88 protein-coding genes, 3 tRNA genes and 1 pseudogene (1 of these 92 cut by a window edge) are annotated in these 113,421 nt (G+C 59.4%); 33 read left to right on the top strand and 59 right to left on the bottom strand.

Features of this window, described 5'->3' with window-relative positions:
- Positions 1–654 precede the first annotated feature (654 nt).
- The gene (locus tag AC07YV_RS06880) at positions 655–5,550 is read left to right on the top strand and encodes an NAD-glutamate dehydrogenase (protein WP_102698823.1); all 4,896 of its coding nucleotides are present in this window, start codon (positions 655–657) and stop codon (positions 5,548–5,550) included.
- An 84-nt stretch (positions 5,551–5,634) separates the two neighbouring features.
- Here AC07YV_RS06880 and AC07YV_RS06875 read toward each other — a convergent pair whose 3' ends face one another.
- The 5 genes from AC07YV_RS06875 to pdxR form a co-directional block, all read right to left on the bottom strand.
- The gene (locus tag AC07YV_RS06875; RefSeq protein ID WP_102698824.1) at positions 5,635–6,219 is read right to left on the bottom strand and encodes a hypothetical protein; all 585 of its coding nucleotides are present in this window, start codon (positions 6,217–6,219) and stop codon (positions 5,635–5,637) included.
- Between the two features lie 167 nt (positions 6,220–6,386).
- Positions 6,387–7,097: an ATPase gene (locus tag AC07YV_RS06870; protein ID WP_102698825.1), complete on the bottom strand. Its 711-nt coding sequence runs from the start codon at positions 7,095–7,097 to the stop codon at positions 6,387–6,389.
- A 228-nt stretch (positions 7,098–7,325) separates the two neighbouring features.
- Positions 7,326–7,736: a cupin domain-containing protein gene (locus AC07YV_RS06865; RefSeq protein WP_102698826.1), complete on the bottom strand. Its 411-nt coding sequence runs from the start codon at positions 7,734–7,736 to the stop codon at positions 7,326–7,328.
- Between the two features lie 180 nt (positions 7,737–7,916).
- Positions 7,917–8,210: an antibiotic biosynthesis monooxygenase family protein gene (locus tag AC07YV_RS06860; protein ID WP_102698827.1), complete on the bottom strand. Its 294-nt coding sequence runs from the start codon at positions 8,208–8,210 to the stop codon at positions 7,917–7,919.
- A gap of 123 nt (positions 8,211–8,333) precedes the next feature.
- The gene (gene pdxR / locus AC07YV_RS06855) at positions 8,334–9,767 is read right to left on the bottom strand and encodes a MocR-like pyridoxine biosynthesis transcription factor PdxR (protein WP_102698828.1); all 1,434 of its coding nucleotides are present in this window, start codon (positions 9,765–9,767) and stop codon (positions 8,334–8,336) included.
- Between the two features lie 205 nt (positions 9,768–9,972).
- Here pdxR and AC07YV_RS06850 point away from each other — a divergent pair, with 205 nt between their 5' ends.
- Both AC07YV_RS06850 and AC07YV_RS06845 read left to right on the top strand, forming a co-directional pair.
- A complete protein-coding gene (locus tag AC07YV_RS06850) occupies positions 9,973–10,413 on the top strand; it encodes a carboxymuconolactone decarboxylase family protein (RefSeq protein ID WP_102698924.1) in 441 nt (146 codons plus the stop codon).
- A gap of 73 nt (positions 10,414–10,486) precedes the next feature.
- Entirely contained in the window at positions 10,487–11,467 is a 981-nt protein-coding gene (locus AC07YV_RS06845) for a LysR family transcriptional regulator (RefSeq protein ID WP_102698829.1), read from the top strand.
- A gap of 115 nt (positions 11,468–11,582) precedes the next feature.
- On the opposite strand, the pseudogene AC07YV_RS06840 reads toward AC07YV_RS06845, so the two are convergent.
- Positions 11,583–11,966 (bottom strand): annotated as a pseudogene (locus AC07YV_RS06840) (aldo/keto reductase); the annotation flags it as partial.
- Positions 11,967–12,086: 120 nt separating this feature from the next.
- Entirely contained in the window at positions 12,087–12,626 is a 540-nt protein-coding gene (locus AC07YV_RS06835; protein WP_102698830.1) for a dihydrofolate reductase family protein, read from the bottom strand.
- 875 nt (positions 12,627–13,501) lie between these two features.
- Between AC07YV_RS06835 and AC07YV_RS06830 the strand changes: the two genes are divergently transcribed.
- Positions 13,502–14,023 carry a GNAT family N-acetyltransferase gene (locus AC07YV_RS06830; RefSeq protein WP_102698831.1) on the top strand — a complete coding sequence of 174 codons (522 nt, stop codon included), beginning with the start codon at positions 13,502–13,504 and terminating at the stop codon, positions 14,021–14,023.
- Positions 14,024–14,212: 189 nt separating this feature from the next.
- Positions 14,213–14,707 carry a hypothetical protein gene (locus AC07YV_RS06825; RefSeq protein WP_102698832.1) on the top strand — a complete coding sequence of 165 codons (495 nt, stop codon included), beginning with the start codon at positions 14,213–14,215 and terminating at the stop codon, positions 14,705–14,707.
- Between the two features lie 111 nt (positions 14,708–14,818).
- On the opposite strand, the gene AC07YV_RS06820 is transcribed toward AC07YV_RS06825, so the two are convergent.
- Both AC07YV_RS06820 and ccoN read right to left on the bottom strand, forming a co-directional pair.
- Positions 14,819–15,040 (bottom strand): CcoQ/FixQ family Cbb3-type cytochrome c oxidase assembly chaperone, encoded by a 222-nt coding sequence (locus AC07YV_RS06820; protein WP_102698833.1) that lies wholly within the window; start codon positions 15,038–15,040, stop codon positions 14,819–14,821.
- Complete coding sequence (ccoN, locus tag AC07YV_RS06815; RefSeq protein ID WP_102698834.1) at positions 15,040–16,467, bottom strand: cytochrome-c oxidase, cbb3-type subunit I; 1,428 nt, start codon at positions 16,465–16,467, stop codon at positions 15,040–15,042. The genes AC07YV_RS06820 and ccoN overlap by 1 nt, the downstream gene beginning before the upstream one ends.
- Positions 16,468–16,784: 317 nt before the next feature.
- Here ccoN and AC07YV_RS06810 point away from each other — a divergent pair, with 317 nt between their 5' ends.
- A complete protein-coding gene (locus AC07YV_RS06810; protein ID WP_102698835.1) occupies positions 16,785–18,458 on the top strand; it encodes a nitrite/sulfite reductase in 1,674 nt (557 codons plus the stop codon).
- Positions 18,455–18,934: a DUF934 domain-containing protein gene (locus AC07YV_RS06805; RefSeq protein WP_102698836.1), complete on the top strand. Its 480-nt coding sequence runs from the start codon at positions 18,455–18,457 to the stop codon at positions 18,932–18,934. Before AC07YV_RS06810 ends, AC07YV_RS06805 begins: the two co-directional genes overlap by 4 nt.
- A 108-nt stretch (positions 18,935–19,042) precedes the next feature.
- On the opposite strand, the gene AC07YV_RS06800 is transcribed toward AC07YV_RS06805, so the two are convergent.
- The 5 genes from AC07YV_RS06800 to AC07YV_RS06780 form a co-directional block, all read right to left on the bottom strand.
- Positions 19,043–21,403, bottom strand: a complete 2,361-nt coding sequence (locus AC07YV_RS06800) for a tetratricopeptide repeat protein (RefSeq protein ID WP_102698837.1) — start codon at positions 21,401–21,403, stop codon at positions 19,043–19,045.
- A gap of 210 nt (positions 21,404–21,613) precedes the next feature.
- A complete protein-coding gene (locus AC07YV_RS06795) occupies positions 21,614–24,127 on the bottom strand; it encodes a fused MFS/spermidine synthase (protein WP_102698838.1) in 2,514 nt (837 codons plus the stop codon).
- Between the two features lie 136 nt (positions 24,128–24,263).
- Positions 24,264–25,991 (bottom strand): ABC transporter ATP-binding protein/permease, encoded by a 1,728-nt coding sequence (locus AC07YV_RS06790; RefSeq protein WP_102698839.1) that lies wholly within the window; start codon positions 25,989–25,991, stop codon positions 24,264–24,266.
- Positions 25,992–26,088: 97 nt separating this feature from the next.
- On the bottom strand, positions 26,089–26,649 hold the full coding sequence (locus AC07YV_RS06785; protein WP_007973041.1) for a response regulator transcription factor: 561 nt from the start codon (positions 26,647–26,649) through the stop codon (positions 26,089–26,091).
- Positions 26,642–27,904, bottom strand: a complete 1,263-nt coding sequence (locus tag AC07YV_RS06780) for an ATP-binding protein (protein WP_102698840.1) — start codon at positions 27,902–27,904, stop codon at positions 26,642–26,644. Before AC07YV_RS06780 ends, AC07YV_RS06785 begins: the two co-directional genes overlap by 8 nt.
- A 402-nt stretch (positions 27,905–28,306) precedes the next feature.
- Between AC07YV_RS06780 and AC07YV_RS06775 the strand changes: the two genes are divergently transcribed.
- From AC07YV_RS06775 to AC07YV_RS06730, 10 genes are all read left to right on the top strand, one after another.
- Positions 28,307–29,023: an SIMPL domain-containing protein gene (locus tag AC07YV_RS06775; RefSeq protein ID WP_102698842.1), complete on the top strand. Its 717-nt coding sequence runs from the start codon at positions 28,307–28,309 to the stop codon at positions 29,021–29,023.
- 447 nt (positions 29,024–29,470) lie between these two features.
- Positions 29,471–31,096 carry an ABC transporter substrate-binding protein gene (locus AC07YV_RS06770; RefSeq protein ID WP_102698843.1) on the top strand — a complete coding sequence of 542 codons (1,626 nt, stop codon included), beginning with the start codon at positions 29,471–29,473 and terminating at the stop codon, positions 31,094–31,096.
- 303 nt (positions 31,097–31,399) lie between these two features.
- The gene (locus AC07YV_RS06765) at positions 31,400–33,001 is read left to right on the top strand and encodes an ABC transporter substrate-binding protein (RefSeq protein WP_102698844.1); all 1,602 of its coding nucleotides are present in this window, start codon (positions 31,400–31,402) and stop codon (positions 32,999–33,001) included.
- A 175-nt stretch (positions 33,002–33,176) separates the two neighbouring features.
- Positions 33,177–34,610, top strand: a complete 1,434-nt coding sequence (locus tag AC07YV_RS06760; RefSeq protein WP_102698845.1) for an OprD family porin — start codon at positions 33,177–33,179, stop codon at positions 34,608–34,610.
- A gap of 78 nt (positions 34,611–34,688) precedes the next feature.
- Positions 34,689–36,284 (top strand): ABC transporter substrate-binding protein, encoded by a 1,596-nt coding sequence (locus tag AC07YV_RS06755; RefSeq protein WP_102698846.1) that lies wholly within the window; start codon positions 34,689–34,691, stop codon positions 36,282–36,284.
- Positions 36,285–36,357: 73 nt separating this feature from the next.
- Positions 36,358–37,368 (top strand): ABC transporter permease subunit, encoded by a 1,011-nt coding sequence (locus tag AC07YV_RS06750; protein ID WP_015093471.1) that lies wholly within the window; start codon positions 36,358–36,360, stop codon positions 37,366–37,368.
- A gap of 10 nt (positions 37,369–37,378) precedes the next feature.
- The gene (locus AC07YV_RS06745; protein ID WP_102698847.1) at positions 37,379–38,290 is read left to right on the top strand and encodes an ABC transporter permease subunit; all 912 of its coding nucleotides are present in this window, start codon (positions 37,379–37,381) and stop codon (positions 38,288–38,290) included.
- Positions 38,291–38,300: 10 nt separating this feature from the next.
- Positions 38,301–39,269 carry an ABC transporter ATP-binding protein gene (locus tag AC07YV_RS06740; RefSeq protein WP_007973051.1) on the top strand — a complete coding sequence of 323 codons (969 nt, stop codon included), beginning with the start codon at positions 38,301–38,303 and terminating at the stop codon, positions 39,267–39,269.
- Positions 39,269–40,249, top strand: coding sequence for a peptide ABC transporter ATP-binding protein (locus AC07YV_RS06735; protein WP_015093469.1), 981 nt, complete (start codon positions 39,269–39,271; stop codon positions 40,247–40,249). The genes AC07YV_RS06740 and AC07YV_RS06735 overlap by 1 nt, the downstream gene beginning before the upstream one ends.
- A 231-nt stretch (positions 40,250–40,480) precedes the next feature.
- A complete protein-coding gene (locus AC07YV_RS06730) occupies positions 40,481–41,668 on the top strand; it encodes a hypothetical protein (protein WP_102698848.1) in 1,188 nt (395 codons plus the stop codon).
- Between the two features lie 186 nt (positions 41,669–41,854).
- Here AC07YV_RS06730 and AC07YV_RS06725 read toward each other — a convergent pair whose 3' ends face one another.
- The 3 genes from AC07YV_RS06725 to AC07YV_RS06715 all read right to left on the bottom strand — a co-directional run bounded on the left by AC07YV_RS06725 (position 41,855) and on the right by AC07YV_RS06715 (position 45,433).
- Positions 41,855–42,112 (bottom strand): hypothetical protein, encoded by a 258-nt coding sequence (locus tag AC07YV_RS06725; RefSeq protein ID WP_102698849.1) that lies wholly within the window; start codon positions 42,110–42,112, stop codon positions 41,855–41,857.
- 146 nt (positions 42,113–42,258) lie between these two features.
- Positions 42,259–43,494: an MFS transporter gene (locus AC07YV_RS06720; protein ID WP_102698850.1), complete on the bottom strand. Its 1,236-nt coding sequence runs from the start codon at positions 43,492–43,494 to the stop codon at positions 42,259–42,261.
- Positions 43,495–43,849: 355 nt separating this feature from the next.
- Positions 43,850–45,433 carry a peptide chain release factor 3 gene (locus AC07YV_RS06715; RefSeq protein WP_007973058.1) on the bottom strand — a complete coding sequence of 528 codons (1,584 nt, stop codon included), beginning with the start codon at positions 45,431–45,433 and terminating at the stop codon, positions 43,850–43,852.
- Positions 45,434–45,879: 446 nt separating this feature from the next.
- Between AC07YV_RS06715 and AC07YV_RS06710 the strand changes: the two genes are divergently transcribed.
- The 5 genes from AC07YV_RS06710 (at position 45,880) to AC07YV_RS06690 (ending at position 51,122) form a co-directional block, all read left to right on the top strand.
- Positions 45,880–46,569, top strand: a complete 690-nt coding sequence (locus tag AC07YV_RS06710) for an ABC transporter permease (RefSeq protein ID WP_173900795.1) — start codon at positions 45,880–45,882, stop codon at positions 46,567–46,569.
- A 20-nt stretch (positions 46,570–46,589) separates the two neighbouring features.
- Positions 46,590–47,483, top strand: a complete 894-nt coding sequence (locus AC07YV_RS06705) for a glycine betaine ABC transporter substrate-binding protein (protein ID WP_102698852.1) — start codon at positions 46,590–46,592, stop codon at positions 47,481–47,483.
- Between the two features lie 12 nt (positions 47,484–47,495).
- A complete protein-coding gene (locus tag AC07YV_RS06700) occupies positions 47,496–48,149 on the top strand; it encodes an ABC transporter permease (protein WP_102698853.1) in 654 nt (217 codons plus the stop codon).
- The gene (locus AC07YV_RS06695; RefSeq protein ID WP_102698854.1) at positions 48,146–49,303 is read left to right on the top strand and encodes an osmoprotectant ABC transporter ATP-binding protein OsmV; all 1,158 of its coding nucleotides are present in this window, start codon (positions 48,146–48,148) and stop codon (positions 49,301–49,303) included. The genes AC07YV_RS06700 and AC07YV_RS06695 overlap by 4 nt, the downstream gene beginning before the upstream one ends.
- Before the next feature lie 655 nt (positions 49,304–49,958).
- Positions 49,959–51,122 carry a type III PLP-dependent enzyme gene (locus AC07YV_RS06690; RefSeq protein WP_102698856.1) on the top strand — a complete coding sequence of 388 codons (1,164 nt, stop codon included), beginning with the start codon at positions 49,959–49,961 and terminating at the stop codon, positions 51,120–51,122.
- A 157-nt stretch (positions 51,123–51,279) separates the two neighbouring features.
- Here the strand turns inward: AC07YV_RS06690 and AC07YV_RS06685 are convergent, their stop codons facing one another.
- Together AC07YV_RS06685 and AC07YV_RS06680 are read right to left on the bottom strand one after the other, a co-directional pair.
- Complete coding sequence (locus tag AC07YV_RS06685) at positions 51,280–52,041, bottom strand: tetratricopeptide repeat protein (protein ID WP_494990272.1); 762 nt, start codon at positions 52,039–52,041, stop codon at positions 51,280–51,282.
- The gene (locus AC07YV_RS06680; RefSeq protein WP_007973074.1) at positions 52,042–52,722 is read right to left on the bottom strand and encodes a Fe2+-dependent dioxygenase; all 681 of its coding nucleotides are present in this window, start codon (positions 52,720–52,722) and stop codon (positions 52,042–52,044) included.
- A gap of 207 nt (positions 52,723–52,929) precedes the next feature.
- Between AC07YV_RS06680 and AC07YV_RS06675 the strand changes: the two genes are divergently transcribed.
- Both AC07YV_RS06675 and AC07YV_RS06670 read left to right on the top strand, forming a co-directional pair.
- Positions 52,930–55,254, top strand: coding sequence for a TonB-dependent receptor (locus tag AC07YV_RS06675; protein ID WP_102698858.1), 2,325 nt, complete (start codon positions 52,930–52,932; stop codon positions 55,252–55,254).
- A gap of 254 nt (positions 55,255–55,508) precedes the next feature.
- A complete protein-coding gene (locus tag AC07YV_RS06670; RefSeq protein WP_102698859.1) occupies positions 55,509–58,037 on the top strand; it encodes a PepSY domain-containing protein in 2,529 nt (842 codons plus the stop codon).
- A gap of 38 nt (positions 58,038–58,075) precedes the next feature.
- On the opposite strand, the gene AC07YV_RS06665 is transcribed toward AC07YV_RS06670, so the two are convergent.
- The 6 genes from AC07YV_RS06665 to ptsP form a co-directional block, all read right to left on the bottom strand.
- Complete coding sequence (locus tag AC07YV_RS06665; protein ID WP_146025340.1) at positions 58,076–58,975, bottom strand: hypothetical protein; 900 nt, start codon at positions 58,973–58,975, stop codon at positions 58,076–58,078.
- A gap of 105 nt (positions 58,976–59,080) precedes the next feature.
- The gene (locus tag AC07YV_RS06660) at positions 59,081–61,327 is read right to left on the bottom strand and encodes an alpha-xenorhabdolysin family binary toxin subunit A (RefSeq protein WP_102698861.1); all 2,247 of its coding nucleotides are present in this window, start codon (positions 61,325–61,327) and stop codon (positions 59,081–59,083) included.
- 281 nt (positions 61,328–61,608) lie between these two features.
- On the bottom strand, positions 61,609–63,198 hold the full coding sequence (locus tag AC07YV_RS06655; RefSeq protein ID WP_102698862.1) for an alkaline phosphatase D family protein: 1,590 nt from the start codon (positions 63,196–63,198) through the stop codon (positions 61,609–61,611).
- Between the two features lie 175 nt (positions 63,199–63,373).
- Positions 63,374–65,113 (bottom strand): PTS fructose-like transporter subunit IIB, encoded by a 1,740-nt coding sequence (locus AC07YV_RS06650; RefSeq protein ID WP_102698863.1) that lies wholly within the window; start codon positions 65,111–65,113, stop codon positions 63,374–63,376.
- Positions 65,114–65,124: 11 nt separating this feature from the next.
- On the bottom strand, positions 65,125–66,066 hold the full coding sequence (gene pfkB / locus AC07YV_RS06645; RefSeq protein WP_102698864.1) for a 1-phosphofructokinase: 942 nt from the start codon (positions 66,064–66,066) through the stop codon (positions 65,125–65,127).
- Positions 66,066–68,927: a phosphoenolpyruvate--protein phosphotransferase gene (ptsP, locus tag AC07YV_RS06640; RefSeq protein ID WP_102698865.1), complete on the bottom strand. Its 2,862-nt coding sequence runs from the start codon at positions 68,925–68,927 to the stop codon at positions 66,066–66,068. Before ptsP ends, pfkB begins: the two co-directional genes overlap by 1 nt.
- Before the next feature lie 290 nt (positions 68,928–69,217).
- On the opposite strand from ptsP, the gene cra reads away from it, so the two are divergent.
- Positions 69,218–70,213 carry a catabolite repressor/activator gene (cra, locus tag AC07YV_RS06635; protein WP_102698866.1) on the top strand — a complete coding sequence of 332 codons (996 nt, stop codon included), beginning with the start codon at positions 69,218–69,220 and terminating at the stop codon, positions 70,211–70,213.
- A gap of 3 nt (positions 70,214–70,216) precedes the next feature.
- Complete coding sequence (locus AC07YV_RS06630) at positions 70,217–70,996, top strand: TatD family hydrolase (RefSeq protein WP_102698867.1); 780 nt, start codon at positions 70,217–70,219, stop codon at positions 70,994–70,996.
- A gap of 125 nt (positions 70,997–71,121) precedes the next feature.
- Here AC07YV_RS06630 and AC07YV_RS06625 read toward each other — a convergent pair whose 3' ends face one another.
- From AC07YV_RS06625 to AC07YV_RS06610, 4 genes are all read right to left on the bottom strand, one after another.
- A complete protein-coding gene (locus tag AC07YV_RS06625) occupies positions 71,122–71,826 on the bottom strand; it encodes a methyl-accepting chemotaxis protein (protein WP_371317833.1) in 705 nt (234 codons plus the stop codon).
- Between the two features lie 1,637 nt (positions 71,827–73,463).
- Positions 73,464–74,300, bottom strand: coding sequence for a regulatory signaling modulator protein AmpE (ampE, locus tag AC07YV_RS06620; protein WP_102698869.1), 837 nt, complete (start codon positions 74,298–74,300; stop codon positions 73,464–73,466).
- The gene (gene ampD, locus AC07YV_RS06615) at positions 74,297–74,857 is read right to left on the bottom strand and encodes a 1,6-anhydro-N-acetylmuramyl-L-alanine amidase AmpD (RefSeq protein ID WP_102698870.1); all 561 of its coding nucleotides are present in this window, start codon (positions 74,855–74,857) and stop codon (positions 74,297–74,299) included. The genes ampE and ampD overlap by 4 nt, the downstream gene beginning before the upstream one ends.
- A 62-nt stretch (positions 74,858–74,919) precedes the next feature.
- Positions 74,920–77,106 (bottom strand): DUF1631 domain-containing protein, encoded by a 2,187-nt coding sequence (locus tag AC07YV_RS06610; RefSeq protein ID WP_102698871.1) that lies wholly within the window; start codon positions 77,104–77,106, stop codon positions 74,920–74,922.
- A 262-nt stretch (positions 77,107–77,368) separates the two neighbouring features.
- Here AC07YV_RS06610 and nadC point away from each other — a divergent pair, with 262 nt between their 5' ends.
- Positions 77,369–78,217, top strand: a complete 849-nt coding sequence (gene nadC / locus AC07YV_RS06605; RefSeq protein ID WP_102698872.1) for a carboxylating nicotinate-nucleotide diphosphorylase — start codon at positions 77,369–77,371, stop codon at positions 78,215–78,217.
- 107 nt (positions 78,218–78,324) lie between these two features.
- Here nadC and AC07YV_RS06600 read toward each other — a convergent pair whose 3' ends face one another.
- On the bottom strand, positions 78,325–78,630 hold the full coding sequence (locus AC07YV_RS06600) for a DUF6388 family protein (protein WP_102698873.1): 306 nt from the start codon (positions 78,628–78,630) through the stop codon (positions 78,325–78,327).
- 302 nt (positions 78,631–78,932) lie between these two features.
- Between AC07YV_RS06600 and AC07YV_RS06595 the strand changes: the two genes are divergently transcribed.
- Complete coding sequence (locus tag AC07YV_RS06595; RefSeq protein WP_178085957.1) at positions 78,933–79,259, top strand: hypothetical protein; 327 nt, start codon at positions 78,933–78,935, stop codon at positions 79,257–79,259.
- 12 nt (positions 79,260–79,271) lie between these two features.
- Here the strand turns inward: AC07YV_RS06595 and AC07YV_RS06590 are convergent.
- The 16 genes from AC07YV_RS06590 to rlmE all read right to left on the bottom strand — a co-directional run bounded on the left by AC07YV_RS06590 (position 79,272) and on the right by rlmE (position 94,833).
- Positions 79,272–79,347, bottom strand: a tRNA-Thr gene (locus AC07YV_RS06590).
- A 139-nt stretch (positions 79,348–79,486) separates the two neighbouring features.
- Positions 79,487–81,592 (bottom strand): polyribonucleotide nucleotidyltransferase, encoded by a 2,106-nt coding sequence (gene pnp / locus AC07YV_RS06585; protein WP_056854971.1) that lies wholly within the window; start codon positions 81,590–81,592, stop codon positions 79,487–79,489.
- A 206-nt stretch (positions 81,593–81,798) separates the two neighbouring features.
- Complete coding sequence (gene rpsO / locus AC07YV_RS06580; RefSeq protein WP_015093441.1) at positions 81,799–82,068, bottom strand: 30S ribosomal protein S15; 270 nt, start codon at positions 82,066–82,068, stop codon at positions 81,799–81,801.
- Between the two features lie 143 nt (positions 82,069–82,211).
- Positions 82,212–83,129 (bottom strand): tRNA pseudouridine(55) synthase TruB, encoded by a 918-nt coding sequence (truB, locus tag AC07YV_RS06575; protein ID WP_007973105.1) that lies wholly within the window; start codon positions 83,127–83,129, stop codon positions 82,212–82,214.
- Between the two features lie 3 nt (positions 83,130–83,132).
- Positions 83,133–83,534 (bottom strand): 30S ribosome-binding factor RbfA, encoded by a 402-nt coding sequence (rbfA, locus tag AC07YV_RS06570; protein WP_007973108.1) that lies wholly within the window; start codon positions 83,532–83,534, stop codon positions 83,133–83,135.
- 159 nt (positions 83,535–83,693) lie between these two features.
- On the bottom strand, positions 83,694–86,219 hold the full coding sequence (gene infB, locus AC07YV_RS06565; RefSeq protein WP_007973110.1) for a translation initiation factor IF-2: 2,526 nt from the start codon (positions 86,217–86,219) through the stop codon (positions 83,694–83,696).
- Between the two features lie 27 nt (positions 86,220–86,246).
- Positions 86,247–87,728, bottom strand: a complete 1,482-nt coding sequence (gene nusA / locus AC07YV_RS06560; protein WP_007973112.1) for a transcription termination factor NusA — start codon at positions 87,726–87,728, stop codon at positions 86,247–86,249.
- A gap of 59 nt (positions 87,729–87,787) precedes the next feature.
- Positions 87,788–88,246: a ribosome maturation factor RimP gene (gene rimP / locus AC07YV_RS06555; protein ID WP_007973115.1), complete on the bottom strand. Its 459-nt coding sequence runs from the start codon at positions 88,244–88,246 to the stop codon at positions 87,788–87,790.
- Positions 88,247–88,384: 138 nt separating this feature from the next.
- Positions 88,385–88,461: transfer RNA gene (locus tag AC07YV_RS06550), tRNA-Met, on the bottom strand.
- Positions 88,462–88,558: 97 nt separating this feature from the next.
- Positions 88,559–88,644: transfer RNA gene (locus AC07YV_RS06545), tRNA-Leu, on the bottom strand.
- A 22-nt stretch (positions 88,645–88,666) separates the two neighbouring features.
- Positions 88,667–89,050, bottom strand: coding sequence for a preprotein translocase subunit SecG (gene secG / locus AC07YV_RS06540; RefSeq protein WP_017336473.1), 384 nt, complete (start codon positions 89,048–89,050; stop codon positions 88,667–88,669).
- Positions 89,051–89,054: 4 nt separating this feature from the next.
- Entirely contained in the window at positions 89,055–89,810 is a 756-nt protein-coding gene (gene tpiA, locus AC07YV_RS06535) for a triose-phosphate isomerase (RefSeq protein WP_102698874.1), read from the bottom strand.
- Between the two features lie 66 nt (positions 89,811–89,876).
- Positions 89,877–91,214: a phosphoglucosamine mutase gene (glmM, locus tag AC07YV_RS06530; protein WP_102698875.1), complete on the bottom strand. Its 1,338-nt coding sequence runs from the start codon at positions 91,212–91,214 to the stop codon at positions 89,877–89,879.
- Positions 91,215–91,230: 16 nt separating this feature from the next.
- Positions 91,231–92,082: a dihydropteroate synthase gene (folP, locus tag AC07YV_RS06525; RefSeq protein ID WP_102698876.1), complete on the bottom strand. Its 852-nt coding sequence runs from the start codon at positions 92,080–92,082 to the stop codon at positions 91,231–91,233.
- A gap of 8 nt (positions 92,083–92,090) precedes the next feature.
- Positions 92,091–94,001, bottom strand: coding sequence for an ATP-dependent zinc metalloprotease FtsH (ftsH, locus tag AC07YV_RS06520; protein WP_015093436.1), 1,911 nt, complete (start codon positions 93,999–94,001; stop codon positions 92,091–92,093).
- Positions 94,002–94,200: 199 nt separating this feature from the next.
- Entirely contained in the window at positions 94,201–94,833 is a 633-nt protein-coding gene (rlmE, locus tag AC07YV_RS06515) for a 23S rRNA (uridine(2552)-2'-O)-methyltransferase RlmE (RefSeq protein ID WP_007988685.1), read from the bottom strand.
- Between the two features lie 105 nt (positions 94,834–94,938).
- Between rlmE and AC07YV_RS06510 the strand changes: the two genes are divergently transcribed.
- The gene (locus tag AC07YV_RS06510; RefSeq protein ID WP_007942889.1) at positions 94,939–95,247 is read left to right on the top strand and encodes a YhbY family RNA-binding protein; all 309 of its coding nucleotides are present in this window, start codon (positions 94,939–94,941) and stop codon (positions 95,245–95,247) included.
- Positions 95,248–95,256: 9 nt separating this feature from the next.
- Here the strand turns inward: AC07YV_RS06510 and AC07YV_RS06505 are convergent, their stop codons facing one another.
- The 8 genes from AC07YV_RS06505 to grpE form a co-directional block, all read right to left on the bottom strand.
- Positions 95,257–95,661, bottom strand: a complete 405-nt coding sequence (locus tag AC07YV_RS06505) for an MFS transporter (protein ID WP_102698877.1) — start codon at positions 95,659–95,661, stop codon at positions 95,257–95,259.
- Positions 95,662–95,689: 28 nt separating this feature from the next.
- A complete protein-coding gene (gene greA, locus AC07YV_RS06500) occupies positions 95,690–96,166 on the bottom strand; it encodes a transcription elongation factor GreA (protein WP_032829443.1) in 477 nt (158 codons plus the stop codon).
- A gap of 2 nt (positions 96,167–96,168) precedes the next feature.
- The gene (gene carB / locus AC07YV_RS06495; RefSeq protein WP_102698878.1) at positions 96,169–99,390 is read right to left on the bottom strand and encodes a carbamoyl-phosphate synthase large subunit; all 3,222 of its coding nucleotides are present in this window, start codon (positions 99,388–99,390) and stop codon (positions 96,169–96,171) included.
- A 117-nt stretch (positions 99,391–99,507) separates the two neighbouring features.
- Positions 99,508–100,644: a glutamine-hydrolyzing carbamoyl-phosphate synthase small subunit gene (gene carA, locus AC07YV_RS06490; protein ID WP_095965946.1), complete on the bottom strand. Its 1,137-nt coding sequence runs from the start codon at positions 100,642–100,644 to the stop codon at positions 99,508–99,510.
- Between the two features lie 259 nt (positions 100,645–100,903).
- The gene (gene dapB, locus AC07YV_RS06485) at positions 100,904–101,707 is read right to left on the bottom strand and encodes a 4-hydroxy-tetrahydrodipicolinate reductase (RefSeq protein WP_007973131.1); all 804 of its coding nucleotides are present in this window, start codon (positions 101,705–101,707) and stop codon (positions 100,904–100,906) included.
- A 10-nt stretch (positions 101,708–101,717) separates the two neighbouring features.
- Positions 101,718–102,842, bottom strand: a complete 1,125-nt coding sequence (gene dnaJ / locus AC07YV_RS06480; protein WP_007973132.1) for a molecular chaperone DnaJ — start codon at positions 102,840–102,842, stop codon at positions 101,718–101,720.
- A 296-nt stretch (positions 102,843–103,138) separates the two neighbouring features.
- Positions 103,139–105,055, bottom strand: a complete 1,917-nt coding sequence (gene dnaK / locus AC07YV_RS06475; protein ID WP_102698879.1) for a molecular chaperone DnaK — start codon at positions 105,053–105,055, stop codon at positions 103,139–103,141.
- Positions 105,056–105,157: 102 nt separating this feature from the next.
- A complete protein-coding gene (gene grpE, locus AC07YV_RS06470) occupies positions 105,158–105,724 on the bottom strand; it encodes a nucleotide exchange factor GrpE (RefSeq protein WP_007973134.1) in 567 nt (188 codons plus the stop codon).
- 240 nt (positions 105,725–105,964) lie between these two features.
- On the opposite strand from grpE, the gene recN reads away from it, so the two are divergent.
- Complete coding sequence (recN, locus tag AC07YV_RS06465) at positions 105,965–107,638, top strand: DNA repair protein RecN (RefSeq protein WP_102698880.1); 1,674 nt, start codon at positions 105,965–105,967, stop codon at positions 107,636–107,638.
- 188 nt (positions 107,639–107,826) lie between these two features.
- Here the strand turns inward: recN and fur are convergent, their stop codons facing one another.
- The gene (fur, locus tag AC07YV_RS06460) at positions 107,827–108,231 is read right to left on the bottom strand and encodes a ferric iron uptake transcriptional regulator (RefSeq protein WP_003197684.1); all 405 of its coding nucleotides are present in this window, start codon (positions 108,229–108,231) and stop codon (positions 107,827–107,829) included.
- A 97-nt stretch (positions 108,232–108,328) separates the two neighbouring features.
- Between fur and AC07YV_RS06455 the strand changes: the two genes are divergently transcribed.
- Positions 108,329–108,856 (top strand): outer membrane protein assembly factor BamE, encoded by a 528-nt coding sequence (locus AC07YV_RS06455; RefSeq protein ID WP_057716485.1) that lies wholly within the window; start codon positions 108,329–108,331, stop codon positions 108,854–108,856.
- A gap of 61 nt (positions 108,857–108,917) precedes the next feature.
- On the opposite strand, the gene AC07YV_RS06450 is transcribed toward AC07YV_RS06455, so the two are convergent.
- The 3 genes from AC07YV_RS06450 to AC07YV_RS06440 are packed head-to-tail and all read right to left on the bottom strand — an operon-like array spanning position 108,918 to position 111,070.
- Entirely contained in the window at positions 108,918–109,232 is a 315-nt protein-coding gene (locus AC07YV_RS06450) for an RnfH family protein (protein WP_102698881.1), read from the bottom strand.
- Entirely contained in the window at positions 109,225–109,659 is a 435-nt protein-coding gene (locus AC07YV_RS06445) for a type II toxin-antitoxin system RatA family toxin (RefSeq protein WP_046038689.1), read from the bottom strand. Before AC07YV_RS06445 ends, AC07YV_RS06450 begins: the two co-directional genes overlap by 8 nt.
- 7 nt (positions 109,660–109,666) lie before the next feature.
- Positions 109,667–111,070, bottom strand: a complete 1,404-nt coding sequence (locus tag AC07YV_RS06440; protein ID WP_102698882.1) for a sodium-dependent transporter — start codon at positions 111,068–111,070, stop codon at positions 109,667–109,669.
- Positions 111,071–111,188: 118 nt separating this feature from the next.
- On the opposite strand from AC07YV_RS06440, the gene smpB reads away from it, so the two are divergent.
- Positions 111,189–111,671: an SsrA-binding protein SmpB gene (smpB, locus tag AC07YV_RS06435; RefSeq protein ID WP_007933497.1), complete on the top strand. Its 483-nt coding sequence runs from the start codon at positions 111,189–111,191 to the stop codon at positions 111,669–111,671.
- 116 nt (positions 111,672–111,787) lie between these two features.
- Here smpB and AC07YV_RS06430 read toward each other — a convergent pair whose 3' ends face one another.
- Positions 111,788–112,555 carry a GntR family transcriptional regulator gene (locus AC07YV_RS06430; protein WP_102698883.1) on the bottom strand — a complete coding sequence of 256 codons (768 nt, stop codon included), beginning with the start codon at positions 112,553–112,555 and terminating at the stop codon, positions 111,788–111,790.
- A 260-nt stretch (positions 112,556–112,815) separates the two neighbouring features.
- Here AC07YV_RS06430 and AC07YV_RS06425 point away from each other — a divergent pair, with 260 nt between their 5' ends.
- A protein-coding gene (locus AC07YV_RS06425; protein WP_102698884.1) for a lactate permease LctP family transporter crosses the window boundary here: on the top strand, positions 112,816–113,421 show its beginning. 1,089 nt of this gene lie beyond the right edge of the window; only the first 606 of its 1,695 coding nucleotides appear in the window; it begins with the start codon at positions 112,816–112,818; the stop codon falls past the right edge of the window.

Here is a 113,421-nt window from a genome sequence, read left to right as displayed (position 1 = left end):
ACGATGCATCGCCGATGGTAGTGTGGGGTTTCCCCATGTGAGAGTAGGTCATCGTCAAGATTAAATTCCGAAACCCCAATTGCGAAAGCAGTTGGGGTTTTGTCTTTTCAGAGGTACTGAAAAGCCCGTTGTCGAGCCTCTCCACAACGGGCTTTCTCACGGTAGGCGAACGGCAAACACGCCTACCGAACTCCCCCAAAAAAAGCCTCTGCTCACCCGAGCGTCCAAGGCCGCGCGCCGAACACTCAGTGTGTTACCGGTCATTTCTGGTACGCATGTACCGTAAAACCGGACAGAAAACCGCCTTTTTTCGACACGGCTGCTAGTGTTGTTCGATGCGCATGCCTTGAGCAGCGTGCCGATGACCGAATATGTCGCAGCACCGCAAGCACGGGCCTTGCCGCACTGGTTAAGCTGCGCAACCAATGGATACCTGTAAAGACATTGGAGCAATCCGTGGCCAGTCGTTTTTGCAGATGCCCATTCACGGAAGGTGAATGTGACCTGAGCGTCTCGTCCAGCTTCACCCACCTGTCACCCTGTTTCCTCTGCCCGAGAATCAGGAACCGGGTGACGGCTAGCTTTGAAACGTAGCCCCGAAAGGGGTTTTGCGCGACGCTTCCATCAATAACAAGCCCAAGCGGAGTACCACAGATGGCGTTCTTCACCGCAGCCAGCAAAGCCGACTTCCAGCACCAACTGCAAGCGGCACTGGCGCAGCACATCAGTGAACAGGCACTGCCACAAGTGGCGCTGTTCGCTGAACAATTCTTCGGCATCATTTCCCTTGACGAGCTGACCCAGCGTCGGTTGTCCGACCTTGCTGGCTGCACCCTTTCTGCATGGCGCCTGCTTGAGCGCTTCGATCACGCGCAACCGCAAGTGCGCGTCTTCAACCCCGATTACGAACGCCACGGCTGGCAGTCGACCCACACGGCGGTCGAAGTGCTGCACCACGACCTGCCATTCCTGGTGGACTCGGTGCGTACCGAGCTGAACCGCCGCGGCTACAGCATCCATACCTTGCAAACCACCGTGCTGAGCGTGCGTCGTGGCAGCAAGGGCGAGCTGCTGGAAATCCTGCCTAAAGGCACCCAGGGCGACGACATTCAGCAAGAGTCGCTGATGTACCTGGAAATCGACCGCTGCGCCAACACCGCCGAGCTCAATGTGCTGAGCAAAGAGCTGGAGCAGGTGCTCGGTGAAGTCCGCGTGGCCGTCGGTGATTTCGAGCCGATGAAGGCCAAGGTCCAAGAGATCCTGACCAAGCTGGACAACAGCCAGTTCGCCGTCGATGGCGACGAGAAGAACGAAATCAAGAGCTTCCTGGAATGGCTGGTGGGCAACCACTTCACCTTCCTCGGCTACGAAGAGTTCGTGGTCAGCGACGAAGCCGATGGCGGCCATATCGTCTACGACAAGGACTCCTTCCTCGGCCTGACCAAGCTGCTGCGTGCCGGCCTGACCTACGATGACCTGCGCATCGAAGACTACGCCGTGAACTACCTGCGCGAACCGACCCTGCTGTCGTTCGCCAAGGCCGCGCACCCAAGCCGTGTACACCGCCCGGCTTACCCGGACTACGTGTCGATCCGCGAAATCGACGCCAACGGCAAGGTCATCAAGGAATGCCGTTTCATGGGCCTGTACACCTCGTCGGTGTATGGCGAGAGCGTGCGGGTGATCCCGTACATCCGCCGCAAGGTCGAGGAAATCGAACACCGCTCCGGCTTCCAGGCCAAGGCTCACCTGGGCAAGGAACTGGCGCAGGTGCTCGAAGTGCTGCCGCGCGACGATCTGTTCCAGACCCCGGTGGACGAGCTGTTCAGCACCGTGATGTCGATCGTGCAGATCCAGGAACGCAACAAGATTCGCGTGTTCCTGCGCAAAGACCCGTACGGCCGCTTCTGCTACTGCCTGGCCTACGTGCCGCGCGACATCTACTCCACCGAAGTGCGCCAGAAGATCCAGCAAGTGCTGATGGATCGCCTGAAAGCCACCGACTGCGAGTTCTGGACCTTCTTCTCCGAGTCCGTACTGGCCCGCGTGCAGCTGATCCTGCGCGTCGACCCGAAAAACCGCCTCGACATCGACCCGCTGCTGCTGGAAAAAGAAGTGGTGCAGGCCTGCCGCAGCTGGCAGGACGACTACGCCGCACTGACCGTCGAGAGCTTCGGTGAAGCCCAGGGCACCAACGTGCTGGCCGATTTCCCGAAAGGCTTCCCGGCCGGTTACCGCGAGCGTTTCGCCGCGCATTCCGCGGTGGTCGACATGCAGCATCTGTTGAGCCTGAGCGACAAAAACCCGCTGGTGATGAGCTTCTATCAGCCGCTGGGCCAGGTCGCCGGTCAGCGCCAGTTGCATTGCAAGCTGTACCACGCCGATACGCCGCTGGCACTGTCCGACGTCCTGCCGATCCTGGAAAACCTCGGCCTGCGCGTGCTGGGCGAGTTCCCGTATCACCTGCGTCACAGCAATGGCCGCGAATTCTGGATTCATGACTTCGCGTTCACTGCCGCCGAAGGCCTGGAACTCGACATCCAGCAGCTCAACGACACGCTGCAGGACGCGTTCGTCCACATCGTGCGTGGCGATGCCGAGAACGACGCATTCAACCGTCTGGTACTGACCGCCGGCCTGCCATGGCGTGACGTGGCGCTGCTGCGCGCCTACGCGCGTTACCTGAAGCAGATCCGCCTGGGCTTCGACCTGGGTTACATCGCCAGCACCCTGAACAACCACACCGACATCGCCCGCGAGCTGACCCGGTTGTTCAAGACCCGTTTCTACCTGGCGCGCAAGCTGACCAGCGATGACCTGGACGATAAGCAACAGCGTCTGGAACACGCGATTCTCAGTGCTCTGGACGACGTCCAGGTGCTGAACGAAGACCGCATCCTGCGTCGCTACCTGGACCTGATCAAGGCCACCCTGCGCACCAACTTCTACCAGACCGATGCCAACGGCCATAACAAGTCGTACTTCAGCTTCAAGTTCAACCCGCACTTGATTCCCGAGCTGCCCAAGCCGGTACCGAAGTTCGAAATCTTCGTGTACTCGCCGCGCGTCGAAGGCGTGCACCTGCGCTTCGGCAACGTTGCCCGTGGCGGCCTGCGCTGGTCCGACCGTGAAGAAGACTTCCGTACCGAAGTGCTGGGCCTGGTAAAAGCCCAGCAAGTGAAGAACTCGGTGATCGTGCCGGTGGGTGCGAAGGGCGGCTTCCTGCCGCGTCGCCTGCCACTGGGCGGCAGCCGTGACGAGATCGCGGCCGAGGGCATCGCCTGCTACCGCATCTTCATTTCGGGTCTGTTGGACATCACCGACAACCTGAAGGACGGCGCACTGGTACCACCGGCCAACGTCGTGCGTCATGACGACGATGACCCGTACCTGGTCGTGGCGGCGGACAAAGGCACCGCGACCTTCTCCGACATCGCCAACGGCATTGCCATCGACTACGGCTTCTGGCTGGGTGACGCGTTTGCGTCCGGCGGCTCGGCCGGTTACGACCACAAGAAGATGGGCATCACCGCCAAGGGCGCGTGGGTCGGCGTACAGCGCCACTTCCGCGAGCGCGGCATCAATGTCCAGGAAGACAGCATCACCGTGGTCGGTGTCGGCGACATGGCCGGTGACGTGTTCGGCAACGGCTTGCTGATGTCCGACAAGCTGAAGCTGGTCGCGGCGTTCAACCACCTGCACATCTTCATCGATCCGAACCCTGAACCGGCGTCGAGCTTCGCCGAGCGTCAGCGCCTGTTCGACCTGCCGCGTTCGGCCTGGTCGGACTACGACACCAGCATCATGTCCGAAGGCGGCGGTATCTTCTCGCGCAGCGCGAAGAGCATCGCGATTTCCGAGCAGATGAAAGAGCGCTTCGACATCGAGGCCGACAAGCTGACCCCGACCGAACTGCTGAACGCCTTGCTCAAGGCGCCGGTGGATCTGCTGTGGAACGGCGGTATCGGTACCTACGTCAAGGCCAGCAGCGAAAGCCACGCCGATGTCGGCGACAAGGCCAACGATGCACTGCGCGTGAACGGCAACGAACTGCGCTGCAAAGTCGTGGGCGAGGGCGGTAACCTGGGCATGACCCAACTGGGTCGTGTGGAGTTTGGCCTCAATGGCGGCGGTTCCAACACCGACTTCATCGACAACGCCGGTGGCGTGGACTGCTCCGACCACGAAGTGAACATCAAGATCCTGCTGAACGAAGTGGTTCAGGCCGGCGACATGACCGACAAGCAACGTAACCAGTTGCTGGCGAGCATGACCGACGAAGTCGGTGGCCTGGTGCTGGGCAACAACTACAAGCAGACCCAGGCCCTGTCCCTGGCAGCCCGTCGCGCCTTGCCGCGGATTGCCGAATACAAGCGCCTGATGAACGACCTGGAAGGCCGCGGCAAGCTGGATCGTGCCATCGAGTTCCTGCCGTCGGAAGAGGCGATCAACGAGCGTGTCGCGCAAGGCCATGGCCTGACCCGTGCCGAGCTGTCGGTGCTGATCTCCTACAGCAAGATCGACCTCAAGGAGCAGCTGCTGGGCTCCCTGGTGCCGGACGACGACTACCTGACCCGCGACATGGAAACCGCTTTCCCGCCAACCCTGGTGAGCAAGTTCTCCGTGGCCATGCGCCGTCACCGCCTGAAGCGAGAAATCGTCAGCACCCAGATCGCCAACGACCTGGTCAACCACATGGGCATCACCTTCGTTCAACGACTCAAAGAGTCGACCGGCATGAGCCCGGCGAACGTGGCCGGCGCCTACGTGATCGTGCGTGACATTTTCCATCTCCCGCACTGGTTCCGTCAGATCGAAAACCTGGATTACCAGGTTTCGGCCGACGTTCAACTGGAGCTGATGGACGAGCTGATGCGCCTGGGCCGTCGCGCTACGCGCTGGTTCCTGCGTGCCCGTCGCAACGAGCAGAATGCTGCCCGTGACGTCGCGCACTTTGGTCCGCATTTGAAAGAGTTGGGCCTGAAGCTCGACGAGTTGCTCAGTGGCGAGATCCGTGAAACCTGGCAGCGTCGTTATCAGGCCTTCGTCGAAGCCGGTGTGCCAGAGCTGCTGGCGCGTATGGTGGCTGGCACCTCGCACCTGTATACCCTGCTGCCGATCATCGAGGCTTCCGACGTGACCGGCCAGGATCCGGCTGAGGTGGCCAAGGCGTACTTCGCCGTGGGCAGCGCGCTGGACATCACCTGGTACATGCAACAGATCAGCGCTCTGCCGGTTGAAAACAACTGGCAAGCCCTGGCCCGTGAAGCGTTCCGCGATGACGTCGACTGGCAGCAACGCGCGATCACCATCTCGGTCCTGCAACAGGGCGACGGCACCCAGGACGTGGAAACACGGCTTTCCCTGTGGATGGCGCAGCACGAAGGCATGATCGAACGCTGGCGCGCGATGCTGGTGGAAATCCGTGCCGCCAGCGGCACAGACTACGCCATGTACGCGGTGGCCAACCGCGAATTGCTGGACCTGGCGTTGAGCGGTCAAACGGTAGTGCCTGCCGCTGTCGCCGCCGAGCTGGAACCGGCGGCCTGATCAGGCGTTGAATGAAAAAGCCCCGCATCGAAAGATGCGGGGCTTTTTTTGTTTTAATGGGTCAAATCACCAGACAGTGTTTTTTCAAGTGTAAGGCGTAGTGCTTTGAGGGGTGGCCACATTTCTTTCAAGAATTTGCAGTTTGAACAAAACCTGATGACCTATTTGGTCGTGGAAGCAATAACGGTTCACTTGCCCACCCCATAGGGTTTTTTTGATGACGCCTGCATTGCGTGCCTGTAAGTAAACTGTTTGGTTATCGCTGTTGAAATCATCAAGCGTGACAATCTTGAAATTGTCATTCAGCAAGTTAAAAGAAGTCGTAGCACCTTCCGCCGCCGGAAGCGCTCCGAGGAAACCTTGGCTGCTCTTGCTGAAGTACTTGTTGTAGTAGGGGGCGCTTAAAATTTGCAGGTTGTAATAGTCGTCGTAGCACCTGAAATGAACCACTATCCCTATGCTGTTTTTGTTTTTTGAGGTGACGGCCAAATTTACCATTCTCTGTAAGTCATCGATGTAGACTTCAGCGGTCGTAATCAAGTGTTTGTGCGGGCCATCTTCGTCGTCTTGCTGAAAATGCCAATCGCTTAATACCTTTTCGAAAAAAGTCATGCTGATCCCTTCACAGGTCAGGCGCGCCATGAAGGATCTTTCCTCGTCTTTGCTCATATATAATTCCATTATTTCAAGTTTGAAAGTGACTGTTCCGTGTCGGACTTAAAATAACGTCAATTGATTGAGTTGACTTTGGTTAATCGTTGCGCAGTGCTACACAGGCCCGCTCCCGTTTCCTGATCTATTGTGGGAGCGAGCTTGCCCGTGCCTTCGTCTGGCTATCAGTAGCGTTTTTGCTCTGGCGTGTTGTCAATCATCGAGAGGTTGCTAGTCGGTTTGCTCAGCAAATTATTGAGCGACTGGTCAAACTTTTGCAGTGCCCTGACTTGCACATTCTGTTGTTCATTAATGTCGGCAACGATCTCTTCGCTGCGTTTGTAGTCAGCCCACACGGGACTGAGTGCTTTGGCGTCATGCCCTTGTGCAGTACCGAGATAGTTAAAGTTCTTGTCGTAAAAGTCCGCACTGACATCTGACTGGATGTCCGAACTGCGCGATGTAATCAGTTGGCTGCGGGTGTCGACCACCGCCATCACGTCCGGCTTCGCCGCCCTGAGGCTCTGCATGTCCGGATACACGGTCACCGAACCGAATTGCCGCTGCAGGGAGGCCTTGACCCAGTCCACGGCCATGTCAGGCCTGGAAGTGGCTACATAGGCGTCATGAATCGGCTGCACCAGCAGGCTCTGGCCGAAACCGGTGCCGGCGTTGGCCTGGTAGTCCCGCAGATAGGCACGGTTCGCCTGGGTATTCTGGCTGTAGACGATGCCCAACGAGACATGGCTGCCGTTGTTGATCAGGGTGGCACCACTGCGGCCTACCGGTTCGGTGAAAATGCCATTGAGTGAAGAGACCGCCGTGGGCGCAGTAGGGATCGAGCAACCGGTTAAAACAATCGTTAAGGTCAATGTACTGGCAAGTGCAAGTTTCATGGTGTTTCTCCAGTGAAACAACTCAGTCGAAAGTTGAAGTTGCCGGTGCTGTGCCGGCGGTGAATAAAGACTAAACCCTGGATGTTTTATTTAAATAGCCAATGTCCGCACTTATCCGGTGGCCAATAGTTTTGTTTGGCTTAACAGTTTGCGGTTAATTGCCTCGGGAAATAAAAAAGCCCGAATTCTCCATTCGAGCCTTTTTATTTATGGCTGTACGTTCAGCCATCAGTTTTCCAGTGGGATCAACACTTTCTCGTCCGGGGCCAATACCATGAACACCAACAGCTTCGCCGGCTCCGTTGTACTGGCGTTTTTCGAGACCAGGTGTTCCGAACCTGCGGGTTCGTACCAGTACTCACCGGCCTTGTAGGTGACGGCTTTTTCGCCTTTCACCTGAGAAGTGATCGCCCCCGAAAGCACATAGGCCATGGCCGTGCCGTCGTGCTTGTGGGCAATGGACGATTGGCCTGGCTGGTAGTCGACCTCGATCATCAAAGCCTTTTTGCCCGGGGCATTTTTCAGCATCTGGTCCTGCAAAACAGTGACCTTTTCCGAAGGGTCATGGGCAAAGGCCGATGCGGACACAGTCAGGGCCAGGGCGGCGAGGGAGGCTGCACAGCAACGCAACATGTTCATGGTTCTTTACCTGCGGTGGTTAGTTGTTGCAAACCACAGTAGTGCGCAAGCGGTAGCGGTTAAACAGCCAATATTCCGGAAGGCGAGGGGACCAATAGACCTAGGTTAAAAGCAAAGATCGCAGCCTGCGGCAGTTCCCGTGTAGGAGCTGCCGCAGGCTGCGATCTCTTGATCTTGTTTTCAGACGATAGGAAAGCTGTTGAAGTCCACGGCATTGGCCAGTTGGCTATCGATCAGGCCGATGAAACCCTGGACTTCGGGGCAGTTGAAATGCGATTTCATGGCCGCTTCCGATTGCCAGCGGGCACTGACGGTCCAGCGATTGGTGTCCTCTGGGCAGCGGTCGACCATATAGGATTCGCAGCCCGGTAGTTCACGCAGGGTTTCGACAATCTTTTGCAGTTGCTTACCCAGTTCATCCGAGCGGCCGGCGACGGCACGTACCTGTACGGTATTGATCACTTCATGGGACATTGCTCACACTCCTGAATCAGGCCGGACGAATCCTGCTCATTGAGGGTTAACGCCTATGCAGGATAGGCCTGACCCTGCGGACCGCCAATAGCCAATCGCCGGATAAAGCCGCAGGCCAATCCGTCAGGCCACCTGCTGCAAAATGTCGCGCACACGGTCCAGGGCGATGTCGATGTCCAGGGTCTCGATGGCGCCAAAACCGAGGAAAAACCCGGCCTTGGGCGCTTGCTGATAGAAAAAGCTGTCGATCGCATAGAGCCCGACTTCGACTTTTTTCGCCAGTTCGATCACCAATGGAATATCCATGGGCACTTTGCACATCACCACCATGTGAAAACCGGCGGTGGAGGGCACCGCCTCCAGCCAGGGTGAGAGGTCGCAGGCCACGCGCGTCAGGATCCGCTCGCGGCGCCCGGCATAGATGGTATGGCAGCGGCGGATGTGCTTGAGCAGACAGCCTTCGGCGATGAACTTGGCCAGCGCCCACTGCGGCAGGGTCGACGTGTGCAGGTCAGTGAGCTGTTTGGCGCGCACCACGGCCTCCAGGATCGCTGGCGGCAGGATCCCATAGCCAAGCCGCAATTCCGGCAGCAGGGTTTTGGAAAAGGTCCCGACGTAAGCGACGATCCCCCGTTCGTCCATGCTTTGCAGGGAGTCGGTGGGGCGGCCTTCGTAGCGGAACTCGCTGTCGTAGTCGTCCTCGATGATGATCGCGCCCAGCTCATGGGCCTTGGCCAGCAGTGCTTCCCGGCGTGCCTGGCTCATCGCAATGCCCAACGGGAACTGGTGCGACGGGGTGACGTAGATCAGGCGTGTGCCGCGAGGAATCTGCTCCACCACAATGCCTTCGGCGTCAACTGGCACGCCGATCACCGTGGCGCCATGGGTGCCGAACAGCAGCCGGGCCGGCGGGTAGCCGGGGTCCTCCATGGCGACCAGGCTGCCCGGACTGATCAGCACCCGCGCAATCAGGTCCAGGGCCTGCTGTGCGCCGTTGCACACCACCACATCCTCGTCCTGGCAATTGACCCCGCGGGAGAACGCGATGTGCCGCGCAATGGCGTTGCGCAGGGCGGGCAAACCCTCAGGCAAGCTGTACAGGCCCTTGGAGCCGGCAATCTGGCGCAGCGCGTGGGAGGTGCAGCGGCGCCAGTCATCCTGGGGGAACTGGCCCTTGCTGGTGGCGCCACCAATGAAGTCGTAGCGCAGCGAGCCTTCCAGGGTCGGATGACGCAGGAATACCGGCAGGTTGCGCCAAGACTCGATCACCTCAAAGCCGCCAAGCTCTGTGTAGTTCTGTTTACGCTGCACCTTCGACGTGCGCGCATTGACGTAAGTGCCTTTGCCGACCACCCCGGTGAGGAAGTTTTCGTAGGTCAACTGGGCGTAGGTATCGGAAATGGTCTTGCGTGAAATGCCCAATTGTTCGGCCAGCAAACGGCTGGGCGGCAGTTGCGTCCCGGCGGCCAGGCGACCGGACTCGATGGCGCTGCGCAGTTGGTTATACAACTGGCCGGCCAGGTCCTTGCGGCCATTGATGACAACATGTAGTTCCATGCCGGCGAGACTCCGGGGCTGTTGAGGCGCGTGTGCGTCGCGCAAGATTACCCTTATCCGCTCGGTCGGCAGAAGTTGCGCAGTGGAAAAACCGTCAATTGGTCTGCAGGCCTTGGTCCATGGGGAAATCGCGAAATTGGATCTGTCATGCTCGCGCGCCAGCGATTACCGTGAAAATCAACTCAAGGCCGTACGAGAACGCTCCATGAAGCCCCGCCTGGATTACTACAGCGCGTCCCCCAAAGCGATGAAGGCCATGATCGCCATGGAGGCCCTGACCAGCAGCCTGAGCATCGAGCAGGGCCTGCTGCACCTGATCAAGATTCGCGCCTCGCAACTTAATGGCTGTGCCTTCTGCACCGACATGCACTCGGTGGATGCAAGGCGCCTCGGCGAAAGCGAGCGCCGCCTGTATTCCATCGTGGTCTGGCGCGACAGCAACTTTTTCAATCCGCGGGAAAGAGCCGCGCTGGCCTGGACCGAAGCCGTCACTTTGCTCTCGCAAAGCCACGTCCCGGACGATGTTTACGCGCAGGCCAGGGAGCAGTTCAGTGAAAGCGAAATGGTCGACCTGACCATCGCCGTCACCACCATCAACAGCTGGAATCGCCTGGCCGTGAGCTTCCGCCAGACACCCAGCGCCTGAGTCATTGTCACAGCAGGTTCATCATTGATCCGCAGGATGGAACTGTCAGTGTCATGTCGACAGGGAGTCCTCGATGTCAGTCATGGAAACCAGCGCCCACCGGGGTGCTGCCGAGTATCGTGTAGCCATTGATAAAAATCCGTCCTGGCGCCAGCTGGCCGCGGGTATCGACCCCGAACTGGCGCTGTGCTTCACCGTCAGTGCCCGTTGCGGTTGTTTCATGCAGGCCGCCCGCAGCCTGAACATCAAGGCTACCCGCCTGCGCAGGCAACTGGCGCTGCTGGAAACACAGCTGCGCTGCTCGCTGTTCAACCCGTCAGACAATGGTTTGAGCCTCAGTCGCGATGGCTTGCGCCTGCACGCACAATTGATCGCCCTGGCCCATGAGCGCGATTTGCCGGTGATCGAACAGCCATTGATTCGGCTGGCCGTGGCCGATTCGATCCTGCATGACATTCTCGGGCGTGACCTGGTGGCGCTGCTGCGGCGCAATGCCAGCGTGCGCCTGGACATCAAGACGCTCGACAGCGAATTGGCCCTGCAAGCGGTCAGCGCCGACGTGGTGGTGTGGCTGGGCGAAGCCGGATCGCCGTTGCCGGGTCCGAGCTTTGCCACCACCGAACCCCGGTCTCTGGCGCAACTGGAGTACCTGCCGCACATTGCCAAGCGTTACTCACGAGTGGCTTCCAGGCCGGAATGCCTGGAGGAACTGGCCGATTTCCTCCTGGTGCAATGGCATCAGGACTGCCAGGTCGAAAGCCTCCGGCCATGGAATGCACTGGTGGATCAGCGCCTGGCCGGAGCGGTGCAGGTGCAATCCTACGAACTGATGCTGGAGATGATCCGTTGCAGCGCCTGCGTCGGCCTGCTGCCGCACTACATGAGCCACTTCGACCGCGGCCTGGTGGCCTTGCCGGGCCTGTTCGAGCGGCCGATGCGGCGTCAGGTGTGGATGGCGGTCAATGCCCGTTCCGAGGACGACGCGCAGGTACGGATGATCGTCGAGTTGATCGAGAATACCTTCAACGAGCGTCGGGAGTGGTTCGAAAGCTGAGTGCGATCCATCTGTGGGAGCGGGCTTGCTCGCGAAGGCGTCATCACATTCAACATTGAAGGTGACTGGTCAACCGCTTTCGCGAGCAAGCCCGCTCCCACAAGTTTGATTTGTGTCAGGCCACCAGAAAACTTGGCAGGTCGAGGATCCGGCCTCCGCTGAACCGCGCGAACGAACCGGCAATGGATTCGTGCGGCACGCCTTTGGCCACCTCGCTGACACCGTCCAGCCGCGCCAGCTGATCAGTACTCAACTGCACATTCAGCGCGCCCAGCGTGGCGTCCAGCTGCTCACGAGTCCGGGAACCAAGGATCGGAATCAGCGCCGTGGTCGAGCGCCTGGCCTTTTCCCGCAACCAGGCAATGGCCACGTGGGTCGGGCTGGCGTCGAGTTCTGCGGGGACGTCGATCAAGGTGTCGAGCAGGGCGGTTTCGCGGGCGCTTTTTTCAGCATGAATCAGCACGCCGAGCTTGTTCGCGCGGTTTTCACCATCCCTGTTCCATGAACACTCGCCAGAGCGACAACGACCAGCAAACATAAACTCAATACCAAACGCCTCACTGGTTTCTCCCTTGGGGGCCGACGCTGCGAGTTTCGATACCTGATCGTCTTGCGGGTGTTAATCCGCTTTCACGTCCAGGACGCATTCCATGGCACCGCTCTGCAGCGTACGCTGTTTTCTGGGAACGACTTTAAGCGCGCGGTCAACGGGCAGTACGGGAACGCCGGTGCCGAGAAAGATCGGAATGGTGGTGATGAACAGCTGCTGCAATTCCCCGGCGTCGGCAAAACAGGCTGCCGTTTTGCCGCCACCGACCAGCCAGACATTCTTGCCCTTCGCCGCTTGCCTGGCCTTGGCCGCGATGACCCCGGCATCACCGTGTACGAAGGTGATATCCAGATTGGCGGGGACTGACCGATTCCGGTTGCTCATGACAAAGGCGGGTACATCCTGGTAGGGCCAGTCATCAGGAGCGTTCGACATGATCCAGTCATAGGTCTGCGACCCCATGACCACCGCTCCGACCGTCTGATAAAAATCATCATAGGTCGTTGCATCATCCCCCAGCGCAAAGTTCTCCAGCCAATCCAGTTTGTGTTGTTGAGTGGCAATATAACCATCCAGGGTGGCAGCTACGTAATAGACCAGCGTCGACATGTGTTTTCCTTGTAGTCATGCAGGTGGGAAATGACCCGTAAATAAAGAGCACCTCTCGAAAGTGGCGAGGGGCGATGGTGATCATTTATTTCGGGTAGGCGAAGATAATGCCGTTTCCACTTGGCAGGCGCTTTACCTGGTTGCGCCGTATACTATCTCCATTGGTAATGGGGTAAGCGTTTTTACTTCTCGTGCTGATACGGCGAAGCAGCGGAGCATTATGTCTCATGCAGCTTGTAAAGTGTCCTTGATTATAAGATGCAGTTGAATTTTTAACTTTGAATTTTAGGCGCAGTGCGGCAATTGCAGTTGGATTTATGATTGATCATTTAGATTGCAAATCAAATGATAAGAGAGTAACAAAATGCTGCGAGGGCCCAAAAAATTGGATAGAAAGCCAATTTTTATGAATGATCTGTAGAAATGTTCTGAGGAAGCCCAGCATCCAAAAAATAAGTTCTGGAAGTGCGGGGGCAGACAGATATTGTGCAGGAGAGTGGGTTTTTCAGCGTTTTTCTAGGTCGCACCAAACTATATAAGAGTGGCTCAAATGGGAGATTTATTTTTGAGTCAGGACCCTAGCTAGGGGGCAGATGTTGTTTGTCCAGTGGCTGCTTATTGTATTTTTATTTTAATTGTATGGGATGGGTTTCACTACTAAGGTCCGTAATGGATAACTATTGATATATGGATGCTCAATAATGCCTAGCGCTTGCTCGCGAAAGCGGTTGATCAGACACCTTCAACGTTGAATGTGATGGCGCCTTCGCTAGCAAGTCGGATCGCCGCACCCCCGCTCCCACATCGGTTCTCGCCACACGTGAAGAAAGCGTTATAGAGTGAACGGCCATGTCTGCTTCAAGGATGATTCACCCATGCCGACCACCGAACCCGTCATCACGTTCGAGCGCTTCAACGAGTCCCACATCGAAGGGATTACGGCGCTGTACAACGATCCCGCCATCGCCCGGCAGACCCTGCAAATGCCGTTTCAGTCCACCGAGCTCTGGCGCAGTCGCCTGGCGTCGGATAACGAGCGCCTGGTGAAGGTCGTGGCCCTGCATCAAGGCACGGTCATCGGCAACATTGGCCTGGAGCAGTTCTCGCGCATTCGTCGCAGCCATGCCGGCAGTTTCGGCATGGGCGTTGCGGTCGAGTGGCAAGGGAAGGGCGTGGGTTCGAAGCTGCTCGCGACGGCGCTGGATATCGCCGACAACTGGATGAACCTGCAGCGTGTCGAGCTTTCGGTGTATGCCGATAATGAAGCGGCCATTGCCCTGTATCGCAAGTTCGGCTTCGAAACCGAGGGCCTGTTTCGTGACTATGCCGTTCGCGACGGTGTCCTGGTGGACACCTTGAGCATGGCGCGCCTGCGTCGCACGCCCAGGGTCGGCTGAGTCACACGCTCAGGGCGCACGCCACCGCAGCTGGCCCATGCTGTGCTCCGTTTGTCAGGTGAAGTGCGCACCTGCAGTGCCCGCGTTTACGCAACGGTGCAAACTGTCGTCAGGTTTTAGTCGTACGCAGGGTGCGGGCATCTGCCATGCTCCAGGTCCGCAACACCGGTCTATTCAGGGAACACCGCTATGGACGATGTACAGCAACTGGGCGAAATGCTTCGCCACTACGCCGAAAGCGAAGCGCACAAAAAGCAAGTGTTCGAATCGCAATCGGCCGAGTGGGCGAAGCGCATTGGTGCGCTGTTCGATGAGATCCAGCAGTGGCTGGAACCGGTCAAGGCACCTGACCTGCTCGAAGTGAACCGCGAAGTGTATGTCGCGTCGGGGCCCAGTGTTCCGGTGGAAACCTCTCCCTTCAAGACTGAAAAGCTGAGCATCCTGATCGCGGGCAAACCGGTGGAATTCGTGCCGGAGGTGATGGGTGTCGGCGGGCAGATTTCCGTGGCGGTGATGGGCTTTACGGCAGCCCGTTATGGCAGCGTGTCACTGGTGTGCCTGCCGCCATCCACTGGCTGGCAGTGGCGCAAGACCAATGGCTTGAAAGACCCGGACACGTTTGAGTTCGATGCGGATTTTCTGGCGCAGCAGCTACAGGTTTTGATTCCCCGGGATCGTGGCTGAGGGTGTGGGAACGGGCTTGCTCGCGAAGGCGGATCTACATTCAACATCAATGTCGACTGACACGCCCCCTTCGCGAGCAAGTCGGATCGCCGCACCGCCGCTCCCACAGTATCAGAAATCGGTGTTTCCCCAGCCTGGCTTCGCCTCTTCGGGCGCCACTGCATTGATGGTCTTCCCGGTAGCCGCCTCTACCCGCCGAGCCACCTCAGGGTCGTCGCCAAACGGGATCAGGCTCGCATCGTCCAGGCTCTCGGTGGTCTGGTGACGCAGACAATACTCGATGGCGAACCACAAAAATGCCACCCCCGCCATGTTCAACATGACTTCAATCATCAGGCCAACTGCGCCTCGCGCTCGGCCATCGCCACGTCCGCTACCCGCACCGTGCGCCACAGGTTGTAGGCCATCAGCAGCATGCCGCTGAGGAAGAACACCCCGCCGGCAAAGCGCACGACGAATCCCGGATGGCTGGCCTGCAAGGCTTCGACGAAAGAGTAGGTCAGCGTGCCGTCATCGTTGATCGCGCGCCACATCAGGCCCTGGGTGATGCCGTTGACCCACATCGAGGCGATGTACAGCACGGTGCCGATGGTCGCCAGCCAGAAGTGCAGGTTGATCAGCGGCGTACTGTGCATCCGATCACGTCCGAATACCTTCGGCACCATGTGATAGGTTGCGCCGAAGGTGATCATCGCCACCCAGCCGAGCGCCCCGGCGTGCACGTGGCCGATGGTCCAGTCGGTGTAGTGGGAGAGGGCGTTGACCGTCTTGATGGCCATCATCGGCCCTTCGAAAGTCGACATGCCGTAGAACGCCAGGGATAGCACGAGAAAGCGCAGGATCGGGTCGGTGCGCAGCTTATGCCAGGCGCCCGACAGGGTCATCATGCCGTTGATCATGCCGCCCCAGCTCGGCGCCAGCAGGATCAGCGACATGGCCATGCCCAGCGACTGCGCCCAGTCCGGCAGCGCGGTGTAGTGCAAGTGGTGCGGGCCGGCCCAGATGTACAGGGTAATCAGCGCCCAGAAGTGCACGATCGACAGGCGATAGGAATACACCGGCCGGCCCACCTGTTTCGGCACGAAGTAGTACATCATCCCCAGGAAACCGGTGGTCAGGAAAAAGCCCACGGCGTTGTGTCCGTACCACCACTGGACCATGGCGTCGGTGGCCCCGGAGTACACCGGGTAGGACTTGAACCAATCGACTGGAATCGACAGGTGATTGACCACGTGCAGCATGGCGATGACCACGATGAACGCACCGAAGAACCAGTTGCCGACGTAGATGTGCCTGGTCTTGCGTTGCACCAGGGTAGTGAAGAACACCACGGCGTATGCAATCCAGACCACGGTCATCCACACCGCGCCGGTGAATTCGATCTCGGCATATTCCTTGGTGGTGGTGTAGCCCAGCGGCAGGCTGATCAGCATCACCACGATCACCGATTGCCAGCCCCAGAAGGTGAACGCGGCAAGTTTGTCGGAAAACAGCCGCACCTGGCAGGTGCGTTGGACCGCGTAGTAACTGGCGGCAAATTGCGCGCTGCCGGCAAAACCGAAAATCACCAGGCTGGTGTGCAACGGGCGCAAGCGGCCGAAGGTGGTCCACGGCAGATCCAGGTTCATCTGCGGCCACACCAGCTGCGAGGCGATCCACACGCCCATCGCCATCCCCACGACCCCCCAGAAGACAGTCGCCACGACGAATTGGCGCACGACCTTGTAGTTATAGGCCTGACTGATTGTAGTTGTGCTCATGCTCAATGCTTCCACGGTTGCAATGCCGTGCACTGTAGAAACCCCGATGGAAACAAAACAGGCTCAGGAATATTTCATTTAGGCGGATCAGATTTTAGTGCAGCCTGCGGCCATCTGCCGCGCTCTGATACGGTTTTTATGCACTCAGGTGAATCTGTAATGCGCTGAGCCGCAAGTCCATAGTCGACCTCACACAACAACCGCACCCACCGACCTGTAGGAGCTGCCGAAGGCTGCGATCTTTTGCTCTTGAAAAGATCGCAGCCTTCGGCAGCTCCTACACAGGGGAATGCGGTGAATCCTGATGAGGTAGCCACATGTATCAGTACGATGATTACGACCGGGCACTGGTGTTCGAACGGGTTGCGCAGTTTCGCGATCAGGTCGAGCGCTTCATGGCCGGCGAACTGAGCGAAGAAGAGTTCCTGCCGCTGCGCCTGCAGAACGGCCTGTACCTGCAAAAGCACGCCTACATGCTGCGGGTGGCGATTCCCTACGGCACGCTGAGCGCCCGGCAGATGCGTACGTTGGCGAGCATCGCCCGGGATTACGACCGCGGCTACGGCCATTTCACCACCCGGCAGAACATGCAGTTCAACTGGATCGAACTGGCCCAGGTGCCGGACATCCTCGAACGCCTGGCCGAGGTGGAAATGCATGCGATCCAGACCTCCGGCAACTGCGTGCGCAACATCACCACCGAAGCCTTTGCCGGGGTGGCGGCCGACGAAATGATCGACCCGCGACCGTTGGCGGAAATTTTGCGGCAGTGGTCGACCATCAACCCGGAGTTCCTGTTCCTGCCGCGCAAGTTCAAGATCGCCATCTGCTCGGCCGAGCAGGACCGCGCGGCGATCATGATGCATGACATCGGCCTTTATCTTTACCCGGGCTCCGACGGACACATGCTCCTGCGAGTCATGGTCGGCGGCGGCCTGGGGCGCACGCCGATCCTCGGCTTGCAGATCCGCGAAGGCTTGCCGTGGCAGCACCTGCTGTCTTACGTAGAGGCGGTGCTGCGGGTGTATAACCGCCATGGCCGGCGGGACAACAAGTACAAGGCGCGAATCAAGATTCTGGTCAAGGCCCTGGGAATCGAGGCCTTCGCCCGGGAGGTGGAAGAAGAGTGGCAGCACCTCAAGGACGGCCCGGCGCAACTGACCCTCGACGAGTTCGAGCGTGTGGCCAGTGCGTTCGTCGCACCGCCTTATCGTCATTTGTCCGACACCCATCTCGATTTCGGCACGCACCTGGCCGAAAACCCGGCGTTCGCTCGTTGGGTGCAGCGTAACGTGCAGCCGCACAAAGTATCGGGCTATGCCAGCGTGGTGTTGTCGACCAAGCCGGGCGCCACTGCGCCGCCGGGGGATGTCACGGCCGAACAGATGGAGGCGGTGGCCGAGTGGTCCGAACGCTTCGGCTTCGGTGAAATCCGCATTGCCCATGAGCAGAATATCGTCCTTCCGGACGTGTCCAAGGCCGATCTGTTCACCCTGTGGCGCCTGGCCTGCGGACACAATCTGGGCAGCGCCAACGCCGGATTGCTCACCGACATCATCGCCTGCCCCGGTGGCGACTTCTGTGCGCTGGCCAACGCCAAGTCGATCCCTATCGCCAAGGCCATTGCCGCACGCTTCGAAGACCTCGACTACCTGCACGACCTGGGCGACATCAGCCTCAATATTTCCGGCTGCATGAATGCCTGCGGTCATCACCACATCGGCAACATCGGCATTCTGGGCGTCGACAAGAACGGCGCCGAGTGGTACCAGATCACCCTGGGGGGCGCCCAGGGCAAGAACAGTGCGCTAGGCAAGGTCATTGGCCCGTCCTTCAGCGCCGTGCAAGTGCCCGGGGTGATCGAGCGCATCGTCGACACCTTCGTGCGCTATCGCGAGAGCGAGGAACTGTTCGTCGACGCCTTCCAGCGGATCGGGCTGGAGCCGTTCAAGGAGGCGGTCTACGGGAAAGTGCCGCAGGTGTCGGCATGAACAATCTGTTGCGGCTGGAAGAGGGCGTGGCGCGGATTGTCGCGGATGATCCGTGGACGCTTGTGCGCGACCCGCAAGCAGAGCTGCCCGTGGGGGCCGCGATTCTGCCGCTGAGCCGTTGGCTGGAAAGCCCGTCGCAAAACGGCGTGTGGCTGGGGCCGGACGATGAAGTGGAAAGCCTTCAGCCATGGTTTGCCCGACTGCCCCTGATCGCCCTGGATTTTCCGAGCTTTCGCGATGGCCGCGGGTACAGCCAGGCGTATCTGCTGCGCACGCGATTGGGCTGGGCCGGCGAGTTGCGCGCCATCGGCGATGTCTTGCGCGATCAACTGAGCCACATGCGCCAATGCGGTTTTGACAGCTTTGCCGTGCGTGAAGACAAATCCGCGGAAGATGCGTTGAAGGGATTGGCGGGGATGAGCGTGTTGTACGGGCGCTCGGTGATTGAGCCACGGCCCTTATTCAGGCGCCGCTGAATGAGCGAGCTTGCTCGCGATGGACGTCAACGAAAACGCGAATATTCTGGATAAACGCGTCGCCTGTATCACCATCGCGAGCAAGCTCGCTCCTACAGGCGTCTCCCGTCACTTCAACGCCGGGTCCCCCATGTTCATCTTCTTCCAGCCCTGCAACAGCACCTGGGCCTTGGGCTCCTGGCCGTTGGCCAGGTAGTACTGGATCAGCGAGAGGCGGGCATTGCGGTTGGCCGGTTGCTCTTTCAGCAGCCGTTCCAGTTCTGCGCAGGCTTCGTCGATCTTGCCGCTGTCATGCAGGGCCACTGCGAGCACGTAGCCGAATTGCCCACTCTGCGGTTCCAGTTTCGCCGCCTGGCGCAGGTACGGCATGGCTTGAGCGGCCTGGCCGGCACGAATCAGCGCCAGGCCCTGGGTGTATTGCAGCAGGCCCGAGTCAGGATGGTCCTTGAGGCTTTGCGCCAGCAGGGCATGACCTTCCTGGCTGCGACCGTTGGCCTCCAGCCATTGCACCAGGGTAACCAGCGCCGGGTAGAAGTCCGGATCGCGCTGCAGGGCCGTGCGCAGGAATCCTTCGACTTCTGCGTTGCGACCGCTGGCCTGATACAGCATCGCCAGGTTGAGATTCGCTTCGGCGCGTTCGAGCAGGTTTTTCTGCACCGCCTCGTATTCGGCGATGGCGGCATTCCAGCTGTCCTGGGCCGCGCCCAGGCCGTTGGCCGCGACACTGAGCAGATCACGGGCGGCGGCGATGCGCACGGCCCTCACAGGGTCACTCAACAAGGGTGTCAGCAGTGGCGCACGTTCCGCTGGCGGCAGGAATGCGCTGAGTGCGCGGATGGCGCTCTCTCGGACTTGCGGCGCCGGGTTGTTGAGGTCTCTGGTGGCCAGTTTCAACGCTTGTTCGCTCGGATACTGCGACAATTCGCCAAGCAGCGTCGCGCGCTGGATCGCCGGCAGGTTGCTGCGTTGCAGTTGCTCGATCAAGGCCTGTGCGGCACCGGGCTGACCGTTGCGAATCAGCCCCAGGCTTTCGTCGTAGCGAGGGGCTTGTACCGCGCTGGCGTTGGCGGTGTTCCACAGCTTGAACTGCTCGGTGACCTTGTCGCCGGCCTTGCCCTGGTGGCAGGTCAGGCAGGCATCGGGCGTACCGAGTTTCTTTGCCCGCTCAGGGTTGGGGATGCTGAAGCTGTGGTCATGCCGGAAGTCATTGCCCATGTAGAACTTGCCGGGCATGTGGCAATCCACGCACTGCGAACCTGGTTGGCCCAGGGTGTGGCGAGTGTGTTCGACGGAGTCGTAGTTTTTCGCTTGCAGGCCCTTGCCATCGACACCTTCCACGGTGGTTTTGCCGGCGGTGTTGTGGCATTGCAGGCAGACACCGTTGCCTGGCGCTTTCAATTGAGTGCTGTGCGGGTTGTGGCAGTTGCTGCAGCGCACGCCCTTGTCGAACATTTTGCTTTGGGCAAAGGAGCCGTGTTCGAACACTTCGTCCTTGATCTTGCCGTCCAGCGCGTACAGCTCGCGGGTCAGGACGCTCGGCAGGTAGTCGTCCATCAGCCGCTTGCCGACCGTGTAGCCGTCATCCAGAGGCGCGCGGCGCGAGTGGCAGCGGGCGCAGGTTTCGAGTTCGACGGTGGCGTTCTTGTCCTTGAGGTCGACGGCAAAGCCGGCATGGATCAGGTCGGTCTTCTTCGCCGTCCATTCCAGGTGATTGGACGCTGGGCCATGACAGGCCTGACAGCCGACACCCAGGCTGTTCCAGTGGCTGTCGAAGGTGTTTTTTGCCGCATCGAAATTGCGCTTGAAGCCCGTGGTATGGCATTCGACGCACATGAAGTTGGCGTTCTGGCTCGGCTTGCTCCAGTGCAGCGGGTTCTTGAAGTTCACCCCCTGGCCCGGGTAGAGGTGAAACCAGCGGTGCTTTTCGGTATCCCAGGCAATGCCAAGGGCCTGCAACCGGCCTTCGCCGACTTCGATCAGGTACTGCTGCAAAGGGGCGATGCCAAAGGCATAGGCCACCTTGAAATCGGCATTCCTGCCATCGATGCCCGGTGTGTTGACCCAGAATTCGTCGCCCTTACGCGAGAACACCGTGGTCTCCTTTTCGGCTTTGAAGGTGACATTGTTGAAGTCGCCGAGCATCGTGTCGGCGTTGGCTTGCTGCATCGCCAACTGGTGGTGGGAGCCTTGCCAGTCCTTGACCTGCTCGCCGTGGCAACCCTGGCATTGCTGCTCGTCGACCATTTTTGCTGGCGCGATGGCAATGGGTTGCGGTTTGGCCGGTTGAACAGCAGGGGGGCTGACGGTGACCGGCTTGGGTGGCGTCGGTGTGCTGCTCAGCAAAAACCAGCCAATACCCGCCACCGTCAGCAACAGGATGCCGATGGTGACGGGGAACAGATAACGGTTGATCAGGGTCGGTTGCGAATCAGGGTTTGGCTGTGCAGCTTTGTTTTTATATTTGGGCATTACGACTTCCATGGTCCAGGTGCGATTGCCGTCAGGCGCGCGTTGAAGCTTGATGCAGCTTTGCCGGATGGTCGGCGTCTGTCAAATAACGGATGCGGTGAAGCTGATGGCCCCTTCGCGAGCAAGCCCGCTCCCACAGAGGACTTGTGGCGCTCACAGATCCAGTGTGGGAGCGGGCTTGCCCGCGAAGGCGGCCTCCAAGGCGCTGCATCACTCCCCGACAAACCACCGGTAATACGGATTCCCGGAATCCCCGCGCATTACCTCGCGCATCTCCCTGGCCCAAGCGTCACGGTTTCCGTCGTAGGCATGCAGGCTCGCCCGGTAGAACTGCATCAGGCGTTGTTGCTGGGTGTTCATGCGCTCGATGAACCCGGCATCGGCGTTCAGCAGTGCGGGCGGCTGGTGCAAGTCGAGCAGGGCCGGCAGTACACGGCTGATTTCTTTCGACCGAACCCAGGGCGCGTATTCGATCCTGGGCTGATCGTCCGTCACCGGTTGTGCGTCGCCAGCGAAGCGTTCCAGCCCCGCACGGTCAGTCACCCAGGTGGCGAGCAAAGATGCGGCCGAACCGATACCGACATCCTGCAAGGTGCTGCGAACGCTGTCCTGCTGGAAGCGTGCGTTGATCTTCGCCGCATCCAGCTCAATCGGCTCCATCGAACCCACCAGCAGCATCTCGTGGAACTCGCTGGTCCACAGGGTCGCGTAGGGGAATACGTCGAGGAAGCTGCGTACCAGTGAGCGCGAGTCGTCGATGTTCTGCGTCGGCAGCGGCAGCCATTGGGCGACCAGGCCCTGTTTCTGCAAACGGCTGGCGGCCAGTTGATAGAAGTCCCGGGAATACAGGTTGACCACGCCGGCAGCGGAGGGCGGTGGCGGTTCAAGGGTGATCAGGTCGTAGCGCTGCGGATTGCGCAGCAGTTCCTGGCGACCGTCACGCAAGCGCACATCGACACCCGGATCGGCCGCGGCATTGAAATTGCCCTTGAACAAGGGGGCCGCCTTGACCACCGACGGCAGCAGTTCGGCGACCACGCGATGTTCCAGGGCGGGGTAGCGGGTCAGGGCGCCGGCGGTGATGCCGGTGCCGAACCCGATCACCAGCGCAGAACGCGGTTCACCGTTGTGGATCAGCAAGGGCAGCAGCGCCTGAATCCGCATGTAGCGCAGGGACGGCATGGCGTCGCCGGTATTGGACACGCCCTGGATATACAAGCGCTGGAACGCCCGTTCGCCCTTGCCCTGGGTGACCACGGCGACGGTCCCGCCACGGCCTTCTTCGTAGAACGCCAACGTGCCATTGCGCGCGCCCGGCAGCAGGCTGGCAAGCTTGTTGACCGGCGTGAACACGGCCAGTGCCAGGGACACCAGGCCAATGGCAATCACCGCCTGGCGCCGGCCTTTCTTCACGCCATGGCCCTTGCGCACGGCGAGGTACGCGATACCGGCGGCGATCAGCGCCAGCAGGCCCAGGGTCCGTACCAGACCCAGCATCGGGATCAGGACAAAGCCGCAGAGCATCACGCCGATGATCCCGCCAAGGGTATTGAACGCGACGACTTCGCCGACGTTGCGCCCCACCTGTGCGCCGCCGACGCTCAAGCGCAGGGCCAACGGGAACGCCGCACCCAGCAACAGGGTCGGTACAAACACAATGCTCAAGGCTGCCACCGCAAAGCGCGTGCTCATGCCCGCCAGTTCACTGCCGCCCCATGACAATACCCAGGATTCGGCCAGGGTCTGGGCGAGCACCAGCCAGCGTCCGAGCAACGCCACTTCCAGCAAGGCAATCGCCCCGGCTGCGGCAATCAGCAAACCGAACACTCCCCAGGGATCGCGCAGGCGATCGACCCGACGGGCCAGCAGCATGCTGCCCAGGAACAACCCGGTGAGGTAAGTCGCCAGCACCACGGCAAACGCGTAGGTACGGGTGCTCATGAACTGAACGATCGATTGCGACCACACCACTTCGTAGCCCAGCGCTACGCCACCGGCAATGGAGTACAGCCAAAGGGCCAGGCGGTCGGGGGCTTTTTGAGCGTGATGTTTTGCCGCCGCATCGACGGGGGCCACGCGCCGGCGCTGGAACCACAGGGCTCCGGCGGCGGCCAGCAGGTTCAGCATGGCGGCGGCCAGCGCGCTGCCGCGCACGCCGAGGGTGGCGATCAGCACGAACGCGGCGAGCAGGGTGCCGGCGATGGCCCCGGCGGTGTTTGCCGCATACAGTTGTCCGCCGGCCTTGCCCAGGTGTTGCGGGTCAGTGGCCAGGGAGCGAACCAGCACTGGCAGGGTGCCGCCCATCAACAGCGCGGGAATGCCCACCAGCGCGAACGGCAGCACCCAGGCCAGCAGACCCACGTGCGCTTCCAGCCACGCAAACGGGCTGGCCGCCAGGCTCATGGCGAAGGTCGCAGCGACACCCAGCAGCGCCACCAGCACTTCCAGCCCGGCGTAGAGCAGGACCGGTTGCGGCATCCGGTCCGCCCAGCGGCCGAACAGCAAGCCGCCCAAGGCCAACCCGGCAAAGAATGCGCTGATCCCGGTGGTGATGGCATAGACCTCGACGCCTACGACCAACGACAGCTGCTTGATCCACAGCACCTGATACACCAGCGCCGCGGCGCCGGAGACAAACAGCAGAAGGGCGGGGATCAACAGCGCCGGGGAGGCGACTTGCGGGGCAGGTATGGCCGACGACTTGCTGGCGACACGTGAGGTCATGGATCTGTTGCCTTGTGCGAATTTTTGAATCGATTACGTAGGAGCTGCCGCAGGCTGCGATCTTTTGATCTTGCTTCTTTAAAATCAAGATCAAAAGATCGCAGCCTGCGGCAGCTCCTACCAGGGGCGGAGGTGTTTACGCGGTCACGGCCTGGTCCACCAGATGGCCATTCTCGATACGAACATGCCGCGGATGGAAGCGCTTGAGGCTGCTGCGATGGCCGACGCTGACAATGCTCAGCCCCGGCAATTCATCGATCAGCGCCTGGTACAGCGTGGCCTCGTCTTCTTCGTCCATCGCCGAGGTCGCTTCGTCCATGTACAGCCATTGCGGTGCATAAAGCAGCGCACGGGCAAAGGCCAGGCGCTGCTGCTCACCCGGAGACAACATGCGCTGCCAGTGGTTGGCTTCGTCGAGACGGGCAATCAGATGCGGCAAACGACAGGTTTCCAGCACCTGCACGTAGCGCTCGTTCGGATAGGTATCACCGGGCTGTGGATAACTGAGGACATCACGCAGGGTGCCAATCGGCAGATACGGTTTTTGCGGCAGGAACAGGTAACGCGCCGATGGCAGGCGAATACTGCCGTGGCCGGCCGGCCACAGATGTCCCATTGCCCGCAGCAGGGTCGACTTGCCGCTGCCGGAACGACCGCTGAGCATCACACGCTCGCCCTCCTCCACGGTCATGTCGGCGTTGCTCAGCAGGTGACGACCGTCCGCCAGGTCGAGGCCGAGGTTGTGCACCTTCAGGACGGAACCCGAATTCTGCACGTCGATGGCTGGCGCACGCTCTTCGTTATCACGCATGGCCTGGTGGAAGCTCAGCAGACGATCACAGGTGGCGCGCCAGGAAGCGAGGCTCTGGTAGGCGCTGATGAACCAGCTGAAGCTTTCCTGCACATTGCCGAACGCCGAGCTGATCTGCATCAGTTCGCCCAGTTCGATCTTGCCGGAGAGGTAACGCGGCGAGGCAACGATGAACGGGAAGATGATGGCTGCCTGGCTGTAACCGGCGGTGAAAAACGTCAGGCGCTTGGACACCTTCATGATGTCCCAGAAGTTATGCCAGACCATCCCGAAGCGACTGCTCAACCGACGATTTTCGTTCGGTTCGCCGTTGTACAACGCGATGCTTTCGGCATTCTCGCGAATCCGCACCATGGAGAAACGCAGGTCGGCTTCGAAGCGTTGTTGTTGGTTGTTCAGACCGATCAGGCGACGACCGATCAAATGCGTCAGCCAACTGCCCACCACGGCGTAGACCAGCACGCACCAGAACATGTAGCCGGGAATGGTGATGCCGAACACTTCGATACTGCCCGACACGCCCCACAGAATGATCGAGAACGACACCAGGCTGACGATATTGCGCAGCAGCCCGATACCCAGTTCAAGGGTGTTGGAGGTGAAGTTGTTGAGGTCTTCGGAAATCCGCTGGTCCGGGTTATCGGTGTAACCGCCCTGCTCCAGCTGGTAGTAGTTTTTGTCCGCCAGCCAACGGCTGAAATGCTTTTCGGTGAGCCACGCCCGCCAGCGGATCGTCAGCATCTGCGTCAGGTAGAGCCGATACACCGCGCCGACGATCGCCACCGCCGCAATCGCACAGAAATACAGGATCAGTTGCCAGAACGCTGCCTCGTCCTTCTTTTGCAGAGCGTTGTAGAAGTCCTTGTACCAGGTGTTGAACCACACCGAGATCCCCACGCTGATCAGCGACAGCGCAATCACCGCGATCAGCAGTGTCCAGGCCTTGACCTTCTCTTCACTGCGCCAGTAAGGCGTGATCATCGCCCACACTTTGCGAAAAAACTGCCCGCGCACGGCGTCGTTGACCGCGGAATACTCAGCGTTCTGATTCATGGATAAGGCTCGATAAAGAAAAGTACACGCACGAACCGATCATAGATGATCGGTTCGGTTTGTCGCGAGATGCTGCCCGCATTCGTTCAGCGCTGGTTCAGCGGCGAACGGGGCGCTTCTGCAGTTTGCGCTGCAGGGTGCGGCGGTGCATGCCCAGGGCGCGGGCAGTGGCGGAGATGTTGCCTTCGTGCTCGGTCAGCACGCGCTGGATGTGCTCCCACTGCAGGCGGTCCACGGACATCGGGTTTTCCGGCACCAGGCTGTCGAGATCGGCGTGTTCGGACAGCAGCGCCGCCAGCACGTCGTCGGCGTCCGCCGGTTTGCACAGGTAGTTGCAGGCACCGCGCTTGATCGCCTCGACGGCGGTGGCAATGCTCGAATAACCGGTGAGGATCACCACGCGCATTTCCGGGTCCATTTCCAGCAACTTGGGCAGCAGCACCAGGCCCGAATCGCCGTCCATTTTCAGGTCAAGGGCGGCGTAATCCGGCAGATCGGCCTTGGCCAGTTCCAGGCCTTCTTCGGCGGAACCGGCAGTACTGACGCGAAAACCGCGGCGGGCCATGGCGCGAGCCATGACGCGGGTGAATGTGGCGTCGTCATCGACCAGCAACAAATGCGGCAGTTCTTCGCCTTCGACTTGGATCTCTTCACTCATGTTCGTCTCCTCGGGCGACACGGGGAAGGCGCAGCTCGGTGAGCGTGCCGCCTTCCTCATGACTGTAGAGTTTCACTGAGCCGCCAGCGCGTGTCACGCTGGCCTTGCTCAAAAACAGGCCCAGGCCGAAACCTTTGCCCTTGGTGGTAAAAAACGGTTTGCCGATTTGCTCGGCGATGGCCAGCGGCACACCGGCGCCATGGTCACGGATGCTGATGGTGAGGTTTTCCCAATCCCAGTCCAGCGTCACCTGCAGCCCTTCGGGGCAGGCGTCGGCGGCATTGTTCAGCAGATTCAGCAACGCCTGGGTCAAATCCGGCGGCGGCGCCATACGGGGTACCGGGCCCTGGCCGAGGCGCTGGAAGCGATAGCTGGCTTCCGGGCGCATCAGGTGCCAGCGATTGAGGGCTTCATCAAGCCAGTCGGTGACGTCCTGCATCTCCACCGCCAACCGGCGATTGGCCTCCGCGGCGCGCACCAGATGCTGCAAGGTCTCTTTACACAGCTTGACCTGATCCTGCAGCACGCTCAGGTCATCCTGCAACATCGGGTCAGGGTGGTCCTGACGCATTTCCTTGAGTAACACGCTCATGGTCGCAAGCGGCGTGCCCAGTTCATGGGCGGCTCCAGCGGCCTGGGTGGCAACGGCCAACAGTTGCTGATCGCGCAAGCCTTCTTCGCGACGAATGGCACGCAATTCTTCCTGACGACGCAGTTCTTCGGCCATGCGCGCGGCGAAGAACGTGATGACCGCTGCCGCGAGGGCAAAGCTCAACCACATCCCGTAGACCTGCAGGTTTTCCCGGGCGATGGGGAAGGTTTGCAGCGGATAGAACTGCGCCAGCAGCAGTGTGTACATCGTCAGCGCGATACCCGAGAGGATCACCGAATAACGCCATGGCAACGTCACGGCGGCAATGGTCAGCGGCACCAGGTAATAGGAGACGAAGGGGTTGGTCGAGCCACCGGAGAAATACAGCAATGCGCTGTGGATAAACAGGTCGCAAGCCAGTTGCACGGCGTATTCGAGCTCGGTCACCGGCCACGAGGTACGCAGGCGAATCGCTGTGAACACGCACAACAGCATCGAGCAAGCGAGGGTCGCAGCCAGTTGAAACCAAGGCAGAGGCAACAGTTCGAGCCAGTAGGCCAGGCCCACGGAACCGGCCTGGGCGGCCAGCACCAATGTGCGGATGAATGTCAGCCGCCAGAGGTTCTGGCGAGTGGCGGAAGTGATTTGAACGGGGGCGAGCATGAGCTCTCCTGATGAGCGCTCCAGGCGGATCGCAGGGAGTATAACCAAGCGCGGGGGCTGACAGGCAAAAGTGCGGCAAACGGCCACAGTCATTGGCGTGGAACTGCGTGCAATGAACTCTGTGGCGAGGGGGCTTGCCCCCGTTGGACTGCGAAGCAGTCCTAAAAACTGCCGCCGCATTTTATCGGTTGAAGCAAGTGAGGCAATCTGCGACTGCTTCGCAGCCGAACGGGGCGGTGCGGCGGTCCGACAAGCCCCCTCGCCACAGCAAGCTCGCTCCTGCAAAGGGCCGCGTGCATCTGTATAGAAGTTGTAACTGTGCGAACCAGAGCATAAAAGCTAGAGTCTGATGGTTTCACGCAGGCCCGGACCATACCCCTGCGCACCTTTCAAGGAGCCTTCATGCACACATTCCGCCGCCGCGCCGCCCTCCTCGCCCTGAGTCTCGGCACCGTCGCCAGCCTCCCGGCCCTGGCCGCCGACGAACTGCATTACAACCAGATTTCCCTGCGCGCCGAAGTCAGTCAGGAAGTGGCCCGCGACCTGATGATCGTGACGCTCTACACCGAAGAGCAGAACAGCGACCCGGCCAAACTTGCCGCCGACGTCAGCACCACCATGAACAAGGCGCTGGCCCAGGCCAAGCAGGTCAAGGACATCACCCTGCGCCAGGGCAGTCGCAACAGCTACCCGATCTACGACACCAAGGGCCAGAAAATCACCGGCTGGCGTGAGCGCGCCGAATTGCGCCTGGAAAGCTCGAACTTCGCCGCCCTGTCGAAGTTGACCGGCGAACTGCTCACCGACCTGAAAATGGGCGGCATGGACTTCGCCATCGCCACCCCGACCCGCAAGGCCAGCGAAGATGCCCTGCTCAAGGACGCCGTGGCTGCCTTCAAGGCCCGCGCCCAACTGGCCACCGATGCCCTCGGCGGCAAGGGCTACAAAATCGTCAACCTGAATCTCAACAGCAACGGTTATCCACAGCCTTATCTGCGCGGGCCGATGATGATGAAAGCGGCCGCCATGGACGCCGCCCCCGTGACGCCGGATGTCGAAGCCGGCACCAGCCAGGTCAGCATGACCGCCGATGGCTCGATCGAAGTGCTGATGCCTTGAATCGAAAGCCCGTAGACAAAAACGGCGGTCATTAAAATGATCGCCGTTTTTTTTGGCAGTTTTCAGGCATGAGCTATAACTGGATAGGTCCACCCGAGAAATGCCGTCGATTGGCCACTATCGGTGCAACAATAACCACTCTTATTCACGCCATGCCCACCCCACAATCCGGGGTATGAATAAGTAACACCCCCGCCCCACGCGGGAGCAACCCGAGTCAGGCGCGCACTGTAAAAGTGCGTCACTTGCACCGTAAAAACGCCGCGCAAACGGTCAAATGCGTCAGGAGTTATACAAATGCGACATTAAGGTACGTTCGTGCCACCGTTTAAGGCTTGTAGTCACTCTGGATCTTGCATTGGGTATGGCCCCTGCATAAGTATCCGCAGGCACGACTCACGAGGTCGTCCTCTAATTCCAAAAATGACAACAAATCATGAGGCCACCATGCTTAAACAAGCGGTCATTCCGTTTTTAGTCGGCGCCAGCCTGTTGGCTAGTGCACCGTTCGCTCAAGCTGCGACTAACCTGGTGTTCTGCTCCGAAGGGAGCCCGGCCGGTTTCGATCCAGGTCAATACACCACCGGAACCGACTTCGACGCCTCTGCAGAAACCATGTTCAACCGCCTCACCCAGTTCGAGCGCGGCGGCACCGCTGTCATTCCAGGTCTGGCGACCAGCTGGGACGTCTCCGATGACGGCCTGACCTACACCTTCCATCTGCGTGATGGTGTGAAGTTCCACACTACCCCGTACTTCAAGCCGACTCGTGAGTTCAACGCCGACGACGTGCTGTTCACCTTTAATCGCATGATTAACAAGGATGACCCGTTCCGCAAAGCGTACCCGACCGAATTCCCGTACTTCACCGACATGGGGATGGACACCAACATCACCAAGATCGATAAAGTCGACGACAAAACTGTCAAGTTCACCCTCAAGGACGTTGATGCCGCGTTCATCCAGAACATGGCCATGAGCTTCGCCTCGATCCAGTCCGCCGAGTACGCTGCCCAGCTGCTCAAGGAAGGCAAGGCCGCCGACATCAACCAGAAGCCGGTCGGCACTGGCCCGTTCGTGTTCAAGAGCTACCAGAAAGACTCCAACATCCGCTACACCGGGAACAAGGACTACTGGAAGCCTGACGACGTGAAGATCGACAACCTGATCTTCGCCATCACCACCGACCCGTCGGTACGTATCCAGAAGCTGAAGAAGAACGAGTGCCAGGTCACCCTGTTCCCTCGTCCGGCCGACCTGAAGGCGCTGAAGGAAGACAAGGACCTGAAACTGCCTGACCAGGCCGGTTTCAACCTGGGTTACATCGCCTACAACGTGATGCCCAAGGTCAAGGGTCAAACCGATGCCAACCCACTGGCCGAGCTGAAAGTTCGCCAGGCACTGGACATGGCGGTCAACAAGCAACAGATCATCGACTCCGTGTACCAGGGCGCCGGCCAACTGGCCGTCAACGCCATGCCACCGACCCAGTGGTCCTACGACACCACCATCAAGGATGCGCCGTACAACCCTGAGAAAGCCAAAGAGCTGCTCAAGGAAGCTGGCGTGAAAGATGGCACCGAAATCGTGCTCTGGGCGATGCCGGTACAGCGTCCATACAACCCGAACGCCAAGCTGATGGCAGAAATGCTGCAGTCCGACTGGTCCAAGATCGGCCTCAAGGTCAAGATCCAGAGCTACGAGTGGGGCGAGTACATCAAGCGCTCCAAAGGTGGTGAGAACCAGGCGATGCTGATTGGCTGGAGCGGTGACAATGGTGATCCGGACAACTGGCTGAACGTGCTGTTCGGCTGCGACTCGCTGGAAGGCAACAACTTCTCCAAGTGGTGCGACAAGAAGTTCGACGACATCGTCAAGCAGGCCAAGCGTACTTCCGACCAGGCCAAGCGCACCGAACTGTACAAGCAGGCGCAACACGTCCTCAAAGATGCAGTCCCAATGACACCTATCGCTCACTCGACGGTGTTCCAACCCATGCGCGCCAACGTGCAGGACTTCAAGATCAGCCCATTTGGCTTGAACTCCTTCTACGGCGTCAGCGTCAGCAAATAAGGTTTTGCAACGGCGACGTTTCTGACGTCGCCGTTGCTTTATCTACCGAGCAAGCAGGAATTTGCCTACATCCAAATCCGCAGCTGACTACAGCACCGGGTGAGGACGCGTTGCCATTTCCTACGAGTCTTTAGGACTCTACGCATTTACTGCCGGACCCGTGGCTCATACCGTCGGGATCCGACCAGTGCATGCGTGGGTCATCGGTTATTGCTGCGTGCATGGCTTGAAATCAGTGATGCCTCTACGTCCGCGGACGGGACGGCGGCTCATTGAAAACACTTTGAGAGAAAAGGGAGCGTTATGCGCCATACCTTGGTTTTATCCGCATTGCTGGGCACCGGCCTGCTGGCCGCCACTTCCATCAGCCAGGCCGCCAACAACAGCCTGGTCTTCTGCTCCGAAGGCAGCCCCGCCGGTTTCGACACGGCGCAGTACACCACCGCGACCGACAACGACGCCGCAGAGCCGCTGTACAACCGGCTGGCAGAGTTTGAAAAAGGCGCGACCAACGTCGTACCGGGCCTGGCCACGAGCTGGGACATCTCCGAGGACGGCCTAAAATATACCTTTCACCTGCGCGAAGGGGTGAAGTTTCATACTACCAAATACTTCACGCCGACCCGCGACTTCAACGCCGACGACGTGCTGTTCACCTTCAATCGCATGCTCGATCCGCAACAACCATTCCGTAAGGCTTATCCGACAGAATTTCCGTACTTCAACGGCATGAGCCTGAACAAGAACATCGCCAAGGTCGAAAAGACCGGGCCACTGACCGTGGTCTTTACGCTCAACAGCGTGGACGCCGCGTTCATCCAGAACATCGCCATGAGCTTCGCCGCCATCCTTTCGGCCGAATACGCCGACAAGCTATTGGCCGAAGGCAAGCCGAGCGACATCAACCAGAAGCCGGTCGGCACCGGGCCGTTCGTGTTCAAGAGCTATCAGAAAGACTCGAACATCCGCTACACCGGCAACAAGCATTACTGGGCTCCTGACCGGGTCAAGCTCGACAACCTGATTTTCGCCATCAACACCGACGCCTCGGTGCGCGTGCAGAAACTCAAGGCCGGCGAGTGCCAGATCACCCTGCATCCGCGCCCTGCCGATGTGCCCGCACTGAAGAACGACACGGCCCTGCAGTTGATCGAGAAGCCTGGCTTCAACCTCGGCTACATCGCCTACAACGTGCGCCACAAACCGTTCGACCAGCTAGAAGTGCGCCAGGCGCTGGACATGGCGGTGAACAAGCAAGGCATTCTCAATGCCGTTTACCAAGGCGCGGGGCAACTGGCGGTCAACGCCATGCCGCCGACCCAATGGTCCTACGACGACACGATCAAGGACGCCGCCTACAACCCGGAAAAAGCCAGGGAATTGCTCAAGGCTGCCGGCGTCAAGGAAGGCACTGAAATCACCCTCTGGGCCATGCCGGTCCAGCGTCCGTACAACCCCAACGCCAAGTTGATGGCCGAAATGCTCCAGGCTGATTGGGCGAAGATCGGCCTCAAGGTCAAGATCGTCAGCTATGAGTGGGGCGAGTACATCAAGCGCACCAAAAATGGCGAGCACGACGTCAGCCTGATCGGCTGGACTGGTGACAATGGGGATCCGGACAACTGGCTGGGCACGCTCTACAGCTGCGACGCCATTGGTGGCAACAACTACTCGATGTGGTGCGATCCGGCGTACGACAAGCTGATCAAGCAGGCCAAGGTTGTCACCGACCGCGACCAGCGCATCCAGCTCTACAAACAGGCGCAGCAGTACCTCAAGCAGCAGGTGCCGATCACGCCAGTCGCCCACTCAACGGTCAACCAGCCGCTGAGCGCCAAAATCGAAGGGTTCAAGGTGAGCCCGTTCGGCCGCAATGTGTTCTCGGGTGTCAGCATAGAAAAATAACCGATTAGCCAGAAATGCCGGGGGGCGGATTTTCCGCCCTCACGCAGACGCTTTGGCGTTTTTTGCCAATTTGGCCGACAGCAAACGTTTGCGATGCTGTGAATGAGTTCTAAACCAATAGCCGGATCACAAAAAAAAGACCGGCATAAAAAAAAGAAAGTAAGGAGCTTTACCCATGAAACTGAGCAGCACCGCGTTATTGGCCTTGGCCATCAGCAGCGTAACCGCCACGGCTTACGCAGAAACCCAAAGCCAGGCTTTCACCCCGGTTACCGTGAACGAGAAGAGCGCCCAAAGCGAAGCCACCGGCTTTGTCGAAGGCCAGTCGATCACCGGCACCACGCGTAACTGGTACGCCAACGAGCAACTGAAACGTGGTGCAAAATTCAAATACAACGATCACGGCACGCTGGCCGAGACCGATCGTCGTATCAACTGGGTCCAGGGCACCATCGTCAAGTACAACTCGGGCTTCACCGAAGGGACTGTCGGTTTCAGCACCGAAGTGGCGGCCTACAACGCCATCGCACTGGACCAGGATCGTAAAGACCTGGCATCCGGCAACGGTGGCGCACCGGGTTCTCGTCCAAACGCGGGCAACAACCGTACCCTGACCAAAGAGGGCGGCGACGCTCAAGGCCAGTGGAGCAAAGTGGGCCTGGCCAACGTCAAGGCCCGTGTCTCCAACACCACCCTGACCGCCGGCCGCATGAACTTCAGCAGCCCGATGGTCGATGTGATCGGTAACCGTGCACTGCCTTCGAGTTTCGAAGGTGTGGCCATCCACAGCGAAGAGCTGAACAACCTGGCCTTCGACCTGGCCACCTTCGACCGCAACTCACCGCGTACCGAAGAAAGCCAGCGTAAATTCCGCACCGAATACGCCAACGGCATCGTCGAGACCGATCACGTCTACACCGGCGGCCTGACCTACACCCCATTTGCCAGCCTGACCACCAGCCTCTGGGCGACCCAGGCTGAAGACATCTGGAACCAGTACTACTTCGGCGCTTCCCACGTACTGGGCGACAGCCAGGTACTGAGCCTGACCACCGGCCTGAACTACTACAAAACCCAGGACACCGGTAAGGCCCTGATCGGCTCTATCGACAACGACACCTATTCCCTGTCGTTCGGCCTGACCCACCAGGCACACACCCTGACCCTCTCGTACCAGGAAGTGAACGGCAACGAGTACTTCGACTACCTGCACGAAACCAACGGCATCTACCTGGCCAACTCCCTGCTGTCGGACTTCAACGGCCCGAACGAGAAATCGTTCCAGGTGGCCTACGGTCTGAACATGGCCGAATACGGCGTGCCAGGCCTGAAGTTCAACATCTACCAGGCGCGCGGCTGGGGCATCGACGGTACTCACTACACCGGCAACGGCGGCGTACCCGGCAAGGGTTACGACGGCATCCAGTCCCAGGATGGCGAACACCACTATGAATATGGCATCGGCGCAACCTACGCCGTGCAGAGCGGCCCACTCAAGGCCACCACGATCCGCGGTACCTACACCGCTCACCGTGCCAGTGAAAACCAGGCTGACGGCAGCATCAACGAGTTCCGTCTCGTGACCACGATTCCATTCAACATCCTGTAATGCGCGGGCCTGACGGCTGATTCAATGACGAATCGGCCGTTGGGTTTTTGTCCTTTAACTGATTGCAGAGGGTTCTTGATGAAAATGCTTCCCCTACGTGCGGCCATTGCGGCTGCTTTGCTCAGTGTCGCTGTCGGCGTCTCGGCCAAACCCTTGGTGGTTTGCACCGAAAACAGCCCCGAAGGCTTCGACATGGTCCAGTACACCACTGCAGTCACCGCCGATGCCGTGGCCGAAACCATCTTCAATCGCCTGGCGGACTTCAAGCCCGGTACCACAGACGTGATTCCGGCACTGGCCGACTCCTGGGACATCAGCGAGGACGGTCTGACGTACACGTTCCACCTGCGTAAAGGCGTCAAGTTCCACACCACCGAATACTTCAAGCCGACCCGCGACATGAATGCCGACGACGTGGTCTGGAGCTTCCAGCGCCAGCTGGACCCGAACCACCCATGGCACAAGCTGTCGAGCGTGGGCTTCCCGTACTTTGAAAGCATGGGCTTCAAAGAGCTGCTGAAAAGCGTCGAGAAAGTCGACGACAACACAGTCAAGTTCACCCTGACCCGTCGCGAAGCGCCGTTCCTGGCCGACATCGCCATGGCGTTTTCTTCGATCTACTCCGCCGAATACGCCGACCAGTTGCTCAAGGCCGGCAAGACCGGCGATCTGAACAACAAGCCCGTCGGCACCGGCCCGTTCGTCTTCCAGCGCTACAACAAGGATGCCCAGGTTCGTTTCAAGGCCAACCCGGACTACTTCCGTGGCAAGGCACCGGCTGACTCATTGATCTTCGCCATCGCCACCGACAACAACGTGCGCCTGCAGAAGCTCAAGGCCAACGAATGCCAGGTCGCGCTGTACCCGAAACCGGACGACATCCAGAGCATCAGGAAAGACACCAACCTCAAAGTCGACGAACTGAACGCGATGACCGTTGCGTACATCGCCATCAACACCACTCACAAATACCTGAGCGACGTGCGTGTGCGTAAAGCCATCGACATCGCCTTCGACAAGGAAGCAGCCGTCAACGCGCTGTTCGGCAAAGGCAATGCGACCGCGGCGGTCAACCCGTTCCCGGACACTCTGCTGGGCTACAACCACGACCTGAAGAACCCGCCCCGTGACCTGGACAAGGCCCGCGCCCTGCTCAAGGAAGCCGGCGTACCAGAAGGCACGGTATTCACCCTGTTCACCCGTAACGGCGGTGGTGCCACCAACCCGAACCCGATGCTCGGTGCGCAGATGATGCAAGCCGACCTGGCCAAGGTCGGGATCAAGATCGACATCCGCGTGATGGAATGGGGCGAAATGCTCAAACGCGCCAAAAACGGCGAGCACGACATGGTTTCCGCCGGATGGGCGGGCGATAACGGCGACCCGGATAACTTCCTGACGCCTATGCTCAGTTGTGAAGCGGCCAAGAACGGAGAAAACTACGCCCGCTGGTGCAATGACAAGTTCCAGGCGCTGATTGACCAGGCCCGGGAAAAAACCGATCCGGCCGAACGTGCAGCGCTCTACGAGCAGGCCCAGGTTATTTTTAACCAGGACCAGCCATGGATCAGCATGGCGCACACTAGAATGTTTACCGCAATGCGCAACAACGTAGAGGGCTATCACATTAGCCCCCTCACCACGAACAACTTCGCCACCACCCAGGTGAAGTAGATAAGAAAACTCCCGGCATTCCTGACGCAGGGATGCCGGGCACGCCTAACCGGCTGATGAGGTACACCTTACGATGTTTAGTTTTATTGCCCGCCGACTGGGGTTACTGATCCCCACGTTTTTCGGCATCACCTTGCTGACATTCGCGTTGATTCGCATGATCCCTGGCGACCCCGTGGAAGTCATGATGGGCGAACGCAGAGTCGACCCGGAAATGCACGCTCAGGCAATGGAACGCCTAGGTCTGAACAAACCCCTGTATGCCCAGTACCTGGATTACATCGGCAAACTGGCCCACGGCGACCTCGGAGAATCCCTGCGTACCCGTGAAAGCGTCTGGAACGAATTCACTTCCCTGTTCCCCGCGACCCTGGAGCTGTCCATGGCCGCCCTGCTGTTCGCCGGCATCCTGGGCCTTCTGGCCGGGGTGATCGCGGCACTCAAGCGAGGGTCCCTGTTCGACCATGGGGTGATGGGTATCTCCCTGGCGGGATACTCGATGCCGATCTTCTGGTGGGGCCTGATCCTGATCATGTTCTTCTCGGTGAGCCTGGGCTGGACCCCGGTATCCGGACGGATCGACCTGCTCTACGACATCGAGCCACGCACCGGCTTCATGCTGATCGATACGCTGCTGGCCAACGAGCCGGACGCCTTCTTCGACGCCCTGCACCACCTGATCCTGCCGGCCATCGTGCTGGGCACCATCCCGCTGGCGGTGATCGCGCGGATGACCCGCTCCTCGATGCTCGAAGTACTGCGTGAAGACTACATCCGCACCGCCAAGGCCAAGGGCCTGTCGCCGTCGCGCGTGGTGTTCGTGCACGGTCTGCGTAACGCGCTGATTCCGGTACTGACCGTGGTCGGCCTGCAAGTCGGCACCCTGCTGGCCGGTGCGGTCCTGACCGAAACCATCTTCTCGTGGCCCGGCATCGGCAAATGGCTGATCGAAGCCATTGGCGCCCGGGACTATCCCGTCGTGCAAAACGGCATCCTGTTAATCGCCTGCCTGGTGATTCTGGTCAACTTCGTAGTGGACATCCTCTACGGCTTTGCCAACCCACGCATCCGTCATCAGCGCTGAGATCATGACCATGACCACTCCAATTCCATCGGTAGCAGTCGATCAAAGCCTGCTGTACCCGTCTCCGTACAAAGAATTCTGGCAAGCGTTCTCCAAGAACAAAGGCGCCGTCGCCGGCCTGATGTTCATGCTGCTGGTGATTTTCTGCGCCATCTTCGCCCCGTGGGTCGCCCCCCACAATCCGAGCGAGCAGTACCGTGATTTCCTGCTGACCCCGCCGGCCTGGCTGGAAGGTGGGCAGATCCAGTTCCTGCTCGGTACCGATGAACTGGGCCGCGACCTGCTGTCGCGCCTGATCACTGGCTCGCGCCTGTCCTTGATGATCGGCTTGTCGTCGGTTGTCATGTCGCTGATCCCGGGGATCCTGCTGGGCCTGTTCGCCGGGTTCTTCCCGCGCGTGCTCGGCCCGACCATCATGCGTCTGATGGACATCATGCTGGCCCTGCCGTCCCTGCTGCTGGCCGTGGCGATCGTCGCCATCCTCGGCCCTGGCCTGATCAACACCGTGATCGCCATTGCCGTGGTGTCCCTGCCGTCCTACGTTCGTCTGACCCGCGCCGCGGTGATGGGCGAGCTGAACCGCGACTACGTGACCGCCGCGCGCCTGGCCGGTGCCGGCCTGCCACGCCTGATGTTCGTCACCGTGCTGCCCAACTGCATGGCGCCGCTGATCGTTCAGGCCACCCTGAGTTTCTCTTCGGCGATCCTCGATGCCGCCGCACTGGGCTTCCTCGGCCTTGGCGTACAACCGCCAACCCCTGAGTGGGGCACCATGCTGGCTTCGGCCCGCGACTACATCGAACGCGCCTGGTGGGTGGTGAGCCTGCCTGGTTTGACCATTTTGCTCAGCGTGCTGGCAATCAACTTGATGGGTGACGGCCTGCGCGACGCGCTGGACCCGAAACTCAAGAACGCCGCCTGAGGAGATTCCCATGTCACTGTTAGAAATCAAGAATCTCAACGTTCGCTTCGGCGACAAGAACGCCACGCCCGTGGTCGACGGCCTCGACCTGAAAGTGGACAAGGGCGAAGTGCTGGCCATCGTTGGCGAGTCCGGTTCCGGCAAGTCCGTGACCATGATGGCGCTGATGGGCCTGATCGAGCACCCCGGCATCGTTACCGCCGACTCGCTCAGCTTTGACGGCAAGGACATGCTCAAGCTGAACAATCGCCAGCGTCGGCAGATCGTCGGCAAAGACCTGTCCATGGTCTTCCAGGATCCGATGACCGCGCTGAACCCGAGCTACACCGTCGGCTTCCAGATCGAAGAAGTGCTGCGCCTGCACCTGAAAATGTCCGGCAAGGCGGCCCGCAAGCGTGCGATCGAACTGCTGGAAAAAGTTGAAATCCCAGGCGCCGCCAGCCGTATGGACGCCTACCCGCACCAACTGTCCGGCGGTATGAGCCAGCGTGTCGCGATTGCCATGGCGATTGCCGGCGAACCGAAACTGCTGATCGCCGACGAACCGACCACAGCACTCGACGTGACGATTCAGGCGCAGATCATGGACCTGCTGCTGGCGCTGCAGAAAGAGCAGAACATGGGCCTGGTGCTGATCACCCACGACCTCGCCGTCGTGGCCGAAACCGCCCAGCGCGTGTGCGTGATGTACGCCGGCCAGGCGGTCGAAGTCGGTCAGGTGCCGCAACTGTTCGACATCCCGGCGCACCCGTACAGCGAAGCGCTGCTCAAGGCGATTCCGGAACACAGCCTGGGTGCCTCGCGCCTGTCGACCCTGCCGGGCATCGTTCCCGGTCGCTACGACCGTCCGCAGGGTTGCCTGCTGTCGCCACGCTGCCCGTACGTGAAAGACAACTGCCGTCAACAACGTCCGGCCCTTGACCAGAAAAGCAACAGCCTCGCTCGCTGCTTCTACCCGCTGAACCAGGAGGTGGCGTAATGGCCGTCGTTCTTACCGCCCGCGACCTGACCCGTCACTACGAGGTGTCCCGAGGCCTGTTCAAGGGTCACGCCACCGTGCGCGCCCTCAATGGCGTGTCGTTCGAACTGGAAGCCGGCAAGACCCTCGCTGTCGTCGGTGAATCCGGTTGCGGAAAATCCACCCTGGCCCGCGCCCTGACCCTGATCGAAGAGCCGTCCTCGGGCTCCCTGAAAATCGCCGGCCAGGAAGTCGCCGGTGCCGACAAGGCTCAGCGCAAGCAATTGCGCAAAGACGTGCAGATGGTGTTCCAGAGCCCGTACGCCTCGTTGAACCCACGGCAGAAAGTCGGTGATCAGTTGGCCGAGCCACTGTTGATCAACACCAACCTGAGCGCTGCGGAGCGTCGTGAGAAAGTCCAGGCGATGATGAAGCAGGTGGGCTTGCGTCCCGAGCACTACCAGCGTTATCCGCACATGTTTTCCGGCGGTCAGCGCCAGCGGATCGCCCTGGCTCGCGCGATGATGCTGCAACCGAAAGTGCTGGTGGCAGACGAACCGACCTCGGCGCTGGACGTGTCGATTCAGGCACAGGTGCTCAACCTGTTCATGGATCTGCAGCAAGAGTTCAACACCGCCTACGTGTTCATCTCCCACAACCTGGCGGTGGTTCGCCACGTGGCCGACCATGTGATGGTGATGTACCTGGGCCGCCCGGTGGAAATGGGCACGAAAGAGGACATCTACTCCCGTCCCCTGCACCCCTACACCCAGGCCCTGTTGTCGGCGACCCCAGCCATCCACCCGGATCCGGACAAGCCGAAAATCAAGATCGTCGGCGAGTTGCCCAACCCGCTGAACCCGCCACCGGGCTGCGCCTTCCACAAGCGCTGCCCATACGCCACCGAGCGTTGCAGCACTGAAGAGCCGGCCCTGCGCCTGCTCGACAACCGCCAGGTGGCTTGCCACTACGCCGAGCAATTCCTCGACGGCGCGGCATAAAAAAAGCGCCTCAGTCATTGGGGCGCGCTTGAATCAGGCAAACCCCTTCTCTTGCGATTGCGCATCAATCGACGGAGGAGGGGTTTTCTTTTGTTTGCACAAGCGCACGGCCATTTCTGACAGTTACGCACGCCCAGCTGCTTTGTTTGAATCCTGTCGGAGAGTCATGTGTCACGTGACACAAGGCGTAGACCCGGAAACATTCAAACTACAGGGACAGGTGCAAGCATCATGGAAATTCAAGCAACAGACGAAAACGCTGGTCAACTAGACCCGGCATTTGGTGTTGTTGGCCAGATCCGGCCCAATTTTCTGGCCGGCTCGGTCAGGGCCGTTGTGTTATCGGGTGGAGGTGAACTGACCTACGCCACTCGGCAGGGAGAGGGTTTCACTGTGTATCGCACCGATTCTGACGGTATCAAGGACAAGGCGTTTGGCAATGACGGGAACACCGGTGAGTGGCAATTCGTCAGCGGTAAAAAGGCAAGTCCGTCGCGTTTGCTACTGCAAGAGGATCGCAAGATCCTGGTAATCGGAGATACCCGAGAACCCGACGGTATTGGCCGGGCAGCACTGAGACGTTTTCATGCCAACGGCAGCCCTGACCTGGACTTCGGCAGTGTCGTCATTCCTGTAGCACAGCATGATTATTCCCAAGTGGCGTTGATCGACGGCTGTCTGCAGGGGGATGGAAAAGTGCTTGTGGCGTTCAGCTATTTCATCAGTGAGTCCGAAGGGTCACTGCTGGTTCGCTTGCACAGTAACGGCAAACTCGATACCGGTTTCGGCAAAAGCGGTTTTGTCGAAATCGAAACCGCGGGCGACTTCATCCGGCTTTGCAGCGTTGTGATTCAAGAGGGAAAAATCGTTGTTGGCGGAACCACCACATCCGGTCAGCTCGTTCTTGCACGATTTGATCTGGAGGGGCGGGTCGATAGCCAATTTGGTGTCGATGGTTTTGCGCTCCTGGCAACAACGGATGGCTCACTCAAAATGAGTCAACTCATCGCACAGGCTGATGGCAAGCTGGCATGTGCCGGCGGTCTCCAGGAGAGCATGGGCATGGCGATGAGGTTTACCGCAGACGGTCACCCCGATAAGGAGTGGAATGGCGGGCTTCCTGTATTCACCAACACCGGTCCTGAAACCTTCTGGCGATCCCTGGCCCAGCAGCCGGACGGCAAGATTGTCGTGGTTGGTTACAACCGGGCACTCCATATCATCGCTGGCAGGTTGTTGCCCAATGGAGACTATGACACCCACTTCGGAGGGACTGGGGCCGGGTGGGTTTCTTTTGGTCCGTCAGGAGGATTGCCGTGGGATGTGAAGGTCCAGGGCGGTGCTCGCATTATCGTTGGCGGCGAGGCTTTCATTGAAGCAGGGAATCGCGGCCCGGTCGTCTACGGGCTCCAGGCCTGATCCCGCTCTCGACGGCGCGGCATAAAAACAGTGGGAGCGGGCTTGCTCGCGAAAGCGGTCTGTTAGTCGACATTGATACTGACTGGCATGACACCTTCGCGAGCAAGCCCGCTCCCACAGGGTTGGAGTTGTAACAGAACCCCCTTTTACCTCGACTGCCTATAAGTCATCCTCGCCATCGAGCGATTACGTCTGGCTATCGCCTTCGTCGGGATCATCGGAGTCCGGCTCGTCGGTGGTCGAGTCATCGTCGTTGTCAGCACCACCCTGCCCCAGATCTCCCGGTTCCGATTCGGATTTGGCGAGCATCAACCCCGCGTATCCCGCTTGCCCGCTCGAAGCCTGTTCCCCGTGATCGATGCACTCGGCCCACGCCGTCGACGTCCCGAGCGATAGCATCACCAACACCTTCAACAGCAGTAAAACGCGAAACAACCTGTTCATAGCCGATTCCTTCCTTTCGTGGAGTGCCTGTCTGGCGCTGAGTGAAATCTAGTTCCGATCAGCCGGGTTCTCCAGATTGGACGCTGACGAGCGAGCAGAAATGCGCTCGGTAGAAAGACTGGTTTCAAATAAACCCAATAGCCGGATCAACTAAGCGAAATAGTTCGGCGAGGCTGCCCCTCAAGCTTGTCTGGAGCGCGAGGACGGGTAGCCTGATAAATCATGGGTATGGACAGCAGTGCCAGTGCCGCACTGACCAGCCACACACTGTGCCCGCCAAAGTGACCGTACAACTGACCGCTGAGCATCGGCGACAACAGTGCACTCGCACTCCAGCTCATGAAAAACACGCCAAAGTACTGTCCGCTTTTTCCACGTTGCGCATGCTGCATGACCAGCGCATTCAGTGGCGGCATGAACAGCGCCTCGCCCAATGTCCAGACCACCGTCGACAGACAGGCATAGAACAGCCCGGAACCCAACGGCAACATAACGAGCCCACAGGCCAGCAACAGACTGCCCGCCACCAGTTGGCGACGCGTGCCCCAGCGTTCGCCCCAATGGGTCAACGGAATCTGTAACGACACCACCAATACGGCATTCAATGCGAACTGCCAGCCGATCGCTTCGGTGCTCAGGCGATAGTAATCACGCAGATAGTTACCCAGCGTGCTGTAGACCGTGTCGAATGCCATCCCGAGCAGGACCGTCGTCGCCAATAACCAGAGAAAGGGTTTGTCGCGATACGGCACGCATGAGCCTGAGCCGGTATCAGGTTTCTCGTCAGGCACCAGCACCGGTCGGCGCCATGTCGTGCGGACAAACCAGAGCAAGGCCAACAGGGTCATGGCTGCGCTGGCGAAGAACACCCAGCGAAAATCGGTCTGCGCCAAAACACCGCCCGCCACCCCGGCAGCGGCCATTCCGAGGTTCCGGGCGACCCGGCTCAAGGCCTGCGCCCGGGAACGCTGCGCAACCTCGCAATACTCCATGATCAGCCGCTGATGCAGCGTCCGGATCGCCCCGTCGACGGCCCCACTGAGCAGCAGCAACCCGGCCAGCAGCGGCACCTGCGTGACCAGCCCGAGCAGGATCAGAACCCCCATCGACACAAAGAACAGCGCCGCGGTGAGCCGTGCCGTGCGCACATGGTCACTGAGCAAACCACCGAGCATCGAGCCGACCAGCAATCCAGCGCCGTATGCCGACAACAGCCAGCCAACGGTTTCAATGGCCAGCCCCAGTTCCTGACGCAGGTACAGCGCCATGAACAACTTGACCATGCTGCTCATTCGATTGATGAACAACAGCGCCGCGAGCACCCAGGCCATCACGCCGAAATAGCCGTCCAGCCTCAGCAGATGAGTCAGCCGATGCGTCATTCCCTTGATCATCAAGATGGCCGCAGATTGCGAAATGTGTCTTGGACACTAAACGCCAACGACCGACTTGTCGCGAGCAAATCTCCCACACGGGGCAAAAGCAGAGGCAGGCTACAAACGCAAAGGAAAAGACCTACGCAATCGCCTCCAGCGCAAAATCAATCCAAAAAAAGGTTCATCACGCAATCCCGGGAAACTGTAGGAGCCAGCTTGCTGGCGATGGGCTCAAGTGCGCCACGTTTATCCAGTTTGCGCGTCATCGTTAAAGTCCATCGCGAGCAAGCTCGCTCCCACAGAACAGCAAAAAAAAGCCCACTGTTTTCACAGCGGGCTTTCGGGTGTCGCCATTGAGCGCTTAGTGATGCTCGCGGGTCGCACGGAATTTCACGTCCGGCCAGCGCTCTTCCATCAGTGCCAGGTTGACCCGCGTTGGCGCGAGGTAGGTCAGGTGACCGCCGCCGTCCAGTGCCAGGTTTTCCACAGCCTTGTTGGAGAATTCCTCAAGCTTCTTCTTGTCGCTGCATTCGATCCAGCGCGCGGAATAAACAGTGATTGGCTCGTAGGAGCACTCGACCTTGTATTCCTCTTTCAAACGGCTGGCGACCACATCGAACTGCAGCACACCGACGGCGCCGAGGATGATGTCGTTACTGCGTTCCGGGAAGAACACTTGGGTCGCGCCTTCTTCGGCCAGCTGCTGCAAGCCCTGGCGCAATTGCTTGGATTTCAGCGGATCCTTCAGGCGCACGCGGCGGAACAGTTCCGGGGCGAAGTGCGGGATGCCGGTGAAGCCCAGGACTTCGCCTTCGCTGAAGGTGTCGCCGATCTGGATGGTGCCGTGGTTGTGCAGGCCGATGATGTCGCCGGCAAACGCCTCTTCCAGTTGCTCACGCTCGGAGGAGAAGAAGGTCAGCGCGTCGCCGATCCGCACGTCCTTGCCGGTGCGCACGTGGCGCATCTTCATGCCTTTTTCGTATTTGCCGGAGCAGATGCGCATGAAGGCGATGCGGTCGCGGTGTTTCGGGTCCATGTTCGCCTGGATCTTGAAGATGAAGCCCGAGAACTTCTCTTCCACCGGCTCCACGGTGCGCTCGTTGGCCACCCGGGCCAGCGGGCGCGGAGCCCAATCAACGACGGCGTCGAGGACGTGATCAACACCGAAGTTGCCCAGGGCCGTACCGAAGAACACCGGGGTCAGCTGACCGTCGAGGAATTCCTGCTGGTTGAACTCGTGGCAGGCGCCCTGCACCAGTTCAAGCTGTTCGAGGAAACGTTCGTACTCGTCACCCAGGTGCGCACGCGCCTCATCGGAGTCGAGCTTCTCGATGATCTTGGTTTCGGTGCGCTCATGGCCGTGACCGGCGGTGTACACGATGATGTAGTCATCGGCGAGGTGATACACGCCTTTGAAGTCACGGTAGCAACCGATCGGCCAGGTGATCGGCGCGGCCTTGATCTTGAGGACGGCTTCGATTTCGTCGAGCAGTTCGATCGGGTCGCGGATGTCACGGTCGAGTTTGTTGATGAAGCTGACGATCGGCGTGTCACGCAGACGGCAGACGTCCATCAGGGCGATGGTCCGTGGCTCTACACCTTTACCGCCGTCGAGAACCATCAAGGCCGAGTCCACCGCGGTCAGGGTGCGGTAGGTATCTTCGGAGAAGTCTTCGTGGCCCGGGGTGTCGAGCAGGTTGATCATGTGCTCGCGATACGGGAATTGCATGACCGACGTGGTAATGGAAATACCACGCTGCTTTTCCATTTCCATCCAGTCGGAGGTGGCATGGCGGTCGGATTTACGAGATTTCACCGTACCGGCTACCGCGATCGCCTTGCCCATCAGCAAGAGTTTCTCGGTGATGGTGGTCTTACCGGCATCGGGGTGGGAAATAATGGCGAAAGTGCGGCGTTTCGCGACTTCGGCGGCCTGTTTGGTCATGGGAAATCGCCTGGCAGGTGATTCAAAAAAGGGCGGCGAGTATAGCTTAAAAAGTGATCTACGGACCACCGTCCATACACCCCGATCCCCCTGTAGGAGCTGCCGAAGGCTGCGATCTTTTGGCGTTTTCAATGGCGCCGAAGATCAAAAGATCGCAGCCTTCGGCAGCTCCTACAGGTGGCCACATGGCATTTAATGTGGGAACCTTTTAAAGCACGGAGACGTCCACTCCCCCGTAACGACCACTCGTCGGGGGCCTGAAACACCTGCAATTCGGCCTTACGAGGCTGTGCTCATGGCTCGATTGCATGCCGTTTTACCGGCCTGTTCGAGCTGCTTCTCGCGATCATTTTTTCGGCAGCCAAGTAAGGCATTGCCACACGAAAATGTGTTCGCCGACTGAAAAAAGGAGTCCGCCTGTGGCTATCCGCTATGGCAAAGGGCTGATGGGAGGCGCGTTGGTAATCGCCCTTCTGGCCCTGCTGATCCAATGGATCGGCATTAACACGATCGAACACTACCGCGACGACTTGCTGTTTTACCTGCAAGCTCATCTGATTCTTGTCCTCGCTTCCATGCTGGCCGCCCTTGTCGTGGGCCTCCCCGCCGGTATCTTCCTCAGCCGCCCGTCCATGGTCGGTCGCGCTGAACGCTTCATGCAGTTCTTCAACATCGGCAACACCGTTCCGCCCCTGGCCGTCCTGGCCATTGCCCTGGGCATCCTCGGCATCGGCAGCGGCCCGGCCATCTTCGCCCTGTTCCTCGCCTCCTTGCTGCCCATCGTGCGCAACACTTATGAGGGCCTGAAAAACGTTCAGGGCTCGCTCAAGGAAGCCGCCGTCGGCATCGGCATGACCCCGCGCCAGGTATTGTGGAAAGTCGAACTGCCGAACGCCGTGCCGATCATCATCGGTGGCGTGCGCGTGGCGTTGGCGATCAATGTCGGGACGGCGCCGCTGGCGTTCCTGATCGGCGCCAACAGTCTTGGCAGCCTGATATTCCCCGGCATTGCCCTGAACAATCAGCCGCAGTTGCTGCTCGGTGCCGCCTGCACCGCGTTGCTGGCCCTGTTGCTGGACGGCATGGCCACCCTTGGCAGTCGCCTCTGGCTCGAACGCGGCCTGCGCCCGTCTTAAGCCTCGGCAAAGGAACTCTCATGAAAACAACAAGCTTTTTACTAGGCTGCGTTCTGCTGTGCGCAGGATTTGCCCAGGCCGCGGAAAAACCGCTGATCCGCATCGGCGCCCGGGTGTTCACCGAACAGACCCTGCTGGCGGAAATCACCGCGCAATATCTGCGCACCAAGGGTTACGACGTGCAAGTGACCGGCGGTCTCGGCAGCAACCTCGCCCGCAGCGCCCATGAAAGCGGTCAACTGGACATGCTCTGGGAATACACCGGTGTGTCGCTGGTGGCCTACAACCATGTGACGGAAAAACTCGACAGCGAACAGTCCTACGCGCGGGTGAGAGAACTCGACGCACAAAAAGGCCTGGTCTGGCTCACTCCGTCGAAGTTCAGCAACACCTACGCCCTTGCCCTGCCGAAAAACGTCGCTGACCAATACCCGCAGATCAACACCATCAGTGAGCTGAACAAGGTGCTGCGCAAGGAGGCCAAGACCAACAATCTGGTGGCACTGGATACCGAGTTCGCCAACCGCTCGGACGGACTCGCAGGCATGGTGCAGCTGTACGACATGAACCTGACCCGCAACAACATCCGGCAGATGGACGCCGGCCTCGTCTATACCGCGCTGCGCAATGGCCAGGTGTTTGCCGGCCTGGTCTACACCACTGACGGTCGCCTCAATGCCTTCAAGCTGAAATTGCTGGAAGACGACAAGCACTACTTCCCCGACTACACCGCCGCGCCCGTGGTGCGTCAGGCCTATCTCGATGCGCATCCGCAACTGGCCGCACAGCTCAAGCCACTGGCGGAACTGTTCGACGACAACACCATGCGCGAGCTCAACGCGCGGGTGGACGTCGATCACCAGAGCCCTTCAGCCGTGGCCGCCGATTTCCTGCGCCAGCATCCATTGAACTGAGAAGGAGAAGTCATGGAATTCTTGAACGCCTTTTCCCATCTCGACTGGCAACAAGCGATGCATCTGACCGGGCAACACATCACGCTGGTCGGCATCGCCGTGACCCTGGCGATTCTGGTCGGTGTGCCACTGGGCATCCTGATGACGCGCTTCCCGAGTCTCGCCGGACCTTTGCAGGCCAGTGCCACGGTGCTGCTGACGGTGCCGTCGATTGCCCTGTTCGGCCTGTTGCTGCCGTTCTACTCCAAATTCGGCCAGGGCCTCGGCCCGATGCCGGCGATCACCGCAGTGTTTCTTTATTCACTGCTGCCGATCATGCGTAACACCTACCTGGCCCTGACCAGCGTCGAGCCGGGCATCCGCGAAGCGGCCCGCGGCATCGGCATGACGTTCGGCCAGCGCCTGCGCATGGTTGAGCTGCCCATCGCCGTGCCGGTGATCCTTGCCGGCGTACGCACCGCCGTGGTCATGAACATCGGCGTCATGACCATCGCCGCCACCATCGGTGCCGGTGGCCTCGGTGTACTCATCCTCGCTTCCATCAGCCGCAGCGACATGTCGATGCTGATCGTCGGCGCCGTGCTGGTCAGTGTGCTGGCGATCATCGCCGACCTGATCCTGCAAGTGCTGCAACGCTCGCTGACTCCAAAAGGACTGCTCAAATGATCGAACTTCAAAACCTCAGCAAGACCTTCCAAAGCAACGGCAAGGACGTGAAAGCCGTGGACTCGGTGAGCCTGACCGTCAATGAAGGCGAAATCTGCGTGTTCCTCGGGCCATCGGGTTGCGGCAAAAGCACCACGCTGAAAATGATCAACCGCCTGATCAAACCCACCTCGGGCAAGATCCTGATCAACGGCGAAGACACCACCGGCCTCGACGAAGTAACGCTGCGCCGCAACATCGGCTACGTAATCCAGCAGATCGGCCTGTTCCCGAACATGACCATCGAAGAGAACATCGTGGTGGTGCCGAAACTGCTCGGCTGGGACAAACAGAAATGCCACGACCGCGCCCGCGAGTTGATGAGCATGATCAAGCTCGAACCCAAGCAGTACTTGCATCGCTATCCACGGGAGTTGTCCGGTGGCCAGCAACAACGGATCGGCGTGATTCGCGCCTTGGCGGCAGATGCGCCATTGCTGTTGATGGACGAACCGTTCGGCGCGGTCGACCCGATCAACCGCGAGATGATCCAGAACGAATTCTTCGAGATGCAGCGGGCGCTGAACAAGACCGTGATCATGGTCAGCCATGACATCGACGAGGCGATCAAGCTTGGCGACAAGATCGCGATCTTCCGCGCCGGCAAGCTCTTGCAGATCGATCACCCGGACACCTTGCTCGCGCACCCGGCGGATGAGTTTGTCAGCAACTTCGTTGGCCAGGACAGCACGCTGAAACGCCTGCTGCTGGTGAAAGCCGAAGACGCGGCGGACAACGCGCCCTCCGTCAGCCCGCAAACCCCGGTGGCTGAAGCGCTGGAGTTGATGGACGAGCATGACCGACGCTATGTGGTGGTCACTTGTGCCGAGAATAAAGCCCTGGGTTATGTACGACGTCGCGACCTGCACCGTCAGACCGGCACCTGCGCGCAGTACCAACGCGAGTTCAACGCCACGGCCGCGTACGACGAGCATTTGCGCATCCTGCTGTCGCGCATGTACGAGTTCAATCGTTCGTGGTTGCCGGTGATGGATGCCGAGCGGGTGTTTTTGGGTGAGGTGACGCAGGAGTCGATTGCGGCCTACCTGAGTTCGGGACGTTCGCGGGGGATGAAAACCAATATTGTCTCGCCGGCCGAGGCAGTAGTCGCCTGACAGCTTGCTTGGTAAAAATACAAAACCTGTGGGAGCGAGCTTGCTCGCGATGGCGCCATTTCAGGCAACTACGATGCCGGCTGTGAAAATGTCATCGCGAGCAAGCTCGCTCCCACAGGTTCTGTGCGATTTTCCAGTGATTCGCAGGCCGGAAAAAAATATCAACAGTAGCGACTGTAAAACCTGTCCGGCAACACGCTCCGGAATAGTCAATTCCCCTCTCAGTCGACCTTTCCGCAGCCAACGTCGCCGATGTTGACGCCATCGTAGTTACTAGCGAGTTGGCGTACAACAGCATCGAACGTGCAGGTATTTTTAACACTTCGCAATTCTTCGGGAACATCCGACTGTCATCTGAGTCGGTTACAAAGAGTGATGCCCGCAACGCGCGTCAGAAGAGTGCAAAAACGCGACATTTTTTGTTGATCTCAAGCCCCTCACGCCCTAAAGTTCGCGCCGAACGTCCATGCTGGAAACGATCCATCCGGCTCAAGTACTGACGACGAGACAGCAAGGCCAAGGGAAAGCTGCACTTCCCATGGCCTTTTTGCTTTCGGCGACATGCCTTGGGAAGTAGGCGAACCAAAGTGGGGATACGGAGGACGTTCATTTGCACCCATTGATTACTAACGTTTGCCAGTAGGAGCTCCCAGGTATGTCGATCCAGGTCGAAGACTATTTCGCGCGCGAAACCTTTCAGAAAATGAAGGCGTTCGCCGACAAACAGGAAACCCCGTTCGTGGTGATCGACACCGCGATGATCGCCCAGGCCTACGACGACCTGCGCGCCGGTTTCGAATTCGCCAAGGTCTACTACGCGGTCAAGGCCAACCCGGCCGTCGAAATCATTGACCTGCTCAAAGAGAAAGGCTCGAGCTTCGACATCGCCTCGATCTATGAGCTGGACAAAGTGCTGGGCCGTGGCGTCAGCGCCGACCACATCAGCTACGGCAACACCATCAAGAAATCCAAGGACATCCGCTACTTCTACGACAAGGGCGTGCGCCTGTTCGCCACCGACTCCGAAGCCGACCTGCGCAACATCGCCAAGGCCGCCCCGGGTTCGAAAGTCTACGTGCGTATCCTGACCGAAGGCTCGACCACCGCCGACTGGCCGTTGTCGCGCAAATTCGGCTGCCAGACCGACATGGCCATGGACCTGTTGATCCTCGCTCGTGACCTGGGCCTGGTGCCTTACGGCATCTCGTTCCACGTCGGCTCGCAGCAGCGCGACATCAGCGTCTGGGACGCGGCGATCGCCAAGGTCAAAGTGATCTTCGAGCGCTTGAAAGAAGAAGACGGCATCCACCTGAAGCTGATCAACATGGGCGGCGGCTTCCCGGCCAACTACATCACCCGCACCAACAGCCTGGAAACCTACGCGGAAGAAATCATCCGCTTCCTCAAGGAAGACTTCGGTGATGACCTGCCGGAAATCATCCTGGAACCGGGCCGTTCGCTGATCGCCAACGCCGGCATCCTGGTCAGCGAAGTGGTGCTGGTCGCACGCAAATCCCGTACCGCGGTAGAGCGTTGGGTGTACACGGACGTGGGCAAGTTCTCCGGCCTGATCGAAACCATGGATGAAGCCATCAAGTTCCCGATCTGGACCGAGAAAAAGGGCGAGATGGAAGAAGTGGTCATCGCCGGCCCTACCTGCGACAGCGCCGACATCATGTACGAAAACTACAAATACGGCCTGCCACTGAACCTGGCCATCGGTGATCGCCTGTACTGGCTGTCGACCGGTGCGTACACCACCAGTTACAGCGCCGTCGAGTTCAATGGCTTCCCGCCGCTGAAATCGTTCTACGTGTAAATACTGCGTAGAAAACAAAAAGCCCACGACATGTCGTGGGCTTTTTTGTTTACGCAACCCCCTGTGGGAGCGAGCTTGCTCGCGATGGCGACAGGTCAGTCAACATTGATGTTGAATGTAATGATGTCATCGCGAGCAAACTCGCTCCCACAAAGATTCAAGAGACCGGGGTCAATTCGACGACTCGATGATGAAATTCGTTGGCCAGCGCATGAATCCTTGGATCGGTCGCGCTCGACAACGCCTGACTCGCCACTCGCAGAAAATTCAGGTTGCCACCGGCCAACGCCTTGCGTAGCCAGACCAACGCATCCTCGATATTCCCTTCGTCGGTCAGGACCGCTGCAAAGCTGAACTGCCCGCGAAAATCCCCGCCCTCGGCCGAACGTCGATACCAGTCGCGGGCCGCGCGCAAATCCATGGGACACACCCGCCCTTCTTCCAGGTATCGACCCAACAGGTTCATTGACTTGGCATGACCCAAGTGTGCTGCTCGTTGATAGAAGCTGAACGCCAGCGCTGGATCCTTTTTTAACCCCCGCCCGGTCGCCAGCAGGTTGGCGTAGTTGTACATCGCCCAATCCAGTCCGGCCTGCGCCGCGACTCGATAATGCCGTGCAGCAAGCGAGGCATCGGCAACACACCCCCAGCCATGTTCATGACAACGGCCGAGCATATTGCGTGACATCAGGTGCCCCTGGCGCGCGGCGATGCCAAACCAGCGCAACGCCAGCGGCTGGTCCTGTGCGATTCCCTGGCCGTCGAGCAAAATCTGCCCGAGCAAGGCCTGGGCCTCGACTTCACCTTCACGTGCGGCGATCAGAATGGCCTGCGCTGCACGGGCCGGACTTTCGTCGAGCATCGCGCGCAGGCGCTCACCGTCGAGCATTTCCTCGCGACGTAAACTGAAATCCGCCACTTACACCTCGACCCAGCGACGCAACAGGTTGTGATAAGTGCCAGTCAGGCGGATCAGCGATGGATGATCAGGGACATCGCGGGTCAGTTGCTGGATGGCCCCGTCCATCTCGAACAACAGGGCGCGCTGACTGTCTTCGCGCACCAGGCTTTGCGTCCAGAAAAACGAGGCGAGTCGCGTTCCGCGCGTCACCGCGTTGACCTTGTGCAGGCTGGTGCCGGGGTACAGCACCATGTCGCCGGCGGGCAGTTTCACTCGCTGGGTGCCGAAGGTGTCCTGGATTTCCAGCTCGCCGCCGTCGTAATCCTCAGGCTCGCTGAAGAACAGCGTGGCGGACAAATCCGTGCGCACCCGCTCGATGCTGCCTTTGGGCTGACGTACCGCGTTGTCAATATGGAAATCGAAACTGCCACCGGCGGTGTAACAGTTCACCAACGGAGGAAAGACTTTGTGTGGTAGTGCAGCCGACATGAACAGCGGATTTTTCCACAGCCGCTCCAGCATCGCCGCGCCGATCTCCTTGGCCAACGGATGCCCTTCAGGCAGTTGCAGATTGTGCTTGGCCTTGGCCGACTGGAAGCCGGCGGTGATCTTGCCATCGGCCCAATCGGCCTGTTCCAGAGCCTCGCGAATGCGCTGCACCTCGTCTTTCTCGAACAGGCCTGGAATGTGCAGCAGCATGACAAGACACCGGAATACAAAGGGGGTGCCAATGGTATTGATTCTTATTGCCCGTGTAAAACACATCTGACGAATGAGTCAGCAGAAACCGTAAGGTTAAATTGTAAAGATTGTAAATTCAGTGCGAATAGTAATGTTTCGCAATTGTTACGAATACCTATTTACCCTATATTCCGCGGCCTCAAATCCTTGGGGAGGGGAATTCAAATGTCGCGTCAACAACCACAAGTACCGGTCAGTTCACCACGTCTGCTCGCATCGGCCATCGGCATGGCGATTACTGCCGGCTCTGCGGGCCACATGGTTTTCGCGGCGGAAAAAACCGACGGGAAAGCACCGGACAATGTGATTTCGCTGGGCGCCACCGCCATCACCGGCGAAGCCCAGGACGAGACAACCTACAACGTAGAGAAAGCCTCCTCGCCCAAGTACACCGCGCCGCTGATCGACACGCCGCGCTCGGTGACCGTAGTTCCGCAACAAGTCTTGAAAGACACCGGTTCGCTCAACCTGCAGGACGCGCTGCGCACTGTTCCAGGCATCACCTTCGGTGCCGGTGAAGGCGGTAACCCGCAAGGCGACCGTCCGTTCATCCGCGGCTTCGACGCCCAGGGCGACACCTATCTGGACGGCGTGCGCGATACCGGTTCCCAGAGCCGCGAGATCTTCGCCGTTGAATCGATTGAAGTCAGCAAAGGCCCGAACTCCGCAATCGGCGGCCGTGGCGCAGCCGGCGGCAGCATCAACCTGGTCAGCAAGAAAGCGCACCTGGGCGATTCGCTCGACGGTGGTTTCACCTGGGGTTCCGACCAGACCCAGCGCTACACCTTCGACGGCAACTACCAGTTCACCGACACCGCCGCTGGCCGTCTGAACCTGCTGAGCCACGAGAGCAACGTCGCCGGGCGTGACAGCGTCAACTACGACCGCTGGGGTGTTGCACCGTCCCTGGCCTTCGGCCTGGGTACGGACACTCGCGTCAACCTCGACTACTACCACCTCGAAAACAACGACACGCCGGATTCGGGCATTCCTTACTCCATCCCGACCGGAGGCTCGACTGCCCGTACCAAGGCCAATCCGGACAAGCCGAACGATGGCGGCGACAGCAGCAATTTCTATGGCCTGACCGACCGTGACTTCCGCAAGGGGCGCACCGACACCGCGACCTTCGCCATCGAGCACGACCTGAGCGACGCGCTGACCATCAAGAACACCCTGCGTCACGGCACCAGCATGCAGGATTACATCCTGACCCAGCCGGATGACAGTAAAGGCAACGTCAACAATGGCAGCGTCTGGCGCCGCGCAAACACCCGCGTGAGCAACACCGAGACCACCACCAACCAGACCGACCTGTTTGGTGACGTCTACATCGCCGGGTTCAAGAACAGCTTCTCCACGGGTGTCGAATACACCCACGAGGAAAATGAAAAGTCCTCGTACAACGTCAACACGGACACCACCCCGGGAACAGCCGCGGTAACCACCAACTGCTCGCCGGCCCTGATCGGCGCACCAAGCGGCTACAACTGCACCTCGCTGTCCAACCCGACCCCGAATGATCCGTGGAACGGCGCCATTTCGCGCAACTACGCCGGCACCGACACCAAGGCCGACACCTACGCACTGTATGTGTTCGACACCCTGACGTTGTCCGAGCAGTGGCTGGTGAACATGGGCCTGCGCTACGACCATTTCGACACCAGCTACAAAACCTTCAACGGCTCCAGCGTGACCACGTCCAAGGGCGATGACACCAGCGAATTCATTACCGGTCAGTTCGGCGTGGTGTACAAACCAGCGGAAAACGGCAGCATCTATGCGTCCTACGCGACGTCTGCCACTCCACCGGGCAACACCCTGGGTGAAGGTTCGGAAGGCAACCCGTTGGGTGGCACGCCGGATCGCAACGGCAACCTGCTGAAAAGCGACATGGAGCCGGAAACCACCAAGAACTACGAAATCGGTACCAAGTGGGACCTGTTGAACAATCGCCTGTCCGTGACCGCCGATATCTTCCGCACCGAGAAAGACAACGCTCGGGTGCAAACCAACACCACCACTTATGAGAACGCCGGCAAAACCCGCGTTCAAGGTATCGAACTGTCGGCCAGCGGCAAGCTCACCGACAAATGGCAAGTGTTCGCCGGGTACGCCTACATGGACAGCGAACAAGTCGATGGCGGCGATCTGCCGGCCAACAAAGCCAACGATGGCAACGAACTGCCTAACACGCCGAAGAACAGCGCCAGCCTGTGGACGACCTATCAGGTCACGCCGAAGCTGACCATCGGCGGCGGTGCGTTCTATGTCGATGACGTGTTCGGCAACGTAGCCAACACCACCATGGTTGATTCCTACGTTCGTTACGACGCGATGGCAGCCTACAAGCTGAGCAAAAACGTCGACCTGCAACTGAACGTGCAGAACCTGACCGACGAAACCTACTACGACAAGGCGTTCTCGACTCACTTCGCCAACCAGGCGGCCGGTCGCACCGCGTTGCTGAGCACCAACTTCCACTTCTGATTGCCACTCACACTGCAATCCCTGTGGGAGCGAGCTTGCTCGCGATGACGGCGCCACATTCAACATTTATGTTGGCTGACACACCGCTATCGCGAGCAAGCTCGCTCCCACAGGAGAGGGTGAAAGCGAAATCAGACCCGGCCCCGTTCATTCACATGAACGGGGCTTTTGTGCGTAAAAAAGAATGCTTCTCGACAACCCCACGGCATAATGCGCGCCGTGATGAATCAACTTGAACGAACAAGGCGAGCGACGTGTTGAAGAAAACCCTGTTCCAGTTGCACTGGTTTTTCGGCATCAGCGCCGGGCTGGTCCTGGCCCTGATGGGCATCACCGGGGCGATGGTGTCGTTTCAGGATGAAATCCTGAGCACACTCAACCCTTCTGTATTGCAGGTCGAAAAACAGGTCGCCGGTGTGCTGCCGCCTGCCGAACTGGTGGAGCACATCGAAGCCGCTTCGGGCAAAAAAGTCTCGATGCTCACCGTGGAAACCGACAGCGGCAACGCCGCCAAAGTGTGGTTCACCCCGCCGCCGGGTGAGCGCCGTGGCGAGATGCGCTACTTCGACCCGTACACCGCCGAATTCCTCGGCGACGCCGCCGGCCAGGATTTCTTCGGCCTGATGCTGCAACTGCACCGCTTCCTCGCCATGGGTGACACGGGTCGGCAGATCACCGGTGCGTGCACCTTGATCCTGGTGTTCTTCTGCCTGTCCGGCCTGTACCTGCGCTGGCCTCGCCAGTGGAGAAGCTGGCGCGCCTGGCTGACCCTGGACTGGAAGAAAAAGGGTCGCAGCTTCAACTGGGACTTGCACTCGGTGGCCGGCACCTGGTGCCTGGTGTTTTATCTCCTGGCAGCGCTGACCGGATTGTCCTGGTCCTACGAGTGGTACAACAAGGGCCTGACCCGGTTGCTCTCCGACTCACCGCAGAACGAACGCGTTCGTGGCGGACGTGGCCCTGCGCCGCAAGGTCCGGCACCGACGGCTGATTACGCGGCGATGTGGAGCAGCATCTACAGCGCGGCCGGCCCGCAACTCAGTTCCTATAACGTGCGCATGCCGCCAGTGGCCGGCCAGCCTGCGACCGTTTATTTCCTGCTGAAAACCTCGCCCCACGACCGGGCGCTGAACCAGATCACCCTCGACCCGGCCACGGGCGTGGTCAAACGGGTTGACCGCTACAGCGACAAGAGTCTCAAGGCGCAACTGCTGACCAGCATCTATGCACTGCACGTCGGCAGTTACTTCGGTATCGTCGGGCGCATCCTCCTGACCCTCACTGCGCTGAGCATGCCGCTGTTCTTCGTCACCGGCTGGATGCTGTACCTGGATCGTCGCCGCAAAAAACGCCAGATCAAGGACGCTCGCCAAGGTCTCGTAACACCCACTGATGACGCATCGGCCTGGCTGATCGGTTTCGCCAGCCAGAGCGGGTTTGCCGAACAACTGGCCTGGCAGACCGCCGGGCAATTGCAGGCCGCGGGCCTGCCAGTGAAGGTGCAGCCGCTGGCGGACGTCAGCGAACAGGATTTGCAGGACTCGAACAACGCACTGTTCGTCGTCAGTACCTTCGGTGATGGAGAAGCGCCGGACAGCGCCAGGGGGTTCGAACGCAAGGTGCTGGGCCGTACGCCAAGCCTGGAGCGCCTGAACTATGCGGTCCTCGGCCTCGGCGACCGGCAATATCAACACTTCTGCGGATTCGCCAAACGCCTGCACACCTGGCTCGGCGAACACGGCGGCACGACCTTGTTCGCCCCGGTGGAAGTGGACAGCGGCGATCCCTACGCGTTGCGTCACTGGCAACAGCAACTGGGCCTGCTGACCGGCCACGCGCCCGTCGACACCTGGCAAGCGCCGAGCTACGACAACTGGACCCTCGCCCGTCGTGAACTGCTGAACCCGGATAGCAGCGGTTCCCCTGTGTACCTGCTGGGCCTCAAGCCACCCACTACCAGCAGTTGGCTGGCCGGTGACCTGGTGGAAGTCTTGCCGCGCAATTGCCCATGGGCCATCGAGCACTTCCTCGACGGCCTGGGGATTCACGGTGAGACCAAGGTGCAGCTCAACGGTCTGGAGGAAACCCTCGAACAGGCCCTGGCCAGCCGCCAGTTGCCGGAGAACCGCGCCCATCTGGTCGGCCTGCACGCGCAGGCGCTGGCAGAGGCCCTAGTGCCGCTGGCCATGCGCGAGTACTCCATTGCGTCAATCCCGGCCGATGGCGTGCTGGAACTGATCGTGCGCCAGGAAGTGCATGCCGATGGCAACCTCGGCGTCGGTTCTGGCTGGTTGACCGAACACGCCCCTGTGGGCAGTTCCATCAGCCTGCGCGTGCGGCGCAACAGCGGTTTCCATCTGCCGACCCAACCGGTGCCGATGATTCTGCTGGGTAACGGCACGGGTCTGGCCGGGTTACGCAATTTGCTCAAGGCGCGGATTGCTGACGGTCAACAGCGTCAGTGGCTGCTGTTTGGCGAGCGTAATCGTGAGCACGATTTCCTCTGCCGCGCGGAACTGGAAGAGTGGTTGATCAACGGTGATCTGGCGCGTCTCGACCTGGCCTTCTCGCGGGATCAGGCCGAGAAGATCTACGTGCAGGATCGTTTGAAGGAGTCGGCCGAGGAACTGAAAAAATGGCTGGCAGAGGGTGCGGTGATTTATATCTGCGGCAGTATGCAGGGGATGGCCACCGGGGTTGATCAAGTGTTGCAGGAAGTCCTCGGAGCATCGCAGGTAGAAACGCTTATCGAACAAAACCGTTATCGCCGCGACGTCTACTGAGTGCAGCCGGATCTTATCCGGCTACAACTCCACTTTGCTCATTGCTCTTCAACAGCATACTTACCTTTATGGCGCATGAAGTCTGACCACTCCTGCAACCTGTCTATCCGCAGTTGCAGTGGGGTCAGCAAGCTGGCAACCAGGTTCAGTACCAAGAGCAATGTCGAATACGTCGATGAAGCTGATATCGAGGAAAGCCTGTCAATCATCACCGTCAATAACAGCTGAATCCTGTTCAGAAAATTGCCGAAGTTGAAGAGTGCGGAAGAGGAGGACGCGTAAATGCCTGTCAAACGATACAGCTCCAGCGTTTGCGGTTCAGGATCGCCTTTGTACGGCCTCCTGAAATCGAAGGGGGAGGTCCCGGAACCCGAAGGAGCCTTATGCGGTGAGTAGCCGTACGCCTCTATTTTTTGTTTTCTTGCGGCAACGATGCGGTAGAACATTGGATGAATCCCTCGCTCCATCGAGGAGACATTCAATCTGTACCGTTCAACTGTTTTCAGGTGGGTGCGGCACTCGTCAATGAAAAAGCTCACGACGCCGGAAACGTTGTAAAAGTTGCAAATGGCAAGGTGAGGTTGGTGGAGGTCGAACGGAGCGCACCCCAAAGTATCAACAGGCACCCGTCGATAACGCGTCACGCCTGGCTTGGCCTCGATGAAAACCTGTCGAAGATCTCGGGCTTGATCGACGCAGGCCAGCACTCCCGCCCGTAGCGGCTCCACATCATCCACCAAGGACTGAAATCTGGAGAGATCGGCGTCAGCCTCTTCACTTAACTTCTGCGCATAGGCCCCTAGCACCTTTGATGTCTCTGGGGTGGAGTGAGTGATGAAATCCTTGTGGAGCACCTCGTTCAAGAACAATTTATATGCGCGCAACGAAATAAAATCATCTTCCTGAAAAAACAGGACATCCCTGCTCTCGTCGCTCATGGGCGTCTCCTGCGAATATTCAATCCCGAGCAATACAATCATTAAGATGCCGTGCATCGAGAGGCTTGACGCACGGCCATTCAAGGTCGGTGTGAAACGTAATACTTACAGATAAGAAAGCTGATTCAGGTAACCGACAAAACCATTGGCGGTAGAGAAAAATTCTGAAATCTGCTTACTCAATGGCATAGCCTGATGAGCCTTCATCGAGCTCAGGAAACGCGACACTGTTTTGTCGATCTTGTCGAACTCTGCCACGTAGAGCTTGCGCTGCTCATTCATCTCGCCAAAAACTTCGATCAGCTTGATCTTGTCGGCAGTGATTCGTGCGCTGTGTTTTTCGGCAGCGATTTGCGCCTGCACCTCCAACGTCTTATCACGAAGTACCTGATTCTGTTTTACTATCAAGACAAAGGAAACACTCCTGACTGCGCCCTCCAGGTCCTGTTTCACTTTTTCGATCGCTGCCAGCACAAGATCAAGCTGAGATGGCTTGGCACCGAGCTTCTCGACCGCCTCGACACTCAGTTCGATATTTTTGGTAATACCGGAAATTCCGAGTTTATTGAGTTCATCCACTGCTTCGTTGATGACTGCACGTTTTTCTTCAAGATCAGTCAGGCTGGAATTCAAACGTTCCAGTACGACTTCACGCTCTGAAACGTCATTCATCAACGAGGCCTTGAATCCCTGCACCGTCGTCTCGTCGTAGTCTGCGTTGATATTCTTGAGGCTCTCACTCAACGAGTTGGAGATTTCACTGACGGATGCCTGTGCCTCGTTTAACAACACAGCCTGCTCCCCATGAATTTCATCGACCTCTTCGGAACCTTCTTGCAGCTCTTCATCGAGCGACATCAACTGTCCAAGCGTGGACTTAAGTAAAAATTCGGTTTTCAGAGCCTTTTCCCTGACCATATTGGAGCAGCTCGAAATGTCGACCGAAATTGTTTTAAACTTTTCACTCAAGTCCGGAAGATAATCAGTTTTCATAAACAACAACTTTGCTTCCACTGCACTGTTACGCAGTTTCGAACTGCTGCCCTGCAAGACATCGGTTTGCACGCCAGGGTACATATCACTTTGCATTAAAGACCTCCTTGATCTTTTTCCTTGAAAACCGTGCTCCCTCATGTATTCCACTTCCGCCTCACGGAATAATTCAACTAGCTCATCAGCATTGTCGTGGATTGCGCGCCATGGCGCAGCGACCAAGCGAAATTGAGTAATGAAGGCTAGCAACCGAACGCCGCCTTCGATCTTCGAGATCGCTTTTCCGGAGCTTTCGACGTAGGTATGGAGCACATTCCAAGTATGAACCACGTTATTTGTCGCCACTTCAGCATCCAGAGCGACCGTTTGCATATCCTGCATGTCACTTCTGATCCGTGCGATCGAGCCCAGGGTCTTGGACTTGCTCTCAAGGCTCTTGATGGCCGCTTCCTGGAGGCGGCTCAGATCATTGCGCCGGGATCGAACACTTTCAGCTTCGACTCCGATATAGATGGCAACCCCCAACCCTATGGGCGAAAATTTGCTCGCCGACTCAAGCGACTTCATGACCAGCGCCTTGTACTCTTTATTCAACTCATCAATCTGATTAGCGCGCTCCTTGATCTCGTTATTCAAACTCTCGATATCCGCCGCGTACGTATTGCTCTCGAGAGCCAGTGCCAGCAACTTGATCGTGGGAATGACATCATTAGTCAGTTGCCGACTAAACGTATTCAGATCGGTTTTGATTTCAACGGCCGTCTGCAGATGCTCCTTGACCTGTTCGAAAATCAGATCCAGAACATCCCCCAGATTCGGGATGGTGTCCTCTTCCAATGCAAGATCCGGGAACGGTTTGCCTTCTTTCACTTCCCAGTCACGCAATTCCTTGTAGTTGGTGATTTTGTGTGTGCCCAACGCCTTTGCAAGCTTGATATCAGCGAAAATCTCCTCGACCGACGTAAGGTATACCTCCATGCTCAAAGCAAACACATTCAAATGGGTTCCCGTCAGCATGATGCGAGAGCGCAGGGGGGACCACAAACTGGCATGCGAGTTTATCTTCGTAAAAGACGCGAGAAAGTCTTCGGTTGTGAAACCCTTGCCACCGTCTTCGTCGCCAAAACTCAGATAGGTCGCAAGGGATCGCTCGTTGGTCGGAAGTGCCAACCCTACGGCTTCGTACTTTCGCAGTGAAATGATTTGGGCTTTGGTCAGTATCAACCCCTTTGGGCGAGTAATGTCATTCGTGGCCCCGGTCGACAAGGAGATCAGCGATTGGGGGACAACGGCTGCAAGATTTGCAACTTCCTCTTCACTTTTGCCCTCCAGGCTCTTTTCCCACAATACAGCGGACATAGCGATTCCTCTCTAAAGTTTGACGCTTAACCAGACCTTTTAACGTTCATAGTCTGCTTATTCGCCATCAAATTAAGAAAAGAAAGTAAGCAACCCTACAATATCGATCAAGAAATGAAATATATGAAAATGTGATAACCAGCAAACCAGAATAAAACCCCAGCAAAAAACATCTAACTCAGCGAATAACGAGACTCACTGAAACTTCAATCAACATCTACACTTCAACACCCAGCCCACGTACTCGACAGTAATAACAAATATCCCCTCAACTTCCAGCATCAGCTTTTTGTGCAAAAATCATTTCCCACATAGTGAGCAACTACCGAGTCACGCGGTGCCAGTTTTTGCTCGAATACCGACACGCCATCCAGATCGCGCAACACCACGTTCAACTCCCCCGTCTGTCCATCGATATTCACCTCGCCGAAAAACTGAAATCCGGCAAATGGCGAGGCGTCATGCACAGGGGAGGCCTTCTCGAATACCACTTCAGGGCCAAAGGTCTTATCCAGCGAGTCAGGCCCGAAACTGCCCGCATTCAACGGCCCTGCAACGAACTCCCAGAACGGTTCAAAGTCCTGGAACGCCGCCCGATCCGGGTGGTAATGATGGGCCGCGCAGTAATGCACATCCGCCGTCAGAAACAGAAAATTGCGCACCTGTCGCGCCCGCAGGAAACCGAGCAATTCGGCGATTTCCAGTTCGCGCCCCTGGGCCGGTCCAGGGTCACCGTTGGCCACCGCTTCCCACCGCGTCACACCGGGGCTGACTTCACCGTCAGGCGCGCCAAGACCGATGGACATGTCAGCAGCGATGACTTTCCATTGCGCGTTCGAGGCCTGCATTTCGCGCTTGAGCCAGTCCAGTTGCTCACGCCCGAGAAACGGCCTGGCTTCGCCAAGGTTGTCGTCGTTGGTCCCGCGATAACTGCGCATGTCCAGCACGAACACATCCAGCAACGGCCCGTAACCGAGCTTGCGATAGATCCGCCCGCCGCCATCGGCACTCTGCACGCGCATCGGCGCGTATTCGAGCCACGCCTGGCGTGCGCGGTCCACCAGGCTGTGGATATCTTTGCTCTGGTATCGTGCATCCGGCTTTTTGCCCGGTGACCAGTTGTTCATCACTTCGTGGTCGTCCCACTGCCAGATCTGCGGGACCTCGGCATTGAAACGGCGAATGTTTTCGTCCATCAGGTTGTAGCGGTAATTGCCGCGATACTCATCGAGGGTCTCGGCGACTTTGCTCTTGGCCTCGGTGGTGATGTTGCGCCACACCCGGCCGCCTTCCGTGCTGAGCTGCGCCGGGATCGGGTTGTCGGCGTAAATGGTATCGCCGCTGTGGATAAAGAAGTCCGGCAGGCGCCGGCGCATCGCCTCGTAGATGCGCATGCCGCCAATGTCCGGGTTGATACCGAAGCCCTGGCCGGCTGTGTCGCCACTCCAGACAAACCGGATGTCGCGCCGGGTCTGCGGCACGCTGCGCAAGTGACCGAACCAGGGTTCGCTGGCAACGCCGCTCTGGGCGTCTTCAAATTGCACGCGATAGAAAATCGCCTGGTCGGCGGGCAGCCCGGTGAGTTCGACCCGGGCGGTAAAATCGGTGCGCGCATCGGCCAGGGGCGAGACGAATCGCCGAGGGTCGGGAAACAGGCTGCGGGTGTCCCACTCCACCACCATCCGTGCGGGGCGGTCGCAGCGGCTCCAGATGATCGCCCGGTCACCCAGCAGGTCGCCGGACTGCACGCTGTCGGTGAGTTGCGGCCGATCCTTGACCGAAGCGATCACCGCCGGCGCCAGCCCCGGCAACAACAGCCCGGCGCCGACCGCTTGCACGACACGACGGCGCCCGAGGTTGAAATCGCTCATGGTGTTCCCCCTTCAGTGGAAAACCAAAGCATGGCTGGATGACTCGGGGATGACACAAAAACTGCCAACATCATAGATGCCTGTGGGAGCGAGCTTGCTCGCGATAGCGGTCTCACATTCAACATTTATGTCGACTGAAACACTGCAATCGCGAGCAAGCTCGCTCACACAGGGGTCAGGCGGCGACCGGTTCTACCACCAGCTCCACCGTTTCCGGCCGTTTGACCAGCGCATACACCACCGCCGTCAACAGACTCCCCGCGACAATCGCCAGCAGATACAACAGCGCATGGTTGATCGCATTCGGGATCGCCAGCACGAACAAACCTCCGTGGGGCGCCATCAATTTACAGCCGAAATACATCGACAGCGCACCGGTCAGCGCACCGCCGGCGATGCTCGCCGGAATCACCCGCAACGGATCTTTCGCGGCAAACGGAATCGCCCCTTCGGAGATGAAGCACAGCCCCAGCACCAGCGCCGCTTTACCGGCTTCGCGTTCAGTCTGCGCAAACTTGCGTCGGGCAATGAACGTGGCGATGCCCAGGCCAATCGGCGGCACCATGCCGGCGGCCATGGTCGCCGCCATCGGCGCGTAACTCTGCGAGGCCAGCAAGCCGACCGAGAAGGCATAGGCCGCTTTGTTGATCGGCCCGCCGAGGTCGACGCACATCATGCCGCCCAACAAAACACCCAGCAAAATTGCGTTGGTGGTGCCCATGCTGTCGAGGAAATGCGTGAGCCCGGCGAGCATCCCGGCCACCGGCTTACCGACCACGTAGATCATCACCAGACCGGTGAACAGACTCGCCAGCAACGGAATGATCAGGATCGGTTTCAGCGCCTCAAGGCTCTGGGGCAAACGCGCATATTTATTGATCGCCCTGGCCGCATAACCGGCGAGGAAACCGGCGATGATCCCGCCAATGAAACCGGCACCCAAGGTGCTCGCCAGCAGCCCGCCGATCATCCCCGGTGCGAGGCCCGGACGGTCGGCGATGGAATAGGCGATGTAGCCTGCCAGCAGCGGCACCATCAGCTTGAACGCAGTGTCGCCACCGATCTGCATCAACGCCGCCGCCAGCGTGCCCTCTTCCTTGAACGCGGTGATACCGAAGACGAACGACAAGGCGATCAGCAAGCCGCCGGCGACCACCATCGGCAACATGAACGACACGCCGGTCAACAGGTGTTTATAGACGCCCGTCTTCTCCTGTTTGACCGTTGTGTTGGCCGCGCTTGATGCGCTTTCCTGCTGGCCTTCGGCCAAGGCCTTTTTCAAGGTTGCTTCGGCTTGCTTGAGGGCAATACCGGTGCCACAGCGATAGATTTTCTTGCCGGCGAAACGCTCGGTGGCGACTTCGATATCGGCCGCCAGCAGCACCACATCGGCCTCGGCAATCGCCGCTGCGCTCAGTGGATTGCGCGCACCGACCGAGCCCTGGGTTTCCACTTGCAGGTCATAGCCCAGGCGCTTGGCCGCTTGCTGCAAAGCCTCGGCGGCCATGAACGTGTGAGCGACGCCCGTCGGGCATGCGGTGACGGCCACCAGGCGCGGCGCGTGTTGGGCAACAGCCACTGGCTCGATGACCGCTTCGGAAGCGGCGTAAACTTGCGCTTCCCGGGCACCACGTTGCAGCACGGCTTCCACGTCTTGCAGGGCCTGGGCCGGGGTGCTCTGGAACACTCGCTTGCCGACAAACCGCGCCATGTCCACGGGCGCGCTGGTCACCAGCAGCACCCACTCGGCCGCGTCGAGGGTGGCCGCCGACAATTGCTTTTCCGGATGTGCGGCATCGGTGATTTCGACACTGGTGCTCCAGCCCTGACGCTGGGCCGCGGCATCAAGCAACCGGGCACACAGCACACTGGTAACCATGCCGTTCGGGCAGGCCGTAATGATGGCTAACTTCATGACAAACCCTCTTATTGTTCTGTCAGGGGACGCACGCGCACCCCCTGTTCGAGCTGCGCCAGTTGCGCTGCATCGCCAATGCCGAATCCGATCTGGGTCACTGCCATCGCGGCAATCGCCGTGGCGGTGCGCAAGGTTTGCTCCGGCGTATCGGCACTGAGCAAACCGTGAAGCATCCCCGCCAGCAACGAATCACCCGCACCCACCGTGCTGGCGACGCTGACCCTGGGTGGCGTGGCATGCAGAGCCGAGCCGACGCTGAACCAGTTCACGCCTTCGGCGCCGTGGGAAATCACCACATGCTCGATGCCCTGGGCGTGCAAACGCTCCGCTGCCAAGGCCTGGGCACTGACCGACACAACCTCGCAGTCCAGCACCTCGGCCAACTCTTCGGCGTTGGGTTTGATCAGCCAGGGTCCCGCCTTGAGCGCTGCACGCAACGCATCGCCGCTGGTGTCGAGGGCAACGTTCAGGCCCAGCGTCTTCAAGCGCACAATCAGCGCCTGCAACCACTGCGCACTGACGCCCAAGGGCAAGCTTCCGGCGACTACCACCGCATCGTGACCCGGGGCAATCTGCTCCAGTCGATCGATCAAGGCCTGCTGTGCCGCTTCGCTGACCTGCGGCCCCGGTCCGTTGATGTCGGTGATGCGTCCGTCGCTTTCCGCCAGTTTGATGTTGCTGCGGGTTTCTCCGGGAACGCGGATGAAGGCGTCGACAAAACCGCGTTTGGCAAACAGCGTTTCAAACGCTTGCAGGTTGTCTTCACCAAGGAAACCACTGACGGTCAACTGATGCCCGAGGTCGGCCAGTACTTGCGCCACGTTCACGCCTTTACCGGCGGCGTGGGTGTGCATGACATCGCTGCGATTGACCTGGCCGGCTTCAAGGCACGGCAACTGGACGGTCAGGTCCAGCGCCGGGTTGAGGGTCAGGGTGAGAATCCGCGCCATTACAGGGCCTCCACGAGTGCGCGCACTTCATTCGCGCTGCCCACGGCCAGGGCCTGTCGGGCAAGGGTTTGAGTCTGAGTGAAGCCCAGTTCGCGAATCCGCGCCTTGACCTCGGCAATGCTGCGCGCGCCGACACTGAGTTCATCCACCCCGAGGCCGACCAGTACCGGCACCGCCAGCGGGTCGGCTGCCAGCTCGCCGCACACGCCGACCCATTTGCCGTGGGCATGGGCCGCGCGCACGGTGATGTCGATCAGTTGCAGCACCGCCGGATGCAAGCCATCGGCCTGGGCCGACAGCGTCGGATGGCCACGGTCGATGGCAAGCGTGTATTGGGTCAGGTCGTTGGTACCGACGCTGAAAAAGTCGACCTCCTTGGCCAGCACCGGCGCCAGCAAGGCCGCCGACGGTACTTCGATCATAATCCCCAGTTGCAGGTCGGCAACCGGGATTTCCCGGCGCAGACGTTCGGTCATGTCACGGGCCTGGCGCCATTCATCAACGCTGCCGACCATCGGGAACATGATCCGCAGCGGCCGGTTATCGGCAGCCCGCAGCAAGGCACGCAGTTGCGCTTCCATGATCTGCGGGCGCTGCAAGGTCAGGCGAATACCGCGCACGCCGAGAAAGGGGTTTTCTTCCTTCGCAATCGGCCAGTACGGCAGCGGTTTGTCACCACCGACATCGAGGGTACGCACCACCAGCGGCCGCCCGGCCAAGCCGTCGAGGACGCGGCGGTACTCGGCTTCCTGGGTCGCCTCGTCGGGCGCTTGCGGGTGGGCCATGAAAATCAGTTCGGTGCGCAACAGGCCGATACCTTCGGCACCCTGCTCCACCGCACTGGTGACGCCGGCACTTTCGCCGATATTGGCGAACACTTCGACGGCATGACCGTCGGTGGTCAGTGCCGGCTGGTGGCGTTGCTCGGCGGCTGCCTTCAAGCGTTGCTCGCGGGTATCGCGTTCAGTCGTGGCGCGCTGCAAGGTCATCGCGTCAGCGTCCACATGCAGACGCCCACGCTGGCCATCGAGCAGCAATGGCGTACCCGACGCCAGCAGCAACACGCCAGGGCCGGCGCCGACCAGTGCCGGAATGCCCAGGGCCCGGGCAACAATCGCACTGTGCGCCGTAGCGCCGCCCCGTGCGGTGAGAATCCCGGCCACGCGAGCCGGGTCCAGACGCGCGACGTCGGACGGGCCGACCTCGTCCATCACCAGAATGTACGGCTGATCCGGTTCGCTCGGGGTTTCGATACCACTGAGTTGCAGCAAAACCCGACGCCCAATGTCGCGCAAGTCGGCGGCGCGCTCGGCGAGCAAGGCATCCTGCAACGCTTCCTGCTGCCGGGCCGCCGCTTCAATCACGAGCATCCACGCAGCCTCGGCGCTTTCACCCTGCTTGAGGCGCGTATCGACCTCATCGGTCAGTTCCGGGTCGTCGAGCATCTCCTGGTGGGTGATGAAGATTTCGCGAATGGCTTTGCTTTTGCTGCGCTCGATCAATCCCTGGATGTCCCGGCGCACCTGCGCCAGTGCGTGCTGGAGACGTTCACGCTCGATGGCGGCGGATTCACCGCGCAACGGGTAATCGATGGTTTGCAGGACTTGAATATGCGCCGGACCGATGGCGATGCCCGGGGCGGCGGCAATGGCCTGGACCACGCTGCCGGATAGCGGGGCGAGGATCACTTCGGCCATATCGGCAACGACCTCCCGTGCCTGGCTGACTGGCGGCAGCGGCTCGACTTCCTCACCGAGGCCTTCTTCGATGGCGGCCAACAAGGCCGGCAACGCATCCGCCGCGATGCCCGGTTCGGCAATGAATTCCAGGACCTGCCCGCGACGGGCGCCGAGGCTGAGCAGTTTGCTCAGGCTCTTCACCGACACCGCACTGTCGTGGCCGTCGACGATGCGCACGCGGATTTCACCCTCAAAACTTTTCGCCAGTTGCGCGAGGATCTTCGCCGGCCGCGCATGCAAACCGTGGGCATTGGCCAAGGCAATGCGCGCACTGGGCCAGTCGGCGGGCACTTCACCACCGAGCACTTCGAGGACTTTGCGGCTGCTGGTGGCGCGCCCCAGTTCATGGCCACGCCCCTCGATCAACAACGCGCACAGGCGCTCGAGCAGGGCTTGATGGGCCTCACCGAGGCTGGCCAGGCAGAACAGTCCATTGAGTGGCTGGCCGAGATAGCGCAGCGGTTTGTCCGGGGTGACGAAGGCCAGGCCGGGGCGCTTCACCGTTTGCTCGCTGTGCAGCCACCACAGGCCATCGCCCAACGGCAGCGCTTCAACCTGTTGCAGCACGGCGGCGAAACCATTGCTCACGCAGTCGGCCTGCCGCAACAAACGTGCGCCGCGCCACACCAGTTCTTCGAAATCTTCGGCCGCCACACCGAGGCCGATCATCTGCGCATCCAGCGCCAGCTCCTGCGGCGCGCCTTGCAGCAATTTCAGCAGCGCTTCAGCGGAACCGGCGCGACGCAGGGCCTGGCCCAGATCAGTCTCACCGAGCGCGCGGGTGAGCAATTGCAACAGACGCAGATGCTCATCGGATTTGGCGGCGATACCGATCGCCAGGTAAACGATATGACCATCGCCCCAGTCCACGCCATCGGGGAACTGCATCAGGCGCACACCGGTGGTGAACACCAGGTCGCGGGTTTCGGGGGTGCCGTGGGGGATGGCAATACCTTGACCGAGAAAGGTCGAGCCCTGGGCCTCCCGCGCCTGCAATCCGGCCAGATAGCCCTCGGCAACCAGGCCGTCGGTGACCAGATGTCGGGCCAGCAATTGCAGCGCTGCGGATTTGTCCACGGCCGATTGGCCCATGGAAATCTGCTCTACAGTGAGCTCGAGCATGCGTTCTCCTTTTTGGCGCCTTGGGGTGCCAGGTATTGTTTTGAATGAGTCAGCTCAGGCGCTTGGTCGTCACTTTTGGCGGTTTCACGGCAGAACCGGCCAAAGGCGCCTTTAACGTAGAAAATACGCTTGCTGAAACGTTTAATCTAGAATGAATGGCACGTTACTCGATAATGTCCCATCCTTGAAGCTCAACTTGTCGGATGCGTTGCGACAATGGTCGCCTGCCTTAATCGGTTAGGATTGACGAAAATGTCGAGGCAATCTCGAAAAAACAAGGAAACAGCGGGTTGAAACTCAGTGATATTGCCCAGTTGGCCGGTGTGTCCGTCACCACCGCCAGCTATGTCATCAATGGCAAGGCCGAACAACAGCGCATCAGTAGCGCCACCGTCGAACGCGTGCGCGCGGTCGTCGAACAACATGGCTTCACGCCTAACCCACAGGCCGCCGGCTTGCGCAGCCGACACACGCGCACGCTGGGGTTCATTCTGCCGGATCTGGAAAACCCCAGTTACGCGCGAATCGCCAAATTACTGGAACAAGGCGCCCGCGCCCGCGGTTATCAGCTGCTGATCGCCAGTTCCGACGATGCCCCGGACAGCGAACGGCAATTGCTGCAACTGTTCCGTGCCCGGCGCTGCGACGCGCTGATCGTTGCCAGCTGCCTGCCGGCCGGAGATGACAGCTATCACCAGTTGCAAGCCAAGGGCATACCGATCATTGCCATCGACCGGGTCATGGAGCCCGAGCATTTCTGCTCCGTGATCAGCGACGACCGCGAGGCCAGCCTGCAACTGACCCGCAGCCTGCTGGAGCCGCTGCCCAAACAGATCGCCCTGATCGGTGCCCGCCCGGAACTGAGCATCAGCCGGGAACGTACCGCAGGCTTCAAAGAGGCCCTCACCGGGTTCAACGGCGAAGTCCTGATCGAAGAAGGCGAATCCTTCAGCCGCGAGTGCGGCAAACAATTGATGGAAGAGTTGCTGCTGCGCCTGGGCCATTTGCCCGATGCGCTGGTGACCACCTCCTACGTATTGCTTCAGGGCGTGTTCGATGCGCTGCACGACTTCCCGTTGAAAAACCGCCCGCTGCGCCTCGGCACATTCGGTGACACCCAGTTGCTGGACTTCCTGCCACTGCCGGTCAACGCCATGGCCCAGCAACACCAGTTGATCGCCGACAAAGCCCTCGCGCTGGCACTGGCAGCCATCGAACAGTCGGACTACCGGCCCGGCGTACAAGCCATCCCGCGCACGTTCAAGCAGCGTATTCTTCAGGAATGAGCCGTGGAGCTGATCGACACCCATACCCACCTGGATTTTCCGGACTTCGACGCCGATCGCCAGGCGCTGCTGGCCGACAGCCGTGCCCTCGGGGTGCGGAGGATCGTGGTGCTGGGGGTTTACCAGGCCAATTGGCAACGGGTCTGGGAGCTGGTACAGAGTGACCCCGACCTGCACGCCGCATTCGGGCTGCATCCGGTGTATCTGGACGATCATCGCCCGCAACACCTGAGCGAACTCGGTGACTGGCTGACCCGTCTGGCCGGCCATCGGCAGTTGTGTGCGGTGGGCGAGATCGGCCTGGACTACTTCATCGAATCCCTCGACCGCGACCGCCAACAGAAGTTGTTCGAGGCGCAATTGCAACTGGCGGCGGACTTCAATCTTCCGGCATTGATCCATGTGCGGCGTAGCCATGCGGCGGTGATTGCCACGCTCAAACGGTTTCGCCTGAAACGTGCCGGGATCATCCACGCTTTCGCCGGCAGCAAGGAGGAGGCCCGGGAATACATCAAGCTCGGTTTCAAGCTCGGCCTTGGCGGCGCCCCGACCTGGCCACAGGCGCTGCGCATGCACCGCGTGCTCGCTGAGCTGCCTCTGGATTCGGTGGTGCTGGAAACCGACTCGCCGGACATGGCGCCCGCCATGTTCCCCGGCCAGCGCAACAGCCCGGCACACTTGCCGGCGATCTGCGCGGCACTGGCCGACATCATGGCGATCAGCCCCGAGCAATTGGCCGCGGCCAGTACGGCCAATGCCTGCGAGTTGTTTAACTGGTCATAACTGCCAGCACCCGCCAACTGTGGGAGCGGGCTTGCTCGCGAAAGCGATCTTTCAGTCACATTGATGTTGAATGTGCCGCCGTCTTCGCGGGCAAGCCCGCTCCCACAGAGTTCCCGAGGAGAATTTCAGACCCGGAATGCACTGATCAACTGTTTCAACTCCACGACCTGAGCCGACAACGCCCGGCTGGCGTCTTCGGTCTGATGCGCACCTTCAGCGGTACGCTCACCGGCGCGATTGATCTCGACGATGTTCTGGTCGATGTCGTGGGCCACGGCGGTTTGTTGCTCCACTGCGGCGGCAATCTGCTGGTTCTGGTCGACGATCATGCCGACCGCACCCAGGATGTTTTCCAGCGCCCGCTGGACCTTCTCCGACTGCCCCACCGTGCCGTTGGCCATCTCATGGCTGGTGCCCATGGCCTTGACCGCCGCGCCGACTCCGCCATGGAGCTTGGCGATCATCTGCTCGATTTCTTCGGTCGATTGCTGGGTACGCTTGGCCAGGGTCCGGACTTCATCGGCGACCACGGCGAAACCACGCCCCTGCTCACCGGCCCGTGCGGCCTCGATAGCGGCATTGAGCGCCAACAGGTTGGTCTGCTCGGCGATGCTCTTGATCACTTCAAGAACGCGGCTGATGGACTGGCTGTCGCTGGCCAGTTGATTGATCACCCGCACCGACTGATCGATTTCGTTGGCCAGGGCGGCAATGCTGCCTTGCTGCGACTCCACCAGGCCGCGACCGCTGACGGTTTCGTCGTTGACGCTGTGGGCGCTGCTCACCGCCGCTGCAGCACTGCGCGCGACCTCCTGGGAAGTGGCCGACATCTGGTTCATCGCCGTGGCCACTTGTTCGATCTGTGTACGCTGCCCGGCGACAGCCTGGTTGCTTTGCGCGGAAACGCTTTCCACCTGACCGGCCTGGCGCTCGACTTCGCTGACGGTCTGCCCCACCCGCTCGATCAGGTCATGGATTTTCTTCACGGTGCCGTTGAACACCTCGCCCAACTCGCCCAGCTCGTCACGGCTATGGGCGCTGAAGGTCACGGTCATATCGCCGGCCGCCACCTTGTCCATCACTGCTCCAAGGCGCTTGAGCGTGGTGCGGGTCGAGGCATAGAAAGCGCCGTAGAGATAAAAGATCAACACGAATACGACTGATAATGCCACGGCCTGCAAGACCATATGCGTGCGGTTCTGGTCCAGGCGTTGCTGCAACTGCGGGCCCAGATACTTGAGGGTTGCTTCGTTGAGTTGGTAAGTCTGGTCCATCAGGGCGCTGACCTGATCGTAAAAGCCCTGCCACGGCGCATCGAGGGTATCGGCCATGACCACTTGCTCCTCGAACAGCTCGCTGGCTTTCTTCAAGGATGCCCGGCTGCTATCGGCCTGAGCGGCCAGGGTATCGCGGGCGGCTTTGCTGGAACCCAAGGCGTCCTGCAACTTCAAGCCATATTCGGCCTGGAGCTTTTCAATCTGCGCCAGCAATTCATCGAAGCGGGTACTCGACGCCGAGTTGATGAAACCCTGCCCCAACGAGTAAGACCCCATTGCCCGACCTTCGCCCAGAATCTGGGTGACACGTGGGGTGACGAGGGTGACGAGCTCACTCAATTGGCGCATGTCGCTCTGGTTGTCGCGACTGAGGCCGGACTGGCTGGTGATGAGCTGGCCGAAAATCTGCGCGCTGCCCACCAGCTTGCCGATCAGGGCACTTTTGCTTTGCAGGGAGTTTTCCGTTTGCTGGGCCTTGAACGCGGCGATCATCTCATCGCGTTTGCCATCAAACACCGCGACCTGCTCCGGGTCGCTGGTCATCGCCGTCAGCCCTTGCAGGCGAGTCAGAATATTCTGCTCGAGGGTACTGATTTTCGATTCGACATTGCCGGCCTTGCCGGATTGGCCGAGGCTGACATTGATCTGCACCAGGTTGTTCAAGGTTTCCAGATCACGCCGTAACGTCAGGCTGCAGCCCAACAGGTCGAGACTTTGCAGTTCGATGCGCGTCCCCTGGAACTCGCGGTAGGAGTCACGCACCAGATAGAAGTTGGTCACCAGCATCGGCACCAGGAACAGTACGCTGATCAGGCTGAACTTCATGCCGAAGCTCAGGCGATTCATCAGTGCGACAGCGGGATAGAGCAAGCTCTTCACTGGATGTCTCCCTTCAATTTCTTATTTTTTTTATTGGCAGGCGCAGACAGACAGCAGATAGCCACTATGCGGCGCTATCTCTGTATAACTTAAATCGGCAGGAAGTTTTGTAACTTAAGGTTAACGACAGGGCGAAGCACTTCCGGCAAGTGATCACCCTGTGGCGAGGGGGCTTGCCCCCGTTGGGTGGCGAAGCCGCCCCCGGCGATTTATCAGTTAAAACGGGTACTCCTGATTTACGACTGCTGCGCAGCCGAACGGGGCGATGCGGCGATCCGACAAGCCCCTCGCCACAATGGCTCAGTGCAGGCCTAGTGCAGGACCGTCCACAACGCAAACCCGGCGTACCAGAGCACTGCCGCACGCAGCAGCAGCGCCCAGATGCGGTCCAGGTTGTTGATACCTTCCACGCCGGCCACCGGTGCCGGAATTTCACCGGCCACCAGCCCGACTTTCACGATCAATTGCGCGGCGCTGATGTTCCAGTTCAGCAGTTCATGCAGCATCACCCGACTGACCGCGACAAAATTGCCGACCAACGCCAGGCTCGCCGCCAACAGACGCACCGGCAACCAGTCGAAGGCGTGACGCAGTTGCCCGGCGCGCTCGACCAGCGCCGGGTTTTTGCCGTGCTCTTCGGCCAGCGCCAGCAGCCGATAACTCAGCGCCGCGACCGGACCCAACAGGAAGTACCAGAAAATCACCGCGAAAAAGCTCTGGTAGGCCTCCCACAGCAAATGCCCTTCGACCTGCTCCAACAACTGCTCGCCACTGTCTGCGCAGATATCCAGATCGCGCTTGGCGACAAGGGCCGCTGCTTGCAGATCCTCCCGACGCCAGGCATCGCGGAACGGCCCGAGATCGCCCAGCAGATCACCGCGCCCCAGGCTGTAGATCACGACCAGCAAATGGATCGGCAACGCAAGCAACCCGTAGGCCACCGGCTCGATGACGACCAGCAGCAAACCCAGCAACGCCACCGGCAACAAGACCACTACCGACAACACCAGCCATGGCCGGCCCGAAAGCCGTGGGCTGGCCTCAAGCTTGTTCAGCTCGTGTATCCAGCCACTGTCACGCTGAACCCGATGACGCAGGGCCGAGAACTTTTCGATCCACACCGCCAATAGCAACACCAGAAAACTCATTGCCCATCCTCTTGTGCCAGAGCGGCGCGATAACGTGCCCAGTCGAACGCCGGCCCCGGATCGGTTTTGCGCCCGGGTGCAATGTCGCTGTGCCCGCAGATACGCTCTGTAGTGATCGCAGTGAACGTCCGTTGCAACTGACGGGTCAGGGCCGTCAACGCGCCGTATTGCGCGTCAGTGAACGGCAGATCATCGGTGCCTTCGAGCTCGATGCCCACGGAAAAATCGTTACAGGTTTCCCGCCCCTCGAAGCTCGAGACCCCTGCATGCCACGCACGCTCAAGGCATGAAACAAACTGGGTGACCGTTCCGTCACGCTCGATCAGAAAGTGCGCGGAAACCCGCAAATCCGCAATCCCTTCAAAATAGGGATGTTCGGTGACATCCAGGCGATTCTGGAAAAATTCCTGCACCTTGCCAGTGGCGAACTGCGCCGGTGGCAGGCTGATGTTGTGGATCACCAGCAGGGAAATCTCGTTTGTGGGGCGCGCATTGAAGTTGGGTGAGGGGCAGACATGCACACCCTGAATCCAACCGCTCGCGGGGTCCAACTGCATACCGATTCCTTCAACGTCGACTGTGTTGGCACAGTATGCCGCGATATTCTCCCAAGGCGCGATCACTTGCCGCGCTTGAGGCGCTTGAGGTTGCCGATCACCGACGCCAGGGCCCGTTCGAACAGCAAGGTGTCGTCAAGCACTCGCGCCACGCCATTGCGCAGCTCCAGGGCCAGGTCAGGGCGACTGCGCTCGAGCACTTTCATGCCGGTGCGGTTGACGAAGATGTATCTGCCGGTGGTTGCAATGATGGCTACCAGTTTGCAGCGAAGGCTGTTTTCCGGGTCTTCCTGAAACTCGACCCAACAGCCCGGAAGCATTTTATCGACCTGGCGCAAACCCGCATCGTCCGCCAGCAAACGTATCGGCTCACTGTGCACCTGACTTTCGTCGGCCAAGTGCAGTACGACAGGCGTCAGCACCTCGATCATCCGCGACGCACTGGCGGGTGCCCCTCCCGCTGCCTGAACGTGCAGGTTTTCCAGCTCGCTGAAAAATTCGCTGGCGGCAAACGGATCGAACGCCGACGAGTTCAGCCCGTTGCGCAACGACTTGAGCAAATCCGGTATCAGGGCCAACATCCTGGTCGCATCGGACTCGTGGTGGCGCTGAACGCTCCAGACCAATTGCTCCAGGGTACGCACATCGGCATGCCACTCTGCCGACTGATCGCCATGTTTGAGGTACGTCAGCAGCAGTACTTTGCTCCAGGCCTCCTGGACAAACCCCAGCACGCCTTGCGGTAGGAACTTGCCAATCAACGCCTGATTCAGCACCTGCTCGACACGCTGACGGGCCAGCCCGGTCTTGGCCCGTCCTTCCTCGGCATCACGAATGCGTTGCTCGAGCAACTCGCTGCGCCGGCGCTCGTCCTGGGTAAACGCGAGAAAGTCAGCCAGCAGTTCGGAAAATATCGAGGGGTCATCGATAAAGTCATTCAACAAACGCTGTACGACCTGATCGATGCGCACGTACAGGCTGTCACGCTGATGATCGTCACAGGCGTCCCAACCCATTGCCGCGTTGGCGATTTCGTTGAGCAGGCGTCGTGCCGGATGACTGCTGCGACTGAAGAAACTCTTGTCGAGCAACGCCACCTTGACCAATGGAATCTGCAATCGGCCGATCAGCGCCTTGAGCGGATCCGGCAGATTGCGATCATCGAGCATGCATTCGAACAGCATCGCGACCAGGTTGATCACATCTTCGTCGGCCTCCCCGAAAACCCGCGACCTGCCACTTTTGACGCTGACCCGGGTCAGTAACTGTTCGAGCTGGTGGCGCAGGTCAAAATCGTCCACGACTTCCGGAGCCGGCACGTATTGCTGCAAATGCGACAGCAGGCGCAACAGATCGCGCGTGGAAATCGGCAGCGCAGTGGCACTGACCTCCAGCGTTGGCGACAGGCTGCCGCGAACGTTGAACAGCAGGGCCTGCAACGCAGCGAAAACCTCCTGGACATTGTCATCGATGGGCAAGCAGGCCGGAATAGCGCCCTCATCCGTCGATTCGACGGGGGCGCTGTCAGGCCGGTCCATGGTATGGCGCACCGGGGCCGGTTTCAGGTCGGGCAACACACCGGTAGCAAGCAGCAGTTGATTGGCTTCGGCGTAAAGCTGACCGGTCTCGCTGAGGACATAACGCTCGAACAACCCGAGGATAATCAGCTTGACCTTGATCTCCAGCCCCAGCTGGCGTGCAGCCTGCAAGAAGTATTCGCAGAGCATCGCCGGGCTCAGGGGGTTGTGCAGATCGCCCAACGCCTTGCCCGACAAGGCGCAGAGTCGGGCAGTCAGTTGATCCAGGGCCAACCCGTCGCGGCCCAGCACCCGGCTGACCATCGCGTCCACCGCGACTGTACGCTCGCGCTCGTCATCGGTTTGCGCCAAGGATGACTCGGCCGCCAAGGCCTGGGGCATGGCCGCAATGGCGGGGTCGTATTGGGCAAGCCGGATGAACGCACCGAAAAACTGCTCGAGAAACACTCGCTCGATGCTTTTGTGCTTGAGACGCAAATCGCGCATTGTTTGAAAGAAGATGTTCTGCTCGACGTCACAGCGGGCTCGGTCGGCCATTTCGAAGAGGGTGTCGTCGGCGTTGTCGAACAACGCCTGCAATCCGTGTCGCAGCTGTTGCGCGGCCTTGTCGCGAACCTGGAGAAGAATCGCTGGCAGTCGGGCGAGTGGCGAGTGAGCCACCTGGTCGGTAGTTACCTTGTGTAAAGGCACTACATTCCCGTCGTTGTGCATTCGGCCTCCCTGGAACGGTGATGCTTCGACTCGTCAAACCGATGACGTCAAATACAAGGCGAATTATCTTGTAAAAGCTCACCTTTGCGCCAGAAGACTCTGCATCTCATCTCAAACAGGCGTTTGCTCGGTATCGATGCCCCACTGACACCCTCAGGGATTCGACCAAATGCAGGCGCCATTGCCAACGTAACGCTCTGATGCCTTGGGTTGGTCCGTGCCATGGCCCTATAATCGAGCCACTTTGTTTGTGGAGTCCGTTATGCCGAATCTACGTCTCGCCGATCTGACCGCCGAAATCGAAGCCAACGTGCGCCGTGCGTTGCGTGAAGACATCGGCAGCGGCGACATCACCGCGCAGTTGATCCCGGCTGAACGCCTGGCCAAAGCCACCATCATTACCCGCGATGCAGCCGTCATCAGCGGCACCGCCTGGGTGGATAACGTGTTTCGGCAACTGGACCCACGGGTGGCAGTGCACTGGCAGGTTGCCGACGGCGAACGGGTAACGCCCAATCAGGTGCTGTTCCACCTCGAAGGCCCGGCGCGCTCACTGTTGACCGGCGAACGCAGCGCCCTGAACTTCCTGCAACTGCTCTCCGGCGTGGCGACCCGCGCGCAATACCTGGCGGACTTCGTCGCCGAGACTCAGGTCAAGCTGCTCGACACCCGCAAGACGCTGCCGGGGCTGCGCCTGGCGCAAAAGTATGCCGTAACCTGCGGCGGTTGCCACAACCACCGCATCGGCCTGTATGACGCCTTCCTGATCAAGGAAAACCACATCGCCGCCAGCGGCGGCATCGCGCAGGCCATCGCGGCCGCGCACAAGATCGCCCCGGGCAAACCGGTGGAGATTGAAGTGGAAAGCCTGGATGAACTGAAAGAAGCGCTGGCGGCCGGTGCGGACATCATCATGCTCGACGAACTGAGCCTGGACGACATGCGCGAAGCCGTGCGCTTGAATGCCGGCAAGGCCAAGCTGGAAGCCAGCGGCGGGATCAACGAGAGCACGTTGCTGCCGATTGCCCGGACCGGGGTGGATTACATTTCGATCGGTGCGATGACCAAGGATGTAAAGGCGATCGATCTGTCGATGCGCTTGAGTATCTGAGAAGCAAAGCAATCGTGTAGGAGCCCGGTTTGCCGGCGATAGCGTCCTTGAGATCGCCATCGCCGGCAAGCCGGGCTCCTACAAAAGCGGCCTGGCAGGCAGGTTGCTCAAACCACCAGATTGTTCATCTCGCAGTACTCTTCCCACTCGACACCCAAGACTTCGGCCGCCTCTTTGTGCAGCGCCAGCCGGGCGGCCTCGTACTCCTCCGGGGTCGAGGTGTACTTGAGCGTCAGTTCCCACGGCTGCAAACCCTGGGCTTCGGCTTCATCCTCGAAGGCCCATTGAATCTGGTCTTTCTGATCATCCGGACTCAAGTCCTTGATCTCGTCCATCAATTCGGGCGCGTCCAGCACGTACTTCTTGAGGGCTTCTTCGTGTCTTTCTTCTTGGCTCAATTCTTTTACGGTCATGTTGTTCTCGCTGATCTGGGGAATGGAAGATGGATCTGGATCATCAAGGATCTCTCTGACGCAGAAGAACCGCTTGTAGTCCGGTCTGTCTGGCCTTCGGAACCATTCGGGATCATCTGAAAACTGCTGGGCGAAGCTCATGCAGGCTCCGAATATAGGATGTTTGTCGGACGATTTGCACGTCTCTTTACATCTCCCCACAAAAAGTTGTGCACAGGATGTGCTGATGGCGGCGGGAACATAAATTCAAATCCCAAGTCATAGCAATGTGCCACGTCGGCACTTCACAAGGAACCTCAGTGATGCGCAGCATTTCCAAGTCTTCGTCTGTTGTGCTTACAACCGCATTGTTCGCCAGCCTGGCACTACCGTTTCCGGTGCTGGCCGCTATCGAAGTGAACACCGACAACCCCTCGTTTGGCGACAAGATCCCGGCTCTCCACTACGAGTACGACAAGTACACCCTGGTCAAAACCGGGATAAGTGCCGATGACCTGCAAAGCATGCAAAAGTCGCTGAAGGACACCTCAGGGAATGTCGAAGACCTGAAGAAAACCGTCAGCGAACAACAACGCACGATTGAGGATCTCAAGCGGACCGTCGAGGACTTGAGCAGAAAGGTGAAATAACCAGGGGGGAGATGGTGCCCGAGACAGGAATCGAACCTGCGACCTTCGCGTTACGAGTGCGCTGCTCTACCGGCTGAGCTACACGGGCGGTGGGCTAAACCTAGCATTGCTATCGAGGTCCGGCAACTTCGCGCAATGTCTCGATGTTTCGCAGACAAAAAAATGCCCCGCCGTTTTCACGGCGGGGCATTTTTTACAACGTTGAAGCGGTCAGGCGTGAGACGCGATTAAACGCCCGAAGCCTTGGCCGCTGCCACGTCTTTGATGGACAGCTTGATACGGCCGCGGTTGTCCACGTCCAGTACCAGCACTTCCACTTCCTGGCCTTCTTTCAGGATGTCGGTCACTTTCTCTACGCGAGCGTCGCTCAGCATCGAGATGTGAACCAGACCGTCCTTGCCTGGCAGGATGTTGACGAATGCGCCGAAGTCGACGATGCGCTCAACCTTGCCGACGTAGATCTTGCCGATCTCGGCTTCAGCGGTGATACCCAGAACGCGCTGACGTGCAGCTTCAGCAGCTTCCTTGGTTTCGCCGAAGATCTTGATCGAACCGTCGTCTTCGATGTCGATCGAAGCCTTGGTTTCTTCGCAGATCGCACGGATGGTCGCGCCACCTTTACCGATGACATCACGGATTTTGTCGGTGTCGATCTTCATCGCGATCATGGTCGGAGCGTTGGCCGACAGTTCGGTACGCGACTGGCCAATGATCTGGTTCATCTGGCCGAGGATGTTCAGGCGCGCTTCCAGGGCTTGGCCCAGAGCGATTTCCATGATCTCTTCGGTGATGCCCTTGATCTTGATGTCCATCTGCAGCGCGGTGACGCCTTTGGCGGTACCGGCTACCTTGAAGTCCATGTCGCCCAGGTGGTCTTCGTCACCCAGGATGTCGGTCAGGACGGCGAACTTCTCGCCTTCTTTAACCAGACCCATGGCGATACCGGCAACCGGCGCTTTCATTGGAACGCCAGCGTCCATCAGGGCCAGGGAAGCGCCGCAAACGGAAGCCATCGAGCTCGAACCGTTGGATTCGGTGATTTCCGAAACCACGCGGATGGTGTACGGGAACACGTCAGCGGCAGGCAGCATGGCCGAAACCGAACGACGGGCCAGACGGCCGTGACCGATTTCACGACGACCAGCGCCACCCATGCGACCACACTCGCCCACCGAGAACGGAGGGAAGTTGTAGTGCAGCATGAACGGGTCTTTTTTCTCGCCTTCCAGGGTGTCCAGCAGCTGTGCATCACGGGCAGTACCCAGCGTTGCAACGACCAGAGCCTGGGTTTCGCCACGAGTGAACAGGGCCGAACCGTGGGTCTTTGGCAGAACACCGACTTCGATGTTCAACGGGCGTACAGTCTTGGTGTCGCGACCGTCGATACGTGGCTTGCCGTTTACGATGTTTTCGCGAACGGTGCGGTATTCGATTTCACCGAAAGCCGCTTTGACGTCGGAAGCGGAAGGCTGGCCTTCTTCACCGGACAGCTTGGCAACGACCTGGTCCTTCAGCTCACCCAGGCGAGCGTAACGGTCGGCCTTGACGGTGATGGTGTAGGCCTGGGAGATCGCTTCGCCGAACTCGGCACGGATAGCGCCCAGCAGTTCGGTGGCTTCTGGCGCAGGAGCCCAGGTCCAGGTTGGCTTGGCAGCTTCGGCAGCCAGTTCTTTGACCGCGTTGATCACAACCTGGAACTCGTCGTGAGCAAACAGTACCGCGCCCAGCATCTGGTCTTCGGTCAGCTCTTTGGCTTCCGATTCAACCATCAGCACGGCGTCCGAAGTACCGGCAACGACCATGTCCAGGCTCGAAGCAGCTTGCTGCTCGTAAGTCGGGTTCAGCAGGTAGCCGGTGCTTTCGTGGAAAGCAACGCGGGCAGCACCGATCGGGCCATCGAAAGGAATGCCGGAGATCGCCAGGGCAGCCGAGGTACCGATCATCGCAGCGATGTCCGGATCGGTCTTCTTGCTGGTGGAAACGACGGTGCAGACAACCTGCACTTCGTTCATGAAGCCTTCAGGGAACAGCGGACGGATCGGACGGTCGATCAGTCGGGAAGTCAGGGTTTCTTTCTCGGAAGGACGGCCTTCGCGCTTGAAGAAACCGCCAGGGATCTTACCGGCAGCGTAAGTCTTTTCCTGGTAGTGAACAGACAGAGGGAAGAAGCCCTTGCCTGGATCGGCTTGCTTGGCACCGACTACGGTCACCAATACGCTGACGTCGTCGTCAACGGTGACCAATACTGCGCCGGAGGCCTGACGGGCGATACGGCCAGTCTCGAGGGTAACGGTCGACTGACCGAACTGGAATTTTTTGATTACCGGGTTCACGGTGTCCTACCTTCTTTGTGGCTCTTGGGGGAACTGGTTTCTTGCGAAATTCTTGGGCAATGCCGGGAATCGGCCCGACCGGTTTGTCCAGGTGTTACTCAGGCAAAGCAGGTATCCAGATAAAACTTGAGGCTGGGAGCCTGCCATGCACCAGCGGGAAACCCGCGGGTCCACGACAGACAACCAACCTCTAGCGCAATCGCTTATTAGCGACGCAGACCCAGGCGACCGATCAGAGTCTGATAGCGACCCAGATCCTTGCCTTTCAGGTAGTCCAGCAGCTTACGACGCTGGTTAACCATGCGGATCAGACCACGACGGGAGTGGTGGTCTTTACCGTTGGCCTTGAAGTGACCTTGCAGCTTGTTGATGTTGGCGGTCAGCAGTGCAACTTGCACTTCTGGCGAACCAGTGTCACCAACAGCTTGCTGGTAGTCAGCAACGATTTGAGCTTTTTCTTGAACGTCGAGAGCCATGAGGCAATCCTTTTATCAGGAAACTGTTTGTCGAAAAACAGTTTCAACAGGCCAGGGACAAATCCCTGTATCTATAAATGAGCAGTGACCGTGCCTGTTAACAGCCACCCTCGCCAGCCCGGTATTACTCGGACTGGTTTCGGTCATTCTGACCGAATCAAACGACGCGGCGCGATGCGCCCGTCTTCGCTCACTTCACCGATACCGATGAAGCGACCATTGTGATCCTGTACCCGCACCATGCCGAACTTCGGAGCATCCGGGGCGCGTACCGGCTGGCCGTTGAGCCAGTAGAACGCACTCGCTTCCGAGAACTGCAACAGTGGCCAATCCAGCAGGCCGCTGTCCGATGGCATCAGGAAGCGATCGACCGCTTCGTTGCCGCCTTCGGCATGTACCGCTTCCAGCTCTTCGAGAGTAACCGTCTGCGCCAGGGTGAATGGCCCGGCCTGGGTACGTCGCAGTTCTGCAACGTAAGCGCCACAACCGAGTTGCTCACCAATATCCTCCACCAGGGTACGGATATAGGTGCCTTTGCTGCAATCCACCGCCAGCCGCGCAGTATCTCCTTCGAAGGCCAGCAATTCCAAGCGCGTAATAGTAACAGAACGCGGTTCGCGCTCCACTACTTCGCCTGCACGCGCCAGCTTGTACAGCGGCTGGCCATCACGCTTGAGCGCCGAGTACATCGGCGGTATCTGACTGATTTGCCCACGAAATTTCGGCAGTACAGCCTCGATATCGGAGCGACCAACGGTCACCGGGCGCTCCTGCAAAACTTCACCTTCGGCATCCGCCGTGGTGGTGGTCTTGCCCAGTTGCGCCAGGGTTTCGTAACCCTTGTCGGAGTCGAGCAGGTATTGCGAGAACTTGGTGGCCTCACCGAAGCACAGCGGCAACACGCCGGAGGCCAAGGGATCGAGACTGCCGGTATGACCTGCCTTTTCGGCGTTGAGCAACCAGCGAACCTTCTGCAAGGCCGCGTTGGAGGTGAACCCCAGCGGCTTGTCGAGAAGGATAATGCCGCTGACGTTGCGACGGATACGTTTGACCTGAGCCACCGGTTACTCCTTGGTGTCTTCGGCTTCTGCCGCAACCGGATGCTGATTGTCTTCAGCCACTGCGCGTTCGATCAATGCCGACAGATGCGCACCACGCACGACACTTTCGTCGTAGTGGAAGTGCAGCTGTGGAACGCTGCGCAGTTTCATCTCGCGAGCCAGCTGCATGCGCAGGAAACCGGCGGCAGAGTTCAGCACCTTGATGCTTTGTGCGATTTCTTCGGCGCTGTCCTGCCCCATCACGGTGATGAAGATCTTGGCGTGACCGACGTCACGGCTGACTTCCACTGCGGTAATGGTGACCAGGCCGACGCGCGGGTCTTTGACTTCACGACGGATCAGTTGTGCCAGCTCACGCTGCATCTGATCGCCGATACGTTGGGTACGGCTGTATTCTTTTGCCATGTCTTGTTACCTGTAACTGCCCCGCGGTGAAACCCGCAAGGTCTGAAAGCGGCAAACGCCCGGCCTGACAAAAGCCAGACCGGGCGTTGCGTTTAGAGTCCTGGTGACGAATTGCGCATTTGCACGCGGCTACCCGTCACGGCTCCTGAAGTGCGCGAATTAGAGGCTGCGAGCAACCTGCACCTTCTCGAAGACTTCGATCTTGTCACCGACCTTGACGTCGTTGTAGCTCTTCACGCCGATACCGCATTCCATGCCGGCACGTACTTCGGAAGCGTCATCCTTGAAGCGGCGCAGGGATTCCAGCTCGCCTTCGAAGATAACGATGTCTTCCCGCAGTACACGGATTGGACGGTTACGGTGCACGACACCTTCGATAACCATGCAACCGGCGATCGCGCCAAACTTCGGCGAACGGAACACGTCACGCACTTCGGCGATGCCCAGGATGTTCTCGCGAACATCGCTGCCGAGCATACCGGTCAGGGCTTTCTTGACGTCTTCGATGATGTCGTAGATCACGTTGTAGTAACGCATATCCAGACCTTCCTGCTCGACGATCTTGCGCGCGCCGGCATCGGCACGCACGTTGAAGCCGAACAGTACAGCGTTGGAGGCCAGTGCCAGGTTGGCATCGGATTCGGTGATACCACCGACGCCGCCACCGACCACACGCACTTGCACTTCGTCGTTACCCAGGCCGTTCAAGGCACCGTTCAACGCTTCCAGCGAACCACGGACGTCGGATTTGAGGACGATGTTGAGCGTCTTCTTCTCTTCCTGACCCATGCTTTCGAAGATGTTTTCCAGCTTGCCGGCGTGAGCGCGAGCCAGTTTGACTTCGCGGAACTTGCCTTGACGGAACAGAGCCACTTCACGGGCTTTCTTCTCGTCGGCAACCACGCTCATCTCGTCGCCAGCGTCCGGGGTACCGTCCAGGCCGAGGATCTCGACAGGGATGGCCGGACCGGCTTCCTTGATTGGCTTGCCGTTCTCGTCGAGCATGGCGCGCACGCGGCCATAGTTCGAACCGACCAGGACCATGTCGCCCTGACGCAGGGTACCGTCTTGAACCAGCACGGTAGCCACCGGGCCACGGCCCTTGTCCAGGCGGGATTCAACCACGACACCACGGCCAGGAGCCGATGGGGTTGCAGTCAGTTCCAGGACTTCGGCTTGCAGCAGAACGGCTTCGAGCAGTTCGTCTACACCGGTACCCATCTTCGCCGAAACCGGTACGAATGGAGTATCGCCACCCCACTCTTCGGAAGTCACGCCGTGTACCGACAGTTCGCTACGGATGCGATCGAGGTCAGCACCTGGCTTGTCGATCTTGTTCACAGCGACAACCAGCGGAACGCCAGCAGCCTGAGCATGCTGAACAGCTTCGATGGTTTGCGGCATCACGCCGTCGTCCGCTGCAACCACCAGGATCACGATGTCGGTCGCCTTGGCACCACGGGCACGCATCGCGGTAAACGCGGCGTGACCAGGGGTGTCGAGGAACGTCACCATGCCACGGTCGGTTTCAACGTGGTATGCGCCGATGTGCTGGGTAATACCACCGGCTTCGCCAGCAGCAACCTTGGCACGACGGATGTAGTCGAGCAGGGAAGTTTTACCGTGGTCAACGTGGCCCATTACGGTCACGACCGGTGCACGGGAAACGGCTTCGCCTTCAAACTTCAGGGACTCGGCCAGGGAATCTTCCAGGGCGGTGTCGCTGACCAGGGTCACTTTGTGGCCCAGCTCTTCGGCAACCAGTTGGGCAGTTTCCTGATCCAGCACCTGGTTGATGGTCGCTGGAGTACCCAGTTTGAACATGAACTTGATGATTTCAGCAGCCTTGACCGACATCTGCTGGGCCAGATCGCCCACAGTGATGGTCTCGCCGATCTTCACTTCGCGCACGACAGGGCCGGTTGGGCTCTGGAAACCGTGGGCGTTGCGCTTCTTCAGCTTGGCCTTGCCGCGACCACCACGACGGAAGCCATCGCTTTCTTCGTCGGTAGTACGTGGGGCAACGCGTGGCGCAGGCGCCTTTTCCTTGACCGAAGCACGATGCGGAGCGTTTTTGCGCTCGCCATCGCCGCCACCGCGACGATTGTTGTCGTCGGCACGTGGCTTGTCCGGACGGCGTTGCTCGTCACGCTTGCGAGTGTCCGCAGCAGGTGCCGGAGCGGCAGCTACAACCGGTGCGCTTTCACGCACAGGTTCGGCTACCACAGCAGGCGCTGCAACAGGTTCGGCTGGAGCGGTCGGCGCAGCAGCAGGCTGGCGACGCGCTTCTTCTTCGGCGCGACGCTTGGCTTCTTCTTCAGCCTTCTGACGTGCAGCATTTTCTACTGCGCGACGTTCATCCAGTTCACGCTTGCGCTCGGCTTCGATTTCTTCCGGGCTGCGCTGTACGAAGACTTTCTTCTTGCGCACTTCAACGCTGATGCTTTTGCTGCCGGCAACCCGCAGGGTGCTGGTGGTTTTACGCTGCAGCGTAATCTTGCGTGGTTCTTCCACTTTCGCCTTGTGGCTGCTTTTCAAGTGAGTCAGCAACGATTGCTTCTCACTGTCAGTCACACTTTCTTCGGCGGCGGTGTGCGGCAGACCTGCCTCACGCATCTGCTGCAACAGGCGCTCTACCGGTGTTTTGACCTCATCGGCCAGTTGTTTCACCGTGACTTGCGTCATGCACTTCTCTCCTCAGGCCGCGCCTAATTACTCGAACCAGTGGGCTCGGGCGGCCATGATCAACTTGCCGGCACGATCATCGTCAATGCCGTCGATGTCGAGCAGGTCGTCAATAGACTGCTCGGCCAGGTCTTCGCGGGTAACTACGCCGCGCACCGCCAGTTCCATCGCCAAATCCTTGTCCATACCCTCAAGCGAGAGCAGGTCTTCGGCCGGATGGGCGTCTGCCAGCTTTTCCTCAGTAGCGATGGCTTTGGTCAACAAGCGATCCTTGGCACGAGCGCGAAGCTCGTTGACGATTTCCTCGTCAAAGCCGTCGATGTTGAGCATTTCTTCCAGCGGTACGTAGGCAATCTCTTCCAGGCTGGTGAAGCCTTCATCTACCAGCACCTGAGCCAGTTCTTCGTCGACTTCCAGCTCGTCGATGAAGTTGCGCAGGATGTCGCCGGTTTCTGCTTGCTGCTTAGCCTGGATGTCCGATTCGGTCATCACGTTCAGGGTCCAGCCAGTCAACTGGCTGGCCAGACGCACGTTCTGACCACCGCGACCAATGGCCTGAGCCAGATTGTCTGCGCCAACGGCGATGTCCATTGCATGGGCATCTTCGTCAACGATAATTGCCGCAACCTCGGCCGGGGACATGGCGTTGATCACGAACTGAGCCGGGTTGTCGTCCCACAGAACGATGTCAACACGCTCACCGCCCAACTCACCCGACACTGCCTGGACGCGCGAACCGCGCATACCGATGCAAGCACCTTGCGGGTCGATGCGTTTGTCCTTGGAGCGGACGGCGATCTTGGCGCGGGATCCCGGATCACGGGACGCAGCCATCACTTCGATCAGGCCTTCGGCAATTTCCGGCACTTCGATGCGGAACAACTCGATCAGCATTTCCGGCGCGGTACGCGACAGGATCAGCTGCGGGCCGCGGTTCTCGGTGCGGATTTCCTTGAGCAGCGCACGCAGACGCACGCCAACCCGGAAAGTTTCGCGAGAAATGATGTCTTCACGAGCCAGCAACGCTTCGGCGTTGTTGCCCAGATCAACGATCACATTGTCGCGGGTGACTTTTTTCACGGTGCCGGAGATGATTTCACCCAGGCGCTCGCGATAAGCGTCAACAACCTGAGCGCGCTCGGCTTCGCGAACTTTCTGCACGATGACTTGCTTGGCAGTCTGTGCAGCAATGCGGCCGAATTCGATGGACTCGATTTTCTCTTCGACAACGTCACCGACCTTGGCGCCAGGGTGCGTTTCGGCAACCTTGCTCGGCCAGGTTTCGATGGCCGGATCGTCCAGGTCTGCCTCTTCGACGACCGTCCAGCGACGGAAAGTCTCGTAGGCACCCGTGTGGCGATTGATTTCCACACGCAGATCAACTTCGTCTTCGAAACGCTTTTTGGTCGCAGTGGCCAGGGCCAGCTCCAGCGCTTCAAAAATCACGTTTGCCGGTACACCCTTTTCGTTGGATACCGACTCAACAACCAGCAGTACTTCTTTGCTCATCGTACGCCTCGCCTTTCGCAAGCCATTGGATCCGCGGGATCCGCAGTATCTGGCACGCCTCAGTCAAAACTGGGAATAATGTTGGCCTTGTCGATCATATCGATCGGCAACAGGAACTCATGGTCTTCTACCTGCACCACGACATCCTGCTCTTCTACGCCGCGCAGAAGGCCCTGAAAGTTGCGTCGTCCTTCAAAAGGCGAGCGCAGCTTGATCTTCACTTGTTCACCGGCAAATTTTGCAAACTGCTCAAGAGTGAACAGAGGGCGTTCCATGCCAGGCGAGGAAACTTCAAGGGTGTATTCAACGGAGATCGGATCTTCAACATCCAGCACACCGCTGATCTGACGGCTGACGATGGCACAATCGTCCACCAGCACGCCGCCTTCTTTATCGATATAAACGCGCAACATCGAGTGACGACCCTGAGCCGAAAACTCGATACCCCAGCATTCATAGCCTAGGGCCACGACCACCGGGGCCAGCAAGGCCTGCAACTCTTCTAGCTTGCTCGACACCTGAACCCCCTAGTGCATGTATGTGCATGCTATGCAAAATAAAAAAATGGGCGAAACGCCCATCCTTGAAACGCCGTCGAACAGCGGCGTAGAAAGTGTCCAGCTAACAAAAAGCCCCTTAAAAGGGGCTCCTTAAACTGGTTGCGGGGGCCGGATTTGAACCGACGACCTTCGGGTTATGAGCCCGACGAGCTACCAGACTGCTCCACCCCGCGACAAAGCTGGGGCGGAAGTATACGACCGATCCCCTACAGGGTCAATGTAACCTTCCACCTGCAAGAAAGCCCGCAACAGCGGGCTCTCCTGACTAATTGGTACCGAGAAGGGGACTCGAACCCCTACACCCTATGGGCACAACCACCTCAAGGTTGCGTGTCTACCAATTCCACCACCTCGGCAATACTACGTTTGAAACCCTTCTTACTTCTGCTCTTGAGCTGGAGGTACGTCAGTCGCTGGAGTAGCCGACTTTTGCTCTTGAAGCACCGGGACATCATCAGAAGCCGGTTGTTGCTTTGGAACTTCCAGTACCGCTGGATTTGGGAGACCTACTTGAGTCAGCTGGTGAGCCTTCTCTTTAGCAAAGTAACCTAACCCCAAGCTGGTTATGAAAAAACCTGCGGCAAGTATAGCAGTAAACTTACTAAGAAAGGTAGAGGAACCTTGGCTTCCGAACACAGTATTTGAAGCACCTGCTCCGAAAGACGCGCCAGCGTCCGCACCTTTACCCTGCTGCAGCAAAACCAGAGCTACTACGCCCAATGCACCCAGCAGATGAAAAACGACTACGACTGTTTCCAGCATTTTTTCAGTTTCCCGCGGCGCGACAAATCGCACCGAACTCATCTGCATTCAGGGAAGCCCCACCAATGAGGCCCCCATCGATATCCGGCATGCCGAACAGTTCGACCGCATTGGCCGCCTTCACGCTGCCGCCGTATAGAAGTCGCACACCTTGTGCGACTTCAGAATTCTCTGCCGCCAACTGGGCACGAATGGCTGCGTGCACATCCTGCGCCTGTTGCGGCGTTGCAGTCAGCCCGGTGCCAATGGCCCAGACTGGCTCGTAAGCGATCACTGCCTTGGCAAAGGCACCGACACCCAGCTCCTCTATGATACTGCCCAGCTGATGCGAGACAACCTCAAGAGTTTTTCCGGCTTCACGCTGCTCAAGGGTTTCCCCTATGCACAACACCGGAATCAAGCCACATGCCTGTGCCGCTGCGAACTTGCGGATCAGCATTCCGTCCTGCTCGCCCATGATCTGGCGGCGTTCGGAGTGCCCGACAAGCACCAGGGAACAACCTGCATCCACCAACTGACTCGGTGCAACTTCACCGGTCAACGCACCTTGCCCGGACTCCACCGCAGAATTCTGCGCGCCGACCGAAATCGACTTTCCTTTCAAGCCATCAATCACTTGATTGATATGCAGGAAAGGCGGGAATACCGCGACATCAACACCGCTCGGCAAGGCCAAGTCACGAAGGCCGTTGATCAGCTCAGCGACGCTGGCGCGGGTACCGTGCATCTTCCAGTTACCAGCTACCATAGGGCGACGCATGCTGTACCTCGTCGGTCAAAGTGGGCGCAGATGTTACCCAACACAATCAAGGCTGGCAAGCCGAATTCAGGCAGAAACTTCAGTAACCAGTTTTGCCAGCTCTTCGGCATAGCCGCGAACCAGGGTTTCGTCTTCACCTTCGACCATCACACGCACCAGCGGCTCGGTTCCGGACTTGCGCAACAGCACACGCCCCCGACCTGCCATGGCCTTGGTCACACGCTCGCTGGCTTCCTTGACCGATGGATGCTCGAGGGGATTTGCACCACCGCCGAAACGCACATTGATCAGCACCTGAGGGCACTTGCGTAGCGCCTGACGAGCCTGCGCCAGACTTTCATCCCGCCTGCGCAGCCCCATCAGCACCTGCAGCGCAGCAATGATTGCATCACCGGTGGTGGTGTGACTGAAGCACACAACGTGTCCGGAGTTTTCACCACCCACGATCCAGTTGCGCTCCAGCAATTCGGCAATCACATAGCGGTCACCGACATTGGCACGCACGAACGGAACACCGAGGTCAGCCAGGGCCAGTTCCAGCCCCAGGTTACTCATCAGGGTTCCGACCACGCCGCCCTGCAGCTTGTCGCGCTCATGCAGGTCACGGGCAATGATGAACAGCAACTCGTCGCCATCGACCACCGCACCCGTGTGGTCGACCATCTGAACGCGATCGCCGTCACCATCAAAGGCGATGCCCAGATCGGCATGCTCTGCCACGACGGCAGCCTGCAGCTGACCCATGTGGGTCGAACCGCAATTGTCGTTGATATTCAACCCGTTCGGCTGCGCCGACAGCACGACGACTTCCGCGCCCAGCTCACGGAACACACTCGGCGCCACTTTATAAGTCGCACCGTGAGCGCAGTCGATCACGATCTTCATGCCGGTGAAGCTGGTGCCGGTGGGCACGCTGCTCTTGCAGAATTCGATATAGCGTCCCGATGCATCGTTGATTCGCGACACCTTGCCGATCTTGCTCGACTCCACCACGGTCATTGGCGTATCGAGCAATTCTTCGATCATCAGCTCAACCTCATCCGGAAGCTTGGTGCCTTTGCCGGAGAAGAACTTGATGCCATTGTCATCATGCGGATTGTGCGACGCACTGATCACGATGCCAGCCTCGGCATGAAAGGTGCGCGTCAGGTAGGCAATCGCCGGGGTCGGCATTGGACCAAGGAGCATCACATCGGCACCCGCGGAGGTAAGCCCCGCCTCAAGTGCAGACTCGAACATGTAGCCGGAGATCCGGGTGTCCTTGCCTACCAATACCTTGCAGGCGCCCATCTTGCGGAACGCCATGCCGGCAGCCCAGCCGAGCTTGAGCATGAAATCAGGAGTAATCGGGTATTCACCGACACGCCCACGAATACCATCGGTGCCAAAATATTTTTTGCTCATAAGTGCTCCATCATTCTTATTCGGCTGATTCCACTGCGGCGATCATCCGCACCACATCCACTGTTTCGGCTACATCATGGACGCGCAATATACGCGCACCTTTCGCCGAAGCCAGCGCCGCGAGCGCCAAACCACCATACAGCCGGTCTCCCACCGGACGATTCAATGCCTGGCCAATCATGCTCTTTCGCGAAACCCCGACCAACAGGGGCCGCCCCAGGGCATGCAGGGCTTCCATATGTTTGAACAAGCTCAGATTGTGCTGCAAGGTCTTGGCGAAACCAAAGCCGGGGTCAAGAATGATCCGTTCCGCCGGGATACCCACCAACGAACACTGAACCATGCGCTCGGCGAGAAACTCACCGACTTCCCTTGTAACGTTCTGGTATTGCGGATTGTCCTGCATATCGCCCGGCTCGCCCAGCATATGCATCAGGCAAACCGGCAGGCCGGTGGCCGCCGCGGCATCCAGCGCACCATCGCGACGCAATGAACGTACGTCATTGATCAACCCGGCGCCCAGACGCGCCGTTTCACGCATGACGGCTGGTGTTGAGGTGTCGACCGAGATGATGACGTCCAGCTCGCGAGCAATGCGCTCGACAATCGGCGCTACGCGCTCCAGCTCCTCCAGCGGCGATACCGCCCTGGCACCAGGACGGGTGGATTCGCCACCGACATCGATCAGCGTCGCGCCGGCCGCCACCATGGCTTCGGCGTGGCGCATGGCCGCGTCGAGCTGGCTGTATTGGCCACCATCGGAGAACGAATCAGGAGTGACATTGAGGATACCCATGACATGCGTCTGGGCCAAATCAAGAACCCGGTTGCCGCAAGGCAACCGGGTCGAGGACTGAACAGAAGTCATTTCAAACCTTATACGTCAGCAGCAGGACCGCCGATCGGTGTTTCCGGACGCTCATCCTGTACCACCGGCGGGGTGCCGGAAGTACCCGTGCCACCCGACCAGTCCCGTGGCTCGCGAGGCGTACGCCCCGCCATGATGTCGTCGATCTGCTCGGCATCGATGGTTTCGTACTTCATCAAGGCATCAGCCATGGCATCGAGCTTGTCACGGTTGTCGGTGAGGATCTGCTTCGCCGTGCCGTAGCACTGATCGATGATGCTGCGCACTTCGGAGTCGATCAGCTTGGCTGTTTCACCGGAGAAGCTTGCACTTTGACCGCCACCGCCGCGACCGAGGAACACTTCACCCTCTTCTTCGGCATACATCAACGGACCGAGTTTTTCCGAAAGACCCCACTTGGTCACCATGTTCCGCGCAATCTGGCTGGCACGCATGATGTCGTTGGAAGCACCGGTGGTCACGCCATCGAAGCCCAGGGTCATTTCTTCGGCGATACGACCGCCATACAACGAGCAGATCTGGCTGATCAATGCACGCTTGGACAGGCTGTAACGATCCTCTTCCGGCAGGAACATGGTGACACCCAACGCACGACCGCGAGGGATGATCGACACCTTGTACACCGGATCGTGCTCAGGCACGACGCGCCCCACAATGGCGTGGCCCGCTTCGTGATAAGCCGTGTTCTGCTTTTCTTTCTCGGACATGACCATGGACTTGCGCTCGGCGCCCATCATGATCTTGTCTTTCGCCAGTTCGAACTCTTTCATTTCGACGATGCGCTTGCCGGCACGGGCAGCGAACAGCGATGCCTCGTTCACCAGGTTGGCCAGGTCGGCACCGGAGAAGCCTGGAGTACCACGAGCGATCACGGCCGGAGCAACGTCGTCACCCATTGGCACTTTGCGCATGTGAACCTTGAGAATCTGTTCGCGGCCACGAATGTCCGGCAGACCGACCACAACCTGACGGTCGAAACGGCCTGGACGCAGCAACGCAGGGTCCAGCACGTCAGGACGGTTGGTCGCGGCAATCACGATGATGCCGTCATTCATTTCGAAGCCGTCCATCTCGACCAGCAACTGGTTGAGTGTCTGCTCGCGCTCGTCGTGACCACCACCCATGCCAGCGCCACGATGGCGACCGACCGCATCGATTTCGTCGATGAAGATGATGCATGGAGCGTGTTTCTTGGCCTGTTCGAACATGTCGCGAACACGGCTGGCACCCACACCGACGAACATCTCGACGAAGTCGGAGCCGGAAATGGTGAAGAAAGGTACTTTGGCTTCGCCGGCGATAGCCTTGGCCAGCAGGGTTTTACCGGTACCCGGAGGACCGACCATCAGCACGCCGCGAGGAATGCGGCCACCCAGGCGCTGGAACTTGCCCGGATCGCGCAGGAACTCGACCAGTTCACCGACTTCTTCCTTGGCTTCGTCGCAACCGGCAACGTCAGCCAGGGTAGTTTTCACCTGATCCTCGGAGAGCAGGCGTGCCTTGCTCTTGCCAAAGCTCATCGGCCCGCCTTTACCACCGGCACCGCCCTGCATCTGCCGCATGAAGAACATGAACACGGCGATGATCACCAGGATCGGGAAGCTGGCGACCAGGAGTTGGGTCCAGATGCTTTGCTGCTCAGGCTGCTTGCCTTCGACCACGACGTGGTTGTCCACCAGGTCGCCGATCAGGCCGTTGTCCTGGATCGCCGGGCGAATGGTCTTGAAGCTGTCGCCATCGTTGCGCTTGCCGGTAATCACGTAGCCATCAACCGCCACGCGCTCGACCTTGCCATCCTTGACCTGCTGGATGAAGTCGGAATAGTTGAGGGTCTGCGGCTCGTTAGGGCTGGAGAAGTTGTTCATCACCGTCACCAGGACAGCCGCGATGATCAACCACAGGATCAGATTCTTTGCCATATCGTTCAATTAACTACCCTCTGAAGCAAGCTCCGCTACTGGCGCGCGCTTCGCATGATATTCACCGGCCTAACTTACTACATTACCTACAACTTGGCAGGCGCCGTCTGTAACCCTTTGTGAAACACTTCCTACACAATATTCGCTAATTCTGACAAGGCGTAATACAAAAATCCTATCACCCCGATCGAAAATTCACTCATTCCTCACTGCGACCGCGGAAACCGCGGCCCAGCAGGTACTGCTCGCGAGAACGGTCGCGCGACGAGGTCGGCTTGCGCATCTGCACCTTCTCGAACTGCTGGCGAACGCTCTTGTGGAATTCGTCGAAACCTTCGCCCTGGAAGATCTTGATCAAAAAATCACCACCGGGCTTGAGCACCCGCGTCGACAGATCCAGTGCCAATTCGCACAGGAACATCGCGCGCGGCATATCCACGGCCGGCAATCCACTCATATTGGGGGCCATGTCGGAAATCACAAGGTCTACTTCTTTATTTCCGACGGCGTCGAGGATCTGGGCCAGCACGGCATCCTCGGTAAAGTCGCCTTGAATAAAGGTGACGTCGGGGATGCTGTCCATTTCAAGAATGTCAGAAGCGATCAGTGTGCCCTGCCCGCCAATCAGACGACTGGTCACCTGCGACCAGCCACCCGGAGCCGCACCCAGGTCGATTACGCTCATGCCAGGGCGGATCAAACGGTCCTTTTCCTGGATCTCCAGCAGTTTGTAGCTGGCGCGGGAACGGTACCCGTCTTTCTGTGCCATTTTGACGAATGGGTCGTTGAAATGTTCTTGCAACCACTTAAGGCTTGTCTTGGAACGGGCCACGGGATACCTCGGAATTAAAACGGGTCGTGATTAACTGGGCGGTCCCGGACTCGCTCGGGTAAACTGGCCGCCGCTTTTTACAAGATCAGACGCAGGGGTCAGATTATGCCGCTCACTCAAGAGCAGAAGAAACAGTACAAATCCATTGGCCACCATCTGAAACCAGTTTTGATTGTGGCAGACAATGGTTTGACTGAAGGTGTGTTAGCCGAACTCGAACGCGCTTTGGCGGATCACGAGCTGATCAAGATCAAGCTCAACATCCTCGATCGCGAATCGCGCCTGGCGTCCATTGCAGAGCTCTGCAAGGTCGGCAAAGCGGATCTGGTTCAGGTCATCGGCAAGATGGCGCTGATCTACCGCAAGAACTTCAGCGTCAACAAGCAGCTGTCGAACGTCCATCGCTTCAAGTGATGGCAAGGGTCAAGGGTGTGCTTCGCGCACCCTGTCACTCCATCCCGGCACCGGCTGCAACACCAGCACCAGCCCGGAAAAGCCCAGAACAAGATAGCTGAACGCCTGCCAACGCAGCGCATCCGGCCAACCGAAGCGCACCACGAAGTACATCGCGCACGCATACAGTGCCATCAACAGCAGTTGCCCGCGTATATCCCGCCATAGACTGACAAGGCCCTCGGCCTTAATCAGCACCAAAGCCTGAAAAATCAAACACGCCGTAGCGAATCCCACTACCAACGCATTGAGCGTGCCTGCAATTTCGTCGATCAGCAGCGGCGCCAGGCCAATTCGGCCCAGCACCGGCAACAGACCCACTTGTAACAGCCACAAGCCACCGACCCACAACATCTGGGTCAGCTGCCAAAGCATGGCGCCCGCACAAAACGGGCGCCGGCTTTCAGACGTGGCGAACTTCGACAATCTCGTACTCGATAACGCCGCCAGGCGTTTTGACGGCAACCACATCACCCTCTTCCTTGGCAATCAAGGCGCGAGCGATCGGCGAGCCGACAGAGATCTTGCCGAGCTTGATGTCAGCCTCGTCCTCACCAACGATCTGGTAAGTCACGCTTTCATCGGTTTCGACGTTGGCGATTTCGACGGTGGTGCCGAAAATCACCTTGCCGGTGTGAGGAATGGTCGTCACATCGATGATCACCGCGTTCTGCATGCGGCCTTCGATGTCACGGATCCGCGCCTCGACCATACCCTGCTGCTCACGGGCAGCGTGGTATTCGGCGTTTTCCTTCAAGTCACCCAACTCGCGGGCCGTACCGATGTCCTGGCTGAGCTTCGGACGAACGACCTTGGTCAGGTGAGTGTGCTCTTCTTCCAGGGCGCGAGCGCCCTGAACGGTCATTGGGTACTTCGTTATGCTCATGCCTTCAATCCTGCGTGTAGATCCTGCAAGCGGCGCACGGTCTTCTCGGGACCGAACTTCAGCGCTTCGCAGATGGCTTCGCCAGCAGCAATGGTGGTGGTGCAGTAAATCTTGTGCTGCAGGGCATTACGACGAATGGAGTACGAATCAGCGATCGACTGACGACCTTCGGTGGTGTTGATGATCAGCGTGACTTCGTCATTCTTGATCATGTCGACCACGTGCGGACGACCCTCGGTCACCTTGTTCACACGGCGCACTTTCAAGCCTGCAGCCTCGATCAGCTTGGCAGTCCCGGCAGTGGCAACCACTTCGAAACCCAAGTTGATCAGATCACGGGCCACGCCTGCAACCAGCGGCTTGTCGTCGTCACGTACGCTGATGAACGCAGTACCGCCGGTCGGCAACACTTCGCTGGCACCCATCTGGGCCTTGGCGAATGCTTCACCGAAGGTGTCGCCCACGCCCATCACTTCACCGGTCGACTTCATCTCTGGGCCGAGGATCGGGTCAACGCCAGGGAATTTGGCGAATGGGAACACCGCCTCTTTCACGCTGTAGAAGTTCGGGATGATTTCCTTGGTGAAACCCAGTTCCTTCAGGGTTTTACCGGCCATCACGCGTGCTGCGATCATCGCCAGGGAAACACCGATGCACTTGGACACGAACGGTACGGTACGGGAAGCACGCGGGTTGACTTCGATGACGTAGATGTCTTCGCCTTGCAGCGCCAACTGCACGTTCATCAGGCCGACCACGCCCAGTTCCAGGGCCATTTTCTTGACCTGTTCGCGCATCTCGTCCTGGATGTGCGCCGGCAGCGAGTACGGCGGCAGCGAGCACGCGGAGTCACCGGAGTGAACCCCGGCCTGCTCGATGTGCTGCATGATCGCGCCGATTACCACGTCCTTGCCGTCGCAGACCGCATCCACGTCCATCTCGATGGCGCAGTTGAGGAAGTGGTCCAGCAGCACCGGGCTGTCGTTGGACACTTGAACCGCTTCACGCAGGTAGCGCTTGAGTTCTTCTTCTTCGTAGACGATTTCCATCGCACGACCGCCCAGTACGTAGGACGGGCGCACCACCAGCGGGTAACCGATCTTGGCCGCGGCACGAATGGCTTCGTCTTCGCTGCGCACGGTGGCGTTTGGCGGCTGACGCAGGTTCAGGCGCTGGACCATCTGCTGGAAGCGCTCACGGTCTTCGGCGCGGTCGATGGCGTCTGGGCTGGTGCCGATGATCGGCACGCCAGCAGCTTCCAGGGCGCGGGCCAGTTTCAGCGGGGTCTGGCCGCCGTACTGGACGATCACGCCTTTCGGCTTCTCGACGCGAACGATTTCCAGCACGTCTTCCAGGGTCACTGGCTCGAAGTACAGGCGATCGGAGGTGTCGTAGTCGGTGGAAACGGTTTCCGGGTTGCAGTTGACCATGATGGTCTCGTAACCGTCATCGCGCAGGGCCAGTGCCGCGTGTACGCAGCAGTAGTCGAACTCGATGCCCTGGCCGATACGGTTCGGACCGCCACCCAGGATCATGATCTTGTCGCGACCCGATGGCGCGGCTTCGCACTCTTCCTCGTACGTCGAGTACAGGTAAGCGGTATCGGTGGCGAACTCGGCAGCACAGGTGTCGACGCGCTTGTAGACCGGGAAGATTTCCAGCTTGTGACGGTGAGCACGCAGGGCCTTCTCGGTCACGCCCAGCAGCTTGGCCAGACGCATGTCGGAGAAGCCTTTGCGCTTGAGACGGAACATCAGGTCACGGTCGATGCTGGTCAGGCCCAGGGTCTTGACCTTCTCTTCGTCCTTGATCAGGTCTTCCATCTGCACCAGGAACCAAGGGTCGATCATGGTCATGCCGAAGATGTCTTCAACGGTCATGCCGGCGCGCATGGCGTCCGCCACGTACCAGATACGCTCGGCGCCCGGCACGGTCAGCTCGCGCTTGAGCACGCTCATGCTTTCCGGGTTGCTCAGGTCAACCTTCTCGTCCAGGCCGCAAACACCGACTTCCAGGCCGCGCAGGGCTTTCTGCAGGGATTCCTGGAAGGTACGGCCGATGGCCATGACTTCACCCACCGACTTCATTTGCGTGGTCAGGCGCGCGTCAGCCTTGGAGAACTTCTCGAAGGCGAAACGTGGCAGCTTGGTCACGACGTAGTCGATGGACGGTTCGAAGGACGCCGGGGTCTTGCCGCCGGTGATGTCGTTCGACAGCTCGTCGAGGGTGTAGCCCACAGCCAGCTTGGCCGCGACCTTGGCGATCGGGAAGCCGGTGGCTTTCGAAGCCAGCGCCGAGGAACGGGATACGCGCGGGTTCATCTCGATCACGACCATGCGGCCGGTGTTCGGGCAGATACCGAACTGAACGTTGGAACCACCGGTTTCCACGCCGATCTCGCGCAGCACCGCCAGGGAGGCGTTACGCAGGATCTGGTATTCCTTGTCGGTCAGGGTCTGTGCCGGAGCCACGGTGATCGAGTCACCGGTGTGCACGCCCATCGGGTCGAAGTTTTCGATGGAGCAGACGATGATGCAGTTGTCCTTCTTATCGCGGACAACCTCCATCTCGTATTCTTTCCAGCCAATCAGCGATTCGTCGATCAGCAGCTCTTTGGTCGGCGACAGGTCCAGACCACGGGCACAGATTTCTTCGAACTCTTCACGGTTGTAAGCGATACCGCCACCGGTGCCGCCCATGGTGAAGGACGGACGGATGATGCACGGGAAGCCGAGCTTCTCGAGGACCGCGTTGGCCTCTTCCATGCTGTGGGCGATACCGGAACGCGGGCACGCCAGGCCGATGGACTTCATCGCCTTGTCGAAACGCGAACGGTCTTCAGCCTTGTCGATGGTATCGGCGTTGGCACCGATCATCTCTACGCCGAACTTCTCCAGAACGCCTTCGCGCTCCAGGTCCAGGGCGCAGTTCAGGGCGGTCTGGCCACCCATGGTCGGCAGCAGCGCGTCCGGACGCTCTTTCTCGATGATCTTGGCAACGGTCTGCCACTTGATCGGCTCGATGTAGGTGGCGTCGGCCATGGCCGGGTCGGTCATGATGGTGGCCGGGTTGGAGTTCACCAGGATGACGCGGTAACCCTCCTCGCGCAGGGCTTTACAGGCCTGGGCGCCGGAGTAGTCGAATTCGCAGGCCTGGCCGATCACGATCGGGCCAGCGCCGAGAATCAGGATGCTTTTAATGTCTGTACGTTTTGGCATGGGTTTGTCACTCAAATCCGCAGGTCAGTCGGCAAGCCGTCTTGTTCAATCTCTGAAGACTTGAGGGGGCCGCCGGTGCGGGGCCACCCTCAAGCTTTGCTACATCAAGGCGAGCGATCAGCGTCGCTTGGCCATCTCGTTGATGAAGCGATCGAACAATGGCGCTACGTCGTTCGGGCCAGGGCTGGCTTCCGGGTGACCCTGGAAGCTGAAGGCGCTCTTGTCGGTACGCTCGATCCCTTGCAGGGTGCCGTCGAACAGCGATTTGTGGATCGCGCGAACGTTGGCCGGCAGGGTGGCTTCGTCCACGGCAAAACCGTGGTTCTGGCTGGTGATCATCACCACACCGGTGTCCAGGTCCTGGACCGGGTGGTTGGCACCGTGGTGACCGTGACCCATTTTCAGGGTCTTGGCACCGGAGGCCAGGGCCAGCAGTTGGTGACCGAGGCAGATACCGAAGACCGGGATCTCGGTTTCCAGCACATCCTTGATCGCCTGGATCGCGTAGTCGCATGGCTCCGGATCACCAGGGCCGTTGGACAGGAACACGCCGTCCGGCTTCAGCGCCAGCACATCGGCAGCAGGCGTCTGGGCAGGCACTACGGTCACGCGGCAACCGCGCTCGACCAGCATGCGCAGGATGTTCACCTTGACGCCGTAGTCGTAGGCAACCACGTGGTACGGCAGCTCGGAGGCTTCGATGGTCGCGTGGCTGTCGGTTTTCAGGTCCCAGACAGTCGAACGCCATTCGTAGCTGTCCTTGGTGCTGACAACCTTCGCCAGATCCATGCCTTTCAGACCAGGAAAACCCTGGGCGGCGGCGATGGCGGCCTCTTCGGAAATGTTGTCACCGGCCATGATGCAGCCGTTCTGCGCGCCTTTTTCACGCAGGATGCGCGTCAGGCGGCGGGTGTCGATACCGGCGATGGCCACAACATTGTTGGCCTTCAGGTAGTCGGACAGGGACATCGTGTTACGCCAGTTGCTCGCCACCAGAGGCAGGTCACGGATGACCAGGCCAGCGGACCAGACGCGGTTGGACTCGGCGTCTTCCGGCGTGGTGCCGGTATTGCCGATGTGCGGATAAGTCAGGGTAACGATCTGTTGGGCGTAGGAAGGATCGGTAAGGATTTCCTGATAGCCGGTCATTGCGGTGTTGAACACCACCTCACCAACGGTCTGACCGTCGGCTCCAATGGCTTCGCCGCGAAAAATGCTGCCATCAGCAAGGGCGAGTATGGCTGGCTTAGTCAAGAAGACCTCCCGTAAATAAAGCCTGAAAGGGCGATCGCAGGTTGTAAAAAAGCGGAGTGACGTATGGACACGTCACCCCGCTTCTTCACTGAATTATTCTGCGCGCTTTTAGTGGACACACTAAAGCTGTAGCTTACAGAAAAAGGCCTTTTCGGTCTACCGCCAATGAGCCTTAAAGGCTGGAGAATGCGACAGGACGTCGCCTGGCGGAACAAAACCGGGCTCAAACGCTGCGCGCGAGCCCGATTTCGGGTGCATCTTAACGCAGATCGAGCACGTCTTGCATGTCGTAAAGGCCAGGCTCGCGCCCGTCCAGCCACAATGCAGCACGTACCGCACCCTTGGCGAAGGTCATGCGACTGGACGCCTTGTGGGTGATCTCGACACGCTCGCCGTCGGCGGCGAACAGCACGGTGTGATCACCGACGATGTCGCCGGCACGCACAGTGGCGAAGCCGATGGTTTCACGATCACGCGCACCGGTCTGGCCTTCACGGCCATACACCGCCACTTTCTTCAGGTCACGACCCAACGCATCGGCAATCACCTCACCCATGCGCACGGCAGTGCCGGACGGCGCGTCGACTTTATGCCGATGGTGAGCCTCGGTGATTTCGATATCGACATCGTCACCCAATACGCGAGCGGCAGTGTCGAGCAGCTTCAGGCACAGGTTGACCCCGACACTGAAGTTGGCCGCGAAGACAATCGGAATGTCCTTGCCCGCTTCCGCCAGCAACTGCTTTTCTTCAACACTGAAGCCCGTGGTCCCGATGATCATGGCCTTGCCGTGTTTACGGCAGAAAGCCAGGTTCTTCAGGGTCACCGTCGGGTGCGTGAAGTCGATCAGCACGTCGAACTCGTCGACCACCCGATCCAGATCGCCGGACAGCGGCACGCCGATGCGACCGATAGCCGCCAGTTCACCGGCATCCGCACCGACCAGCGTGCTGTCAGGACGATCCACTGCCGCCGTCAGACCGGCACCCGGTGCCTGCTGCACGGCTTCGATCAGGGTCTTGCCCATGCGCCCGGCGGCGCCCATCACTGCAATACGTCGCATGCCTGTCTCCTTACAAATCGCCGAAGAAGCGTTTCACGCCTTCGAACCAGCCTGTGGTTTTCGGCGAATGGCTGTTGTCGTCCGCCAGCGAACTGCGGAATTCCTCGAGCATTTCACGCTGGCGACGGCTCAGGTTGACCGGCGTCTCGACCGCCACACGGCACATCAAGTCGCCCGCACCACCGCCACGAACAGGCGCGACACCCTTGCCACGCACACGGAACTGCTTGCCGGTCTGGGTCCCCTCGGGGATCTTCAACTTGACCCGGCCATCAAGGGTCGGAATCTCCAGCTCGCCACCCAGCGCCGCATCGACGAAGCTGATCGGCACTTCGCAGAACAGGTGCTTGCCATCACGCTGGAAGATCGAGTGCTCGCGCACGTTGATCACCACGTACAGATCGCCGGTCGGGCCACCCTGGGCACCCGCCTCGCCTTCGCCGGACAGACGAATGCGGTCACCGGTATCGACACCGGCCGGCACTTTCACCGACAGGGTCTTGTACTCTTCGACGCGACCTTCGCCGTGGCAGGAATCGCACGGATCGGAAATGATCTTGCCCTGGCCATGGCAGCGCGGGCAGGTCTGCTGCACCGAGAAGAAACCTTGCTGCATGCGCACCTGGCCGATACCGCCGCACGTCGGGCAGGTCACCGGCGAAGAACCTTTCTTGGCACCGGAGCCGTCGCACGGCTTGCAATTGACCAGCGTCGGAACGCGGATATTCACGGTCGTGCCGCGTACCGCTTCTTCCAGGTCCAGTTCCAGGGTGTAGCGCAAGTCACTGCCGCGCTGAGCGCCGCCACGGGAACCGCCGCGACCGCCACCGAAGAAGTCACTGAAGACATCGCCAAAGATGTCGGAGAAGTTCTGGCCACCGAAACCGGCACCGCCGCCACCCATGCTCGGGTCGACACCGGCATGGCCGTACTGGTCGTAGGCCGCGCGCTTGCTGGAATCGGAAAGCACTTCGTAGGCCTCGTTGGCCTCCTTGAACATCTCTTCCGACGCCTTGTCATCGGGATTACGGTCCGGGTGGTGCTTCATCGCCAGGCGACGGTAAGCCTTTTTCAGGTCCGCTTCGCTTGAGCCACGCTCAACACCCAACACTTCGTAATAGTCACGCTTTGCCATAAGTCTTTGCACTCTTGAGGACGTCCGGCAAAACCCTCCTGAGTCTGCCGAACTCGTTGAGCCCCAATACAGGCCCGGACCCAACTCACGTCAATTCAACGATCCTGGTCTTTGTTTCAAAGTGGCACTTTCGGCTCGGAAAGCAGGAGCATTCCCGGCCATGCCAGCAGTACGCGAGCGCTGTCGCATACTGTAAAAATTCGCGTATTCCAGATACGCCAACGCGGGAGCAAGCTCCCGCGCGGCGACATCCTACCAGTCACCGCCTAAAGGCAGTCAACCGGCCGACCAACAACTTACTTGTGGTCTTTGACTTCTTCGAACTCGGCATCGACAACGTCGTCAGCCTTCTCAGCCGATTCGCCCTGCGGTGCAGCGCCTTCAGCAGGCTGAGCCTGTTCGGCGTACATCTTCTGCGCCACTGGAGCGGAGACTTTCGACAGCTCTTCAACCTTGGCGTCGATAGCAGCCTTGTCGTCGCCTTTGACGGCGGCTTCCAGGGCAACCACGGCGGCTTCGATCGCGGTCTTCTCTTCAGCGGTGACCTTGTCGCCCGCGTCAGCAACCATTTTGCGCGTCGAGTGAACCAGTGCGTCGCCCTGGTTACGGGCAGCGGCCAGCTCTTCGAACTTGCGGTCTTCCTCGGCGTTCGCCTCGGCATCACGCACCATGCGCTCGATTTCCTCGTCGGACAGACCGGAGTTGGCCTTGATCACGATCGACTGAGTCTTGCCGGTAGCCTTGTCCTTCGCACCGACGTGCAGGATGCCGTTGGCGTCGATGTCGAAGGTCACTTCGATCTGCGGCACACCACGTGGAGCCGGTGGAATGTCGGCCAGGTCGAACTTACCCAGGGACTTGTTCTGAGCAGCTTGCTTACGCTCGCCCTGCAGCACGTGAATGGTCACTGCGCCCTGGTTGTCGTCGGCGGTCGAGAACACTTGCGACTTCTTGGTAGGAATCGTGGTGTTTTTCTCGATCAGCGCGGTCATCACGCCACCCATGGTTTCGATACCCAGGGTCAGCGGGCTGACGTCGAGCAGCAGAACGTCTTTCACGTCACCGGCCAGTACCGCGCCCTGGATGGCAGCACCCATGGCAACCGCTTCGTCCGGGTTGACGTCTTTACGCGCTTCTTTGCCGAAGAACTCGGTGACCAGCTTCTGAACCAGTGGCATACGGGTCTGACCGCCCACCAGGATCACGTCGTTGATCGCGCCAACGTCGATACCGGCATCTTTCATTGCGATGCGGCAAGGTTCGATGGTGCGCTGAACCAGGTCTTCCACCAATGCTTCCAGCTTGGCGCGGGAGATCTTCACGTTCAGGTGCTTAGGACCGGTGGCGTCTGCAGTGATGTACGGCAGGTTCACGTCGGTCGACTGGCTCGAGGACAGTTCGATCTTGGCTTTTTCAGCGGCTTCTTTCAGGCGCTGCATGGCCAGCGGGTCACCCTTGAGGTTCATGCCGCTTTCTTTCTTGAATTCGTCGACGAGGTAGTCGATCAGACGAATGTCAAAGTCTTCACCGCCCAGGAACGTGTCACCGTTGGTGGCCAGTACTTCGAACTGGTGCTCGCCATCGACTTCAGCGATCTCGATCACGGAAACGTCGAAAGTACCGCCGCCCAGGTCGTAAACGATCACGGTGTGATCGCCCTTGGCCTTGTCCATACCGTAAGCCAGAGCAGCGGCGGTCGGTTCGTTGATGATACGTTTTACGTCCAGACCGGCGATGCGGCCGGCGTCTTTGGTCGCCTGGCGCTGGCTGTCGTTGAAGTAGGCCGGAACGGTGATCACCGCTTCAGTCACGGTCTCGCCGAGGTAATCTTCGGCGGTTTTCTTCATTTTCTTCAGGATTTCAGCCGAGATCTGTGGCGGTGCCATTTTCTGGCCGTTCACTTCAACCCAGGCGTCGTTGTTGTCAGCCTTGACGATCTTGTAAGGGACCATCTGGATGTCTTTCTGCACGACTTCTTCGTCGAAACGACGACCGATCAGACGCTTCACCGCGTACAGGGTGTTGTGCGGATTGGTCACAGCCTGACGCTTGGCCGACTGGCCAACCAGGATTTCGCCATCGTTGGCGTAAGCGATGATCGACGGCGTGGTACGCGCGCCTTCAGCGTTTTCAATAACTTTTGCCTTGCCGTTTTCCAGCACGGAGACGCAGGAGTTGGTAGTCCCCAGGTCGATACCGATAATTTTGCCCATGTTCACTCTCCCGAAACTTTGGATTTTGTTGCCGCAGCAGTGGTGGCTAACTGCGGTAGCACTTAAACGCTTGACTTATAAATGGGGGCCTTGCGGCGGATTTCAAGCCTGCTCGTCAATCGAAGGCGAAACCGGCGCAGGCGCCTTGCTGACCACGACCATCGCCGGGCGCAGCAGGCGACCATTGAGCTGATAGCCCTTCTGGAACACCTTCAGAACGCTGTTCGGCTCCACATCGGCGCTTTCCTGCATGGCCATTGCCTGATGGTGAACTGCATTGAACGGTTCGCCATGCGGGTCGATCGCTTCAAGCTGATAACGCTTGAGAGTGTCGTGGAACATTTTCAGGGTCAGCTCGATGCCTTCGCGCATCGGACGGATGCTTTCGTCGTCCGGGCTGGACAGCTCCAGGCCGCGCTCCAGGCTATCGACGATCGGCAGCAGGTCGCCGGCGAATTTTTCCAGCGCGAACTTGTGAGCCTTCTCCACATCCTGCTCGGCGCGACGGCGGACGTTCTGCAGATCGGCGGCTACACGCAAAGCCTGATCCTGAGCGCCTGCCAGTTGCTCTTCGAGCACTTGTACACGAGCCGCCAGGTCTTCACCCGAAGCCTCGGGCGCCTGGTTGGCGTCTGGGTTTTGCGTATCCACTGTCTGTTCGTCAGCCATAGATTTCTCCTTTCAATATCGTCCGCGAGCTCAACTCGCGCTTCTGCCCAGCTATATGGGGCCGCAAAATCCGGCTTCAAGGGGCGCCGATGATTAACCCTACAAAAAACAATCGCATTGTCATGCCGGCTCGCGATAAGGGATTGGTCGGACCGATCGAATCGAGCTAACGGAGGGCATTGTCAGCCAGAAACAAAACACTGTATAAATAACCAGACCTAACACCTGGGAGCGGCCCATATGCTGGTGCACCTGTCCGTACATAACTACGCCATCGTTGAACATCTCGATCTCGAACTCGATCGCGGGATGAGCGTGATCACTGGGGAAACCGGCGCGGGCAAGTCGATCATGCTCGACGCGCTGGGCCTGACCCTGGGTGATCGTGCCGACAGCGGCGTGGTCCGCCCCGGCGCCGACAAGGCCGATATCCTGGCTACCTTCGATCTGGCCGACATCCCGGAAGCCAGCGCCTGGCTGGCCGAACGCGACCTCGAAAACGACGGCCCGTGCATCCTGCGCCGGGTGATCACATCCGAAGGTCGCTCGCGCGGCTACATCAACGGCACGCCCTGCCCGCTTGGCGACCTCAAGGCGCTGGGCGAACTGCTGATCGACATTCACAGCCAGCACGAACACCAATCCCTGCTCAAGACCGATACCCACCGTCGCCTGCTCGATGAATATGCCGGCGCGACGGATCTGGCCCGCCAGGTTCAACTGGCCGCCCAACGCTGGCGCCAGACCCGCCAGGAACTGGAGCGGCTCTCCAACTCCGGCGACGAGCAACGCGCCCGCCATCAGTTGCTCAGCTATCAACTCGAAGAGCTGGAAAACCTTGGCCTCGGTGACAATGAGCTGGAGCAGCTGGAACAGGAACACAAGAACCTGACCAACGCCGAAACCCTGCTGGGCATTTGCCGGCAAGTCGTCGAACAATGCAGCGAAAGTGATTCCGGAAATGTCCTCAACGCCCTCACCGCCAGCCTCAACCGCCTGTCGAGCGTGAACAGCTCGATCGGCGCCCTGGGCGAAGCCAGCAGTTTGCTGACCAGCGCACAAATCCAGGTTGAAGAGGCCGTGGGCGAACTGAACCGTTTCCTCGACAATTTCGACGCCGATCCATCGCGCCTTCAATACCTGGAAGAACGCCTCGATGCGATCTACACCCTGGCGCGCAAACACCGCATCCAGCCAACTGAAGTGGCCGAGATGCAGCAGAAACTGCTGGATGAAATCGAAACCCTGAACGCCAACGACGAATCCATCGAGCGCCTGAGCGATGAGCTGTCGTCCTATGCCCGGCACTACCAGGAAAAGGCCCGGGAACTGAGCGATCTAAGGCATCAAGCCTCGAACAGCCTGGCCAGCGCGGTGGAGCAGGAAATCCAGCGACTGGGCATGCCCGGTGGCCGCTTCACCATCGAACTGCGTCCGAACAGCGGCAACGAACTGCTGCCAAACGGGCTCGAACAGGTAGAACTGCTGGTCAGCGCCAACCCCGGCCAGCCACTGAAGGCCCTGGCGAAAGTGGCGTCCGGCGGCGAACTGTCGCGGATCAGCCTGGCGATTCAGGTGATCACCGCACAAACCTCCCGTGTACCGACCCTGGTGTTCGATGAAGTCGACGTCGGCATTGGCGGCCCGACCGCAGAAATCGTCGGCCAGTTGCTGCGCAGACTCGGCGAACGTGGGCAGGTGCTGACCGTGACCCACTTGCCGCAAGTGGCAGCTCAGGGCCATCAGCATCTATTTGTGCATAAAGTGCGCGGCGAAGATGCCACCCGCACGGCGGTTTCCAAACTGAGCAAAAACGACCGCGTCGAAGAAGTCGCACGAATGCTGGGCGGCATCGATCTCACCAAGGAGTCCCTGGCTCACGCCAAGAAAATGGTCGTCACCGCAAAAATCTAAGCGAACCCTGTAGGAGTTGCCGCAGGCTGCGATCTTTTGACTTTGCCCTTTCTAAAAGCACAGATCAAAAGATCGCAGCCTGCGGCAGCTCCTACAGGAACCAGGTGTAAACCAGCACAGCAGAAAGCACGAAGGCGACCCTGGGGTCGCCTTCGCTCGTTTCGCGAACCGAGGTTCGCGCGACATGCTTACTTTTTCTTGCGCACGTACAGCACCAGATTGTGATCAACCATCTCGAAGCCATACTTGTCGACGATTGCTTTCTGAAGCCGCTCGATTTCTTCGTCGAAGAATTCGATCACTTCGCTGGTTTCGACGTTGACCATATGGTCGTGATGCTTCCCGTCGTCCAGTTCGAAGACCGCGTGGCCTCCGTCGAAGTTGTGCCGCACCACAAGGCCAGCTGCCTCGAACTGGGTCAGAACACGGTAAACCGTGGCCAGACCGACGTCCTCACCAGCCTCCATAAGGGCCTTGTAGACATCCTCGGCACTCATGTGGCGTTGCTCGGCGGAGTCGAGCATTTGCAGAATTTTGACCCGTGGCAGGGTCACTTTGAGGCCGGCTTTGCGTAGTTCGCTATTTTCAACCATGGTCAGCTTTCTCGCGATGCTGCTTCGCAGCTTCTCTTAATGCGGGTATGATCGGCGTTTACGTTGTCCCAGCCAAGATAGTGGAAGTCGCCCACCGATGCAAAACACCAAGCTCTTGCTAACCAGTTTCACCTTTGTGGGACTGCTCGCACTCGCCGGTTGTTCATTCCCCGGGGTTTACAAAATCGACATCCAGCAGGGCAATGTCGTCACGCAGGACATGATAGACCAGTTACGCCCGGGAATGACCCGCAAGCAAGTACGGTTTATCATGGGCAACCCTCTGCTGACTGACACGTTCCATGCCGATCGCTGGGATTATCTGTACAGCCTGCAACCGGGTGGCGGTGAACGCCAACAGGAACGCATCAGCGTTATCTTCAACCCAAATGATCAGCTTGTCAGCCTCTCTGGTGATTTCATGCCAGGCGTGAGCCGTGACGAGGCCATTCTCGGCAAGGACAGCGGCACGACAGTGGCTGCCCCGGCAGAAAACGTCGAGAAGCCGAAACCGGAAAAACCGGTCAAGCCAGGTTCGCTGCTGGACCAGATCCAGAAGGACGTCGACGGCGTAGAAACCGTTCCGGTCCCAACGCCGGAACCACTGGACACCTCGCCGCAATAATTTGCGACGCAATAAAAAGCCCGGCATGTCCGGGCTTTTTATTGCCTGGCGTTCAAGCCACTCACTGATTCCGGGCTTTGGCCTCGGCAGCTTTTGCCGCGCGCAGTCGGCGCACCTCTTTCGGGTCGGCCAACAACGGGCGGTAGATCTCGATACGATCCCCGGCCTGGACTGCCCGACTCTCCGGGTCAGCTACCACCTTGCCGAAGATCCCCACAGGGCAATGGGTCAGATCCAGCTCCGGAAACTCTTTGGCCACGGCTGACCTGAGCAAGGCCGCACGCACGGATGTTCCGGCAGGCACGACCACTGTCAGCAGCACCTGACGGTCTACCGCCGCGTAGACCACCTCGATTTCAATCATGACCTCAACCATGTATCTGCTTGGCGCGCTGGCAGAACGCATCCACCAAGGTGTTGGCCGCCTGATTGAACAGCGGCCCCAAGGTGGCACGAACCAGCGGCCCGGCGTAATCGAACGACAAATCGAGACTGATCTTGCAGGCTTTGTCGGTCAGCGCCTTGAATACCCAGATGCCATGCAATTGGGTGAACGGGCCCTCTTCGAGGTTCATTTCGATGGACTGCCCAGGAACCAGGGTGTTGCGCGTGACGAAATGCTGGCTGAGGCCGCCCTTGGCCACCCCAACGCTCGCCCGCATATGCTCAGGGGAGCTCTCCAGGACTTCGGCCGAAGAGCACCACGGCAGAAACTCCGGGTAGCGCGCCACGTCGTTGACCAGGTCATACAGCGCTTGAGCCGGGTACGGCAGCAAGGCCGAACGTGAAATGTGTGTCGTCATGTCAGCGTCACTTCCACAGCTGGGCGGCAAACACTACGAGGATGCCGATCGGCGCCACATAGCGCATCAAGAACAAGGACAGACCAAACAGCGCCGGGTTGCGGATCGACAACTCGTCGCGCACCGCTTCACGCCCCATGATCCAGCCCGCAAACACCACGAAACACAAACCGCCAAGCGGCAACATGAGTCGCGAGGTGAAGAAATCGATCACGCCAAAGAAGTCGAGACCACCGGTTGCTCCCCATTGGTAGAGGTGGAACACCCCGCCTTCGTTCACGAAGAACTTGGCCTCCTTCCAGATATTGAAGGAAAACACCGTACCCAAACCGACAAACCAGCAGCTGAAAGCCAGCCAGAAGGTGACCCAGGCACGACTCACTTTAGTGCGCTCGACCAGATAGGCCACCATCGGTTCAAGCAGGGAAATCGCCGAACTCCAGGCAGCGACCGCCACCAGCACGAAGAACACCACCCCCATCAATTGCCCGAACGCCACGTTGCCGAAGGCAAACGGCAGGCTGACGAACATCAGCCCCGGCCCTTCGCTCGGGTTCAGGCCCGCCGCGAAAACAATCGGAAACAATGCCAGGCCGGCCACCAGGGAAACGAAGGTGTCGAGCAGCGCCACACCAACGACAGTCCCCGATATCGACGAGCTCTTCGGCATGTAGGCGCCATAGATCATGATCGAGCCGACGCCCACGCTCAGGGAAAAGAACGCATGCCCCATCGCGGGCAACAAACCGTCCAGGACCTTTTCGGGGTGGAAGTCGAACATGAAATGCACGCCCTCCATGAAATGACCGGTGGTCATGCTGTAGCCCAGCAGCACCAGGACCATCACGAACAACAACGGCATCATGATGCGCAAACTGCGCTCAAGCCCGGCGACCACACCCTTTGCGATCACCACCGCTGACAGCAGCATGAAAATCGTGTGCCAAAGTGTCAGGCGCCAAGGATCGGCAATGACATTGCCGAAGTAAGCCCCCACCTGATCCGCGGTCACACCCTGAAAGTCGCCACGCCCCATGTCGATGATGTAATCCAGCGACCAGCCGCCCACCACACTGTAGAACGACAGGATCAGCAACGCCGTGATCATTCCGGCAAATGCGCCCCAGGACCATTTGCCCGAGTGCCCCGCCTCGACCGCCAGCGTCTTCAAGGCGTTGGCCGGGCTCTGCCGTGCACGCCGGCCGATCAACGTTTCGGCCAGCATGACCGGCACGCCAATCAGCGCGATGCAGGCCAGGAACATCAGCACGAAGGCACCGCCGCCATAGACGCCGACCATGTACGGGAATTTCCAGATACTACCCAGCCCCACGGCCGAACCGGTCGCGGCGAGTATGAAGACCCAGCGGCTAGCCCAACTGCCGTGGACAGAAACCTTGTCTGTCGACATCGTTATCACGCCCAAGCGTTCAAAAAAGAGGCCGCATTGTCCGGGATTCAATCAACCTGCTCAAGCACGTAGCAACCCCGTAGCCGACTCTGTTGTAACTCCCTATAATGCCGCCCCTATGGCTAAACAGAAGAAACACCCAACAGGGACCATCGCGCAAAATAAAAAGGCGCGACACGATTACTTCATCGAGCACAAGTTCGAGGCTGGTCTGGTCCTGGCCGGCTGGGAAGTAAAAAGTCTGCGGGCAAGCAAGCTGCAACTGGTTGACAGTTATGTCCTGCTCAAGGATGGCGAAGCCTGGCTGCTCGGCAGCCACATTACGCCCCTGACGACCGCCAGCACCCACGTCATCGCTGACCCGGTGCGCACCCGCAAGTTGCTGCTCAACCGGCGCGAGCTGGAAAAGCTGGCCGCTGCGGTGCAGCAAAAGGGTTACGCCTGCGTGTGCCTGTCCTGGTACTGGAGCAAGCACATGGTTAAGTGCGAGATCGCCCTGGGCAAGGGCAAGAAGGAATACGACAAGCGTGATACCGAGCGCGAACGCGACGCAGGTCGCGAGTTGCAGCGTGCGGTGCGCAACAAGGGCAAGGAAGACTGATTTTTCTGCCTGAGTTTCGCCGCGTCAGCGAAAAGATCGCAGCCTTCGGCAGCTCCTACAGGGAACGCATTCCAATGTAGGAGCTGCCGCAGGCTGCGATCTTTTGCTTCAAAAGGTCACATCCCCTTGCGCCGCTCCGCCCGGGCCACGCGCTGCACTTCCTGACGCACTTCTTCGAGCACCTCCTGCACATACAGAATGTGCCGACTGGAAACTTCCCGCGCCTGCTCCGCCCGCCCTTCGATAATCGCCTGGTACAACTCCCGATGCTGCGTGATCAGCATGTCGCGGGTTTCAGTGCGCTGCTTGTACATGCCACCAATGTTGGTCACCACGTTGCGCTTGAGCAAGTCGAACAGCCCGCGAATGGTATGCAGCAGCACGGCATTGTGGCTGGCCTCGGCGATCGCCAGGTGAAAACTTGCGTCCGCGGCCCCCTCTTCGGCACGGCTCACCTCTTCGTGACGCGAATAGCAGTCCTGCAACGTGTTGAATGCCGCGGTCAGCCGCTCGCGATCCACATCAGTGGCGCGCAACGCAGCGTAGTAGGCGCAGGACGCTTCCAGCGTATGGCGAAACTCGAGCAGATCGCGCTGCGCCTCGGGGTTGCTTTCCAGCAGATGCAACAGAGGATCACTGAAGGTGGTACCCAGTGATTCCACCACATAGTTGCCGCCGCCCTGGCGACTGACCAGCAGCCCCTTGGCGGTCAGCTTCTGAATGGCTTCACGCAACGAAGGGCGGGACACGCCAAATTGTTCGGCCAACGTGCGCTCGGCCGGCAAGCGCTCTCCGGCCTTCAGCGTGCCCTCGAGGATCATGCCCTCAAGCTGCTCGACAATATCGTCAGACAAACGGCGCTGACGAATCTGATCAAACCCCATAACTCGATTTCTCCACGACCCGACGGCTCGCCGGGGCTCTATTCTGGCCTATCGGCGCCGCGCCAGCACCTGCCACAGCGCATTTGGTCATACCAGACGGACGACCTGCGCACTTTGCATTCGACAAAAGTTTTAGGGCGGCAAATTGACACACCGCCTACAAGGCTTTTACCCTAGCCAACAGCGATTGTAAATTGGTCTTACCAATTATCCAAGAACGCTATCAGTGCCTGACCAACAACAATTAGGGGCCACCCCATATGCAAACCTGGCAACAGCTCTATACCCCGCTCGGCAGCCTCGGCCTGTCCGCACTCGCAGCCGTCATCCCCATTGTGTTTTTCTTCCTGGCCCTGGCCGTGTTCCGCCTCAAAGGGCACGTGGCCGGCAGCATCACCCTGGCGCTGTCGATCCTGGTGGCGATCTTCGCTTTCCAGATGCCGGTCGATATGGCGCTCGCCGCCGCCGGGTATGGCTTCGCCTATGGCCTGTGGCCGATTGCCTGGATCATCGTGGCAGCGGTGTTCCTCTACAAGCTGACGGTCAAGAGCGGCCAGTTTGAAGTCATTCGCAGTTCGGTCCTGTCGATCACCGATGACCAACGCTTGCAGGTGCTGCTGATCGGCTTCTGCTTCGGTGCATTCCTGGAAGGTGCCGCCGGTTTCGGCGCGCCGGTGGCGATTACCGCCGCACTCCTTGTAGGACTGGGCTTCAACCCGTTGTACGCCGCTGGCTTGTGCCTGATCGCCAACACCGCACCAGTGGCCTTCGGCGCCCTGGGCATTCCGATCATCGTGGCCGGGCAAGTGACCGGTATCGACGCCTTCAAGATCGGCGCCATGACCGGCCGCCAACTGCCGCTGCTG

The organism is Pseudomonas sp. GW456-E7 (assembly GCF_059424105.1).
This window is presented reverse-complemented; position numbering and strand designations above follow the sequence as displayed.

Bases quoted from the DNA above. Each gene is read 5' to 3' on its own strand.
- AC07YV_RS06845 (WP_102698829.1), top strand. From the start codon at position 10,487: ATGTCAGTCATGGAAACCAGCGCCCACCGGGGTGCTGCCGAGTATCGT.
- AC07YV_RS06650 (WP_102698863.1), bottom strand. From the start codon at position 65,113: ATGAAGTTAGCCATCATTACGGCCTGCCCGAACGGCATGGTTACCAGT.
- AC07YV_RS06830 (WP_102698831.1), top strand. From the start codon at position 13,502: ATGCCGACCACCGAACCCGTCATCACGTTCGAGCGCTTCAACGAGTCC.
- tpiA (WP_102698874.1), bottom strand. From the start codon at position 89,810: ATGCGTCGCCCTATGGTAGCTGGTAACTGGAAGATGCACGGTACCCGC.
- AC07YV_RS06625 (WP_371317833.1), bottom strand. From the start codon at position 71,826: ATGTCGGCCACTTCCCAGGAGGTCGCGCGCAGTGCTGCAGCGGCGGTG.
- AC07YV_RS06790 (WP_102698839.1), bottom strand. From the start codon at position 25,991: ATGAATCAGAACGCTGAGTATTCCGCGGTCAACGACGCCGTGCGCGGG.
- AC07YV_RS06595 (WP_178085957.1), top strand. From the start codon at position 78,933: ATGCGCAGCATTTCCAAGTCTTCGTCTGTTGTGCTTACAACCGCATTG.
- recN (WP_102698880.1), top strand. From the start codon at position 105,965: ATGCTGGTGCACCTGTCCGTACATAACTACGCCATCGTTGAACATCTC.
- secG (WP_017336473.1), bottom strand. From the start codon at position 89,050: ATGCTGGAAACAGTCGTAGTCGTTTTTCATCTGCTGGGTGCATTGGGC.
- AC07YV_RS06860 (WP_102698827.1), bottom strand. From the start codon at position 8,210: ATGTCCCATGAAGTGATCAATACCGTACAGGTACGTGCCGTCGCCGGC.
- AC07YV_RS06875 (WP_102698824.1), bottom strand. From the start codon at position 6,219: ATGAGCAAAGACGAGGAAAGATCCTTCATGGCGCGCCTGACCTGTGAA.
- AC07YV_RS06450 (WP_102698881.1), bottom strand. From the start codon at position 109,232: ATGGTTGAGGTCATGATTGAAATCGAGGTGGTCTACGCGGCGGTAGAC.
- nadC (WP_102698872.1), top strand. From the start codon at position 77,369: ATGCCGAATCTACGTCTCGCCGATCTGACCGCCGAAATCGAAGCCAAC.
- AC07YV_RS06660 (WP_102698861.1), bottom strand. From the start codon at position 61,327: ATGTCCGCTGTATTGTGGGAAAAGAGCCTGGAGGGCAAAAGTGAAGAG.
- AC07YV_RS06865 (WP_102698826.1), bottom strand. From the start codon at position 7,736: ATGAACATGTTGCGTTGCTGTGCAGCCTCCCTCGCCGCCCTGGCCCTG.
- dapB (WP_007973131.1), bottom strand. From the start codon at position 101,707: ATGCGACGTATTGCAGTGATGGGCGCCGCCGGGCGCATGGGCAAGACC.
- pdxR (WP_102698828.1), bottom strand. From the start codon at position 9,767: ATGGAACTACATGTTGTCATCAATGGCCGCAAGGACCTGGCCGGCCAG.
- glmM (WP_102698875.1), bottom strand. From the start codon at position 91,214: ATGAGCAAAAAATATTTTGGCACCGATGGTATTCGTGGGCGTGTCGGT.
- AC07YV_RS06725 (WP_102698849.1), bottom strand. From the start codon at position 42,112: ATGAACAGGTTGTTTCGCGTTTTACTGCTGTTGAAGGTGTTGGTGATG.
- nusA (WP_007973112.1), bottom strand. From the start codon at position 87,728: ATGAGCAAAGAAGTACTGCTGGTTGTTGAGTCGGTATCCAACGAAAAG.
- AC07YV_RS06445 (WP_046038689.1), bottom strand. From the start codon at position 109,659: ATGACGACACACATTTCACGTTCGGCCTTGCTGCCGTACCCGGCTCAA.
- AC07YV_RS06695 (WP_102698854.1), top strand. From the start codon at position 48,146: ATGATCGAACTTCAAAACCTCAGCAAGACCTTCCAAAGCAACGGCAAG.
- carB (WP_102698878.1), bottom strand. From the start codon at position 99,390: ATGCCAAAACGTACAGACATTAAAAGCATCCTGATTCTCGGCGCTGGC.
- AC07YV_RS06795 (WP_102698838.1), bottom strand. From the start codon at position 24,127: ATGACCTCACGTGTCGCCAGCAAGTCGTCGGCCATACCTGCCCCGCAA.
- dnaJ (WP_007973132.1), bottom strand. From the start codon at position 102,842: ATGGCAAAGCGTGACTATTACGAAGTGTTGGGTGTTGAGCGTGGCTCA.
- AC07YV_RS06745 (WP_102698847.1), top strand. From the start codon at position 37,379: ATGACCACTCCAATTCCATCGGTAGCAGTCGATCAAAGCCTGCTGTAC.
- AC07YV_RS06715 (WP_007973058.1), bottom strand. From the start codon at position 45,433: ATGACCAAACAGGCCGCCGAAGTCGCGAAACGCCGCACTTTCGCCATT.
- ftsH (WP_015093436.1), bottom strand. From the start codon at position 94,001: ATGGCAAAGAATCTGATCCTGTGGTTGATCATCGCGGCTGTCCTGGTG.
- AC07YV_RS06765 (WP_102698844.1), top strand. From the start codon at position 31,400: ATGCGCCATACCTTGGTTTTATCCGCATTGCTGGGCACCGGCCTGCTG.
- rpsO (WP_015093441.1), bottom strand. From the start codon at position 82,068: ATGGCTCTCGACGTTCAAGAAAAAGCTCAAATCGTTGCTGACTACCAG.
- grpE (WP_007973134.1), bottom strand. From the start codon at position 105,724: ATGGCTGACGAACAGACAGTGGATACGCAAAACCCAGACGCCAACCAG.
- AC07YV_RS06510 (WP_007942889.1), top strand. From the start codon at position 94,939: ATGCCGCTCACTCAAGAGCAGAAGAAACAGTACAAATCCATTGGCCAC.
- AC07YV_RS06700 (WP_102698853.1), top strand. From the start codon at position 47,496: ATGGAATTCTTGAACGCCTTTTCCCATCTCGACTGGCAACAAGCGATG.
- AC07YV_RS06440 (WP_102698882.1), bottom strand. From the start codon at position 111,070: ATGTCGACAGACAAGGTTTCTGTCCACGGCAGTTGGGCTAGCCGCTGG.
- AC07YV_RS06730 (WP_102698848.1), top strand. From the start codon at position 40,481: ATGGAAATTCAAGCAACAGACGAAAACGCTGGTCAACTAGACCCGGCA.
- AC07YV_RS06825 (WP_102698832.1), top strand. From the start codon at position 14,213: ATGGACGATGTACAGCAACTGGGCGAAATGCTTCGCCACTACGCCGAA.
- folP (WP_102698876.1), bottom strand. From the start codon at position 92,082: ATGACTTCTGTTCAGTCCTCGACCCGGTTGCCTTGCGGCAACCGGGTT.
- AC07YV_RS06805 (WP_102698836.1), top strand. From the start codon at position 18,455: ATGAACAATCTGTTGCGGCTGGAAGAGGGCGTGGCGCGGATTGTCGCG.
- AC07YV_RS06775 (WP_102698842.1), top strand. From the start codon at position 28,307: ATGCACACATTCCGCCGCCGCGCCGCCCTCCTCGCCCTGAGTCTCGGC.
- AC07YV_RS06600 (WP_102698873.1), bottom strand. From the start codon at position 78,630: ATGACCGTAAAAGAATTGAGCCAAGAAGAAAGACACGAAGAAGCCCTC.
- AC07YV_RS06455 (WP_057716485.1), top strand. From the start codon at position 108,329: ATGCAAAACACCAAGCTCTTGCTAACCAGTTTCACCTTTGTGGGACTG.
- rbfA (WP_007973108.1), bottom strand. From the start codon at position 83,534: ATGGCAAAAGAATACAGCCGTACCCAACGTATCGGCGATCAGATGCAG.
- AC07YV_RS06655 (WP_102698862.1), bottom strand. From the start codon at position 63,198: ATGAGCGATTTCAACCTCGGGCGCCGTCGTGTCGTGCAAGCGGTCGGC.
- pfkB (WP_102698864.1), bottom strand. From the start codon at position 66,066: ATGGCGCGGATTCTCACCCTGACCCTCAACCCGGCGCTGGACCTGACC.
- AC07YV_RS06610 (WP_102698871.1), bottom strand. From the start codon at position 77,106: ATGCACAACGACGGGAATGTAGTGCCTTTACACAAGGTAACTACCGAC.
- ampE (WP_102698869.1), bottom strand. From the start codon at position 74,300: ATGAGTTTTCTGGTGTTGCTATTGGCGGTGTGGATCGAAAAGTTCTCG.
- ampD (WP_102698870.1), bottom strand. From the start codon at position 74,857: ATGCAGTTGGACCCCGCGAGCGGTTGGATTCAGGGTGTGCATGTCTGC.
- AC07YV_RS06665 (WP_146025340.1), bottom strand. From the start codon at position 58,975: ATGAGCGACGAGAGCAGGGATGTCCTGTTTTTTCAGGAAGATGATTTT.
- AC07YV_RS06750 (WP_015093471.1), top strand. From the start codon at position 36,358: ATGTTTAGTTTTATTGCCCGCCGACTGGGGTTACTGATCCCCACGTTT.
- AC07YV_RS06505 (WP_102698877.1), bottom strand. From the start codon at position 95,661: ATGCTTTGGCAGCTGACCCAGATGTTGTGGGTCGGTGGCTTGTGGCTG.
- AC07YV_RS06735 (WP_015093469.1), top strand. From the start codon at position 39,269: ATGGCCGTCGTTCTTACCGCCCGCGACCTGACCCGTCACTACGAGGTG.
- AC07YV_RS06785 (WP_007973041.1), bottom strand. From the start codon at position 26,649: ATGAGTGAAGAGATCCAAGTCGAAGGCGAAGAACTGCCGCATTTGTTG.
- AC07YV_RS06870 (WP_102698825.1), bottom strand. From the start codon at position 7,097: ATGAAACTTGCACTTGCCAGTACATTGACCTTAACGATTGTTTTAACC.
- AC07YV_RS06880 (WP_102698823.1), top strand. From the start codon at position 655: ATGGCGTTCTTCACCGCAGCCAGCAAAGCCGACTTCCAGCACCAACTG.
- smpB (WP_007933497.1), top strand. From the start codon at position 111,189: ATGGCTAAACAGAAGAAACACCCAACAGGGACCATCGCGCAAAATAAA.
- infB (WP_007973110.1), bottom strand. From the start codon at position 86,219: ATGACGCAAGTCACGGTGAAACAACTGGCCGATGAGGTCAAAACACCG.
- AC07YV_RS06430 (WP_102698883.1), bottom strand. From the start codon at position 112,555: ATGGGGTTTGATCAGATTCGTCAGCGCCGTTTGTCTGACGATATTGTC.
- AC07YV_RS06820 (WP_102698833.1), bottom strand. From the start codon at position 15,040: ATGATTGAAGTCATGTTGAACATGGCGGGGGTGGCATTTTTGTGGTTC.
- AC07YV_RS06835 (WP_102698830.1), bottom strand. From the start codon at position 12,626: ATGTCGACGCTGGTCTATTACGTAGCTGCCACCCTGGATGGTTATATT.
- AC07YV_RS06690 (WP_102698856.1), top strand. From the start codon at position 49,959: ATGTCGATCCAGGTCGAAGACTATTTCGCGCGCGAAACCTTTCAGAAA.
- AC07YV_RS06850 (WP_102698924.1), top strand. From the start codon at position 9,973: ATGAAGCCCCGCCTGGATTACTACAGCGCGTCCCCCAAAGCGATGAAG.
- AC07YV_RS06720 (WP_102698850.1), bottom strand. From the start codon at position 43,494: ATGACGCATCGGCTGACTCATCTGCTGAGGCTGGACGGCTATTTCGGC.
- ccoN (WP_102698834.1), bottom strand. From the start codon at position 16,467: ATGAGCACAACTACAATCAGTCAGGCCTATAACTACAAGGTCGTGCGC.
- dnaK (WP_102698879.1), bottom strand. From the start codon at position 105,055: ATGGGCAAAATTATCGGTATCGACCTGGGGACTACCAACTCCTGCGTC.
- AC07YV_RS06810 (WP_102698835.1), top strand. From the start codon at position 16,785: ATGTATCAGTACGATGATTACGACCGGGCACTGGTGTTCGAACGGGTT.
- AC07YV_RS06680 (WP_007973074.1), bottom strand. From the start codon at position 52,722: ATGCTGCTGCACATTCCAGGCCTGTTCGAGAAAGACGAGGTGCAGCGC.
- ptsP (WP_102698865.1), bottom strand. From the start codon at position 68,927: ATGCTCGAGCTCACTGTAGAGCAGATTTCCATGGGCCAATCGGCCGTG.
- AC07YV_RS06740 (WP_007973051.1), top strand. From the start codon at position 38,301: ATGTCACTGTTAGAAATCAAGAATCTCAACGTTCGCTTCGGCGACAAG.
- AC07YV_RS06800 (WP_102698837.1), bottom strand. From the start codon at position 21,403: ATGCCCAAATATAAAAACAAAGCTGCACAGCCAAACCCTGATTCGCAA.
- AC07YV_RS06770 (WP_102698843.1), top strand. From the start codon at position 29,471: ATGCTTAAACAAGCGGTCATTCCGTTTTTAGTCGGCGCCAGCCTGTTG.
- AC07YV_RS06755 (WP_102698846.1), top strand. From the start codon at position 34,689: ATGAAAATGCTTCCCCTACGTGCGGCCATTGCGGCTGCTTTGCTCAGT.
- AC07YV_RS06710 (WP_173900795.1), top strand. From the start codon at position 45,880: ATGGGAGGCGCGTTGGTAATCGCCCTTCTGGCCCTGCTGATCCAATGG.
- AC07YV_RS06675 (WP_102698858.1), top strand. From the start codon at position 52,930: ATGTCGCGTCAACAACCACAAGTACCGGTCAGTTCACCACGTCTGCTC.
- fur (WP_003197684.1), bottom strand. From the start codon at position 108,231: ATGGTTGAAAATAGCGAACTACGCAAAGCCGGCCTCAAAGTGACCCTG.
- AC07YV_RS06760 (WP_102698845.1), top strand. From the start codon at position 33,177: ATGAAACTGAGCAGCACCGCGTTATTGGCCTTGGCCATCAGCAGCGTA.
- AC07YV_RS06780 (WP_102698840.1), bottom strand. From the start codon at position 27,904: ATGCTCGCCCCCGTTCAAATCACTTCCGCCACTCGCCAGAACCTCTGG.
- AC07YV_RS06705 (WP_102698852.1), top strand. From the start codon at position 46,590: ATGAAAACAACAAGCTTTTTACTAGGCTGCGTTCTGCTGTGCGCAGGA.